The sequence below is a fragment of the Embleya scabrispora DSM 41855 genome (assembly GCF_000372745.1).
In the GTDB taxonomy this organism is placed as follows: Bacteria; Actinomycetota; Actinomycetes; order Streptomycetales; family Streptomycetaceae; genus Embleya; species Embleya scabrispora.
The window spans coordinates 1-115343 of record NZ_KB889708.1; the positions used below are offsets into that span (position 1 = coordinate 1).

General features: G+C 70.8%; 78 protein-coding genes and 4 pseudogenes (1 of these 82 running past the window's edge). 31 read left to right on the forward strand and 51 right to left on the reverse strand.

Annotated features, from left to right (window positions below):
- Positions 1-29 precede the first annotated feature (29 nt).
- Together A3IC_RS65925 and A3IC_RS0140965 are read right to left on the reverse strand one after the other, a co-directional pair.
- Positions 30-904, reverse strand: a protein-coding gene (locus A3IC_RS65925) for an IS5 family transposase (protein ID WP_425387326.1) whose coding sequence is annotated in 2 segments (ribosomal slippage) — positions 30-538 and positions 538-904 — 876 coding nt in all. Because the reading frame shifts where the segments join, the coding sequence is not laid out codon by codon here.
- A 1051-nt stretch (positions 905-1955) separates the two neighbouring features.
- The gene (locus A3IC_RS0140965; RefSeq protein WP_079027011.1) at positions 1956-2423 is read right to left on the reverse strand and encodes a pentapeptide repeat-containing protein; all 468 of its coding nucleotides are present in this window, start codon (positions 2421-2423) and stop codon (positions 1956-1958) included.
- A gap of 276 nt (positions 2424-2699) precedes the next feature.
- Between A3IC_RS0140965 and A3IC_RS59485 the strand changes: the two genes are divergently transcribed.
- The gene (locus A3IC_RS59485) at positions 2700-3626 is read left to right on the forward strand and encodes a universal stress protein (protein WP_020555864.1); all 927 of its coding nucleotides are present in this window, start codon (positions 2700-2702) and stop codon (positions 3624-3626) included.
- 787 nt (positions 3627-4413) lie between these two features.
- Here A3IC_RS59485 and A3IC_RS0140975 read toward each other — a convergent pair.
- The 13 genes from A3IC_RS0140975 to A3IC_RS0141035 all read right to left on the reverse strand — a co-directional run bounded on the left by A3IC_RS0140975 (position 4414) and on the right by A3IC_RS0141035 (position 16484).
- A complete protein-coding gene (locus tag A3IC_RS0140975; protein ID WP_020555865.1) occupies positions 4414-5745 on the reverse strand; it encodes an RNA polymerase sigma factor in 1332 nt (443 codons plus the stop codon).
- Positions 5718-6137 carry a YciI family protein gene (locus A3IC_RS0140980; RefSeq protein WP_020555866.1) on the reverse strand — a complete coding sequence of 140 codons (420 nt, stop codon included), beginning with the start codon at positions 6135-6137 and terminating at the stop codon, positions 5718-5720. Before A3IC_RS0140980 ends, A3IC_RS0140975 begins: the two co-directional genes overlap by 28 nt.
- 410 nt (positions 6138-6547) lie before the next feature.
- Complete coding sequence (locus A3IC_RS63350) at positions 6548-6961, reverse strand: ATP-binding protein (RefSeq protein ID WP_245599804.1); 414 nt, start codon at positions 6959-6961, stop codon at positions 6548-6550.
- Positions 6962-7393: 432 nt separating this feature from the next.
- Positions 7394-8344 (reverse strand): sugar kinase, encoded by a 951-nt coding sequence (locus A3IC_RS0140990; protein ID WP_020555868.1) that lies wholly within the window; start codon positions 8342-8344, stop codon positions 7394-7396.
- Positions 8341-8634: a beta/alpha barrel domain-containing protein gene (locus A3IC_RS69285; RefSeq protein ID WP_020555869.1), complete on the reverse strand. Its 294-nt coding sequence runs from the start codon at positions 8632-8634 to the stop codon at positions 8341-8343. The genes A3IC_RS0140990 and A3IC_RS69285 overlap by 4 nt, the downstream gene beginning before the upstream one ends.
- 260 nt (positions 8635-8894) lie before the next feature.
- Positions 8895-9122 (reverse strand): hypothetical protein, encoded by a 228-nt coding sequence (locus A3IC_RS0141000; RefSeq protein ID WP_020555870.1) that lies wholly within the window; start codon positions 9120-9122, stop codon positions 8895-8897.
- A gap of 104 nt (positions 9123-9226) precedes the next feature.
- Positions 9227-10093 (reverse strand): SDR family NAD(P)-dependent oxidoreductase, encoded by an 867-nt coding sequence (locus tag A3IC_RS0141005; protein ID WP_020555871.1) that lies wholly within the window; start codon positions 10091-10093, stop codon positions 9227-9229.
- A gap of 27 nt (positions 10094-10120) precedes the next feature.
- Complete coding sequence (locus A3IC_RS0141010) at positions 10121-10834, reverse strand: RraA family protein (RefSeq protein ID WP_020555872.1); 714 nt, start codon at positions 10832-10834, stop codon at positions 10121-10123.
- The gene (locus A3IC_RS0141015; protein ID WP_020555873.1) at positions 10831-11799 is read right to left on the reverse strand and encodes an aldose epimerase family protein; all 969 of its coding nucleotides are present in this window, start codon (positions 11797-11799) and stop codon (positions 10831-10833) included. Before A3IC_RS0141015 ends, A3IC_RS0141010 begins: the two co-directional genes overlap by 4 nt.
- Positions 11796-12797: a mannonate dehydratase gene (locus tag A3IC_RS0141020; RefSeq protein ID WP_020555874.1), complete on the reverse strand. Its 1002-nt coding sequence runs from the start codon at positions 12795-12797 to the stop codon at positions 11796-11798. The genes A3IC_RS0141015 and A3IC_RS0141020 overlap by 4 nt, the downstream gene beginning before the upstream one ends.
- Before the next feature lie 97 nt (positions 12798-12894).
- Positions 12895-13893, reverse strand: coding sequence for an ABC transporter permease (locus tag A3IC_RS0141025; protein ID WP_020555875.1), 999 nt, complete (start codon positions 13891-13893; stop codon positions 12895-12897).
- A complete protein-coding gene (locus A3IC_RS0141030; RefSeq protein ID WP_026219314.1) occupies positions 13890-15419 on the reverse strand; it encodes a sugar ABC transporter ATP-binding protein in 1530 nt (509 codons plus the stop codon). Before A3IC_RS0141030 ends, A3IC_RS0141025 begins: the two co-directional genes overlap by 4 nt.
- 78 nt (positions 15420-15497) lie before the next feature.
- Complete coding sequence (locus A3IC_RS0141035; RefSeq protein ID WP_079027013.1) at positions 15498-16484, reverse strand: substrate-binding domain-containing protein; 987 nt, start codon at positions 16482-16484, stop codon at positions 15498-15500.
- Between the two features lie 305 nt (positions 16485-16789).
- On the opposite strand from A3IC_RS0141035, the gene A3IC_RS59500 reads away from it, so the two are divergent.
- Positions 16790-17515 (forward strand): FadR/GntR family transcriptional regulator, encoded by a 726-nt coding sequence (locus A3IC_RS59500; RefSeq protein WP_020555878.1) that lies wholly within the window; start codon positions 16790-16792, stop codon positions 17513-17515.
- Between the two features lie 194 nt (positions 17516-17709).
- Here A3IC_RS59500 and A3IC_RS0141045 read toward each other — a convergent pair whose 3' ends face one another.
- Positions 17710-18009 carry a hypothetical protein gene (locus A3IC_RS0141045; protein WP_158696310.1) on the reverse strand — a complete coding sequence of 100 codons (300 nt, stop codon included), beginning with the start codon at positions 18007-18009 and terminating at the stop codon, positions 17710-17712.
- Positions 18010-18454: 445 nt separating this feature from the next.
- Here A3IC_RS0141045 and A3IC_RS0141050 point away from each other — a divergent pair, with 445 nt between their 5' ends.
- Positions 18455-18757 carry a hypothetical protein gene (locus tag A3IC_RS0141050; RefSeq protein WP_158696311.1) on the forward strand — a complete coding sequence of 101 codons (303 nt, stop codon included), beginning with the start codon at positions 18455-18457 and terminating at the stop codon, positions 18755-18757.
- A 50-nt stretch (positions 18758-18807) separates the two neighbouring features.
- Here A3IC_RS0141050 and A3IC_RS0141055 read toward each other — a convergent pair whose 3' ends face one another.
- Positions 18808-19461, reverse strand: a complete 654-nt coding sequence (locus A3IC_RS0141055; protein ID WP_020555881.1) for a hypothetical protein — start codon at positions 19459-19461, stop codon at positions 18808-18810.
- A 425-nt stretch (positions 19462-19886) separates the two neighbouring features.
- On the reverse strand, positions 19887-20240 hold the full coding sequence (fdxA, locus tag A3IC_RS59505; protein ID WP_040878016.1) for a ferredoxin: 354 nt from the start codon (positions 20238-20240) through the stop codon (positions 19887-19889).
- A gap of 95 nt (positions 20241-20335) precedes the next feature.
- On the opposite strand from fdxA, the gene soxR reads away from it, so the two are divergent.
- Positions 20336-20800, forward strand: a complete 465-nt coding sequence (soxR, locus tag A3IC_RS0141065) for a redox-sensitive transcriptional activator SoxR (RefSeq protein ID WP_040878017.1) — start codon at positions 20336-20338, stop codon at positions 20798-20800.
- An 84-nt stretch (positions 20801-20884) separates the two neighbouring features.
- Here soxR and A3IC_RS63355 read toward each other — a convergent pair whose 3' ends face one another.
- Entirely contained in the window at positions 20885-23134 is a 2250-nt protein-coding gene (locus A3IC_RS63355) for a hypothetical protein (protein ID WP_026219317.1), read from the reverse strand.
- Between the two features lie 731 nt (positions 23135-23865).
- Here A3IC_RS63355 and A3IC_RS0141075 point away from each other — a divergent pair.
- Entirely contained in the window at positions 23866-27306 is a 3441-nt protein-coding gene (locus A3IC_RS0141075) for a DNA polymerase III subunit alpha (RefSeq protein ID WP_020555884.1), read from the forward strand.
- Positions 27307-27541: 235 nt separating this feature from the next.
- Here the strand turns inward: A3IC_RS0141075 and A3IC_RS65930 are convergent.
- The 4 genes and pseudogenes from A3IC_RS65930 to A3IC_RS0141100 all read right to left on the reverse strand — a co-directional run.
- Positions 27542-27870 (reverse strand): annotated as a pseudogene (locus A3IC_RS65930) (transposase); the annotation flags it as partial.
- Between the two features lie 433 nt (positions 27871-28303).
- Positions 28304-28726: a hypothetical protein gene (locus tag A3IC_RS0141085; RefSeq protein WP_245599805.1), complete on the reverse strand. Its 423-nt coding sequence runs from the start codon at positions 28724-28726 to the stop codon at positions 28304-28306.
- 515 nt (positions 28727-29241) lie between these two features.
- On the reverse strand, positions 29242-31020 hold the full coding sequence (locus tag A3IC_RS0141095) for a cation:proton antiporter (RefSeq protein WP_040878018.1): 1779 nt from the start codon (positions 31018-31020) through the stop codon (positions 29242-29244).
- A 290-nt stretch (positions 31021-31310) separates the two neighbouring features.
- Positions 31311-32264, reverse strand: coding sequence for a DUF389 domain-containing protein (locus A3IC_RS0141100; RefSeq protein ID WP_020555889.1), 954 nt, complete (start codon positions 32262-32264; stop codon positions 31311-31313).
- Between the two features lie 328 nt (positions 32265-32592).
- Between A3IC_RS0141100 and A3IC_RS0141105 the strand changes: the two genes are divergently transcribed.
- The 4 genes from A3IC_RS0141105 (at position 32593) to A3IC_RS0141120 (ending at position 37628) form a co-directional block, all read left to right on the forward strand.
- Positions 32593-34413, forward strand: a complete 1821-nt coding sequence (locus A3IC_RS0141105) for a glycoside hydrolase family 15 protein (protein WP_020555890.1) — start codon at positions 32593-32595, stop codon at positions 34411-34413.
- The gene (locus tag A3IC_RS0141110) at positions 34403-35359 is read left to right on the forward strand and encodes a cyclase family protein (RefSeq protein WP_020555891.1); all 957 of its coding nucleotides are present in this window, start codon (positions 34403-34405) and stop codon (positions 35357-35359) included. The genes A3IC_RS0141105 and A3IC_RS0141110 overlap by 11 nt, the downstream gene beginning before the upstream one ends.
- A gap of 52 nt (positions 35360-35411) precedes the next feature.
- The gene (locus tag A3IC_RS0141115) at positions 35412-35936 is read left to right on the forward strand and encodes a gluconokinase (RefSeq protein WP_020555892.1); all 525 of its coding nucleotides are present in this window, start codon (positions 35412-35414) and stop codon (positions 35934-35936) included.
- 111 nt (positions 35937-36047) lie between these two features.
- Positions 36048-37628, forward strand: coding sequence for a GMC oxidoreductase (locus tag A3IC_RS0141120; protein WP_020555893.1), 1581 nt, complete (start codon positions 36048-36050; stop codon positions 37626-37628).
- An 87-nt stretch (positions 37629-37715) separates the two neighbouring features.
- Here the strand turns inward: A3IC_RS0141120 and A3IC_RS0141125 are convergent, their stop codons facing one another.
- The 4 genes from A3IC_RS0141125 to A3IC_RS0141140 all read right to left on the reverse strand — a co-directional run bounded on the left by A3IC_RS0141125 (position 37716) and on the right by A3IC_RS0141140 (position 42471).
- Positions 37716-38756, reverse strand: a complete 1041-nt coding sequence (locus tag A3IC_RS0141125; protein WP_020555894.1) for a cytochrome d ubiquinol oxidase subunit II — start codon at positions 38754-38756, stop codon at positions 37716-37718.
- Positions 38756-40234: a cytochrome ubiquinol oxidase subunit I gene (locus A3IC_RS0141130; protein ID WP_020555895.1), complete on the reverse strand. Its 1479-nt coding sequence runs from the start codon at positions 40232-40234 to the stop codon at positions 38756-38758. The genes A3IC_RS0141125 and A3IC_RS0141130 overlap by 1 nt, the downstream gene beginning before the upstream one ends.
- A gap of 83 nt (positions 40235-40317) precedes the next feature.
- Positions 40318-41658 (reverse strand): NAD(P)/FAD-dependent oxidoreductase, encoded by a 1341-nt coding sequence (locus A3IC_RS0141135; protein WP_020555896.1) that lies wholly within the window; start codon positions 41656-41658, stop codon positions 40318-40320.
- Between the two features lie 6 nt (positions 41659-41664).
- Positions 41665-42471, reverse strand: coding sequence for an SDR family oxidoreductase (locus tag A3IC_RS0141140; RefSeq protein WP_020555897.1), 807 nt, complete (start codon positions 42469-42471; stop codon positions 41665-41667).
- A 923-nt stretch (positions 42472-43394) separates the two neighbouring features.
- Between A3IC_RS0141140 and A3IC_RS0141145 the strand changes: the two genes are divergently transcribed.
- Both A3IC_RS0141145 and A3IC_RS71825 read left to right on the forward strand, forming a co-directional pair.
- Positions 43395-44471, forward strand: coding sequence for an FUSC family protein (locus A3IC_RS0141145; protein ID WP_020555899.1), 1077 nt, complete (start codon positions 43395-43397; stop codon positions 44469-44471).
- A gap of 308 nt (positions 44472-44779) precedes the next feature.
- The gene (locus tag A3IC_RS71825) at positions 44780-44977 is read left to right on the forward strand and encodes an ATP-binding protein (protein ID WP_321184157.1); all 198 of its coding nucleotides are present in this window, start codon (positions 44780-44782) and stop codon (positions 44975-44977) included.
- On the opposite strand, the gene A3IC_RS0141155 is transcribed toward A3IC_RS71825, so the two are convergent.
- Positions 44958-45476: a hypothetical protein gene (locus A3IC_RS0141155; protein ID WP_020555901.1), complete on the reverse strand. Its 519-nt coding sequence runs from the start codon at positions 45474-45476 to the stop codon at positions 44958-44960. The genes A3IC_RS71825 and A3IC_RS0141155 overlap by 20 nt on opposite strands.
- A gap of 469 nt (positions 45477-45945) precedes the next feature.
- Between A3IC_RS0141155 and A3IC_RS70375 the strand changes: the two genes are divergently transcribed.
- Together A3IC_RS70375 and A3IC_RS0141165 are read left to right on the forward strand one after the other, a co-directional pair.
- Entirely contained in the window at positions 45946-46062 is a 117-nt protein-coding gene (locus tag A3IC_RS70375) for a helicase associated domain-containing protein (protein ID WP_191864170.1), read from the forward strand.
- Between the two features lie 117 nt (positions 46063-46179).
- Entirely contained in the window at positions 46180-46389 is a 210-nt protein-coding gene (locus tag A3IC_RS0141165; RefSeq protein ID WP_020555903.1) for a hypothetical protein, read from the forward strand.
- A gap of 61 nt (positions 46390-46450) precedes the next feature.
- Here A3IC_RS0141165 and A3IC_RS0141170 read toward each other — a convergent pair whose 3' ends face one another.
- On the reverse strand, positions 46451-46834 hold the full coding sequence (locus A3IC_RS0141170; protein ID WP_026219321.1) for a toxin Fic: 384 nt from the start codon (positions 46832-46834) through the stop codon (positions 46451-46453).
- On the reverse strand, positions 46831-47127 hold the full coding sequence (locus A3IC_RS0141175) for a hypothetical protein (protein ID WP_020555905.1): 297 nt from the start codon (positions 47125-47127) through the stop codon (positions 46831-46833). The genes A3IC_RS0141170 and A3IC_RS0141175 overlap by 4 nt, the downstream gene beginning before the upstream one ends.
- A gap of 316 nt (positions 47128-47443) precedes the next feature.
- On the opposite strand from A3IC_RS0141175, the gene A3IC_RS63360 reads away from it, so the two are divergent.
- From A3IC_RS63360 to A3IC_RS59525, 3 genes are all read left to right on the forward strand, one after another.
- Positions 47444-50389 carry an ATP-binding protein gene (locus tag A3IC_RS63360; protein ID WP_158696312.1) on the forward strand — a complete coding sequence of 982 codons (2946 nt, stop codon included), beginning with the start codon at positions 47444-47446 and terminating at the stop codon, positions 50387-50389.
- Positions 50390-51053: 664 nt separating this feature from the next.
- Positions 51054-51563: a hypothetical protein gene (locus A3IC_RS0141185; protein WP_020555907.1), complete on the forward strand. Its 510-nt coding sequence runs from the start codon at positions 51054-51056 to the stop codon at positions 51561-51563.
- Positions 51564-51625: 62 nt separating this feature from the next.
- Positions 51626-53803, forward strand: a complete 2178-nt coding sequence (locus A3IC_RS59525) for a hypothetical protein (RefSeq protein ID WP_020555908.1) — start codon at positions 51626-51628, stop codon at positions 53801-53803.
- Between the two features lie 304 nt (positions 53804-54107).
- Here the strand turns inward: A3IC_RS59525 and A3IC_RS59530 are convergent.
- A pseudogene (locus tag A3IC_RS59530) lies at positions 54108-54371 on the reverse strand (dihydrofolate reductase family protein); the annotation flags it as partial.
- A 247-nt stretch (positions 54372-54618) separates the two neighbouring features.
- Between A3IC_RS59530 and A3IC_RS0141200 the strand changes: the two are divergent.
- Both A3IC_RS0141200 and A3IC_RS0141210 read left to right on the forward strand, forming a co-directional pair.
- Positions 54619-55131 carry a hypothetical protein gene (locus tag A3IC_RS0141200; protein ID WP_040878050.1) on the forward strand — a complete coding sequence of 171 codons (513 nt, stop codon included), beginning with the start codon at positions 54619-54621 and terminating at the stop codon, positions 55129-55131.
- Positions 55132-55216: 85 nt separating this feature from the next.
- Entirely contained in the window at positions 55217-55615 is a 399-nt protein-coding gene (locus A3IC_RS0141210; protein WP_020555912.1) for a PIN domain-containing protein, read from the forward strand.
- Positions 55616-55760: 145 nt separating this feature from the next.
- On the opposite strand, the gene A3IC_RS0141215 is transcribed toward A3IC_RS0141210, so the two are convergent.
- Positions 55761-56153: a beta propeller repeat protein gene (locus tag A3IC_RS0141215; RefSeq protein ID WP_020555913.1), complete on the reverse strand. Its 393-nt coding sequence runs from the start codon at positions 56151-56153 to the stop codon at positions 55761-55763.
- Positions 56154-56535: 382 nt separating this feature from the next.
- On the opposite strand from A3IC_RS0141215, the gene A3IC_RS0141220 reads away from it, so the two are divergent.
- Entirely contained in the window at positions 56536-58665 is a 2130-nt protein-coding gene (locus tag A3IC_RS0141220) for a phosphocholine-specific phospholipase C (protein WP_026219324.1), read from the forward strand.
- Positions 58666-59432: 767 nt separating this feature from the next.
- Positions 59433-59945, forward strand: coding sequence for a hypothetical protein (locus A3IC_RS0141225; protein ID WP_158696313.1), 513 nt, complete (start codon positions 59433-59435; stop codon positions 59943-59945).
- 532 nt (positions 59946-60477) lie between these two features.
- On the opposite strand, the gene A3IC_RS0141235 is transcribed toward A3IC_RS0141225, so the two are convergent.
- The 4 genes from A3IC_RS0141235 to A3IC_RS0141250 form a co-directional block, all read right to left on the reverse strand.
- Entirely contained in the window at positions 60478-62313 is a 1836-nt protein-coding gene (locus A3IC_RS0141235) for a glycoside hydrolase family 15 protein (RefSeq protein WP_020555917.1), read from the reverse strand.
- A gap of 839 nt (positions 62314-63152) precedes the next feature.
- Positions 63153-64610 carry a glycoside hydrolase family 18 protein gene (locus tag A3IC_RS59535; protein ID WP_052174040.1) on the reverse strand — a complete coding sequence of 486 codons (1458 nt, stop codon included), beginning with the start codon at positions 64608-64610 and terminating at the stop codon, positions 63153-63155.
- A 270-nt stretch (positions 64611-64880) separates the two neighbouring features.
- The gene (locus tag A3IC_RS69290) at positions 64881-65048 is read right to left on the reverse strand and encodes a hypothetical protein (protein ID WP_020555918.1); all 168 of its coding nucleotides are present in this window, start codon (positions 65046-65048) and stop codon (positions 64881-64883) included.
- Between the two features lie 173 nt (positions 65049-65221).
- Entirely contained in the window at positions 65222-65806 is a 585-nt protein-coding gene (locus tag A3IC_RS0141250) for a TetR/AcrR family transcriptional regulator (protein ID WP_020555919.1), read from the reverse strand.
- A 100-nt stretch (positions 65807-65906) separates the two neighbouring features.
- Between A3IC_RS0141250 and A3IC_RS72770 the strand changes: the two genes are divergently transcribed.
- The 3 genes from A3IC_RS72770 to A3IC_RS69295 all read left to right on the forward strand — a co-directional run bounded on the left by A3IC_RS72770 (position 65907) and on the right by A3IC_RS69295 (position 67395).
- Complete coding sequence (locus A3IC_RS72770; RefSeq protein ID WP_281174571.1) at positions 65907-66401, forward strand: nitroreductase family protein; 495 nt, start codon at positions 65907-65909, stop codon at positions 66399-66401.
- Positions 66323-66595 carry a nitroreductase family protein gene (locus A3IC_RS72775; protein ID WP_281174575.1) on the forward strand — a complete coding sequence of 91 codons (273 nt, stop codon included), beginning with the start codon at positions 66323-66325 and terminating at the stop codon, positions 66593-66595. The genes A3IC_RS72770 and A3IC_RS72775 overlap by 79 nt, the downstream gene beginning before the upstream one ends.
- Positions 66596-67170: 575 nt before the next feature.
- The gene (locus tag A3IC_RS69295; protein WP_020555923.1) at positions 67171-67395 is read left to right on the forward strand and encodes a helicase associated domain-containing protein; all 225 of its coding nucleotides are present in this window, start codon (positions 67171-67173) and stop codon (positions 67393-67395) included.
- Between the two features lie 455 nt (positions 67396-67850).
- On the opposite strand, the gene A3IC_RS0141270 is transcribed toward A3IC_RS69295, so the two are convergent.
- The 4 genes from A3IC_RS0141270 to A3IC_RS59555 form a co-directional block, all read right to left on the reverse strand.
- Positions 67851-68150: a DUF6342 family protein gene (locus A3IC_RS0141270; RefSeq protein ID WP_020555924.1), complete on the reverse strand. Its 300-nt coding sequence runs from the start codon at positions 68148-68150 to the stop codon at positions 67851-67853.
- A 348-nt stretch (positions 68151-68498) separates the two neighbouring features.
- Entirely contained in the window at positions 68499-69272 is a 774-nt protein-coding gene (locus A3IC_RS73225; RefSeq protein WP_321184158.1) for a helix-turn-helix domain-containing protein, read from the reverse strand.
- Positions 69245-69934 carry a class I SAM-dependent methyltransferase gene (locus tag A3IC_RS0141280; protein ID WP_020555926.1) on the reverse strand — a complete coding sequence of 230 codons (690 nt, stop codon included), beginning with the start codon at positions 69932-69934 and terminating at the stop codon, positions 69245-69247. Before A3IC_RS0141280 ends, A3IC_RS73225 begins: the two co-directional genes overlap by 28 nt.
- A gap of 320 nt (positions 69935-70254) precedes the next feature.
- Positions 70255-70689, reverse strand: a complete 435-nt coding sequence (locus A3IC_RS59555; RefSeq protein ID WP_281174572.1) for an EF-hand domain-containing protein — start codon at positions 70687-70689, stop codon at positions 70255-70257.
- 50 nt (positions 70690-70739) lie between these two features.
- Between A3IC_RS59555 and A3IC_RS0141290 the strand changes: the two genes are divergently transcribed.
- The 4 genes from A3IC_RS0141290 (at position 70740) to A3IC_RS0141315 (ending at position 73447) form a co-directional block, all read left to right on the forward strand.
- On the forward strand, positions 70740-70940 hold the full coding sequence (locus A3IC_RS0141290; RefSeq protein ID WP_020555928.1) for a hypothetical protein: 201 nt from the start codon (positions 70740-70742) through the stop codon (positions 70938-70940).
- Positions 70941-71204: 264 nt separating this feature from the next.
- On the forward strand, positions 71205-71756 hold the full coding sequence (locus A3IC_RS65950) for a hypothetical protein (RefSeq protein ID WP_020555929.1): 552 nt from the start codon (positions 71205-71207) through the stop codon (positions 71754-71756).
- 291 nt (positions 71757-72047) lie between these two features.
- Positions 72048-72215, forward strand: a complete 168-nt coding sequence (locus tag A3IC_RS69300; protein WP_020555930.1) for a hypothetical protein — start codon at positions 72048-72050, stop codon at positions 72213-72215.
- A gap of 386 nt (positions 72216-72601) precedes the next feature.
- Positions 72602-73447 (forward strand): MerR family transcriptional regulator, encoded by an 846-nt coding sequence (locus A3IC_RS0141315; RefSeq protein WP_020555932.1) that lies wholly within the window; start codon positions 72602-72604, stop codon positions 73445-73447.
- Between the two features lie 650 nt (positions 73448-74097).
- Here A3IC_RS0141315 and A3IC_RS0141320 read toward each other — a convergent pair.
- The 9 genes and pseudogenes from A3IC_RS0141320 to A3IC_RS0141365 form a co-directional block, all read right to left on the reverse strand.
- Positions 74098-74403, reverse strand: coding sequence for a DUF6406 domain-containing protein (locus tag A3IC_RS0141320; RefSeq protein ID WP_281174576.1), 306 nt, complete (start codon positions 74401-74403; stop codon positions 74098-74100).
- A gap of 813 nt (positions 74404-75216) precedes the next feature.
- On the reverse strand, positions 75217-75939 hold the full coding sequence (locus tag A3IC_RS0141330) for a class I SAM-dependent methyltransferase (protein WP_020555935.1): 723 nt from the start codon (positions 75937-75939) through the stop codon (positions 75217-75219).
- Positions 75940-76010: 71 nt separating this feature from the next.
- Positions 76011-83006, reverse strand: a pseudogene (locus tag A3IC_RS69305) (type I polyketide synthase); the annotation flags it as partial.
- A 19-nt stretch (positions 83007-83025) separates the two neighbouring features.
- On the reverse strand, positions 83026-94089 hold the full coding sequence (locus A3IC_RS59570) for a type I polyketide synthase (protein ID WP_020555936.1): 11064 nt from the start codon (positions 94087-94089) through the stop codon (positions 83026-83028).
- Positions 94090-94224: 135 nt separating this feature from the next.
- Positions 94225-95460 (reverse strand): cytochrome P450, encoded by a 1236-nt coding sequence (locus A3IC_RS0141345; protein ID WP_063744948.1) that lies wholly within the window; start codon positions 95458-95460, stop codon positions 94225-94227.
- A 139-nt stretch (positions 95461-95599) separates the two neighbouring features.
- Entirely contained in the window at positions 95600-97720 is a 2121-nt protein-coding gene (gene pabB, locus A3IC_RS0141350; RefSeq protein ID WP_020555938.1) for an aminodeoxychorismate synthase component I, read from the reverse strand.
- Positions 97721-97784: 64 nt separating this feature from the next.
- Positions 97785-103271, reverse strand: a pseudogene (locus A3IC_RS59575) (type I polyketide synthase); the annotation flags it as partial.
- 400 nt (positions 103272-103671) lie between these two features.
- Positions 103672-104844 carry a 3-deoxy-7-phosphoheptulonate synthase gene (aroF, locus tag A3IC_RS59580; protein WP_020555940.1) on the reverse strand — a complete coding sequence of 391 codons (1173 nt, stop codon included), beginning with the start codon at positions 104842-104844 and terminating at the stop codon, positions 103672-103674.
- A 48-nt stretch (positions 104845-104892) separates the two neighbouring features.
- Positions 104893-105906, reverse strand: coding sequence for a 4-aminobenzoate N-oxygenase (locus A3IC_RS0141365; RefSeq protein ID WP_020555941.1), 1014 nt, complete (start codon positions 105904-105906; stop codon positions 104893-104895).
- Positions 105907-106217: 311 nt separating this feature from the next.
- Between A3IC_RS0141365 and A3IC_RS0141370 the strand changes: the two genes are divergently transcribed.
- Positions 106218-107738 carry an AMP-binding protein gene (locus A3IC_RS0141370; RefSeq protein WP_020555942.1) on the forward strand — a complete coding sequence of 507 codons (1521 nt, stop codon included), beginning with the start codon at positions 106218-106220 and terminating at the stop codon, positions 107736-107738.
- Positions 107739-107770: 32 nt separating this feature from the next.
- Here A3IC_RS0141370 and A3IC_RS59585 read toward each other — a convergent pair whose 3' ends face one another.
- Positions 107771-108589 carry an AfsR/SARP family transcriptional regulator gene (locus tag A3IC_RS59585; protein ID WP_079027019.1) on the reverse strand — a complete coding sequence of 273 codons (819 nt, stop codon included), beginning with the start codon at positions 108587-108589 and terminating at the stop codon, positions 107771-107773.
- A 1333-nt stretch (positions 108590-109922) separates the two neighbouring features.
- Between A3IC_RS59585 and A3IC_RS0141380 the strand changes: the two genes are divergently transcribed.
- Together A3IC_RS0141380 and A3IC_RS63370 are read left to right on the forward strand one after the other, a co-directional pair.
- Positions 109923-112166 (forward strand): MMPL family transporter, encoded by a 2244-nt coding sequence (locus A3IC_RS0141380; protein WP_026219326.1) that lies wholly within the window; start codon positions 109923-109925, stop codon positions 112164-112166.
- A 428-nt stretch (positions 112167-112594) separates the two neighbouring features.
- Complete coding sequence (locus tag A3IC_RS63370) at positions 112595-113911, forward strand: RICIN domain-containing protein (protein ID WP_020555945.1); 1317 nt, start codon at positions 112595-112597, stop codon at positions 113909-113911.
- Between the two features lie 158 nt (positions 113912-114069).
- On the opposite strand, the gene A3IC_RS65960 is transcribed toward A3IC_RS63370, so the two are convergent.
- The gene (locus A3IC_RS65960; protein ID WP_079027020.1) at positions 114070-114585 is read right to left on the reverse strand and encodes an RICIN domain-containing protein; all 516 of its coding nucleotides are present in this window, start codon (positions 114583-114585) and stop codon (positions 114070-114072) included.
- A gap of 374 nt (positions 114586-114959) precedes the next feature.
- Between A3IC_RS65960 and A3IC_RS73230 the strand changes: the two genes are divergently transcribed.
- Positions 114960-115343 carry the 5' portion of a methyltransferase domain-containing protein gene (locus A3IC_RS73230; protein ID WP_321184161.1) on the forward strand. The gene runs 291 nt beyond the window's last position, so 384 of the gene's 675 nt are visible here — the first part of the coding sequence; the start codon lies at positions 114960-114962; its stop codon lies beyond the right edge, outside the window.

Consider the following 115343-nt stretch of genomic DNA (forward strand, 5'->3'; position numbering starts at 1 on the left):
CTAGGGCCTGTTTCAGAAGTGGATCTTGGTTACAGCCATTCGCCGATGGCTGCGATGGTGATGGTGGCTTCGAATCGGACGGCGAGTTTGTCGTACCTGGTTGCGACGGCACGGTTTCGCTTGAGGCGGTTGATGCCGCATTCGACCGCGTGGCGGGCCTTGTAGTCCTCGCGGTCGAACGCGGGCGGCCGGCCGCCCTTGTGGCCGCGTTTGCGGCGGTTGCGGGCCTGGTCGACCTTCTCCGGGATGGTGCAGGCGATGCGGCGCCTTCGCAGGAGCGCGCGGTTGGCTCGGGAGCTGTAGGCCTTGTCGCCGCGCACCCGGTCGGGCCGGGTGCGCGGGCGGCCCGGCCCGATCCGGGGCACCCGGATCCCGTCCAGGACCGCCGCGAACTGCGGCGAGTCGCCCCGCTGTCCGGCCGTGACCAGCACCGACAAGGGTTTCTGGCCCTGTTCGCAGGCCAGGTGGATCTTCGTCGTCAGCCCGCCGCGCGAGCGCCCGAGCGCGTGGTCGTCGGGCTCGACGGCGACACCACCGGGCGGCTCCCTCTGGAGTGCCCCTTTTTACGGGCTCCGGCGGCGTGTTGGTGCGCGCGGCAGATCGTGGAGTCGATGTTGACGTCCCAGGTGATCAGGCCTCGCGCGTCGGCGTCGGCCTGGAGTCGCTCCAGGATGCGTTTCCAGGTGCCGTCGCGCTGCCACCGACGGAACAGGCCGTAGACCGTCTGCCACGGCCCGTACCGCTCCGGCACGTCACGCCAGGGCACCCCGGCCCGCGTCCGCCACCGGATCCCGTCGATCAGCTGCCGTTTCGTCCATATCGGTGGTCGTCCGGACTTGACGCCGACCGGCAACAGCGGTTCCAGGCGCGCCCATTGACCATCCGTCAGATCTCCCCGTCCCACACGATGATCATGGCAGATCAAGATCAACTTCTGAAACAGGCCCTAGCTCAGGGTTGAGATGCCGGCGAGGAAGATGTCCACCCCGACGAGGAACTGCTCGCGATCGTCATGCTCGCCCAACTGAGTCGCCGCCGCATGCACGAACGGGTACCGGCCCGGGTCGATCTGCGCCCATTGTGTGGCGGCGTTCTCCAGGAAGGTCTCTCAGTCCGTGTCGCCGCCCGCGCGGAGCCGTGCGTTCGCGGCGTTCTGCGCGGCGACGCCGAGGACGTAGTTCACAAGCGTGCCGGCCGCGTCGAAGCGCGCCTTTTCCGGAACACCGAGGGCGTCCAGCAGGCGACCGACGCCCTCGTAGAAGTCCAGCAGCGCGGGCCGCCACGGCTGGCGGGAGAATTCCGCCTGGAGCTGTTCGACGGCGGCGTCGAAGTACTTCGCCGCCCAGGTGTCGTCGATGAGGTGGGGTGGAGCATCATCGCGCCGAGCATGGCCTGTTCGGCGGGGATGTCGCCCACCTCGGGCTCGGCCGGGTCGGGCTCGGCCGGGTCGGGGTGTGGAGTGGGCTCGCCGGGTGAGTGCTTCTCGGGCTCGTGTCGGTGTGTGTCGGCCCGGGGCGTGCTCTGCGCGCGGTGGGTGTAGGCAGGGTACGACGGGGCTTTGCCGATCGCCGACTCGATCCAGGACGCTCCCGCACGCAGGGCGGGTGTGGACAACCTGCGGACGTCCTCACGAACCACGACGCGGCGCCGGAGCGGATCCGGGCGCTGGTCGGGGAGTTCCGGAGCGACGTGGACGGCCGTTGCCGCGGTCTGCGACGCGGCGGGTCACGCGGAGGGACCGACGGTGGGCAACCGGCCGTGTTGGGCGGGCAGGAGGTCGGTGAGTGTGTCGCGAAACGCTCGTTGGCGATGGCATCCTCCGGCTCCGGGGAACAGCGGCGGTCGTGCCGCCGCGAATCCCCCGCCGGTCATGAGGCTCTCTGCATTTCCCCACCGGATACTCACGGTCCGGCCGGAACGGATCGGTGGCGGCGGCTGGTGGGTTCAGGGTGGGTTCAGGGGCCGAAGAGGCCGTTGAGGGCGGTGATCTCGCGGGCGCGGTCGTCCTCCACCAGCTCGGGGCGCAGGTCGCGGTGGGCGGCGTACACGGTGTCCGCGATCGGCAGGGCGTCGTCAAGGCCGGCGGTCTCGAACAGTGCCTTGGCCGCGAACGTGGCGCCGTCGAAGCGGATGTGTCCGGCGAAAGTCGTCATGTGAAAGCGCGCGTCTCCGGTGAAGGACGCGCCGAGGAAGTCGGTGTGCTCGGTGAACGTCGCCTTGTCGAAGCAGGCGTCTCCCGTGAACGCGGCGTTGTGGAACCGGGCATCGCGCGCGAATGTGGCACCGTCGAACCGGGCGTCTGCGGTGAAGCGGGCGTCGTTGAACCAGGCGACAGCCTCGAACACGGCGCCCTCGAACGAGGCGGCACCGAAACGGGGTTCTCCCGTGGGCTCGCGTAGAGCATCGATGAGTCCCCGGGTCAGGACGTCGTCGAACGTCGTGCCGCGGTGGTCGACGTCCGAGCCCGGCGACCCGGTTCGGTGGGAGGGAGCCGCGGTGGAGTACGAACGTCGCGGTCACGTCACACGCGTCGGCATCCGGACGGCCGCGCATGTCGTTCGTATGGAAACCGGTCCCGTCGACGTGTCGTCGCACCCGTACGACGGTCGGACGGGTTCCCTGAAAGGGCGACGCGAGCACATGTCGCTTCAAGGGCTCGGCAGCGGAGCATCCCTCACTCGCGCGGATGGAGGATCGTCATGACCGGCGACGAAGGACGGCCACCCGTCGTGGTGGGTGTCGACGGAACCCCTGCGGCGCGACTCGCGCTGGTGTGGGCGATCGACGAGGCCGACCGACGAGGACTGCCGCTGTGTCTGGTGCACGCGTGGAACGGGCAGGCGGAAACGGCGGCCGAGCCCTTCGCGCTCGAGACGCGGCCCTCCGCGCTCGAGACGCGACAGACGTCCGACGAAGTCCGGCGATCGGCCGGCCGGCGAATCCTCGACGAGGCCGAGGCCCTGGCGGCGGCACGACACCCCCGCGTCCCCCTCGATCGGGTCCTCGTGAACGGGTCGCCGACCGCGGCGCTGAGCCGCAGTCGGCCAAACGCCGCGCTCATCGTCGTCGGCTCGCGACATCTGTCGTCGGCGCGGGAGGTGATGACCACTCGTACCATCGCGGTGCCGATCGTCGCCCACGCTCGTTGCCCCGTGGTCGTCGTTCGAGAACCGGAGCACACCTCCGCCACACCCGCGACGGTCGTGGTGGGCGTGGACGGGTCCCGGGCCTCGGTGCCGGCGGTGGCGTTCGCCTATGAAGAGGCGTCACTGCGTGGTGCGACGCTGTCGGCCGTCCACGTGCGCCGCTTCGATCGACTGCCGGCCGTCGCGTCCGACGTGCGGGCCCAACAGACGAAGGAGGGCCGGATCCGCCTGGCCGAGACACTCGCGGGATGGCAGGAACGATTCCCCGACGTGCCGACGAAGCACGAAGTTCTCTTCGGCCACCCGGTCCCCGCCCTGACCGAAGCCTCCGCGCACGCGCTGTGCCTGGTGGTCGGGAGCCGTGGCCTCGGCGGATTCCGCGGCATGCTGCTCGGTTCGGCCAGCCACGGCGTCCTGCACCACGCGCGTTGTCCCGTGATCGTGACACCGGACCACGAAGACGCCACCGAGCGCGACTGACCGGCATCCTCGCGGCGGCGGCCGGAGCGTCGGTCGGGGTCGACGGCGAGCCGCGGTCGTGGCCCCTGGAGGACGCCCGCCCGGAGCTCGGTGCCCCCTTCGCCGACGCGCTCGCCCTCGACCGGACCGTGAGCGGGGACGCGGCGCGCGAAAGCCTCGGCCGGCTGCCGCGGCGCGCGGGAGCGGTCGCCGACGTGCGCGAACTCTCGTACCCGCAGGTGGACACGGGCGGTATCGAGGTGTTGGCCGCCCGATGTACGTCCTCGCCAAGGACAACGGCCGCCGGCGGAGCACGACCGCGCGGAACACCCAGGTCTTCTCCGGCTGACGCGCCGAACGCCTGCCCGTGGCGGCCCGACTCCGCCGGCGTCCCCATCGCAGTCGGGCCGGCCCGTCGGGTCCGCGATGCTCGCCCAACAGTCCAGGGCGTCCGCTGTAGGGTCACCGTCGACAAGGTCGAGGTTGGTGCGGAGCCCGGGCGCAGCGGCACCTACGGCGGGCGGCCATACGTGCCGACCTCAAGCCCGGACAGCTCCGGCAGCTCGACGCTCGGCATCGAGCCCGAAGGAGGCGACGGCGCAGCGGTCGGTGACGCGGCGACCTGGAACGGGTCCTACCCGGCGCGGCCCGGGGCTGGACCGAACTGGTCCTGGACCAGGAGATGGTGGCGCTGCGCCGGGTGATCGCCACCGAGCAGTGGCGCCACCCCGAACTCGCCGAGGAATGGGCCCGCCCCCGGCCCGGCTTCGAGAATCCCACACGCGGCGTACCGGTCCCGCTGTCCAGGTCACGACAGCGCGGCCGCCTTGCGCAACAGCACCGACCGCTCACGGGCGTTGCCACACCGTCGCGCGGCCAACTCCAACTCGGCCCGTGCCTCCGCGGTGCGGCCGAGCCGGACGAGGAGTTCGCCGCGCACGCTCGGCAGCAGGTGCGATCCCGACAGGCGTCCAGAGGCGAGCATCTCGTCGACGATGGACAGCGCCTGCCGGGGTCCGTGTGCCATCGCGACCGCGACGGCGCGGTTGAGTTCGACGACGGGTGACGGAGCCACGCGACCGAGGGCCTCGTACAGGAGTACAACGCGTTCCCAGTCGGTCTCCGACACCGAGGATGCGGACGCGTGGCAGGCGGCGATCGCCGCCTGCAGGCCGTACGGTCCGAGGCCGCGCCCGACCGCCGCGGAACGGGCGAGCGCGGCCCGACCGCGACGGATCGCCGATCCGTCCCACAGGCGTCGGTCCTGGTCCTCCAGGAGCACCGGATCACCATCGGCGTCGGTGCGTGCGGGAAAGCGCGCGGCCGTGAGCTCGAACAGGGCGAGCAGCCCGAACACTTCCGGTGTGTCGGGCTGCAACGTTGCCAGCATCCGGGCCAGTCGGATCGCCTCGTAGGCGAGATCGGGGCGCAGCAGGCGGTCGCCCGCCGTCGCCGTCGAGCCCTCGGTGAAGATCACGTACAACACGCTCAGGACGTCGCCGAGTCGTTCGCGCCTTTCTTCGGATGGTGGCAGTTCGAACGGGACTCCCGCCGCGGCGATCGTTTTCTTCGCCCGGGTGATCCGTGCTTGGACAGTGGGTTGGGGCACGAGGAACGCCCGGGCGATTTCCTCGCTCGACAGGCCGCCGACCGCGCGCAGCGTCAGGGCCACGCGTGCCTCGGGCGACAGCACCGGATGGCAGGCCACGAACATGAGCGCGAGGATGTCGTCGTCGACCCGGTCGGGGTCCCACGGCAGGTCGTCCGGTTCGTCCCGAGGGGCGGGCGCGCCCGAGGTCGCCTGCCCTTCGGTGAGTTGCCCGGCGAGCATGCCGTATCGCTCGTCGAGGGCGGAACGGCGGCGAAAGCTGTCGATCGCCCGCCGCCGTGCGGTCGCCAGGAGCCAGCCCACCGGGTTCGCCGGCGTGCCGTCGCGCGACCAGCTGACGAGTGCCTCCGCCAGCGCCTCCTGTGCGATGTCCTCAGCGAGTGCGAAGTCGGCGGTGTAACGGGCCAGCGCGCTGACGATCCGCGCGGACTCGATCCGCCAGACGGCCTCGGTGGCCCGCCGCGCCGACTCGGCGCTCGGCGGGCCACCGGTTGCCTTGTGTGTCAGAGCTGGCCGGTCCGCTCGCGCCACGACCGCTCCTTGATGATCCACTCGTTGTTCTGCGGGAATTCGTCGATGTTCGGCACACGGCGGATCTCGCACTTGCTGCCCGTGATCGCGGGCAGTCGCATGGCCCATTCGACGGCCTCCTCCTTCGTGGCGACGTCGATCACGTAGAAGCCGCCGAACAGTTCCTTCGTCTCGCCGTACGGACCATCGGTGACCACCGGCGTCTCGCCACTGAAGTCGACGACCACGCCCTGGGTCGGGTCGTCCAGGCCCTCGGCCGCCACGAGCACGCCGGCGCGGATCATCTCCTCGTTGAAGCGGCCGACGGTTTCGAGCATCTGCTCGAAGGGCGTCTCCATCATCTTCGCAACGGACTCGTCGGTGCCTCGCAGGATCAACATGTACTTCGCCATCTTCGATCTCCTTGCCCACGGGGTCGCCTCTCGACCTTCTCACCCTCAGGTCGAACGGTGTGACCACGGATCGACACGGTTCGCGTCGGGAAACCTCGAAGCGCTCACCCGTCGGGGACCCGGACACGACCGCCCGCAGGCTCGCTCGCCGTGCGTCGACCCGAGGCCGGTTCCCGGCGCGGTGTCGGGCTCACGCGCCGGCCCGGCCCGTTCGGCTCCCACGGCCTTGTCCAGGACCAGGAGGATCGCGAACGCGGCACCGGTGTGCTGGTATTCGATGGCATGCGAGACGTAGGCGCGCGGGCCGACCGGGGCGTGAGGCCGAACCCCTCGCTCACGGCTACCCGGCGACCCCACGATGCCCGGCCGGCTCGAATACAGCGACGAAGAACCGGTGCGCCCGAGCGGCCTCAGGTCCCGCTGCCGTGGGAGGGCAGCGCCACGCGCGCCGTGACACGTGTGCCATGGGGGCTGCGGTCGAATGTCACGCTGTCCGCGTACGCGTCGACGAGCAGGAGTCCGCGTCCGGAGGTCGCGCTCTCGCGCGGTGGATCGGGTGGATCGGGCCTGGAGCACCACTGTCCGGAATCACTGACGCTCGCCGTGAGTTCCGATTCGTACACGGTGACGACCACGGCCACGTCGCGACTGCCGCTGTGGCGCACGGCATTGGCCACGAGCTCGGTCACGATGAGACCGACTGCCTCGTCCACCTCGTCGGGCATCCCCCATTGCCGTGCCACGCCGACGGTGAAGTGCCGCATCGTCGACACGGACTCGCAGACGGCGGGCATGAGGCACGCGGCGGTCCTCACCGTCCCCACGGGGGCACCCGGTCGGGCTTCGGTACACGAGTCGACCGTGGCGATCATCTGATGCTCCGAGATCGCTTGACGGTGCGTGGATGAGACCTGCCGGGTCATGGCAACCGTCCCGTGGCGTTGGGCTCCGAGCTCCGATGAGGTACCGATCGCGTGGGCGCGCCTGCGGCCGCGGCGCCCGAGGGCGGAGTCGTGTCGTGCAGAGGGTCGATGACTGTGGTCATGGTCGATTCCAACCCTTCTTGAGGCGTCCGGGCGGAGCGGCAACCGCTCACTGCCATGAAATAGATAATCGATTATTGAACGTTGCATCCGGCCGCGGTTGGGGGCGCCTGCCGATCAGCCGTCGGACGTGCGGGCGGCTTTGACGATCTCCGCGCCGTCTGCACGCTCGGAGCGCGCCGCCAGAGCCATCGGCAACAATGAGCGCCCCGCCTACGGTTTCGCGTGGAGCGGCGGGGAGGTCTCCCGCGCGGGCAGGAGATCGTAGGGGATGACGGCGCCGTGGTGCTGGACGACCAGCGAGGCCAGGGCGTGTCCTGCCGGCACCGCGTCCCACGGACTGTGGCCGGTGAGCCGCGCCGTGAGGTAGGCGGCGTTGAAGGAGTCGCCCGCGGCGGTTGTGTCGACGATGGTCGGCGTGTGCCGTGGCGGGATGAGGCTGCTTTCCCCGCCGGCGCGGACGTAGGCGGGTCGGCCGCCGTCCTTGACCACGATCTCCGTGACTCCGGCGGCCTCCAGTCGGTCCGCGCACGAGGCCGGGTCCGGATCGCCGAACAGTGCGGCCTCGTCCGTGAACGAGGGCAGGGCGATGTCGGTGATGCGGGTGACCTCCTCCAGCGCCGAGCGCGCGGCGTCGGGAGAAGCCCAGGCCACCGCACGGTAGTTGCTGTCGAAGACGATGGTGGCTCCGTGTCCGCGCGCTCGGGCGAGGCATGCGACGAGTCGTGATCGTGCGGCGGTGGTCATGATCTGGAGCGTGATACCGCTGAGGTAGATCACGTCGGAGGTGGTGAGCCACTCGTCGATCCGGTCCGGGAAGTGGGAGCCGAACAGTTCTGTGGCTGCCGAGTGGGCTCGCTGGTAAGTGAAGCTCCGTTCCCCGGCCGCGTCGGTGTGGACCCGGTAGGTTCCGGCGCTTCGGCCGGGCAGGCGGACGATCTGCTCGGTGTCGATGCCCTCCGCGCGCATGGCCCGCAGGATGGTGTCGCTGCCGGCGTCGTCGCCGAGCGCGGTCACATAGCTGATGTCGAGGTGGTCCCGGCACGAGGTACGGGCCGCGTACACCGCCGTGTTGTAGGTGTCGCCGGATGCGGCGGGTGGGCGCTCCGGTTGGGCGGCCAGGTATTCGAGCATGCACTCGCCGACGACGGCCAGCGTTGTCATGACTGCGACCTCCTGCGCAACGCCGCCGGCAGGTCCGCACCCTCCGGATGGTCCGCGTCCAGCACCGTGCCCACGCCGAGGACGGCGTCGGGGTACTGGGCGCGAAGCCGGGCGAGGCATGTTTGCCAACCCGGGGTGGTGGTGGTCGGTTCGACGACGTCGAAGAGCGACGCGAGCAACCGGTCGGCATGTGCGAGCAGCCGGGCCTGGTCCGGTTCACGGAGGACGGGCAGGACGGCCGAGCGGCGTATCGCCCGCAGAGCGCGGTCTGCGCCTGGGTATGAGGTCATCACGTGCTCCTGGTGAGTCGGTGCCATGCGGTTTGATGGGAAAACCGAGGTCCGGCCGGCGGTTCCGGCTGCCGCGCGCTGCGCCGTCCGGGGTCGGGGCTCCGCATTCGAGGCGGCTTTGCGCGCCCTGCGCGCGGCGGACCGGCGGGTTGCCGTAGGCGACTTCCACGACCACGGGTGGCCGTCCGGCGGCCGTCGCGAAGGCGACTCCCCACGGCCGTCCCTCTGCCAGGCAGTCGCGGGCAGAGGTCCGGGGTGCTTCAGCTGGTCGTGGACCGTGCTCCGACTCCGGCCGGCCGGCCGCTCTCGATCACGGCTGCTTCGCCGATCCCGGGCCGGATCATCTCCAAGGCGGGCCTGCTCGTCAGGGCCGTCCGGAATCCGTCCAGCGCGTGGGGGTCGACGTTCTGGGCGAACATGTCGTAGTGCATCGGCATGAGCCGTCGCACGCCCGCGCCGGCGGCCGGCTCGTCGGCCCAGGCATCCATCCACTCGTGTGGCAACAGCCCTCACGCGATCCGATCGGCGGGTGACGCTTCGGGAACTCCCGAGCGGTACCGAGCCTTCGATGTGACGGCCGATCGTCAGGGGATCACGTGTCGGCCCTGGTCGGGGCGACGAGGGGCAGTCCGGCGAGGAGTCCGCCGTCGACGCGCAGTTCGATGCCGTTCACGTAGCCGGCCTGGTCGCCGGCGAGGAAGGCGATGACCTCGGCGACCTCGCGCGGCTGGGCGACTCTCCCCGGTGGGTGCATCTCGCCCCACTCGCGCACCACCCGGTCGGCCTGGTCCGGGGTGCCGGCAACCTGAGCGGCGGACGCGCGGAGCATCGGGGTGTCCACGGACGCGGGAAGGACGGCATTCGTCCTGATCCCGTCCCGTGCGTAGTCGACGGCGAGGCTGCGCATGAGGCCGAGCATCCCCGCCTTGCCGGCGGTGTAGGCGGCCACGTTCTTCTGGGTCGCGTTCGCCTGGACCGAGGACACCAGCACGATCGACCCGGAGCCGCCCTCCAGCATGTGTCCGATGACGGACTGCGCGGCGAGGAAGGCGCCCTTGAGGTTGACCTCCATCACCTCGTCCCAGACGTGTTCGCTGGTCGTCAGTGCCGTGCCGTAGCGCTGGATACCCGCGGAGTAGACCATGATCCCGGGGGTGCCGAACCGCTTCGTCGCCTGGGCGGTGAAGTCGCCGACCTCTCGGGAGCTCCGCACGTCCACCGCCGCGCCCCACGCTTCGAAGCCTTGCTCGCGCAGTGCCAGTTCGAAAGATCGTGCCTCCTCTCCCTCCAAACCGGCGAATGCCACCTTGGCGCCGTCACGGCACAGGCTCCGGACCGTGGCCTCGCCGATTCCCCGTGTTCCGCCGTAGACGAGGGCGACCTTGCCCTCCAGGCGGCGGACCGGCGGCGTGTCGGATCCGGATGGGCCGGGCCGATCCGCGAATTCAGGCATCGTCATCTCCCACACTCCGTTGACCGTTGTCTGTCACAGAACGCCGTACTCGGCGAAGGCGGCGGTGGCACTCATGCCGTCCTCGATCGCGCGGCGGACCAGGTTCTCCGTCGAGGCCTTGTGGAGTGCCCGCTCCACGGTTTCGGCTTCGATCTCGCGCGGGACGACGACGATGCCGTCGATGTCGCCGAACACGAGATCACCGGGACGTACCGTCACACCGCCGATCTCGACGGGCACGCGATAGTCGACGACCTGTGTTCGGACGGCGGCGTCCTGGGCGTAGGCCCCGCGGCTGAACACCGGCCAGTCCTGGCTCAGGACCTTGGGTGTGTCGCGGTGGAAGCCGTCGATCACCGCTCCGACGCTGCCCCGGTTCCGCGCCGTCGCGGTGAGGATCTCCCCCCAGGCCGAGCACGGCAGCCGCGACCCGCGGGCCACGTAGACCTCGCCCGGGCACAGGTCGTCCAGCGCCTCGGTGAGCAGCCCGAACGGTTTGTTCTGGGGTCCGAAGCAGTCGGCGATGAGGACCGGCATCGCCCGGCCGACCACCACCATGCCGGGGGAGATGCCGTGGATCTCCGGGGGCAGGAACTGGTGGCAGTGGCCCATCTGGTCCAGGATGTCGCCGACGACCGGCGTGGAGAGCCCGGTTCGGACGGCCTCCAGCAGCTCGTCTTCCTCGGTTCCGGTCGGCGCCGTGCCGGCTCGGTGTCCGTCGTTGTCGCTCGTCCCGAGCAGCTTCATGAAGGGGTCCTCGCAGTTTCGGTGATGGCGATCTCCGCCCAGCCCGACACCGACTGGTCGGGGGAGATCCGCAGTTGTGTGCCCGTCTTCTCCGCGACCCGGGCCAGTCCCTGGCTGGGCCAGGACACGAACGGCTCGATACCGATCGCGCGCGCCCGGCCGAACCACGGTGGCCCTTGTCCGCCGCCGAGTTCGGTCCAGAACCACACGAAGGGGAAGGTGGTCGACCACCGCACCGCGACCGACAGCCCGATGTGGGGGGCGGTCAGCGTGATGGGTTGGCCGACGGCCGACAGGTATGCGAGCGCCCCTGATCCTTCGAGGGGCCGACGCAGGTCGACCGGACCGTCGGGGCCGGCCGCGTACGGCCACCTGGAACGGGCGCCCGGCGTCAGTGGATTGGACGGCGCACGGTACTCGTCGTCGGCGGTGACCTCGGCGGCCGGGCAGTCGAGCCGCAGCGCGGGGTCGTCGAGCAGATCGGAACCGAAGCCGATGTGCTCGCCCCACATGAGTTCGACGGGGCGGTCGCCGTCGTTGCGCACCGAGGTGCTCACCCGGAGCACACCGGGGCCCGGCAGGTCCACGGAGCGGACCACCGACAGCGGCAGGTCGCACAGGTCCACGGAGAGTTCGAGCCCGCCGTTCCGGACCCGCCAACTCCACGGTGCCAGACCGGCTTCACCGTGGAAGCCGTGACGGACGCCCTGGTGGGTGCACTCCGTCCCGCCGTTCGGCAGCACCAGCTGCCAACCGCCTTCGGTCGCCCGGAGCCACCGGTCGACGCCGCCGTCTTCGTGCCGACTCGCGCCGACACCGTGCCGGGGGTTGCGCCACAGGAGTTCGGCTCCGGCGCTCCGATGACGGATCGAGGTGATCGTCGCTCCCACGGCCGGGTCGACCTCGACCCGGAGCAGACCGTCCTCGACCACCAGCCGCCCGCCGGTCGTCCCCGAGACGGTCACGGCTTGCCGCCGGCTCCGTGCTGTAGGCCTCGGATGTAACCGAGGGCGAACAGCCGTCCGAGCGTGGCATATCCGGGCCGCTCGTTGGACTCGCCGTGCATCGTCGGAACGTGGTCCGGCCGCATCGGTCCGTCGAATCCCCCTTCCTGGTAGATCCGCATGCATTCGGCCAGGTCGGTCGGCCCGATGTCGTGGAACGTCTCGGTGAAGTCCTCGGCGGTGCCCTGGACGTCACGCAGATGGACGAACGCGATGTGCGGGAGGAACTCCCTGACGGTGGCCGGCAGGTCGGACGTCATCAGCCGGAAATTGCCTTGGCAGAACGTGATGCGGTTCGACGGGGACGGGTGCGCGGCCAGGATCCTGCGGTAGCTGTCCAGTGACGAGACGATGCGCGGAATCCCCCGAACGGCCGGCAACGGCGGGTCGTCGGGGTGCAGCGAGAGCTTGACGCCCGCCTCCTCCGCCACGGGAAGGGTCGCGTCCAGGAACGTGTGCAGGCCGTTCCACAACTGCTCCGCGGTGACCTCGCCGGGCGCGACGATCGGCGGCTCGCGGTCGGCGTCGGCGAGCCGAAAGCCGGTGACGAGTGCCCCTCCCCGGTCGGGGATCGCCGTGTCGGTGCGCGCCCAGCCGCTGAGCGCCATCCAGTTGTAACAGAGCACGCCCACGCCGAGTTCGCCCATGGCGCGGATCTGCTCGTGGATCCGGTGCAGTTGCTCCTCGCCTTCGGGAAGGCCCAGGCGTACGGCGTCCATCGGCGGCGTGTCCTCGAAGGCGATCACGCGCAGTCCGTGTTCGGCGAAGCGTGCGATCACCTTCTCCAGGCCGGCCCGGCTCCACGGCTCGGGGCCGCGGGACGCGGGCTGTGCCGGCCAATTCCGCTGCTGTTCGCCGCCTTCGAGAAGTGCCACGACGTCGTCGACGCCGCACTGCTTGACCAGCTTCCAGAGGTCACTGGAGAGTTGGGGGTCCAAGAGTTCACTGAGGTGGATCACGACGGTTCTCCGATCTCCGCTGCACGCGGGCCTTGCGATTCACGCTGTCGTCCCTGTGGGGCGCCGGAACCCGACGCACTCGCACGCCCCGTCCGCGTCATGTCCTCAACGCCGAGCGCTCGGATCGCAGGACGTTGATGAGCACGGCGAGCAACACCACGCCTCCGCGAACCACGTTCTGCGCATAGGGGTCCACGCCGAGCAGGACCATGCCGTTCGCGAGCATCGCGACGAAGATCACGCCGAGGAAGGTCCCGACGACGGTGCCCCGTCCTCCCGAGAGGCTGGTCCCGCCGATGATCGCGGCGGCGATGGCATCGAACTCGAGTCCCACCGCGATGGTGGGAGTTCCGGACGAGAGCTGCGCCGACTGGAGCAGCCCGGTGACGGCGGCGGCGAGGCCGGTCAGCGCCAGCACGGCGATGCGGATGCGCTGCACCCTGATACCGGACAGGTGGGCCGCCTTCGGGTTGCCGCCGACGGCGTACACCGACCGACCGAAGACGCTGAACCGCGCGAGCACGGCGAACACCGCGAACGCGAACAGCATGTAGAGCGCGGCCACCGGGACCTGGCCGAAGATCTTGCCGTCGCCCCAGTAGAAGAAGCGTCCCGAGTCGATCGGGATGGCGTACGTGTCGGTGATCATCATCGCCAGGCCGCGCAGGGCCATGTAGAGCGCCAGGGTGATGATGAAGCTCGGCACCTGCCAGCGGGCCCGTATCCAGCCCGCGAGCGCACCCACGAGCACGGCCTGGAGCATGATCGCGAGGCATGCCAACCACATCGGCCACCCGTGGTGGGCCACCAGCACGCCCAGGAGCGCGGAGGAGAGCGCGGCCTGGGATCCCACCGAGATGTCGATCTCGCCGGCCACGATCACCAGGGTCATGGCGTAGGCGATGATCCCGAAGAAGGCCGTCTGCTGAAGGACGTTCAGCAGGTTGGAGGTCGTGAGGAAGTTCGGCGCCGTCAGCGAGAAGCAGACGAACATCACGACGGCCGCCAGCAGGAGGCCGAGGTTGTCCCAGCCGCCGACCCGGTGCCAGGAAAGGGCGCCGGGGCCGGGACGGTTGGTCGTCGCGGTAGAACTCATTTGCTTTCTCCAGACATGGCGAGGGCGAGCAGCTTCTCCGGCGCCGCGTCCTCACCTGGTACTTCGTCGACGATTCGGCCACCGCGCAGCACGAGGACGCGATCGCACACTTCGGGGAGTTCTTCGAGTTCGGAGGAGACGAAGACGATCGCGACTCCCGATCGGGCGAACTCACGGATCAATTCGTACAGTTGCTGCTTGGCATGGAGGTCCACCCCTCGCGTGGGTTCGTCGAGCAGGAGAACCTTCAGGTTCGAGGCGAGCAGCCTTCCGATGACCACCTTCTGCTGGTTGCCGCCGGACAGGTTGACGATGGGTTTCTGCGGGGAGGAGGTCGCGATGGCCAGTGTCTCGATCTGCTCCGCCACCATCCGCCGCTCTCGCGCCGGGCGCACCCAGACCTTGGGCAGGATCCGACCGCGTGCGGACAGCAGCAGGTTCTCGAAGACGCTGAGCATGGGAACGATCCCCGCGTTGCGGCGGTCCTCGGAGCTCATTCCGACACCGAGCGAGAGCATGCGGCTGGGGTTGCGCCCGGTGATCTTCCGGCCCCTGAAGCTCACCTCGCCCAGCACGTCGCGGCGGGCTCCGAAGATGCTCTCGAGGATCTCGCTGCGACCCGAGCCGAGCAGTCCGGCGATGCCGAGCACCTCGCCCTCGTGGATATCGAACGAGACGCCGTTCAGCAGGTGCGGCTTGGTGAGGTCCCGCACGCTCAGCAGCGGCGGAGACGACGTCGCACGCCGTGCGGCGGACGGGCGCCGTTCCCGATTCGACCGGACGTCGCCGGTGATGAGATCCGCCACCCGAGAGGGCGATGCCTCCCCGATCGACAGGGTCGCGACCTCGGCGCCGTCCCGCAGCACCGTGACCGAGTCCGCCACCCGCGGGATCTCCTGCATGCGGTGCGACACGTAGACGATCGCCACGCCCGTGGCCGCGAGCCGCCGGACCAGGGCGAGCAGCGCGTCCGCCTCGTGGGCGTTCAGCGAACTCGTCGGTTCGTCCAGGATCAGCACCCGCGGGTCGTGAACGACCCCCTTGGCAATCTCCACCAGTTGCTGCTCGGCGAGGCTGAGCCTGCCGGCCTCACGCCACAGCGGAATCTGTTCGCCGACCAGTCGCAAGGCCCGCAGCGCCGTTCGCTCGACGGCCTTGGCGTCGATGAGCGCGCGTGCCGCGCCCCGCCGCGGCCATCTGCCCAGGCAGATGTTCTCCGCCACGGACAGTCCCGGGACGAGCGACAGTTCCTGGTGCACCACACTGATGCCACCCTCCTGCGCCGCCGCGGGTCCGCTCCACCGGACCTCCTCCCCCGAGACGCGGATCGTGCCGGTGTCCGGCCGCTCCGCGCCCGAGATGAGCTTGACCAGGGTCGACTTGCCGGCCCCGTTCTTGCCGAGCAGGGCACGGACCTCGCCGCGCTCGAGCCGCAGACCCACGTCCTTCAACGCCCGCACCGGGCCGTACGCCTTGGCCAGGTGCGCCACCTCGAGAACGGGGCGCGTGTTTTCGGCGTCAGGCATCGGACTCCTCCTCCTCGGGATCGGGCCGGTTCCCGGCCGCACGGGCCGGGCCGACGGGATCACGTCGGGTCACGGGACTCACTTTCCGAGGTAGGCGTGGACGGCGTCGGGGTTGGCACGCGTGTACGTGATGCCGGGGACACCCACCGAGAACGGGTCGTTCGGCTGGCCCGCGACGGCCCGTACCGCCTGCTCGTACGCCTTCGCCGCGGTCGTGTCGGCGTCCTGACCGGTGGTCGCCTGGAGGACGTTGTCGCCGTTCAGCAGGCCCTGGGCGAGCTGGTCGCTGATGTCGGTTCCGAAGACCGGGACAATGCGGCCGCTGTTCTTGACTGCGGCGATCTCACCCGAAGTCCCGCCCTCGTTCGCCGACCACAGCAGGTTGATCGACTTGTTCGCCGAGAGCATGTTGGTGGCGGTGGGGGTCGCCTTGTCGGCGAGGTAGCCCTCCTGGTCGGCCGCGTAGGTCACCTCGACCCCGGCCGCGGTCAGTGCCTCCTTGAATCCGGCCTTGCGCAGCTTGCAGACCTCGAAGGAGTCGCAGTTGAGCAGTCCGACGACGGCCTTGCCGCCCAGCTTCTCCTTGATGTACTTGGCGGCCTCCTGACCGCTGCCGGTGCCCAGGGCGGTGTTGTTCGACTGGACGATGCCCTTGACGATGTTCGTGCTCACCGCGTCGCCGGTGCAGTTGCCGAAACAGATCAGTGGGATCTTGGCGGCGGTGACCGACTTCATGGTCGCGATCGATCCGGCCGACGACGTCGCCGGCTGCATGATGATGGCACTCACCCCACGCTGGATGAGGTTTTGGACCTGAGTCGCCTCCTGGCCGGCGTCGTTGTTCGTGTTGACCACGATGACCGTGTTGCCGTCCTTGTGCGCCGCGGCCTCGACGCCCTTCTGGATGCCCTGGAAGTACTTGTCACCCTGCGGGAGCACCAGCCCGATCGTTGCGTGCTTGCCGCTCGCACCCGAGTCGGCCTTGCTGTCGCTCGGCCCGCATGCCGTGGCAGTTGCCGACACGGCCGCCACACAAGCAAGAGCAAGTGTGATCATTCTTCTCATCACGGTCTCCTGTACGGTTAGCCGCTTGTCATATAAGTGGACCCTAGGGATACGTTTCAGGCTCGTCAAGAGGTCGTTACGAGCTTGCGTCCGGAAACGTGCGTCCGAGGAAACCCACCCATAGGAGCAATTGCGCCCGAGCCACGCCGGAGGTCCCACGCCCACCCGGAAGGCGCATCCAGGTCGGCCACATGAGCGGGGTGGGGCGGTGTCGAGCGCATAGCACCGTGTCACCGAGCAGATATCTACCTATAAGATGGGCGGATGCACAGGACAGCAACACCGCGCGAAAGGAGGGGTGCCACATGCCGAAGCCGATCCAACGGCAGTCGCTGACCGACATGGCCGTCGACGCGCTCATCGACCTGATCGAGGAGCGTGGCCTCTCGGAGGGCGACGCCCTTCCCGCGACCGCCGAACTGGCCGACGAGCTCTCCGTCTCCCGGCCGGTGATACGCGAGGCCATCGCCGAGCTCGCCGGGCAGGGGCTTCTCGAACGACGGCAGGGGCGGGAGACCGTCGTCACCCTGCCGGGCTCCCGCCAACTGGAACGGCTTCTCCGACTGCGGTTCGCCGTCACCGGAACACAGCTCGAAGACATCCAGACCTACCGGGAGGTGGCCGAGGTCGGCGCCGCGAGGCTCGCCGCGCTGAAGGCCACGGACGCGGACATCGAAGCCATCCAGCAGAAACTGGACGCAATCCGCGCGGCGCGCAGCGACGAGGAACTGCACGAGGCCGACCAGGCGTTCCACCGCGAGGTGGCACGGGCGGCAGGAAACGGGCTGCTGCTGCTCACCATCGACGGCATCACACCCCACCTGCACCAACTGCGCGTCGAGGCATGGCGCGGCTGGACCGAGTCGGGCAAAGGCATCGGGCCCATCGTCGAGGCCCACGCCGTGATCCTCGACCGGATCCGGCGGCGCGACCCGGAGGCCGCAGCACGGGCGATGCGGGAGCACCTGGGCCAGGCACGCGAAGGACTCGTCCGCCTCCGAGGCCCGCGCCGGCAACACCCCGGGGCGTGAGCACACCCGGTCGAGGGCCCGGCACGACCGCCGTCGACAACCGGCATGGACCCTGCCACCGCGTGTCCCGAAGAACGTTTCCGCGCGAGTCACGCCGGTAGCCGCGGACGATGCGCGGGAACCGCCGAGGCATCCGAGCGATCCCGAGCCCCTGCCCCGACGGACCACCCCGACCGGCAGCGACGACCACGCCGTCACGGCGGCAGCGTGCCCCGCACGCTGCCGCCCTCCACGAACGCGAGCCACGCCTCAGCCGGATCAGCCACGACATCGGCAGTGAGCCCAAACCCGGAACCGGCCGCCCGGGGGAATACCGCGTCGGGCCCGACGCCGACGATCCGCTCGACCACCGCGCCGTCCTCGACGACGTGCGGGGCGGGGAAGACCGGCGACCGGTCGGTGCTCCCGTCCCGACCCCGGCCGCCGACGTCCCGGCCGGCGAGTCCGAACGCACCGGAGGGGCCCGGCGCGACCGTTCCATTGTCCCGCGACATCCCGGCCACGTGCCACAAGCCCGCCCCGGCAACCACCAGGAACCCCTCGACAAGCGACCTGGACGCCCTCCTGTGGCCTTTGCACAGCCGATCGCCACATGCCCATCACCGGGGTGGCCGGACAACACCACAGAGCCCCATCGACAGACCCGGCGCCCGATCGATAACCCGACCCGAAAGTCGTGAGGAAATCCTGACAGGAAAACTCGACAGGAAACCGAGAGGCGCCGCAGGAACCGCCGCGCCTGCGGCGCCGGTTCGGCTCAACTGCGCCAGGACCCGCCGACCGGGCGTGCCAGGCCTCACCCGCCGGGGTGGCCGTCGGAAAGGACGCGGGTCAGGAATGACACGAACGGCCGCCGAGGACGGTTCCGACGCCAGAACACACACCACGGTGCTGCGTCAGGAGATCATCGGGAACCGGGACGCGCGGATCAGGCGGTCCGTGACCGTGACGGCGCGCGAGAATCGAATCGCGCCGGTCTTCCGTGCTACGGCGGGCAGTTCGTTGGTGCCGTGTGTGCCGAACAAGGTCGTCGAGACCGCGGTGGCCGATCCCGAGGTGAAGCTGAATGCGGAGGGCCCGGACCTGGTGGCGTTATTGGGCCGCACAAAGTCGTTCGCCTCGATCCGGCTGGAGTACGTCGCGTCGGTGCTGGTGTCCGTCCCCGATGCGCCGGACACGCCGATCACGGTCCTCAACGGCGGGCTGGGCAGTTCGCACCTGGTGAACGCCACGGGAACCTGACACCGCCGAACGCCCAACGACCCGGCTGTGCGGCGCCACCGGCTCGGGGGTCAATCGGGTGACAGCGGTATCAGGTTCGTGGGTCGCTTCGGCAGGTCCTCGGGATCGCCGTGTCCGGAGATGATGTGCGCGGGGATGCGGGAGGCGACGAGTTCGTCGGTGAGCAGGCGAAGCATGGTCTCGCCCATGGGAGCGGGCAGGAAGTTCTTGGTGTCGACCCACACGTGGGGCCCCGCGGGGGTGGGCTCCGGATCGGACACGTAGTTGGGGCTGTGCAGCCACGTGCCTTCCTCGTGGGGGTGGGCGGGGTCGACGTCGTCCTCGATGTTCTCCCGGGACAGGACGCACCCGTCGCCGATCACGCGCCCGAACACCGCGGCGGCGCGCCGCAGGGCCTCGGTCGCCCCCTCGGTGTCCGGTGAGACGACGGTGAACGCCGCGGAGCCCTGCTCGTCGTCCGCGAAGTGGAAGGGATCGGCGAACCTGTGCCGGAAGCCTCCCCAGCCACACCACGCCCACAGATCCGACGCGACGCTCACCAACTCCCGGGGATCCTCACGCGGCCCCAGCCGCGCCAACCAGGAACGCGCCAGGTCGTACTCTCGCTTGGCGGCGGCCCGTTCGGCCACCAAGTGGATCGCCGCCGCCTCGCCCGCCTCGGCCCGCACGTCGACGCCCGCGTCGGCTCCGTGGGTGTTCGTCACCATTCGACCCTACGCCCGGGTTCGCCGGCAAGGACACAATCCGCCGCGACGGGCGCACGCGATCCACACCCCGGCCGCGCGATGATCCGCTCCCGGAGCTTGAGCAGGCGGGTCCGAACTGGGAATTCGGCGCCGACACTTAGCGCCCGAGAGGTCAAAACGCCCGAGGCGACGCCCGGTTCGAGGCCGACACCCGCGGACCAGAGCACGTTCCGTGGTTGGAGGTCGTCGTGAATGGGACGAGATGGACACCTGGACCGGCGTCGAGCGGCGCCTCTTTTGCCTCGCCACGTCACGAGTTGCCGGAGACGGCCGGACGTTCTCGAGGAACTGGTGGTCGACGCCGTCGACGCGTCGGCTTCGTCGGGGGGGTCGTCCGCGTCGGGGGCGTCGTCCACGGCGCGATGTGAACGACCCCTGGCTCGTCAGGACTTGGGCGGGATGGCCATGGATGAGGCGACGGCGCCCCGGGACGGCAGTTGCGCCACGATCGGATGGTCCCGTGCGATCGGACCGACCTTCGAGCTGCCGCCGGGGGCGCCGAGGTCGGAGAAGATCTCGGCGTTGACGGTGTTGAAGTCGCGCCATTCGTGCGGGGTGTCGTCCTCGAAGAAGATCGCTTCGACGGGGCACACCGGCTCGCAGGCGCCGCAGTCGATGCACTCGTCCGGGTGGATGTAGAGCATGCGCTCCCCCTCGTAGATGCACTCGACGGGGCACGCCTCGATGCATGCCTTGTCCTTGACGTCCACACAGGGCGCAGCGATCACAAACGTCATCGAATTGCCGTCCTCTCCGGGGTGTTCCTGCTTGTCGTTTCGACGCGGCCGACCGTAGGGCCTCAAGTAATGTTGAGGTCAAGAGGAGGCTGTGCATGACGAGTTACCGTCCCGGTGAGGTTCGAGCAGGCCCGGACGACTGGCTGAGCATCGGTGAGGTGAGCGCCCGGACCGGGGCGGCCGTCTCCGCTCTGCGGTTCTACGAGGAGTTCGGCCTGATCGCGTCCGAACGCGACGATCGCAACCAACACCGTTATCCACGGCACATGCTTCGCCGAGTCGCATTGATCTCGGTGGCGAAACGCATCGGCATCCCGTTGCTCGACCTCCGCGAGGCGTTCGCCGACGTGCCGCTCGACCGTCCGCCCAGTCACCAGGAGTGGCAGCGCGCCTCGCGCGGCTGGAGGCGTCGGCTGGAGGAGCGTCGGCAGACCATCGAACGACTCGAGGCCGAGCTCACCGGGTGCATCGGCTGCGGATGTCTCTCGATGAAGGCATGCGCTCTGCTGAACCCCGGCGACGCGCTCGCCGGGGATGGTGTCGGCCCCCGACGACTCTGAGTGACGAACTCTCGCAACAGAGGGGCCGTTGCCACCCGGGACCGGGTAGACGCTCGGTCCCGACACGTGGCACGCCTCGGGCAATCACCGACGACGGCGACCCACATCCCGTCCGAGGTGGATGTCGGGCCCTGCTGCACGGACTACCTGGTGAATCGAGGTCACTTCGTCGATGTCCCGAGGGCGTCCTCGATGTCGGGCAGAGCCTCGAGGAGCCGGCGGGTCATCTGCCACCTGCGATGCCAGTAGCCGTCGAGGTCGGCCTGGTGGACCGGGTCGGGGCGTTCGTAGTGCTCGCGGACGCCGAAGAACGACTGCATGGCCTGGAGCAGGGCCATGCGGGTCCCAGACACGCACGGTCTGGTCCGCGGACCCCGTAACGGCGACGGGCCGGCCGTCGAGGACCGTGCAGGCCACCGCAGTCACCGAGTCCTCGTGGCCGAGGAACGGCTCACGGACGAGTCGGGCGGTGCGCAGGTCCCACATCCGTACCGCGGTGTCCCAGGACCCGCCGACGACCACGACCCGGCCGTCGAGAGTCGTGCAGGCCAACGCGTTCGTGCGGTGGCTTCTCCCGGCGAGGGCCTCGTGTGCGATCGGGGGCCCGACCGAGCGCCCGGTCGCCAGATCCCGGACTCGTACGCTCTTGTCCCGTGAGGCGGTGACGGCGACGGGTCGGCCGTCGAGGGTCGCGCACACCACCGCGTCGACGGAACCGGCCTGTCCGCGGATGGTGTCCAGGGCGGCGGGGGTGACCGAACCCCCGGTGGCCGCCAGCGGCTTCCACGCATCCGGCGCGATCCCGGCGACGAGGGCCGCCGCCAGGGGAGCCGCGTCGATGCACAGCGCGTCCAGGGCGAGAATCCGCCGCCGCGTGGTCGAACCGACGGTGCGATGGACTCCGATCGACGCGCGGTAGACGGCCGCGGCAACCCGCGCGGCCGGAGTGCGCACGGTGGGCAGATGCGGGTTCAGGGTCGACGGGTGGGCGTGCACGAGGTACTCCGCGTCGAGCACGATCTCGTCCAGCAGACCCGCGTTCCGGGCGTGTGTGGCGAGGTACCGCAGGGTGTACGGATGGGCTCGGGCCCAGTCCCGGCCGCCGTCGCTTCGATACGGGACACGGCTCATGAGCGTGCGGACGAAAGCGGTGTGGATCTCCGCGTCGTCGACGTCCTCGTCGCGGTACGCCGGTACGGGCCCGTCGGAGGCGAGGAAGTCGACCCGATAGTAGGAGCGTTCCACAACCGTCGTCTCGACGATCCGCACGTGCTCGCCCGGGGGCCGGTCGATCAGTTCGGCGATGTCCGCGTCGGTGTAGCGGTGCCCGGCCAGTCGCGAGGCGAGTTCGGGCCAGACGTCCTCCCAGGGCAGCCCGTGACCCTGTGCGTGCAGTAGCGGGCGGATCAGGTCGCGGGGCGGATCGGCGCGCTCGACGGACTCGGGCGGGTGCGACCCGGCGCTCGCCGACCCGGGATCGGGCGACTCCGGCTGCGATCCGACGGGGTCGGCCGACTCGGCCCGGTCGGCACCGATCGACGGAGGCGGGCGGCGATTCGCGTCCGCGGCGCCGCCGGGCGCCCGACGAGGTTCGGATACGAACGCGGGCAGGCGGCCGGGTCCGCCGGCCCACGCCAGGCACAGGGCGGGCGAACGCCTCGGGTCGGCCTCGATGTGCGCGAGCACCGCACGCAGGTCCAGCACCGATGGTCGCGTTCCGGTGCGGGACATGGCGCGTACCGCCGCTGCGAACAACTCCGCGAAGCCGGCCCCGGCGGCCATTCCCGTGGGTTGGAGGGCGCCGATCACCGCGAGCCCGTCCGGGTGGCCCAGGTCACGCGACAAGCGCTCCGTCGCGGCCGACAACGCTGTCGCGTCACAGAAGGACGCGTCGCTTGCGAACGTGTCCGCCAGGAGCAGCAGTTGCCCGATCCCGGCACCCTCGACGAGCGCGTCGAGAATCCGCGCGGTGGAGATCGCCGGCCGGGGCCGGCCGGGAACCTCGTCCGCGGTGAAGAAAACGTGCCGACCCGGGGAGCCGCCCAACAGCCCACCGGGGCCGGCGAGATGGACGGCCACGATGTCGTCCGGGCGGCGATCCCACCCGCTCGTCGACCGGATCAGCCGCCCCGGCAGCCCCTCCCGGACCGGCGTGGGTTCCGGAACGCGGACGAGGACGTATCCCAACTCGTTCGTGAACAGGTCGACGACGAGCGCACGCGCTCGCGCGCCGTCCGGATGACCCGATGAGGAACCCGGTCGATCGGCCGCTTCCGCGTCGACCGCGGGCGCGATCAGAAAGCGCCGCGGCCCATGGTTTCGCCTCTTGCCCATCGCCGGCCCCCATCCGTCGGAGATCAGGGCTCGGGCGCAGTACCCGCCCCCCGTCGTGCCCTTCCCGGGGGAAGGCCGACCACCATCCGACCCGTCCGGCCGTCCACCTGCCCCGCGCGATACGCAGCCCTCCACCGTCCGCCCCCACGCTCCCCGGCGGCCCCACCGGTGACCGCCGAGCGCCCCTCGCCCGCCCCGCATCCACCCTACGCACGCGCGGACCCTCCCCACCCGCGAATCGACCCGACCCACGCGCCCTGTCGTCGCATCCCATCGGGTCGCGGTGCGCTGCCCGGTGTGCGGGCGGCGGTTCATCCTGGGCCACCCGCGCCGGCGGGACGCGGTGTACGACCGGGACGCCTGCAGGTCCGCCGCGTAGCGGAAACGGCGCCGACACCGTCGACCGAATCCCTACGCGCACCCGTGACGCGAGACGGCTGCGCGTAGGGGATGCAGCGTCGGAGCCGAGCACGACCGCGCGGCACGGCGGAACTCGGATGCGGACGCCCATCGTGCGGATCATCCGGACCGTGTCCTCGTCGGCCTGGCGGGCGCTCACTACACGTGCCTGAACGGTCACCGACCGACCCACGTGGCCAACAACCGCTGCCCATGGCCAACTACCTCTGACCGTCGCAGGCAGGGCGGTTGGCAAAGTCGATCCATTCGAACTATTGTCCGAATGAGAGGCAGTTTTCAGACATGGGGGTGGACGCGGGCGGAGGTGCGCGGTGGACGGTTTTGCGCACCTGCACGTCGCGTCGGGCTACTCGGCCCGGTACGGCACTTCCCACCCCGAGAACCTGGTGGCGCGGGCCGCCGAGCGCGGCATGACCACGCTGGCGCTGACGGACCGCGACACCGTCGGCGGCGCGGTGCGCTTCGCGCAGGCCTGCACGGCCCACGGAGTGCGCCCGATCTTCGGCGTGGACCTCGCCGTCGCCCCCGCCGCGCCCGGCACGCCCCGCGCACAGCGGCGCCGTACACCGGTCCGCGGCGGCGCCCACGTCGAACAACCCCCGCTGCGGGTGACCCTCCTCGCCCGGAACGCGGCCGGTTGGGCGCGGCTGTGCCGCCTGGTCTCGGCCGCCCACGCCGTCGAAGGGCCGCCCGTGGTGCCGTGGTCGGCGCTGCGCGAGCACGCGGGGCCCGGGCTGACCGTGCTGCTCGGCCCGACCTCGGAACCGGTGAGGGCGCTGTCGGACGGCCGCCTCGACACCGCCGAGCACCTGCTGGCGCCGTGGCGTGAACTGTTCGGTGACGCGCTGCGCCTGGAGTGTCTGTACTACGGGTCGTCGGGGACCGGGCCGGGTTCGCTGCGTCTGGCCGCCCGCACCGGGCACCTGGCCGACCGAGTCGGGGTGGCGGCGGTGTTGACCAACGCCGTGCGCTACGCCGACCCCGACCAGCACAAGATCGCCGACGTCCTGGACGCGGCCCGCCTGCTGCGCCCGATCCGTTTCCATCGCCCGGACTTTCTCGATCCGCGCGAGCGCTGGTTGAAGGACCCGTTGGCGATGGCCGCGACCGCGGCACGGATCGCGGACGCCGCCGGGGCCGGACCCGACCGCGCCCGAACACTGCTCGCGCGGACCGCGGCCACCGCCGACGAGTGCCGGGTGGATCCGGTGGCGGACCTGGGTCTGGGCGGCATGTTCTTCCCCGAGCCGGCCGTGGTCGGTGCCACGGCCGAGTCGGCGGCGCGGGTGTTGCGCGAGCGTTGCCAGGCCGGGATGGTCCGCCGCGGCCTGGACCGCGACGAGGCCGCGATGGAGCGGTTGGCGCGGGAGCTGGAGGTGATCGGACGGCTGCGCGTGGACACGTACTTCCTCACGGTCGGCCAGGTGGTCGCGGATGTGCGGGAGATGGGGGTGCGGGTGGCGGCGCGCGGGTCGGGGGCGGGTTCGATGGTGTGCCACGCGCTGGACATCGCCACCGCCAATCCGCTGGACCACGGCCTGCTGTTCGAACGGTTCCTGTCCGAGCGCCGGTCGTCGCTGCCGGACGTGGACATCGACGTGGAGTCCGCCCGGCGTCTGGACGTCTACCGCAGGATCTTCGAACGGTTCGGGAGCGAGCGCGTCGCGGTGACGTCGATGCCCGAGACCTACCGAGCCCGCCACGCGCTGCGCGACGTCGGCCTCGCCCTGGGCCTGGCCGCACCCGACATCGACCGCATCGCCAAATCCTTCCCCCACATCCGCGCCCGCGGAATCACCACCGCGCTGGCCGAGTTGCCCGAATTGCGATCGCTGGCGGCCGAGGCGGGGCGATACGGGCCGCTGTTCGAACTGGCCGAGAAATTGGACGCGTTGCCGCGCGGGATGGCGATGCACCCGTGCGGGGTCATCATCACCGACGCCACATTGTTGGACCGACTGCCGGTCCAGCCCACGCCCGGCGACGCCTTCCCCATGGTCCAGGCCGCGAAGGAGGAGGTCGAAGCCCTCGGCCTGATCAAGTTGGACGTGCTGGGGGTGCGGATGCAGTCCGCGATGACGCACGCCGTCGCCGAGGTCGAACGCACCACCGGCGAACACATCGACCTCGACGACCCGCGCCAGGTCCCGCTCGACGACTTCTTCGCGTTCAAGCTGATCCAGACCTCCGACACCATCGGCATGTTCCAGCTCGAGAGCCCCGGACAACAGGACCTGCTCAGCCGCCTGCAACCGCGCGGCGTCCAGGACGTCATCGCCGACATCTCCCTGTTCCGGCCCGGACCGGTCGCGGGCGGCATGCCCGAGCGGTACATCGCCGCCCGCCACGGCGCCGCCCCCACCTACCCCCACCCCGACCTCGAACCCGTCCTCGCCGACACCTACGGCGTCACCATCTGGCACGAACAGATCATGGGCCTGCTGTCCGTCATGACCGGTTGCGACCTGGCGCTGGCCGACGTCGCCCGCCGCGCGCTCGGCGACCGCGACCGCCTGCCCTCGCTCCGGACCTGGTTCCACCAACGCGCCGCCACCCGCGGCTACAGCCCCGAAGTGCGCGAGGAGGTGTGGCGCATCGTCGAGAGCTTCGGTGCGTACGGCTTCTGCCGCGCGCACGCCGTGGCGTTCGCGGTGCCGGCGTTGCAGAGCGCGTGGCTCAAGGCCCACCACCCCGCGGCGCTGTACGCGGGGTTGCTCGAGCACGATCCGGGGATGTGGCCGCGTCGGGTGATCGTCGCCGACGCCCGCCGCCACCGGGTCCCGATCCTGCCCGTCGACGTCAACCACTCCCACCCCGGCCACACCGTCGAGCAGACCGGCGACGGCACGTGGGGGGTGCGGCTGGCCCTGTCGGCGGTGCGCGGCATCACCGACGAGGAATGCGCCCGCATCGACGCCGGCCGCCCCTACACCTCCCTGTCCGACCTGTGGCAACGCGCCCGCCCCGCCCTGCCCACCGCCGAACACCTCGCCCGCATCGGCGCCCTCGACGGCCTCCACAACGGACGCCTCACCCGCCGCGACCTGCTCCTGCAACTCCCCGAACTCCACCGCCGCACCCGCAGAGTCGGCGACGGCCAACTCCCCCTCGCCGACAGCCGACTCGACGCCACCGCCCCCAGCGGCCTCCCCGAAATGACCACCCGCGAAGCCGTCGGCGCCGAACTCCACGTCCTGGGCATCGACCTCTCCCGGCACCTGATGGAACACCACCACCGACTGCTCCGCGAGATCGGCGCCGTCGACGCCGCCCACCTCGCCGAACAACCACCCGGCCGACAAGTCCTGGTCGCCGGCGTCCGCGCCTCCACCCAGACCCCACCCATCGCCTCCGGCAAACGCGTCATCTTCGTCACCCTCGACGACGGCTCCGGCCTCGTCGACCTCGCCTTCTTCGAGGACTCCCACCCCGCCTGCGCCCACACCGTCTTCCACTCCGGACTGCTCCTGGTACGGGGCAAGATCCAGGTCCGCGGACGCCGGCGCACCGTCGTCGGCACCATGGCCTGGGACCTCGACGAGATCGCCACCCTCCGCCGCGACCACGGACCCCAAGCAGCCCTCGACCTCCTCGGCGCCCCCACCGCACACCCCACCCCCGCCCAACCACGGCGCATCCTCGTCCACGGCACCGGAGCGCTCCAACACCCCTACGCCGACCTCCAACCCCCCGGCCAACGCTCCGCCGACCTCACCCGCTACGGCCACCGCAGCCCCGGTTCCCCAGGCTGAGTCGGTGCGTGAAGCTGTCGGCACCTGGTGGATGAGGGTTCGACGGGGTCGGCGAAAATCACCGCATGTATGTATGAAGTGTCATCCGGTGCTCTCGGTGCGGTCCGCGGCTCCTTGTGTTGGGTGGAGTCGACGGGCGGTCCGCTGGTCGTGGTCCCCGTCTCGGCGCCGGCGGACCGGGCGGGCTCGTCGCAGTCGTGGGGTCGCACGGGAGCGCGTGAGGACCACGACCGGCCTTGTCGCCGTGGAGCCCGGCAGGCCTGCGGCGACGTGGTCCGCGGCGGGATCGGATCGGCGGGATGCCCTCGACCAGGGGGATCAACGCCTGGCTGTCGTGCGTGTTCGCGCCGGAGATCCCGATCGACAGGGGCAGACCGGAGCGTTCGGTCAACAGATGGATCTTCGACCCGTACTTGCCCCGATCCACAGGATTCGGACCCGTCAACTCCCCCTTTTCAGGGCCCGCATGTCCACCGAGTCCACCGCGCATCGCGACCAGTCCAAGGCACCCCGCGCGCCGAGCTCGTCCAACAGGACACGGTGCAGCTTCGCCCACACCCGTGCGTGGCGACACAACGGAGAGCCCCTTATCGACACGGCTTCGCTGCGCCGGTGGGCCGCCATTCAGTCGCCGGCGTGCCTGGGGCAGGACGCGAACCCGATTCCCCGGCTGCGTGCGCTGCGAAATCATACGGAGACGCCATGTACGGTGCGTACGTCGACGTCACGGCACGTCGAGGCGATCCTGGGCCCCGAACACCGCGTCCTGGGCGACGAGATCGACGGCACAGCGCGCAGGTCGACGCCGTCGGGAATCGTGATTCACCCCATCCCAACGCTCGCCCCGACACGGGCCGGGACCGTGTCCGACCGCTCGACCAACGTCCCGAATCCTGCGGCGAACAACCATCGAAGGAGCGAGGCGCTGGAGGACTCGTCCTTCGACGAGTTCGGCTACCGCGTGACGTTCGCGCGGACCAGGTGCATGCGTGCGCCGCTATGCGGACGCCACAACCTCCCCGGCCATGACCCGGGGAGGCGTGGGGAGTACTGACGCGAGGTTGTCCCGCGCGAACTCCGACGCGCTCGAGATCGACGCCTCGGCACCGGCCCGGTCCTGGAAGACACTCGTCGAGATCATCACTCCGTCCCCGGCATCGATCCAGTAGTAGGCCACGAAGCCGGGAACCCGGCGCATGAGCGGCACGAACCCCTCTTTCACGACGCGTGCCGCCTCGGCCGCATCGGTCACACCTTCATACCGCCGGACTGCTGCATACATGCCGATCTCCTCGACGGTTCCGGTTCGCGCATTGCCCAGGCCCCGTACCCCCTGCGACCAGGCTCGCTCACGAAGCGTTCGGCATTCACCGGATGGGCCGCCTTGTGTGACCCGAACGGCGGCTTCGGCGCCGAACATACGATCACGGCGGATGTCCTCGGAGGATCGGTCGGCGTTGGATGGCCCGACTTGCGGCCGACCACACCCGGATGCCGGCCGGCAGCGACACCGACGTCGATTCGTGGTGGTGACGGGTCCGGAAGCGCCGATGTACGCGAGCGCCGGCGAGCCGGTGCTCCGGTCGGGTTCTCAGCGCCACCGCGCCGAAGCGCGGCACGGGCGCGGCTCCGGTCCTGGTCGTGCACCGGCAGTACACGTACACCAGGGACACCGGGCGGGGCAGCGGCGAACGCAGGAACCGTGCGAGTTCGGCAGCGCGAGCCCGCGACCATGTGAGTGCGCCGTTCGACGTCCATGTGTGGCGGCACGTGAAGGCGAGCGTCGACCGGCGCGGGGACCGGGAACCACGAGGCCGAACTCGCGGACGCAGGTGCCGAGGATGACCACATCCGAACCGCGCGGACGCGGGGTGCCAAGGGAGAGGAGTCGCGACGTCCGGGGCCGTCGTGGGTCCGGGGTCGGCTGTCGTCGGCCTACTCCGGTGGACGTGTGGCATCTTGCCCGCCTGGGGTCAGCAGGAGGACTGTGTCGTCCGGCCGGAGGTGTGGGGTGGTGCTGTTGGTGACCGGATCAAGGCTGCCGTCCCGGCGTACCAGGAACAGCAGATCGCAGCCTGGCGGCACGGCATCGCCGGCGGGCTGCCCCACGACGGCCGCCCCGTGCTGGTATCTGCGCGAGATGGCCGGCCAGGTCAGATCCGCGCCGAACAGGACCTCGCCGCCGATGAACGGCGCTACCACGCCATGGCTCTCGGGAGGTGCGTTGAGGCGGTGGACGGTCCCTTCCACACTGCCGCGCAGAATTACCGCCGCCAGGGCGTTGAAGTCGTCCTCGGCGGTGAGGAAGTACACCGCCGTAATGCCCTCCAGTTCGGCGGCACCGCCGGTGGTGGCGGCCAGCAGCTCACCGGGCGCAAGCTCGATGCCGGCCTGCCCGATCCGTTCGCGCTGCTCCTCCTCCCCTGCCCACATCAGCACTTCCAGACCCGCCGACCGCAGGGCGACACCCAGGTCGACCACCCACGGATCGCCGCCGACCAGCAGCGGCCGCGAGCGGGAGAGGCGCACGACGCCCAGGCGCCGAGCCACGGGTGAGGCGGTCAGGCCGTAGAGCGTCACGGTCGCGACGATGACCACGAACGTGGCGGGGAGGATCTTGTGCGCACCGCCGATCCCCGCGGCCACGAGGCCGGCCGAGAACGTCGACGCGGTTGCGGCCGCGACGATGCCGCGCGGCGCCATCCATCCGATGAAGCCCCGCTCGCCGCGTGTCAGATCGGTGCCGGCGGTGGACACGGCGGCGACCAGCGGCCTGGCGGCCAGAACCAGAAAGGCGGCGAGCCCGAGCGCGGGCAGAGCCACATGGCGCAGCGACTCCGGGGTGACTGTGGCTGAGATGGTGACGAACAGCAGACCGAGGATCAGGCTGACCAGGGTCTCGAAGAACGGCCGGCGCGCCGGGACGTCGATGCCGGGGAGGTCGGCGACCGCCAGGCCCATCATCACGGCGGCGATGAGTCCCGTGTCGTCGCGCACGACATCGCAGAACGCCGCAACCCCGATCACCGCGGCGAGCTGTGCCGTGGTGCCGAGTACCTCGCCGAGCCGCAGCACCCGGAACAGCCCCCACAGCAGACCCGCCCCGACCACCCCGCCGGCCACTCCGACGCCCATGCTGACCAGGAAGTCCGCAACCCCGCTGCGGAAGTGGTGCTTCGAACTCGACACGACCGCATGGAAGACCAGCGCTCCCAGGATGCCTCCGACCGGGTCGATGAGGGAGCCTTCCCAAACCAGGATGTGCTGAAGGCGGTCCTTCGGTCGTACGAAGCCGAGCAGCGGTCCGACGACCGTCGGACCCGAGACCACGAGGATCGCGCCGAGCATGACGGCACCCCGCCGGGACATGCCCAGCAACGGCGCGGCGAGGATCGCACCGAGCAGCCAAGTGATCGGAACCCCGATCCAGATCAGCCTGACCACGACACGGCGAGTGTGCCCCCGCAGCCTCGCCAGATCCAGCCCGAGGCCCGCGTCGTACAGGATCACGGCGACGGCCAGCGACACCAGCGGTGAGAACGCCACTCCCAGCAACCGCTCGGGGTCGACGTCGTCGCTCAGTGCGCCCGCGGCGAAGCCGATCGGCAGCAGGACGATGAGGGCGGGGATGCGCAGTCGGCTCGCCAGGATCTGTGAACCGACGGCAAGGACCAGGATCAGGCCCACGCCGATGAGCACCTGGTCTGTCGTCACAGGCGGCCTCTTCCGACCAACGGCGTCCGAGGATCAGGCAGGGGCCATGAGTGCACCGTCATTGTCGTCCTCGGACGCGGTCGTCGTGGTGGCATGTGGCTTCGGTCCTCTGGTTGCGAGCGTGCGTGCCCGCACCAACCCGGTCAAGCGCGACACGTTTCCCACGGCCGAAATCACCCGGTACGTTCGCCCATCCGGGCCGCCGGCGGCAGCCGTCGGAGCGCCCGTGCGCAGTCCTCCTCCGGTCGGTGCCGGGCCGCTTGCGCGGTTTCCCGGTAGCGATGGCGGCCTCACCCTGCGCCCGAACGTTCGCTGCGAAGGCTGATGCGCCGCCAGAGAGCCCGTTGGAACTTGATCATCAGCACGCCCACCACGACCAACAGCACGATGTTGAGTAGGAGTTGGACCAGGGATCCGCGTGCTTCGCTCCAGTTGGAGAACGCCCAGGAGACGCCGATGTCGGCGGCGGCGGGGATGGTGGTGACCGAGATGAACACGCCGAGCAGCGCGCTCGTCCTGGCCTGGGTCAAGGACACGATCCCGACGATGCCGGCCAGCACCGCGACGACGACGGAAAAGAAGTTGGGTGCGTCGATCAGCGACGAGACCGGCCTGATGCCCAGGGTGAAAAGCTCGGGTTGGAGGTCGAGGCCCCGGACCGCCCACGAGAACAGCAGGGTCGCCGCGATGGCCAGCAGGAATCCCGCGGTCAGGGCGAACAGGCCCTGCCGGATCCTGGTGCCGTTGCCGCGGTCGATGCCCAGCGCGACGCTGGTGATCGCGCCGTACTCGGGTCCGACGACCATCGCTGCGACGATCAGGATCTGGGAGTTGGTGATGATTCCCACGGCCCCGATGATGCCTGCGATGACCAGGTAGACGTAGAAGCTCGGCAGATAGGTGCCCTCGGCGCGGATGCGTGCTTCGACTTCCTCCCAGACCGGCGCGTGCGAGAGCGCCCCGAGCTGCTGCTGCTCGGCCTGCGCCGCCGCCCCGGAGAAGGCCATCTCGACTGGCTCGATGACGATGGATCCGCGGCGGTCGAGTTCCAGCTCACGCAGACGACGCAGCACGCCGTTGGCCGCGCCGGCGAGGATGTCGCATTCGACCGCGTCGCCGTCAGGGTTCCGCGCCTGCTCGGGAAGGACGACCAGGTTGAAGACACAGCGGTCATCAGCCAGCAGCCCGACCGCCCGAGAGGTGAGTTCGGTGGGGCTCACCAGTCGGAGGTGGATCATGTCCATGCACGACCTCCATCATTGCTCGGCCGACAGGCCGCACCCGAGTGCAGCACTGGCGCACCTGTGCCCCGCCGGCCTCGGCCGGTAACGCCCGGAGGGAGGGCAGCGCGCCCGGAGGGAGGGGCAGCACGCCGGGTGAGACGCGGCTGCCGCGGACCACGGTCGCTTCGGACGCCGGGCCAAGCCCCGGCTGTGGCATTTCAGCCGATCGTCGTTGCGCCGTACGGGTGACGGCCGGGCGCGGACTGTCGTCGACCTTTGCGACGTGGCGAGGACGACCGGGCTGCCGGAGAGTGGATGCAGGGGCCTCTTCCGAGACTTTGGAGCAGCCATGGACCGCTACCCCCCCATCGCCGAGCACGGCCTGGTGGGCGACCTGCAGACCGCCGCTCTCGTCTCGTCCAAGGGCGTCGTCGACTGGTTCGCCGCCCCCCGGTTCGACTCGCCGAGCGTCTTCGCCGCCCTGCTCGACCACGACGGCGGCGGATACATGCGGCTTGCTCCAGAGCACCCCGAAGCGATCTGCAAGCAGCTCTACTACCCCGACACAGCCGTTCTGGTGACACGGTTCATGTCGCCGGACGGCGTGGGCGAGGTGCTCGACTTCATGCCTCCGGACCAGACCCGCACGGCCACCGACCGTCACACCCTGATCCGCGCGGTGCGTGCGGTGCGCGGCACCGTCGAGTTCACACTCGCGTGCCGGCCGCGCTTCGACTACGGCCGGGCCGAGCACCGGCTCGACCTCGATGAGAACAGCGGTCTGTTCCGGGCCCCGGGGATCGACGCGCACCTGCAGACCACGTTCCCACTGGAGCGGGACGGTCAGGACGTGCGCGGCACAGTGACGCTGAGCGCCGGCGAAGTCGGCGGCGCCGTGTTCACCGTCTGCGCGTCCGGCGGCGAGGCGCCTCCGCCCCCCACGGTCGACGGGCTTATCGCACAGGTCCGGGATACCAGCCTCTTCTGGCGGCAGTGGCTGCGCCAGTCCCGCTACCGGGGCCGCTGGCCCGAGCTGGTGCACCGCTCGGTCATCACCCTCAAGCTCCTGACCTACGCCCCCACCGGGGCACTGGTCGCGGCCGCCACCATGGGCCTGCCCGAGCAGGTCGGCGGAGAGCGCAATTGGGACTACCGGTTCACCTGGGTCCGTGACGGCGCGCTGTCCGTGCGGGCCATGCTGGACCTCGGCTTCGTCGAGGAGGCCACCGCCTTCGTCCACTGGCTCGTGGCCAGGCTGCGCGAGCGCGAGGGCAAGGAGGACGAGCCGCTGCAGACCATGTACCGGATCGACGGCAACCCCGACCTGCCGGAGCAGACACTCGAACACTTCGAGGGCTACCGGGGCTCCTTCCCCGTGCGCGTCGGCAACGGTGCCGCCGACCAGCTCCAGCTGGATATCTACGGCGAGGCCGTCTACGCGCTTTCCCAGGGCCGCGAATTGATGCACCAGGCAACCTACGAGGGATGGCGCGCGCTGACCAGGGCGATGGACTGGTTCGCCGACGCCTGGGACCGCCCGGACGAGGGTATCTGGGAGACCCGCGGCGGCCGCCAGGACTTCACCTACAGCCGGGTGATGTCCTGGGTCGCCTTCGACCACGGGCTGACGCTGGCCGAGCAGTTCCGCAAGCCCGCCGACCTGGAGAGGTGGCGCAGGGCCCGGGACGCCGTCTTCGAGCAGGTCATGGAACGCGGCTGGAGCGAGAAGGAGGGCGCCTTCGTCCAGCACTACGGCGGTGACGTCCTGGACGCTTCGCTGCTGCTCATGCCGAGGGTCGGGTTCATCGCCCCGGAGGATCCGGCCTGGCTGTCCACGCTCGACGCGATGGACCGCAAGCTCGTCTCCGACAGCCTTGTCTACCGCTACGACCCGGCGGCGTCGCCGGACGGTCTGCGCGGCTCGGAGGGCACCTTCAGTCTGTGTACGTTCCTCTACGTGGACGCGCTGGCCCGGGCGGGGCGGCTGGAGCAGGCCCGATACACCTTCGAGAAGATGCGGACGTACGCCAACCACGTCGGGCTGTTCGCCGAGGAGGTCGGTCCGAGCGGGGAGCAACTGGGCAACTTCCCGCAGGCGTTCACCCATCTGTCGCTCATCATGGCGGCCACCACCCTCGACGAGGCGCTCGACGCCGAGGATGAGCGCTGACGTGGTCACGCATGCCGCTCCGGCGGGACCGCCGCAGCTGACCGAGGACGAGTTCGGGGCGCTGTACCGGCGCCTGGTGTCGCGGACCGCCTGGGCCGCGGGTGGCCGGGGTGCTCTGGACGCGCTCACTCCCGCCCGGGTGCTGGCCGCCGCCCGCGAGGTGCGGACCGGACGGACGGTCACGCTCGCAGCGCCGGTGGAAACGCTTCCCGGCCCGGACAACGCAGAGCCCGCACGGCACCGGATGCGCGGGCAGCCGCAGGAGAACGCCGCGCGCGGGCTCCATTTCGCGATGGACAGCTTTGCGATGAACGTGCACGGCGACGCCGACAGCCACATCGACGCCCTGTGCCATGTGATCTACGACGGCACGCTGCACGGCGGCGTGGCCGCGAGTAGCGTTTCGGCGGGCGGTGCGACCGCGCTGTCCATCGAGGCGGCTCACGACGGGATCGTCGGACGCGGCGTGCTGCTGGACATCCCACGGCTGCGTGGCGTGCCGTGGCTCGAACCGGGTGACTGCGTGACCGCCGACGACCTCACCACGGCCGAGAGCGCCCAGCGCGTCCGCGTAGGCGAGGGCGACCTCCTGTTCGTCCGGGTCGGCCACCGCCGACGCCGCGCCGAACTGGGAGCGTGGCACGCGGCGCGTGCCCGTGCCGGGCTCCATCCGTCCGCGCTGGAGTTCCTGGCGGACCGGCGGGTCGCCGTGCTCGGCGGCGACGGGAACAACGACACCGCCCCGAGCTTCACCGAGGGCGTCGACTTCCCCGTGCATGTGCTGGCGATCCACGCCATGGGCCTTCACCTCCTGGACTACCTGCAGTTCGAGGACCTGGCGCCGGCCTGCGAGGCGGAGGGGCGCTGGTCGTTCCTGTGCGTGATCGCCCCGCTGAGGCTGCCGAACGCCACCGGCTCGCCGGTCAATCCGATCGCCGTCCTGTGAGGCCCCGGCCCTACGGACGCCTGGGGGTGTCGCCTCCGAGGAGTGGAGTGTCATGGCAGGAGCCGCTGCGGCGCCCACGTTCGTGGTGGTCATGGGCGTGTCCGGGGCCGGGAAGTCCACCGTGGCACGGTTGCTCGCGCAGCGGCTCGGGGTGCCGTTCCTGGAGGCGGACGATGCCCACCCGGCCGCCAACCGCGCCAAGATGGCCGCCGGCCGGCCGCTCGACGACGACGACCGCCGACCGTGGTTGCGGACGCTTGCCGGCTGGATCAGGGAGGCGACCGACACCGGCCGGGGCGGGGTGATGGCGTGCTCGGCTCTCAAGCACGAGTACCGGGACGTTTTCCGCCAGGCCGGCGCAGGCGTGTGGTTCCTGCACTTGGCGCTCGACCAGGAGATCGCCCGTCGGCGTGACGCCGAACGCGTGGGCCACTTCATGCCGGCGCGGTTGGTCGCCTCCCAGTACGACACCTTGGAGCCCCTGCGGCCGGACGAGGCTGGGCTGACCGTCGACGCGCCGGCCGACCCGCGGGCCATCGTCGAGCGGGCCGTGAGCGCCGTGCGGGCGATCGGGTGAACGGGCGCCTGTTCGGCGCCTGCCGGGTCGATGCAATCGGTATCGCCGGATAACTTCCAATATCGCCGGATAGTTTCCAAACACCGACGACTCCCGGAAGAGGTCCTTCGCATGGCCGACGATCACCACTACGACGTCATCATCATCGGCACCGGGGCCGGCGGCGGCACGCTCGCCCACCGGCTGGCCCCCACCGGCAAGCGGGTCCTGATCCTGGAGCGCGGCGACTACCTGCCGCGGGAGCGCGACAACTGGGACTCCACCGCCGTCTTCGTCAAGGGCAAGTACCGTGCCCCCGAGTTCTGGTACGACAAGCACGGCAACGAGTTTCCCCCGGAAGTGAACTACTACGTCGGGGGCAATACCAAGTTCTACGGCGCCGCGCTCTTCCGGCTGCGGCCCGAGGACTTCGGAGAGCTGCGCCACCACGACGGGATCTCTCCGGCCTGGCCGATCCGCTACGACGACCTGGAGCCGTACTACACCCAGGCCGAACAGCTCTACCTGGTGCACGGCCGACACGGCGAGGACCCCACCGAGGGCCCGGCCGGCGGCCAGTACCCCCACCCGCCGGTGGAGCACGAGCCGCGCATCCAGCAGCTCAGCGACGACTTGGAGAAGCAGGGACTGCACCCCTTCCACCTCCCCATCGGCGTGAACCTGACCCAGGGCGAGAACGGTCTGGCCACCCATGACAGCGTCTGCATCCGATGCGACCGGGTCGACGGTTTTCCTTGTCTGGTGGGCGCCAAATCCGACTCACAGGTGATCTGCGTCGACCCGGCGCTGAAGTACGACAACGTCACGATGGTGACGAATGCCAACGTGCGGCGCCTGGAGACCGACCCGACCGGACGCACCGTCACCAGGGTCGTCGCCGAACTCGGGGACGGAACTACCGAGGGATTCCGCGCCGACATCGTGGTGGTCGCCGCCGGCGCGGTCAACTCCGCGGTCCTGCTGCTCCGTTCGGCCAACGACAAGCACCCCGGCGGCCTGGCCAACAGCTCGGACGTGGTCGGGCGCCACTACATGCGGCACAACAACCTCGCGCTGATGGCGGTGTCGAAGGAACCGAACCCCACCAGGTTCCAGAAGACCCTGGCAATGAACGACTGGTACCTGGGCGCGGACGACTGGGACTATCCGCTCGGCGGTATCCAGATGCTCGGCAAGTCGGACGGCGACCAGATCCACGGCGAGGCGCCGCGCTGGGCGGGCAAGGTCTCGCCGGACATGCCGTTCGAGGTGCTGGCGCACCACGCGGTCGACTTCTGGCTGTGCGGGGAGGACCTCCCGCTGTCCGAGAGCCGTGTCACCCTGGACAAGGACGACGCCATCCACCTGGCTCTCGACGAAAGGAACAACATCGCCGGGCTGAAGCGCCTCCAGCACAAGCTGCAGGGCATGTTGGGGCACCTGGGCATGCATCCGCACCATCTGCTCCCGCACAGCATCTACCTGCACAAGGGCATGCCGATCGGCGCCACCGCGCACCAGGCCGGCACCGTGCGGTTCGGCGACGACCCGAAGAGTTCGGCCCTCGACCTCAATTGCAAGGCCCACGACCTCGACAACCTCTACGTCGTGGACACCAGCTTCTTCCCGAGCATCGGCGCGGTGAACCCGTCGCTGACCGCCATTGCCAACGCTCTTCGGGTCGGCGACCACATCGCCGAACGGCTGCGCTGACGGGGGGTGCCGCACGGGCGACGGAGCCGACGCAGGTGGAGTGCCACCTGCGTCGGCTCCGTTGCTGCGCGAACCAGCGAAGCGCCGCTACAGGTTGTCCCCGGGTGTTCTGGCGGCAACGGTCTCGGCATCCGTGAGCTCTTCCAGCTCACCCTGTGTGTCGAGCCGGTAGAGCAGCACCAGCGCCGGGCCGACCAGGATGATCGCGATGACCGTGACGATCATCAGCCAGCGCAGGGTGTGGGAGGCGCCTGCCGCCTGGGTCACCGTCAGAGAGGTGGGCAGCACGTAGGGCCGCTGCGCGAAGCCCCAGGCGCCGACGACGAGGGCGACGCTCGCCACCGAGGTGTAGCGGGACCAGCCGTGGGACCGGCGCAGCAGAAGCAGCACCGTGGCCAGGCCGCAGACTGCGGCGAGGATGACCAGCAGCAGGCCGGCGCCGCCGGTGAGGCCGTCCCAGACGTACCGGGCGTCGTTGTGGGTGACGGGCAGGGCGATGAGGGCGAGGACGACGACGCCGGCGAATGCGAGCAGCGCGCGCAGGCGGAAGTAGTCGACAAGGTCGCGCGCGCCGAACCGTCGGGCGTCGGAGCAGAGGAAGACCGCCCCGAGGAACGCGGTGGCGGCGATGGCCAGTAGACCCGCGAGGATGGAGGTCGGGTTGGCCCAGGCGTCGGCGGAGGCCGTGGTGCCGACCTTGACGCGACCGGAGGCGATGCCGCCGAGCACGGCTCCGAGGAAGAACGGCGTGAGCAGTGATGAGACGGCGAACATCGCGCCGTAGATCCTTCGTTGGGCCAGGCGGCGGGACGGCTTGCGCAGGGCGAATCCGGCGCCGCGGAGCACCAGGCCGACGGCGGCGAGGGCGAGTGGCAGCCACATCGCGCTGAAGACGGCCTGGAACATCGTGGGGAAGCCGGTCCACATGACGATCAGGACGAAGATCAGCCAGACGTTGTTGGCCTCCCAGACCGGTGCCATGGCGTGGTCGATCAGCCCGCGGGGCCGTTTGCCGCGCTCCGCCCCTCCGGCCACCAGGTCCCAGAAGCCCGCGCCGTAGTCGGTGCCCCCGGCACACGCGTAGGCGGCGATCACAACCACGAGTACCCAGGCGATGAGTTCGGCCATTACGACGCACCACCGGAACCGCTGTCGGACCCGCCGCCGGACGCGGCCCCCGCGGGCTCTGGCTCGCTTCTGGGCCCGTAGGGCGTGTCGGTCTCGGGGGGAAGTGCGGCGCGGGCGGCGGCCGAGCCCTCGTCGGCGATGCGCCAGCGGGTGCGCATCTTCAGGACGACCGCCAGGAACGCGCCGAAGACGGCGATGTACACGACGATGACGATGCCGAGCATCGTCCACAGCGATGACGCGCGGGTGTCGGTCACCGCCTCCGAGACCCTCATCCGGTTGTAGACGATCCAGGGCTGGCGGCCGACCTCCGTGGTGATCCAGCCGCACTCCACGGTGACCAGGCACGCGGCTCCCGCGACGGCGGCGCTGCGGAAGAACCAGCGGGTGCGGGGGAGGTCCCGGTGACGCCACCAGGACCAGGCGTACCAGAGCGCGAGCAGGATCAGCAGGCTGCCGACGGTGACCATGATGTCGAAGGCCCAGTGGGCGATGGTGGCCTGGACGATGGTGGGGCGGTCGTCGGCCGGTACCGAGGTCAGCCCGGTGACCTGGGTGCTGGGCTTGAAACCGGCCAGGATCGAGTCCAGCTGGGGGATCTTCAGTCCGCCGGAGACCGTCCCGTCGCTGTTCAGGCGCCCGAACATGTACTCGGGCACGTGGGTGTCGGTGTCCCAGACGAGTTCCATGGCGGCGAACTTGACCGGCTGCTTGTGGAACACGGCCCGGGCGGCGGAGTCGCCGAGCATGAACTGGATCGGTGTGAGGATGGTGGCGACGGTGAACGGCACGGTGAAGCCGAGCCGGTGGTAGCGGTCGCGGCGCCCGCGCAACCAGCCGACCGCGTAGACGCCGGCGACCACGTAGCCGGCGGTCATGAACATCGCGACCACGAAGTGCCAGTACTCCGGCCCGAACATCGGGGTGAAGATCGCCTGCTGCACGTTGACGTTGATGGGATTTCCGTTGGCGTCGAGGCTGAATCCCCGTGGGGTGTTCATCCAGGAGTTGGCCGCGATGATGCCGAACGCTCCCATGAGGGCGGCCAGCGGCAGCGGTACGCCCAGCCAGAAGTGCGTCCAGGGCTTGAGCCGGCGCCAGCCGTACAGGTAGATCGCGATCAGGACGGCTTCCAGGAAGAACGCCCACGCCTCCACACCGAACCCGAGGCCGAAGACATCGCCCCAGCGGCCCATCATGCCGGGCCACAGCAGGCCGAATTCGAAGGACAGCACGGTGCCGGTGATGATGCCGATGGCGAACTGTACGGCCATCACCGCCGACCAGCGCCGGGCGAGCAGGAGGGCGACGGCGTCGCCTCGGCGCAGCCCGCGGTGGTGCATCACCAGGGTGATGAGCGGCAGTGCCACGCCGAACGGGACCAGCAGGATGTGCATGGCCAGGGTGAAGGCCATCTGCTCCCGAGCCGGCAGGAGCTGGGCCGGGGTGTTCGCGAGAATGGCCGCTGTACTGAGCATGTGTGCCTCGATGACTCGCCCGCGGAGGCGGGCCGATGCGGGACGGGATGCGGAGGGGGACGGGGGCAGCGACAGGGCCGTCGTCAGGGAGCCGGCGGGGGCGCCTTCGGCTCGCCCGCCCGCCCGGACGGCGCGTCGGTGTCGGGCAATGTGAAGGCGCGTTCGCGGCGCGAGCTGGTGGCGAAGGAGACGGACCAGCTGAGCAGCGCCCCGAGCCTGCTGCGGAATCCGGTGAGGGCGGCCAGGTGGATGAAGAGCCAGGCGAACCAGCCGGTGACGCCCGACAGGTGCAAGGGGCCCGCTTTGACGACGGCCCGGCCGCGGGAGATGTAGGCGGCGCTGCCGAGGTCCCGGTACTTGAAGGACGGCGGCGGCTTCGTCCTGCCTTCCACAAAGTGGCGCACGACCCGGCCCGCGTATGCCCCCGACTGCATGGCGACCTCGGCCAGGCCCGGCAGCCGGTTCAGGCTCATCACATCGCCCGTGATGCGGATCTCCGGATGGCCGGGGATGGTGAGGTCGGGTTCGACGATGATGCGTCCGGCCCGGTCCTGTTTTGCACCGGTTGCCCGGGCCAGCGCGCCGGCGATCGGCGGCGCCTCGACGCCCGCCGTCCACAGCACGGTGCGCGCCTCGAAGCGGGTCGTGGCGCCGTCGTGGTCGCGTACCGTCAGGCCGTGCGCGTCGATGTCGGTGACCATCGTGCCCAGGTGGAGTTCCACGCCGAGGCCCCGCAGGGTTCGGGCCGCACGGCGGGCCAGCGGCGGGCCGAACGCGCCCAGCACCTCGTTGGACCCCTCGAAGAGCAACACCCGGGCTTTGGCGGAGTCGATCGTCTGGAACTCGCGGTCGAGCGTGTGGCCGGCGATCTCCCGGATCTGGCCGGCGAGTTCGACGCCGGTCGGACCGGCGCCGACGAGCGCGAAGGTGAGCCACTGCTGCCGTTCCCGGTCGTCCGCGGCCGATTCGGCCATCTCGAAAGCCCGATAGAGCCGTCGACGGATGTCCAGCGCGTCTTCCAGGGTCTTCATGCCGGGGGCGTGCGCGGCGAATTCGTTGTGCCCGAAGTACGACTGGCGCATGCCGACTCCGACGATCAGATCGTCGTAGGGCAGTTCGACCGCTCCGCCGTCGGGTCGCCGGGCATGTACCACCCGGGCATCGACGTCGACATCGGTGGCCTCGGCGAGCAGGCATCTCACGTTGTGGTGGCGCCGCAGGACCGCGCGGAGCGGTTGCGCGATCTGCCCCTCGGACAGGATGCCGGAGGCGCACTGGTAGAGCAGCGGTTGGAAGAGGTGGTGGGCGCGGCGGTCGACCACGGTCACCGCGACCGGCGACCGCCGGAGGGCGCGGGCGGCGAACAGCCCGGCGAACCCCCCGCCGAGGATCACCACCCGGCGGGGCGTGACATGGTCCTGCATGGGGGATCAGCCTCCGGTGGCGAAGCCGGGGAAAAGCGTCATTCCGCCATCGACGTAGAGGGTGGTGCCGACGACGTAGTCGAGCAGGTCGGACGCCACGGCGACGACGGCGTTGGCGATGTCGTCCGGGTCACCCACACGGCGGTAGGGGATCAGGCGTAGGAGGTCGGCCTCTGCCTCGGGGGTGGACCAGGCGTCGCGGTTGATCGGCGTACGGATGGCGCCGGGCGCGACCGCGTTGACCCGGATCCGCTTGGGGGCCAGCTCCTGGGCGAGGGTCTGCATGAGCATGCCCACACCGCCCTTGGAGGAGGCGTAGTTCACGTGGCCCGACCACGGGACGATCTGGTGGACCGAACTCATGCAGATGATCTTTCCCGCCGACCGGGACACCTCTTCCACCACGCCGCGGCGCACGAACTCCTTGGCGGCCTCCCGCGCGCAGAGGAACTGGCCGGTCAGGTTGACGTCGATCACCTTCTGCCATTGGGCGAGCGTCATCTCCGCCACCGGCGCGTCCCGCTGGAGACCCGCGTTGGCCACCATGATGTCGATCGTGCCGAACTCCTCGATCATCCGCGCGACCATCGCGACCACCTGGTCCTCGTCGGACACATCCGCCTCGTGGGCGTATGCGCGGACCCCGAAGTCCTTGATCTGCGCCACGACCTTCTCGGCCTCGTCCGCACCGACGACGTAGTTCACCACGACGTCCGCACCCGCCCGGCCCAGGGCAACGGCGGTCGCCAGACCGATACCCGAGTTGGCACCGGTCACCAGCGCCTTCTGACCCTTCAGAAGCTGCGCGGACATCACCCCGCGGTTCTCGTCGACACTTCCTGCGACCACGATCTCTCCTTCGGCGCTGCGGATGGCACGCCCGCCGGGAGGGGGGCGACGCGCGTAAACAGGGCCGGAAAGACGCAGGTATGCCGGCCCCCTAGACGAAAGCACGCGCCGCTCGGGCCGGCAGACAGCCACGCCACGCAACCGCATTTCGACCGGACACGTCACACGGTCGGGCTACGAACTGCCCGTCCGCTACCGGGCTCTTCCTGTGACCGCTCAGGCGCGGTGGCATCTCACCCGTCTCGCCGACGCACTCCGGCACCGGGCCGCGGCTGCCCCGAAGACAGCCCGAGCCTCACCGAACGACCTCTACTCAGGACCGGTGTTCACTCAGCCTGACGACCGACCGCCGCGGCCCATGAACTGCTCGCACGGTTCCGGCGGCTGTCCACCAGCGGCACCCTCGCCGCCACCACCGGCGTACCACTGCTCGTGGTGTTCAAGACCCTGCGCCACTCGACCCTGCCGACCACCGCCAACATCTACGGCCACCTCACCCGCCCGGCCGCGCACGGCGGCGTCACCACGGAAGCAGCCGCCGCGTCCGTCGAACCGGCCGCAGCGGGTGCCCGTCGACGGCGACGAGGGCGGCATCGCCCGCGACGGATTTCCTCGGGGCGGCTGGGCACCACGTTTCCGCCGACATTCGGCACCATCGCATCTTCAGTGAGATTTGGGCACCACCCGGCCTGATGGTGTGTGACATGCCGCTTTCGACGCAATCGGGGGAGTTGGGCTGTTCAGCCGTCAAGCTGTGCTTGTTGATCATGTTCCGGGTCGGGGGGACCGCTGCTGGGACGGTCGCGTGAGGTGTTGTCGGTCGGCCACCACGGCGACGACATCCGGGCCGCCCCAGTCGCCTGGGACCCGTTCGCGGGAGGAAGGTCATGAGCCGGCTCTCGAAGGTGTTCAAGCTCAACCCCGCGGGGCTCAACTGGCCGCGAGCGGTGATGTTCCTGGACGCCGCGCTGGTGCCGTTGGTCCTCTTCTGGGCGATCGGGCACGAGCAGTACCTTCTCAGCGCATTGTTCGGCCTGCTGTTTGCGGGGCTGGCCGACCCGGGAGGCGACTACGGGCACCGCGCGTCCCACATCGCCGTCTTCGCGCTGATCGGCGCAGGGCTGACCGCGCTGGGATTCGGCATCGGGGCAGACGCCTGGGGCTGGCCGGTGCTTGCCGCTTTCACGGTCACGCTGGTGGCCGGCCTGGCAGTCGCGTTCGGCGTGCACAGGTTCGTCACCGCCCTGCTTCTCAACGTTTGGTTCATCGTCACCCTCGCGCTCGCGTTCAGCTTCCATCACGATGCCCGCATCACGAGCCACACCTGGGCTCAGGTGCTTGCCTGGGCCGGGGGAGCGACGCTGTGGATCGTAGTGACGTTCATTGCGTGGCTGATCCGCGGGCGCGAGGACCAGCCCCAGCCGATCGCGGAGCTCCCCGGTGACACCTCGCACCGGAAGCTGACCCGGCCGCTGATCATGTTCGCGGTGATCCGCGCCATGGCCATCGCCGCCGCCGTCGCGCTTGCGTTCGGACTGGACCTGTCGCACGGCTACTGGATGCCGATCGCGGCCATGGTGGCGATGCAGCCGAGCCTGGAGCAGAGCACGCTCGTAGGCACGCAGCGCCTTGCCGGCGCGGTGATCGGCGCCGCCGCGGCTGCGCTGCTGCTGCTGGTGCCCGCCAGTGAACACGGACACAAGCTGGTCGCGGCCGAGCGCGGACTCGAAGCGGTCGCGCTCGTCCTGTTGATGCACGGGGCGGCAATTCGCTTCTATAACTACGCGCTCTACTGTGCGGCCATCGCTGCGGGAGTGCTCATCCTGGTCGACCTTCCGCAGCCCTCCGACTACGCCGCCGAGGGCTACCGGGTGCTGTGGACGTTGTGCGGGGTGGGGATCACTCTGCTCGTCATGATGCTTGCGGGCCTGCTCGCCAAGCGCGCCGCCAAAACTTCGGCATAGCCGGTCCGAACGTGTTCCGCTCCGATTCGGCCGCCGCAGAGCTTCCTCAGCAACGCGGCACGACACCAGCAGGAGGGGGCCACGAACGGCTCAACCCTCGTCCCCTGCCTCGGGCCCGGCCTGACTCGGCCCTGCAGGGCAAAGGAGTTCGTCATGTCCACGAGAATCCGACCACGGCCGCGCCGCCGATGGCGAACCTGGGCGCCGGCCCTCGTCTGCACCGCAATGCTGGGCACGCTCGGCCTGTTCACGAGAGGCCGAACAGGCCCGCCGCCTCTCGTCGGTGATCGCCCGCGGTCGCGAGCAACGTGCCCTTCACCGAATGGGACCGCACCTTCACCGACCCGAGGCTCTGCGCGGCCATCGCGGACCGGCTCACCTTCAAAGGGATCCTCATCCAAACCGGTTCCGAGTCGTTCCGCCCGCGTGCCACCGAAGCCGAACACCCCGCCGAAACCGCTCGGAACCAGCGGCTCGGAACCTGCCTCAGCAACTCGAGTACTTGACCATCGCGTCGCCGGCATCCGCCGCCGCGCGGTAGAAGTCGGAGAGGTCCGCCAAGTCGTGGACGACCTTCCGGGCCCAGTCGTCGTGCCACGGCGTGGAAAACCCGAACTCCGCCACCATGTCGGTCATGCGCTGCGGGCTCGCGGAAATCCAGGCTTCATACGGTGCCCCGCCCAGTGCATCGGCGGCCGCGACGACCTCGTCAGGGGGGAGCACCGTGACAACTGTGTATTCCTGCACCTCGCCATCGGGGCTGGTCCACAGGTCCTTACGCGGCTCGCCGCCATACACGGCGAGGCCGGCCGCCGCTTGCTCGGGACAGCATTCCACGAGCACTTGGTCCAGCACCGAAGGGTGGAACTCGACCCCGGTAACCAGGCCCGCATCCCAGACCTCGGGCTGCTGACGCCAGTACGGGACGAGTTCCAGCAGTTCCTGCGGGGCCAACGACGAGACCGCTTCAGCGGAAGTACGTCGCCAAAAGAAGGACACGCTCACGTTCCCACTCCGATGGTTCATCGACCGCACATCCGCGATCACGGCCAACGGAGTTTGGCAGGGTCGGCTGACACCCGTCCTATGCGGGACCAGACACCGATCACGCAGTACGCAGCGATACAGGCGCTGCCACCTGCGCGCCACCGGGCCCTCGCGCACCACGCCTGTCAGGGACACGGCCCAGCGAGGACCCGGCCCACTCGCGGACCCATGGGTCTCGACACCAACCGCGATCCCGGACCGGGGGTCCGGTCGGCGGGTCCCGTAGGGGTGGCGTTCGGTTCGACCTGGGAAGGACGAGACGTTCCGGGGATCGGGAGTGACCCCGCGTGGTGTCGGCGGGTTCCGGTTCGGGACGATGCGTGGATGAAGGATCGGTCGCGAGCGTCGTCGTCCGACCGAGGTGCCGTCACCATCGAGACCCACTCGCCGGCGCCGGTGGCCGCGTCCACTCGGGATGGTGTGGTCCGTGCACAATCAGGCATGGGAGGACGGTCTCGTTTTGGCGCGTGAATACGCCCGGCAACACGGCACGTCGGCCGCGCCGGCCGACGCCGTGATCGACGGCTACCCCTTCGGAGCATGACTCGCGAACGGGACGATGCGCGTCGCGTGCCGACCGCGGTCACGGACGCCGTGACGTCACGCCGGGGTCTTCGGATCGTGGCGGGGAAGGACGTCGCCGGCCGGGGAATGCACCACCATGGTCGGCGGCGGGCACGTCGAACCGCCGAACACCCTCGCCGGGATCCGCGTCGCGCCACCCGAGGAACGATGCGCCGGGTTCGACGAGGCGATGGGACACGCGCTGTGGGACACGATCGAGCAACGGGCGCTACCGGACAGGGCGTTGCCGTCCGAGGTGGACGTCGGGGATGAGAGGATCGCCGCCGACGATCCGCGCCCGGCGTGATACGCCACGCACGACACATGACAGAGCCTCCGCACGACCCCGCCGGTTCGCGCCGGACGCGTCAGTGCGTCGTCCATTCGCGGAGTCGGCGTGCGATGCGTCGGACGCCGACGACGCCCCGGGCGGCTTCGCGGACGAGGACGACGGCTTCCTTCGGCGGATAGTCGAGACGATGTCCGTACAGGGCCAGGAACGCCTCGGTGGCGTGCCAGGCGAATGCCTCGTTGGAATGCTCGAGACACGGCAACCGGACCAGCGTGTGAAGGAGCGCCCCCGCCTTGAGGTGGTCCGAACCGTACACGTCCCGGTCCATCGCACGGGCCTGTACACGGGACAGGGCGGCGTAGAGCGGGCCGAGGTCGTCGACCTGTGGATCGCCGGGCAACAGTTCGGCGGCGTGGAGCAGGAACGCCACGTCCACGTGCGGGGGGTGCGGATCGTTCACGCGGCGTGGCCCCGCTCGGGCGCGGCGAGTTCGCGTGCGGCCTCGAGTTCGGCGGCGCGCTGCTCGGGCGTGGGGTCGACCTCGCCGGCCTCGGCCGCGAACGCGTCGCCGCTGCGGGCCATGGACGCGCGGAACGCGTCGAGGAAACGGTCCTCGAGGGCGGTCGCGCGCGCGTACGCCGCACCCAGGATGTACTCCTGCATGCTCACGCCCTCGGCCTTGGCCGCGGCCGCGATCGCGGCCCGCTGCCCCGGGTCGGGGAAACGGAGATTGATGGCCTTCGGATCACTCATGGCCCCCATGGTACCAGCAGGGCCATCGATACTCCATGAAGAGGACGTGGTGTCGACGGTCGGGTTGCCGACAGCCAACTCATCTCCGCGTTCGTCACCCTGCGGCAGTCGATCGGCCGGTGCGTGCCGGCGGGCCCGGGCCGGATCCGGCACTTACTGTATGTAGCCGCGTGCGCATTTGTTGTGGTGGCGGCCGGGAACCCCGGCCCTTGTGCCGCTGTCACCAAGCCACCGCCGGGTGGACATGTGCCGGGCTGCGGGTCACGTCCCTTCGAATCGTCCTCCAGCGGCCGCCCTGGTCCGGGATCATCTACCCATGGACAGGAGCATGTCGACGAACGGGCCAGGGGTACCTCTCGCATCGCTCACAGACCGGTCGGCGTTCGGCTTCGACGTGCACCGGGCGGTCGAGACTCCTGGACCGGATTTCCCGGACCTGCCGACGTATGTCGAACGGGCCCACGACCGGTCGCTGCGCGCCGTGATCGACCGGGCGGCCGCCGGGGAGAGCGGTCTGGTCACTGTGGTGGGTTCGTCGTCGACGGGGAAGACGCGTGCGTGTTGGGAGGCGATCCGGTCCCTGCCGGACGGGTGGAGGTTGTGGCACCCGGTCTACCCGACGCCGTCGCAGGCGTTCCTGGCGGCCGTCGATGCCGTGGTGCCGCGCACGGTGGTGTGGCTGAACGAGGCGCAGCTTTATCTGCTGGACCGGCCTGCGGGCGGCGAGCGGGTCGCTGCGGCGGTGCGTGTCCTGCTGGCCGATACCCGTCCGGCCGCGGATGGCGGGCGGGGTCCGGTGCTGGTGGTGGCGACGCTGTGGCCCGAGTACTGGCGTACCTTGACCGCCCGGCCCGAGTCGGGCAGGCCGGATGTGTTCGCGCAGCAGCGCGCGCTGCTCACCGACGTCGGGCTGCGCGTTTCCGTGCCCGACGCGTTCAGCTGCGAGGACTTGGTCGCCTTGGGGAAGAGTGCGCGTAGCGATCCGCGGCTCGCGCTGGCGGCCGGGCAGGCAGGGCAGGGGAAGGTGACGCAGTTTCTGGCCGGGGCGCCGCAGTTGCTCGCCCGCTACACGGATGCGGCACCGGCTGTGCGGGCGCTGATCCACGCGGCGATGGACGCGCGCCGGCTCGGGCACTCTCCCGCCCTGCCCTTCGCGTTCCTGGCGGACGCGGCCGAGGGTTACCTCGGCGACGACGAGTTCGACGCGATCGAGGACGACTGGCTCGAACAGGCCCTGGCCGCATGTGCCGAACCGGCGCACGGCACGCCCGGCCCTCTCACCCGTATCCGGCCGCGGCGCGGTGAACCCGCCTTGCCGGGGCCGGTGTACCGGCTCGCGGACTACCTCGAACAGCACGGACGCGATGAGCGGCGGTACGTGTGTCCGCCTGCCGCGTTCTGGGAAGCCGCGCTCCGCGGCATCGGCGATCCGGATGCGCTCGGCGCGCTGGCGAACGCGGCGGCGCGCCGAGGGCTTGTGCGTCTGGCTGTTGCCCTGTACGAAGCGGAGATCCGCCAGGGGCCTGACCGGCACCAGGCCATGGGTGCCGTAGCCCAGATCCTGACGGAATGCGGACGTGTGGACGACGCCCTCGCGTGGTACGAACGCGCGTCCGTCGCCGGTGACGAGGGGGCGCTGTATCAAGCCGGCCGTGCGCTCGAGGACGCGGGAAGAGTGGAGGAGGCGATCGCCTGGTACCTCCGAGATGGGCGGCACGGTGACACGCTGGGGCTCCAGCAGGCTGTGCGATTGGCGAACGACCACGGCTTCGTGGACGAGGTCCTTGCCGGGCTCCGGGACATCGGAAGCACCCACGCGTGGCGGCATGCCGCCGGTCTGCTGTGGACCGTAGGCCGCGTCGACGATGCACTCGAGGGTTACATCCTGGCGGGCGCCGACTGCCTGAACCGAGATGTCGAACGCGTGGCCTGGTGGCTGCAGACCGAGCGTCCGGGTTCCGTGCTGCCGTGGCTCACCCGGGTTGCCGCAGCCGGACATCCTCGTGCAATGCACCAGGCGGCGGATCGGATGGTGGAAGCCGGGCACGTCCGTGACGCGATCACGTTCCTGTGCGCGGTCGCCGACACGGCCGGCCGGGATGGCTGGTTGAAGGCCGGCGATCTGGCCTGGTCGCAGGGGTGTTCCGACGAGGCCGTCGGGTTGTGGCGGCGCGCCGCGCACGATGCCCAGCCGAGGCTGCTCGCAGCCCTTGGGCGGTCCTGGTGGCATGCGGATCGCCCCGAGGACGCCGTCGCCTGCTGGGACCGCGTCGCTGCCACCGATAAAACGCGACATCTCCTCGACGAAGCACGTGAGTTACTGAACGAGCACGGCCGCGAAGCGGTGGTTGCGTCCTGGTGGCGGCACCGAGCCGACACCGGTGAAGCATACGGCTGCTCCGGTCTGGCCGCGCAACTCGCCCGTACGGGCGAGTTGGACGAAGCCGTCCGATGGTGGGAACGCTCCGCCGCCGCGGGCGACGACGCGGCCCTGGGACAGGCGGCCATCGCGCTGTGGGACGGCGGACGCGAGAACGACGCGCGGGCCTTGTGGTGGCGTGCCGCCCGCACGGGCCACTTGGAGTCGGTGAACGCGGGCGTGGAGCGGCTGCGCAACGTCGGCCACGGCAACGAGGCGGAACAGCTGTGGTGGTGCACAGCCCGAGCCGGCACCTCCTGGAGCCTCAAGCACACGGTCCGCCGGATGGAGGCCGACGGCGAAATCGAGGAACTGGTGGCTCTGCTCCGCGAGCTCACCGAAGCCGGTCATCACGAGGCGCTGTGGAAAGCGCGATACGTGATGACGCGCCACGGCCGGGTCGACGAAGCGTTCACCTGGCTCCGCGGGCTCCACGACGCAGGCCACCCGAGCGCGGCCTGGCACATCGGCCAACTCCTCAGTGACTGCGGCCGCCTGGACCGGGCACTCACCTGGTGGCGCCGAGCCGGCGAGAGCGGCGGCTACTCGTCCGCCGCACGCGCCCTGGACGAAGCCGGGCGCCTGGACGACTCACTCGAATGGTTCCACCTGGCCGTCGAAGCCGGCGACATCGACCTGGCCTGGACCGCCGCCAAAAGCTACGCCCAAGCCGGACGCGCAGACGACTTCGTCACCTGGATGCAACAACGCGCCCGGACCGGCGACCGCCTCGCGCTACGCGTCGCCGTCGAATGCCTCGACGCCGCAGGACGCTCCGATACCGCAAAGGCCTTGCGCCGCCATGGTTGGGAACCCAACGGCGACATCGCCCCACCCTGGTAGCCGTACACATCCCGCGGCTCCAGGCGAGTCGGCAGACCGCTGTTCGCAGCCCGCCGCACCGCGAACTCACTTGTGTCAACGGAAACTTTGATCTCCCCGGTCGGGTCGCTCGCCTCGCCCGATGACTCTCACCGTCCGGAGCCGCGAGCCGGGATTTGCTCCGGTGCGCTTCTCAGCCCACTGTCCATTGCCCGACTTGGCCGAGCCTGCCGGTCGGATCAAATGGGATCTCGCGGGGTTGGGATTGCCCCGGCAGTTCATGAGTCACGTAGCCCAGCCGCGAACCACCCGGCGGGACCTTCGGCTGACATTCACAGCACGGAGGCGCTCCCTCGTCGTGCCCGCGTCACCCTTGTGGCATCGCGGGCGCCTCCATGCTTGCGGACCTCGTGCGCGAGGGCCTCGGCCACCAACTCACGACACACCGTGAACAGCACGGCGCGGTCGGTACGTACTCGCGCCAAGCGGTCGGCACGTCGAACCGCTCCATCGACCTGCGGAACGCACCCAGTCACAGGAACACTGGTCGCGGACACCCCAACCGGCGTGATCCGGCACCGAGAACTCGGCACGCGCGCCGCACCGCCGACCGGGAGAAGGACAGGGGGCAGCCATCGCCAACGAGACCCTCGCCGCGGTCATCGGCGCAGGCAGCGCACTGATCGTGGCGTTGATCGGCGGGTACTTCGTCATCCGCGGCGCGCAGCGCCAAGCCGACGCCGCGTTCGCCGCCGCCCAGGCCCAAGCCACCGCCGCCATCACCGCCGCGCGCGAACAAGCCGCCGCCGCCATCGCCGCCGCGCAACGCGGTGCCGACGCGCAACTCGACGTCATGCGGCAGACATTCCGCGACCAGGCCACCGCCGCCCAACGCGCCGTCCGACGCACCGCCTACACCACCTACCTGGGCGCCGTCGACCAGGCACGCGCAGCGCAGCTGACGTGGAACGCCAACCCGACCACCGCCACCCGCGACGCCTGGAACACCAGCACGCGTGCCGTGGGCGAAACGTTGAACATCGTCCGCCTGGAAGGACCTCCCGCGGTCACCACCGCCGCCGAAGCACTCGCCGCCGCCATCGACCCCGCCACTGCCCCGGCTCTGTCGGTCGGCGCGTTCGCCACACGCCACACCGACTTCCTCACGGCGGCACGCACCGCGCTGGAGCCTTAGAACATCTCCGGTCATCCAGGATTTCGGGGCGCGTCGGGTCGCTGATGCGGGACCATGCACACATGGACAGCGGCACGCAGGCCGACGCGCCGGGAGTGTTGCTCACATCGCTGACGGACCGGTCGGCGTTCGGATTCGAGATCCACCGGGCTGTCCAGGCCCCGGGCACCGAAAAGCTCCCCGACCTGCCCGCGTATGTCGAGCGCCCCCACGACCGTGAACTTGCTGCGGTGGTGGACCGCGCGGCATCCGGCGATAGTGCCCTGGTCACCCTGGTGGGCTCGTCCTCGACCGGGAAAACCCGGGCCTGCTGGGAGGCGGTCCGCCGACTTCCCACAGGGTGGCGGCTGTGGCATCCGGTGTACCCCACCTCGCCCGACGGATTCCTTGACACCGTCCACGCCCTCGCGCCGCGCACCGTGGTGTGGCTCAACGAAGCACAGCTGTACTTGCTGGACCGGCCCACCGATGCCGAGCGGATCGCCGCGGCGCTGCGCCTGCTGGTGGCCGACGGCCGCCCGGACACCGCGGCGGGCAGGCACGGTCCGGTACTGGTGGTGGCGACTCTGTGGCCGGAGTACTGGCGCATCCTCACCACCCGGCCCGAACCAGGCGCGCGGGACACCTACGCGCAGCAGCGGACGCTACTCACCGACACCGGGCTGCGCGTGTCCGTGCCCGACGCGTTCAGCGCCGAGGACTTGGAGAACCTGCGCACGAGCGCGCGCCGCGACCCGCGACTGGCACTCGCCGCCCAGCGGGCCACGCGCGGGAAGGTGACGCAGTTCCTCGCCGGCGCACCGCAGTTGCTCACCCGCTACCACGACGCGGCACCGCCGATGCGGGCACTGATCAACGCGGCGATGGACGCACGCCGCCTCGGCCACTCCACCGCCCTCCCCCTCGCGTTCCTCGCCGACGCCGCCGAGGGCTATCTCGACGACGAGTTCGACGCGCTCACCGACGACTGGCTCGAACGCGCTCTGGCTGACTGCGCCGCGTCCTCACACGGCATTCCCGGGCCCCTCACCCGCATCCGCCCCCGCCGCGGCGAACCGGCCCAAGCGGGACCGGTGTACCGCCTCGCGGACTACCTCGAACAACACGGGCGCGCCGAGCGTCGGTACGTTTGCCCACCAGCCTCGTTCTGGGAAGCCGCGCAGCTCACTCCGGCCGCCGGCGATCTCCTTGCGCTTGCCGGGGAAGCCGATGCGCGTGCCCGATTCCGTCAGGCCGCCTCGTTGTACCGATTGGCAGCTGCGGGAGGACGCGTCGACGCGCTCACGGACTGGGGCCTGATGTTGTGGAATATCGGGGACCGGGAAAGCGCCGAAAGACTGTGCCGGCAGGCCGCCGACGCGGGCGACACGAATGCGCGCACGCATCTCGGGTGGATGCGCGGCGAGGCTGACGACGGACGTACCGCGCGATCGAGTCGCATTGCCCACGACCCCGAAGGCTCCGACACACTCCACGTCCTGACGCTCATGCAGGACGATGCCGACGACTGGGACGGCATCGAGCACCAGTGCGAAACCGCCGACACCGAAGGCTCCGGAACGCTCTGGGACTTGGCGATCATGCGCGAGGAGGCGGGCGACCCGCAGGGGGCGGAAGTCCTCGCCCGGCAGGCTGCGGACGCCGGCGACACCGACGTCTACATGGGCCTGGCGATAGTCCGCGAAACGAACCGGGATCCAGACGGCGCCGAGCGCCTGTACGAGATGGCCGCCGAAGCCGGTGACAGCATCGCACTCAGGCGCGCAGCGATGAAGTACCGGGACGCCGACGACCGGGCAGGCGCCGAACGGATGTACCGGCGTGCCGCTGACGCCGGAAGCGTCGACGCGCTGTGGGGCCTGGCGGTATTGCGCGAAGAGGCCGGTGATCACGTCGATGCCGAACGCCTTGCCCGTCAGGCGGCTGACGCCGGAGGCCCCGAAGCGCTGTGGAGTCTGGCCGTCGCGCGCGAGGAAGCGGGTGACCCACACGGAGCTGAGCGCCTCGCCCGACTGGCTGCCGATGCCGGGTACGACGCGCTGGCAGGCCTGGCCGAAATTCGCAAGGAAGTTGGGGAATGGTCGGGCGCCGAACGCGTCTACCGGCAAGCTCTCGACGCGGGAGCCACCGATGCGCTGCAAAGCATCGCCGAGCTGCTCCGCACAGACAGCGAGGGGTTGTCGTCGCAGATCTTGCGGTACGGACTGGACGCCGACGGCAATGCCTCACCGCCTTGGTAGGCCGCGCCTGCCGGACCACGGCCCCACGCACCCCCGGACAAGAACCCCATCGCAACACGGCCGAGGCACCGACGCGCGGCGTCGCGGAAGCGGGGGCGACAGTGCGCGCGGGGGTGATCCGGGTCGGCATCGCCGGATGGTCGACGTGCCAGGTCGCCCTCGCCACCCTCGCCTCTTCTTGATAGGAGGCCCGCCGGAAGGGCGTCGGCTGCCCGACCAGGGACAACGATGCGCAAACGCAGCCGGAGGCCCGATCTTGTGTCACCGTTCGCAGTGGACTTCTTCGCGTACCCGCTCGGATCGGTCAACGGCGCACCCGATAGCGCAGGTGAAGCACCCGGTTGCCCTGAATCACCACGTCAGGATCCTCCAACAGGTGCTGCGCGTGGACCGACCCGAAGTAGCGCTTACCGGACCCGAACACGACGGGTACGACGTCCATGCGCACCTCGTCGATCAGGCCTGCGGCAAGCACCTGGCCACCGACGTCGGCGGCGACCTCGACCATGCGGTCACCCGCAAGCTCCTGCGCCTTGGCCACGGCTGCCTCGACGCCGTCGACGAAGTGTCCCAGTACGGCCGGGTGCCCCGAACCGGCGCCGAATCACCACCCATGCCCGACGACGTCGAGATCGCCTACACGCCGACGAATTCCTCATGGCCGAGCCACAGTCGCTTCAGCCGCCACATTCGCCGAGGGCATCCCCGCGCATCGTCATTGCCGGTGCTGCGTTTCCTGCGTACCGCCTGATCGTCATAGGCCTTGCTCGTGAGGTCGCGTGGGATCGTCGGTGGGGCCGGCTACCGTGGCGACCATGGTGAAGAAGAGCTTCTACGACCTGGCTTTCGGCGTTGCCCCGGGAGGCGCTCGCAAGGACGCGCACTACATCCTGGACAGCCTCGACGACGTGAAGGCCGCACTGGCCGACGAGCTTGCCGAGGAGACCAATCTCTATCTGCTGTGTTGGTACGGGGCCGACTTGTCGCTACACGTGTACCAGCAAGGGGAGTTGGCGCAGTCGATAGACCTGCATCCCTTTGTCACGATCTCCATCAAGGGCTATCCGGACATCACCTTCAGCGGCCCCGGGGAGCCGATCGGGTACGACTTCCGTGCGGACGACGGGGCGGGCGATGAGGAGGAGGGGCTCTCCTCCAAGATGTTCTATGGCAGCCTCGGGGACGCGGTCGGTGTCAGCGTGGACTGGAGCCGAATAGAAGTACCGCTATTGAGCGGTGAGTTGGTGGCCGACGATGACGAAGACGATGCCTTCGAGTTGGTCGACGGGAACCTCGCGTCGTATGGCTACCAGGATTTCGAGGAGTGACCGAGCCGGCCATTGGTGGCGGCGACGGTGTGGATGTCGGGCGCGCCGACCGCATCGCCGCCGAGAAGGCCCGGAAGACCCTCGCGTGATCGTCCTGGACACCGGCGCGGTCAAGGCCCTCGCCGTCGGGCACAAGACGCTGAACCTCCTCGCGGGCAACATGGCGCGCACCCCCGGCGACCACCTCGTGATCCCCGCCTTGTGCCTGACCGTGGCCGAGTCCGACGAGGAGGGTGTGGCCCACCGCGTCCTGGCTCTGTCCAGTGTCGGCGTCGACCCGCTCGACACGGTGGCGGCCGTCGGGGTCGGCACGATGATCCGCGACGGTCTCGGTGGGCCGGACACCTGCCACGCGCTCTACTGCGCCCTTCCCCGGGCCGAGTTCACCGGCAGGTCCATCCTGCTCACCAACCGCGAGGACGCATACCCACGCGGAATCGTCACCGTCGACATCGACTCCCCCGGCATGCTCGGCCACTGGTGAGAGGTACGTTCGACCGCCCCGAACCGACACGCGCAGGTCGGAACCCACGACCTCCGCGACCCCGCCAAGCGGGAGAGACCGTCCCGGTGCGGTGCGACGTCCCGCCCCCGCCCGTTGGTGGTGACCGCAGGGTTGCTCGTCGCCGTCACCTGATACGCCGCCCGAACGCAGCTCCGCCGTCGTTCCGGCGGTACCGGTGGCCGGCGGCGTAGACGTCGTTCGCCGCGCGGCCGCGGACCGCGCTGATCGGTGCGGCGGTCCCCGGGTGGAACTGCGACCAGTGGCGGCCGTTCCAGTGGTAGAGCACGCCGCCGAAGGTGGCGATGTGTACGTCGTCGTCCGAAGTCCCCCACACGGCCGCGGGGTTGGGCCGGCCGCGGTTGTGCGCCTGTGCGGGCAGCGCGGTGTGGCGCCACTTCCACTGCTGCTCCGTCGGCGCCGGCCACCGCACGGCGCGCAGCACGCTCAGCGAAGGCAGAGCCACGACCGCGCCGATGCCGTGGGACAGGCCCAGGTTCTCGAAAATCTCAATAGCCACGCCTGGTTCAGGCGACGTTAATGAACTACGGCTACCTTCCTTTCCGATAACGGATGTTGTCTGGAGATGGGAGTTGTCAGATGACGAGTACAGGCCGTCGGAACTTACTCGGTATGGCCGGTGCATCGCCGGCCGGTGCCGCGGCATCTCAATGCGTGGACATCTCGGCGGCCTCGAAACGCAATTGCTCCTGTAGGGCCCGCTGTTTCACGGTCACGGCGTCCCCGTCGGGATTCCGCAGGACACCTGCATACACCCGACTCCGGCCCCACCGTCACTCCGAGCCGAATATCCCGGTAGCCACACCTGGTTCAGGCGACCTCAATGAACCACGGCTACCCGCTTTCCGATACAGATGTTGTCCTGAGACAGGAGATATCAGATGACGGGTACAAGTCGTCGGAACTTTCTCGGTATCGCCGGCGCATCGCTGGCCGGTGCCGCGGCAACTCAATTGCTTCCGGGTGCGATTGGCAAAGCACTGGCGATCGAACCCGCCCGCAGGACGGGGACTGTCGAGGACGTCGAGCACGTGGTGATCCTGATGCAGGAGAACCGCTCGTTCGATCACTATTTCGGCACGATGCGGGGTGTGCGCGGGTACGGGGACCCGCGGCCACACATCCTGCCGAATGGCCGGCCCGTGTGGTACCAGCCGCCGGCCCGTGTACACACCGGAAGGTACAACGGCCGGGGCCTGCCGGCCGATGCGGAGTACGTGCTGCCGTTCCCGGTGGATGCGCTGCGCACCAGCGAGTTCATCGCCGGGACCGATCATGGCTGGGGCAGTGGGCAACTGCTGTGGAACCAGGGCCGATACGACGGGTGGGTGAACGAGAAGCAGGACGTGTTCACCATGGCTCACCTGAAACGGTCGGAGTTGCCATATCACTTCGCCCTGGCGGAGTCGTTCACCGTGTGCGATGCATATCACTGCTCGGTGCCTGCCGACACCGCCCCGAACCGCATCCTCCTGTGGAGCGGCACGATCGACCCACAAAACCGGCTGGGCAGCAAGCCCAATGGCCCCGGCTTGTGGGAACGCGGTGGCGTCAACGGCTATACGTGGACCACCTACCCGGAGCGACTGCAGGCCAACGGAGTCAGTTGGAAGCTCTATCAGGGCGGCACCGGGATTCCCGGCCAGCCGACGGACAACTTCACCGACAACTCACTGGAGTTCTTCTCCCGATACCAGGTCCAGGAGGGCGCATCGGGACCGCTGGTGGAGCAGGGCGTTTCCACCCATACGCTGAAGGAATTCCGCAGTGACGTGGCGAGCGGGCAACTGCCGCAGGTGACCTGGATCGTCCCACCGTACAAATACAGCGAACATGCCTCCGCGTCCCCCGCCGATGGGGCGTACTACATCGACCTCGTCCTGGAAGCACTCGTGGCCAACCCCGAGGTGTGGAGCAAAACCGTCCTGATCCTCAACTACGACGAGAACGACGGTCTGTTCGACCACGTCGTTCCACCCACGCTGCCCGTGGCCAACAAGGTCGGCACCGACGGGCTCGTATCGCAAAGCCTGGCAGCCGGCCTGGCCGACGAAATCCTGGACTTCGACGTCTGGCGCGAGGGCGGCTCACCGTCGGGCGACACCGTTCGCGGCAAGCAACCCCTCGGGTTGGGCTCCCGTGTGCCGATGATCGTCGTGTCGCCGTGGTCGAAGGGTGGCTGGGTCTGCTCCGAGGTGTTCGACCACACCTCGGTGCTGCGGTTCCTCGAGACTCGATTCGGCGTCGCCGAGCCGAACATCAGCGCCTGGCGGCGCTCCTTGTGCGGCGACCTCACCTCCGCATTCGACTTCACCCGGCCCGACAGCAGGCCCGTCACCCCCGCGGTACCCCAGCCGATGCAGAGTCAGCACCAGCCGTTCTCCGTCACGCTCCCACAGGCGATGCCTCAGCAGGAGCCCGGTGTCCGGCCGGCCCGGCCGTTGCCGTACCGGTTCGGCGTCGAACTCGACCGCAACAGGGATGCGCGGTCGATCTCGCTGCAGTTCGTCAACAGCGGAACCGCCGGCACATACTTCTACGTATACACACACAACGACGCGCCGCGCCGCTACACCGTGGCTGCTCACGACACCATCAGCGACGTCTGGGACAGTGCCCTCGCAACCGATGCGCGGGGCCGCTACGACCTGCGCGTGACCGGAGCCAACGGATACCTCGGCCAATTCACCGGTACCACCGCGAACACCGCGGAACCGCGGGTATCGGTACGCCTCGACGACACCAAAACACGTCAGCTGGTCCTTGACGTCCGCAACCCTGGTACTACCCCCCGGACGCTCCACATCCGCAACGACTACAGTCACGCCGCCAAGCGCACCGTCAACCTCAAACCGGGCAAAACCACCAAGGTAACGTGGGAAACCGAATCTGCGCACGGTTGGTATGACATCTCGGTGACCGACGAGGCCGACCCGAGCTACCTCCGTCGGTTCGCCGGCCACCAAGAGAACGGACGTCCCAGCTTCAGTGATCCCGGGCCGATACGTTAACCGGTCCGAGTAGCCCACAGTGTCTTCCGTTATCGCATCCGCCACCGTTCGCGCCGGTTCCATCGGCCGACCCCGGGCGCAACGATCGGGCATACGAATGACACCGAACCCACACGAACCGGTGTGATGCGCGCATCAGGCAACGTTTGCCCTGGTGTGATGTGACGCGCCGTCCGGGCTACGCCTCGGGCGGCGCGTCGGGCGCGAGGCCGTGTCCGGCGGAACACGTGCCGGGGCCCGGGGAACCTGGTGCGCGCGGCCGCGGCGGGCACCCCGCAACTGGTCCTGCGCTACCGCCGCGTCATTGCCCAGATCCCCCCCACCCCCACGATCACCGGCGGCGGCCCTGCCGCGCCGTCAAGACGGGCGGTGCCCGGACCGGATGCCCACGACGTAGTGCCCCCGGCGCCCGCCGCGCCGGTCGTCCCTGCCGTTTTCACTGAACCCTCGGCGAGCAGGATCCTGCGGACCTGGGAACGCCGCAGGATCCGGCCGCCCGGCGCGTGACGCGCCCCGGCCGGCTTCCGGATCCTCTTCTCTCCTCGTCCCCGTCCACGGGTTGACGGGCCACCGTGGCCCTGCACGACGCGACCACCGGCGCCGTCACGCTGAGCGCACAGGTGTCGTCCGCGCAGATCCCCGACGCGACATGGCGTTGGGACGGCGGCCCGATCGCCGCCCTGGGACGCAGTCGGCGCCCCGCGATGCTGAGCCCACCCTCTCACCACACAAACTCCCGTGACAGTGCCCGGCGTTACCGTGCGCCCATGACAACTCCCGACGGCGGCGCGCCGTTCCACGACCGATACCAGCGCGACTACATCGTCAGCCCGGGCCCCGGGTGCACGCCCTCCTTCCAGGAGTCCGTACGACTCGCCCGGCATGGCGAACTGGAGGCCGTGTTCAGCCTCCTCGCCGACAGCGAGGGCAAGGACGAAGACCTCGACGAACTGGCCTACAAGCTGTTCTGCGTGGCCTCCGACTTCGGCCACGAAGAAGCCGCGGACCTCATCGACGACCTGTTGGAGGCATCCTCGCTCCGCTACGACGACGACCGCTTCGTCCAGGGCAACGCCCACTTCGAGCTGGCCTTGGCGTACCTGCGCGGAAGCGACGGCCTCCCGGCGGACCCCGGGAAGGCCCGCGAGCACCTCGGCACGGCCCGCGACTGCCACTGGCCGTGGGGCGTCGACGACGGCGAGACCCTCCTTGCCGCCGCCCGAGCCATCCTGTCACCGCCCCAACGCGTCGTCTTCGACGGGATATACGGCGCGGACTGACCCGGCAGCGGCCCACCCGGGCCGAGGTCAGCGGCGTCTGCCACCGTGACCGACAAGTCCGAGACCACCCCGACCACCAGGGCGGCGGGCGGCGCGGCTTCGCCTGGACCGACCACGGCGACCTGCCGACCGCCGCCCACCATCAGCTCGGCGTGCTGGTCCGGGACAACCTCCACGTCCACCTGGACCGGCGATTACGCGCGACCTCGTCACGGCCGGCCTGGTCGAGCGTCGGCTCACCCCTGCCGATCGGCGCCGGCGCAAGATCGTCGCCACCGCCCGGGGCGTCAGCACCCTCCAGGACCTGCGGGAGCGGGTACGGGAAGCCGAAGACCGGCTCCTTGAGGCGCTCGATGAGAATGAGCGCCAGGCGTTCCGGACCCTGCTCAGCCGGATCGCCTGCGACGTCCAGGACACGGACCTGTCCACTGCCCCCTGCGACGTCACCCCCCGCCCCGTGCGACATCGCCGACCCCGGGTCCTCTCCCGCCTGACAAACTTCCGGCGCCGCCGTCCCGGCGGTGATGCCGCGTCAGCCCAGCGCGCGGTCGAGGTTGAAGGCGGCGCTGATCAGCGAGAGGTGGGTGAAGGCCTGGGGGAAGTTGCCCAGCTGTTCTCCGGTCGGGCCGATCTCCTCTGCGAACAGACCGAGGTGGTTGGCATAGGTGAGCATCTTCTCGAAGGCGAGCCGAGCCTCCTCCAACCGGCCGGCGCGGGCCAGCGCCTCCACGTACCAGAAGGAGCAGATCGAGAAGGTGCCCTCGGGGCCGTGCAGGCCGTCCGGGCTGGCGGTCGGGTCGTAGCGGTATACCAGCGAGTCGGAGACCAGGTCCGTGGTGAGCGCGTCCAGGGTGGAGAGCCACTTGGGGTCGGTGGGCGAGACGAACTTGGCCATCGGCATCATCAGCAACGAGGCGTCCAGCACGTGGTCGTCCAGCCCCTGGACGAACGCCCCTCGCTCGGCCGACCAGCCGCGCCGCATGATTTGCCGGTAGATCGCGTCCCGGGACTCCCGCCAGCGGGGCAGGTCCGCCGGCAGACCGCGGCGGTTCGCCATGCGCATCGCGCGCTCCAGCGCCACCCAGCACATCAGCCGCGAGTACACGAAGTTCCGCCGGCCCGCCCTGGTCTCCCACACCCCCTCGTCGGGCTGGTCCCAGTGCTCGCACAGCCAGTCCACCACGGCACCGACCTCGTCCCAGCGGTCACTGCCGATCGGCTGCCCCCACTTGTCGTAGAGGTAGATCGAGTCGACCAGCGCACCGTAGATGTCCAGCTGGAGCTGGCCGGTGGCGGCGTTGCCCACCCGGACCGGTGCGGAGCCGAGGTATCCCTCCAGGTGCGGAAGCTCGTATTCGGGCAGCTCGACGCGCCCGTCGATGCCGTACATGATCTGCAACGGGCCGCCCTCCCCCGTGCCCCGCAGGATGCCCCGCTCGGAGATGAACCCCATGAACGCCTCGGCCTCCGAGGTGAACCCCAGGCGCAGCATCGCGTAGACGCAGAAGGCGGCGTCACGGACCCAGACGTACCGGTAGTCCCAGTTGCGCTCGCCTCCGATCTGCTCGGGCAGGCTGGTGGTCGGTGCGGCGACGATCGCACCGGTCGGCGCGTAGGTGAGCAGCTTCAGCACCAGCGCGGAGCGGTTCACCATCTCCCGCCACCGCCCGTGGTAGCGCGAACCGGCCAGCCAGTGGCGCCAGAACCGGACGGTCGCCTCGGCCTGCTCCTGCGCCTCGGCGCGTGGGCACGACCGGGCCGGGACGCCGTCGCCGATCTGGTCGAGGGCGAACACATTGGACTCGCCCTCGAGGAGTTTGAAGTGCGACCACACGTCCAGGCCGTCGCTCTCCAGGGGCGCGGTGGCGGTCAGCGCGAGCGTCAGTGACGGGGAGCGGAACACCGCCGTGTGGCCTTCGAGGTGCGTGGTGTGCGCTTCGGCGCCGTAGCCGAAGCGGGGGGCTATCCGCGCCCTGAACGGGAGGGTTCCGCGGACGCAGATCACCCGCCGGATCAGCCGGTGCCGGGCCGCCTCGCGCGACTCGTCGACCACGGGCATGAAGTCCTGGATCTCCGCCACCCCGTCCGCGGCGAAGAACCGCGTGATCAGCACGTTCGTGTCGGGGAAGTAGAACTGCCTGGTGCGGGTCGGGACCTCGGCGGCCAACTCGAACGACCCGCCCCGGTCGGCGTCGAGGATGGACCCGAAGACGCTGGGCGCGTCGAAGCGCGGGCAGCAGTACCAGTCGATGGTGCCGTTCGTGCAGACCAGGGCGGTCGTACGAAGATCGCCGATCAGGCCGTGCTCGGAAATCGGGGTGTAACGGGAGCCGTCCGCCTGCTCGAAACCAGTCGTGTCGAACGCCATACCGGCCTCCCTGCCATTGTGGCCTGGGCCTGGGCCTGGAGATGAATCCTTGCTTTTCATGCTAGACCGCTACTCGAGGCGGGGGTCTGACGGAGCCGTGCGGACAGGCTCCCTGCCCGCCTCGTCGAAGGGCGGTGATGCACTCGCCGACGGGCCGCCTGCTGCCGCAGGGCATGCGCGAGCGCGTCCGGCACCCGCCCGTCCTCCGACGTGGCGGTGAACTCCAGCGCCTTGGTGACCGCCCCCAGCCCGCCGGCCTGCACCGCCTGGGCACTGGCCAGGGCGAAGACCGCCGAGGAGACTCTGCCCTCCGGTCGCCGCGCGACCTCGTCGGCCGGCGCGTCCGCAGGTCCGCTGGGGCCTGGACGCGGCCGGTGGCGCGGTCTCCACACCGGCCTGGCGCAGCAAGCCGTCCTGGTACCTGGTCGCCACCGACGACCGCATGGTCCCGCCGCCCGCCCGGCACGCCATGGCCGAGCGCATCGGCGCCCGGACCGTCGAGGCCGCCCGGCAGTCACGCGATCCACGTCTCGCAGGCCGCCGCCGTCGCCGACGTGATCAAGCAGGCCGCCGCCGGCTGAACGCCGCCGAGGTTCGCAGTACGGAAGCGCCCGCCGAGCGCCCCGCGACAGGGCCGATCGGCGGGCACCGAACGTCCCACTGCGGCCGGGTCCCCCTCAGCGCGCCACCCCCGAACCCGTCGGCCTCGTCCCATCTGGCCACGGCCGCCACCGCACATCCGCGTCCGGGCCGGTCGCCGACGACCCCGTCACAAGTCCCGCGGGCCGGTCCGCAGACATGCGGGCCGGCCGGCGGGTCCGAGGGCAGGACTCAGTGGCTCAGCCGCCCATTCCCGTTGCCGCGTTCAGCAGGGTGGTCGAGGGGTCGTCGGCGTCGAGGGAGTAGATCATGACGCCGCCGAGGCCGAGGTTCTTGATGTACTGCCGCTTGTCAGCGAGCGAGTCGGGGGTCTCGATGCTCCAGAAGTTGGTGCCGTCGTGGATCCAGGTGCTGCGGCTCGCCTGGTCGTAGTAGTAGCTGTTGGTCAGGCCCGCGGCCTTGAGTTCCTTCCAGTCGGCCACGCCCGGCTGCTGCGAGTAGGGGAACGCGGCCGTCGGCCCGGTGACGGACTGGTAGCGGCCGTGCTGCCCGCCATCGGGCACACCGGTCCAGCCGCGCCCGTAGAACGGCACCCCCATGGTCAGCTTGCCGGCCGGGAAGCCGTTGTTCAGGTAGCGGCTGATCGCGTCGTTGGCGGTGAAGGCCGTGCCGTACGCGGGGCTTGCCGGGGTGTCGTAGAGCGGGGCCTGGAAGTTGGTGGGTCCGTTGGCTTCGAACGCGCCGTGCATGTCGTAGGACATGACGTTGCCCAGGTCGAGGACGTTGGCGACGCTGGGCACATCGAGGTTGCCGATCTCGGTGGGTCCGGCGGGCAGGGCCGCGGTGAGCGTGTACGGGCGTCCGCCGAGCGCGGTGAGCTCGGCCCGGAACTCGGCGAGCAGCGCGGTGTAGTTGGCCCCGTCCTGGGGGGAGACGTGGTTGCCGTAGTGGCCGTTGGCGCTGCCGGGGAACTCCCAGTCGATGTCGAATCCGTCGAACACACCGGCCGCCGCGCCCGAGCCGCCGGCGGGGTCGTCGCCGATCTGTGGGAGGTTGCCGCGGATGTACACGTCGATGCAGGACGCGACGAACGTCTTGCGGGAGGCGTCGGTGGCCGCGACGTCCGAGAAGTACTTCGAGTACGTCCAACCGCCGATGGACATCAGCACCTTCAGGTTCGGGTACTTGGCCTTGAGCTGCTTGAGCTGGTTGAAGTTGCCGCGCAGCGGCTGGGCCCAGCTGTCGGCGGTGCCGTCGACGCTGATGTCGGAGCCGTAGATCTTCTGGTAGTCGGCGTACGCGTCGGCCGATCCGTCGTTGCCCACCGGGTCGTTCTCGTCGGGCGAGGACGGCTTGTTCGCGGCCATGCAGGTGAGGTTGACCGGGTCGATGTTCTCGAACGCGTATTGCAGCACGGTGAGTTTGCCCGCGATGCCTTGCGTGTCGAGGTTCTTCGGGTGGAAGGCGTTGGCGTAGGTCGACCAGCTGGTGTAGTAGCCGACGCGCTGCGTGGGCGCGCCCGGGTCGGGGGTGGCGACGCGGATGAACGACTCGTTGATCTCCGGGTCGGACGGTTGCTGCGGGGTGCCGGTCGGGTCGTACGGGCTGAGGATCCACTGCTGGTTGGGCTGCCCGTTGCAGGTGTAGACGTCCATGAAGCTGTTGTTCGGGTTGGTCGCCGCGCCGGACAGGTCCATGCACAGGTTCGGGTACAGGCGGTCGTCCGCGTACCTGGCACCCGAAACTCGGACAACCGAACCCAATTGACACAAATCGGTCCGTGCGCAATCGGCCCGACAGTGACCCCTGGGGCGGCAGCGCATACTCACCACGGCGCGGGATCACGAGGGCGGCGGGTCGCTCGGCGCAGTGGTACCCGGATCCGCCGCATACCCTTTCGGCCGGCACACCGCGTCGGTCACGATGCGCACAACCACGGCGCGGTCGACACCGCAAAAAGCATCCGCTCACCCGTCGACGGGTGGCACGCTGTCTGCGTCGAGATCTCGAAGCAACCACGCGCGCAGGCGTTCGGTGCTCTCGTGGTCGCCCGCCTTCTCCAGCATCTCGGCACGCCACGTCAGTGCGAAGAGGTCTCCGACGTCGGCGGTTTCGCAGGCGAGGCGTTCCGGCATCGTAATCGCCCGCCTTCTCCCACAGGATCAGTGCTGCACCCCAGGTCAGAACACCACACCCCGAACCCGCCACTGAGAAGACTCACACCACCGGCAGACAACGGCTCGATCCGAGCCCACGCCGCATCCGTCAACCCACTCCGAGACACCACAAGATCATTATCAGACAGCCCTCAGGCGAGGGCCTGATCGAGCAGGGTCGTGGCGGCCGCGCGGGCGTACCGGCCGTAGTCCGCCTGGTTCAGCACCATGGCGCGGCTCGCCGCTCCGTCCGCGAGGGTCACCAACTGCTCGGCGAGCGCGACGGGTTCACGGCAGCCCAGTTCCGTCACCAGGTCGGTGACCAACCGCACCATCCGGAGCTTCTGTTCGCGGGCGTAGGCGTGAATCGGATGCCTCGGGTCGGGGAACTCGGCCGCCGCGTCGATGAACGGGCACCCGCGCACCGCGGACGCGTCCGTGACCGGCTGATCGAACAGGTGGAGGATGCGTTCGCGCGGGCCGAGGTCCGCACGGATCAGCACACTCTCCATGGTCTTCCCCGACGCGACGAGCGACTGCAGGTAGGCGATCGCCAGTTCGTCCCGGGAACGGAAGTGGACGTACAGAGTGCGCTTGGACACGGGTGCCTGCCCCGCGACCTGCTCCATGCCGGTCGCGGAGATGCCCTGCTCCGCGAACAGTCGGGCGGCGGCGGCCAGGATGCGCTCCCTCGCCCCCCGCCCTCGCCGCGGCGTCGTGTCACCCGTCACATCCATGAGGAAAGCATACGGTCGCGTTTACTTTGCGCCGGGCGTGGGGCTACCGTCGACGCCAAGGAAACGCCACCGTTTACCTTGATTCTCGTGGAGGAGTCCCATGACCCGGTCCGACCACACCGAGCTGAGCGGCTACGCGCAGGAGTTGATCCGCGGCCGACGGGCGACGCGTGCCTTCCGACCCGACCCCGTGCCCGAGCAGACGATGCGCGCGATCTTCTCGCTGGCCGGTGCGGCGCCGTCCAACTCCAACGCCCAGCCGTGGCGGGTGGAGGTGGTCAGCGGCGCACCGCGTGAGCGCTTGGCCGCGTCCCTTCGGGCCGCCCACGCGGCGCGGCGCACGTCGGTCGACTTCCCGTACGGCGACGACATCTACTCGCCGGTGCAGCAGGAGCGGCGGGCCGCCTTCGGCAGCCGGCTCTACGGGACGCTGGGCATCGGCCCGACGACCATGCGGCGCGCGCGGCCTACGACGCCGAGAGCCTGGACTTCTACGGTGCACCGCACGTCGCGTTCCTGTTCGTCTCCGAACAGGACAACGCACGCCTGGCCGGCGACGTCGGCGCCTACATGCAGACGCTGCTGCTGGCGATGACCACGTACGGCGTGGCGAGTTGCCCGCAGGGACTGCTGAGTTTCTACGCCGACGACGTACGCGCCGAACTCGGCCGTGCCGCAGGGAAACTGCTCGTCGGGATCTCGTTCGGATACGCCGACGTCGCCGCGGCGGTGAACCACATCGACACCGGACGTGCCGCGTTGGACGAGACCACCACCTTCCACGGCTGACGGCGCAGGACCGCGATGAGCTCGGCCTCGACGAAGGACCGGCGCCCCGGCCGAAACCGTCGGCCTCGTCGATGGTGGCGTCGACGTGGGCGTTGTGGACGACGTCGGCCGCAGCGGTCAGCGCAGTGCGTGCGGTCGGTCCGAAACGGGGTTGCGCGCGGCACGGCGCAGTGCCCGCTCCCGCCTTCCGACGGGGACGTCGATGGTCAGGGGCGCGGCGCCGGCGCGCCATTGCAGGACGAGTTGCCGAGGTCACAGCGGAGCGCGCATACCACGACGATGTCACCGCGCCCCGCAGGGGTGTTCGTCGGCGCGGTCGCGGCGGCGGACGCCGCCCCCGAGTCGTCGGTGTGGACGACGCGAACGATCCCGATGTCGGTGTGCCGGTCCGTCGGCCCGGGGCGAACGGGACCTCGGATTCGACGGCGCACGGCGACAGCCTTGTCGAACGCCCTCAAAGCCGAACGAACACCTCGAACAGCGCGCTGACACCGGCGCAGCGGGAAGCGCTTGCGGGTGGGGGTGTCGATGTCACCGAACAGAAGGAGCAGTCGGCAACATCGGCGGCAGGGGCGGTGCGGGCGGATCGGTGGACGCTCACCCTCGCCGCCGCAGCCGCGTTCCGGGAGCGCGAGGGGCATCTGACGGTGCCACGCAAGTACGTCGAGACCGTCGAACACGACGGCGAGGCACACCAGGTCAAACTCGGCGTCGCCCTCGCCAACGCGCGACAACGACGCGCCACATTCCCACCGGACCGGCTCGACGCGCTCACCGCACTCGACATGCGATGGACATGAGCACGGGGATTGGGGCCGGGTGGGGTCGAGGTCCCGTTCGGCGTCGGCGGAGCGCGTGGTGATCCCGACCGGGAGAGATTCGCGCGCCCCGGTCGGTTGTCGGCAGTGAGTGTCGGCGGGCTCGGCATCGAGAAGTGTCGGCGTTTGACGCGGCCTCGGATCGTGAGGACGGCGAGGGCGAGGAGGACGTTCGAGGAAGCGAAGGGCGCTCCGATCGAGGGCACGGTCCACTGCAAGGCGCCGAGTGTTGCCGGCCGCCGCGGGCGGACGGTGGGGGTGACGGCGGGCCCTGCCGCCACCCCCACGGCCCTTCGGGCGCGCGTGCGCACCCGGTGTGGTTCATGCTCCCCCGGGCCTCATCGGTGGCGACGTCGCCGGGTGCCGGTGAGCGAGCCGGTGTGTCGCCGCGTGCTCCGTGCCCGATGTGGTCGGCTCGGGGGCGGACGTGTCGTTTCCTAGTACGACAGGTCCGTCTGGTCCGAGAACACCTTGCCGCGGATGTGCAGGTTTCCCTCGGAGTCCAGGACGGCGATGATCTTCTTCGCGGAGCCGTGGTGGGTGGTGAAGTAGATCTTGTCCGCCTCCTGGGAGGAGGAGTAATTGGAGTTCACCGACAGCTCGATGCTCACCGGCGAGCTGATGAGCACGTCCTTCTTGTCCGTGCCCGGGTAGACCTGGTTCTCCCGCAGCTTGATCCGGGCGTGGTTGTCGCCCTCGTTCCAGTCCGATGCCTGTCCGAGATCGATGTCCGTCATGAGGCTTCCTCTCATGTCCCCGGCGGACGTGTCCCCTCTCGCGGGCCGCGATCGTTTCCGTGCGAAGCCCGACGGGACGCGCCCGCCCTCCAGTGAAGAGCCTTGCCCGGTCCGGGCAACACCGTGGGGCGCCCGGGCCGAGCACGAACGTACACACACGGGTCCCCCGGGGGTACCGGACTGCGCATGTTTGGCTCGATTGCTGAATATCGGCCGTTTTTCGGCCAACTCGACGTGAATTGACACGTGTCGCACACGCAGGCGAGGACACCGCGACCCGCCCTACGATGTTCTTGATGCGGTATCCGTCCGGTGACCAACCCGGCGCCGGTGGGAACGCGCGTGGGATCACCGGGCCGAGTTCGTCGACGCAGACGACCGTCGCGTCTTCGGGCGGGCGGGTGTAGAGCTCGACGATCCGTGTCCATTTCCCGCGAAGTCGGGGTCCCTCGACCGGACCCACGACCGGGTGCGGCGCCACCGGACCCCCTCGGCGAGCAGGATCCTGCGGACCTGGGAACGGCTCACGCGGATGCCCAGTCTCCCGGCCTCGGCGGCCAGGGCGTCCGACGTCCACTCCGGAGGCCCGGACTCGTCCGCCGCCCACAACTCGTCGGACGGCTGCATCTCCAAGCGGCCGGGCGGGGTCGGCTTGACCAGGGCAACGATCCGGCAACGCTCGGCCTCGGTAATCCGCCGTTTGCGGCCGCACCCGGGCCGGTCGCCGAGCCCGTCCGGGCCCTGTTCGTTGAACCGGTGCAGCCACCGCCGCACGGTCTTCTTTTCATCTGGGCGCCCCCATCGTGATCCCGATCTACGCTCGCGCTTGGCCTCGGCCGGGGCGGGCGTTTTGGTCGTCGGCCCGTTCCGGTCGCGAGCGGAGGCGATAGCAGCCGGCCCCCGTGCCGGTGCCGCCGCCGAGGCGCCACCGCCGAGGGTTCGCCGGTGGCCCGGGCAAACGCCGGATCCGCCATCGCCGCCATGGGAAGCCGGGGGCGGGTGGCCGACAACCGGCGGCCACCTCACCCACCGGCTACGCGTCGACGGCGGGGTATTCGCCGAGCGGTTGGTGACCAGGCTCGGCGGGAGCGTTCTCAGGCAACGGGCAACACGCGTGCCCACGTGCGGAGTTCGTCCAGGTGGCCGTCCACCGCCAGGTTCGATTCCGCCAATATCGCCTCGAACTCCTCGTCTGTCAGCGGGCGGCAGCGGAACTCGTGCACCCACTTGGCGTCCGGGAATTCGTATTCGATGTGCACCGCGCGCACTCCGTCTCCGATCGGCTCGGAGCTGAGGATCTTCACGGCACCGTCGGGATGTTGGCTGATTCGAGGCAACTGGTCGTGCCAGCCGATGCCTTCGCGCTGGATCAGCACCACCCCGTCGTCGGCGACGTGTGCCCGACAGGCGTCGAGCATCGCCCGGCGGAACGCGGGCTCGACCGTGTGCACCAGGTAGGACGCCAACAACACCACGTCGAAGCGCTCCCCGAGCCGCAGGTCCTCGATCGTGGACAGTACGGTCTTCGCCCCGCGTACCCGATCGAGCATCTCCGGCGACTCGTCCACCGCCGTGACCTGCCACCCGCGCTCCACCAACGCATGGGTCACCCGCCCGGCCCCACAACCGAGTTCGAGCAGGGTGCGGGCCCCTTCGCGAGCGCCGAGCGCGATCATCTCCGGCTCCTCTCGCGCCGGCAGGCGGTCGTACATGTCCACGGCGCACCCGTCCGGCGTGAACGCCCCGGGTCCCTCGCCGCGATACCCCTCACGAATACGCGCCATGACCGATCCCTTCCCCCGAGCAACCCACGGTCGCTCACGAAACGGACAGCAACGCGCCCACCCAAACCGCAACGGCCCGGAGCTGTCAACGGTTTCGACACGGTGCCGGCCGATCGGACCGCGTGCCCGACTCGGCTGGTGGTGATCGGCTCCGACCCGGCGCGGCGCCGTATCGGGCAGGACCCGGGAACTCAGTCGACGTTCCCGCGCCGGACCCGCGCAGCCCTGAACGGTGACCCGGCGCGTCATCCCGGACGGCAGGGAGCGGTTGACCCTGGCCTCGCAGTACCGGGAGCCCGTCGGCCGGGCGGGCTGCCCGATCACGCCCTCCGGCTCGCCGGCCCCGGTTCCGGGATGCGTCCGCAGAGCAGGTTTCCGGGCTCGGCGGGGTCGTCGCTCATCCAGAACTGGGACCACAGGAGGGCGAATTCCGGCCGGCTCAGGTAGCCGTCGCCGTCGAGGTCGAGCAGGTCGAAGACCGCGTCCGTGTCGACGCTGCGGCCGTGCCAGGTCTCGACGAGTCGGCGGTGTTCGGTGCGGGAGATTTGGCCGTCGCGGTTCTCGTCGATGGCGTCGAAGATGGTCCGGGCGGTGGCCGTGACGGCCTCCGGCATGGAATGCAGCCGGTCCATGAGGGCGTGGACCTCGTGGACGTCGACCCTGCCGTCCTTGTCGGTGTCGGCCGCCGACAACTCGTCCCACCAGCCCATGAGGAGCGCCTCGATACGGGCGCGCAGTTCCGTCCCGGGCTCCACGCCCGGCCGTCAGCGCCCCGGAGGCGGAGGCATGCTCCCGGGCGCGCGAGTTGTCACGTGCGCTCACGGCCAGGTACAGCACGCTGATAACCGCCGCGCCCGACGACCCGACCAAACGCGCCCTGCGCGAGCAACGCCGGGCGTACGCCGTCGAGTTGGCCCGGCTCGACGCACGCGAGCACGCGACGATCGACCGCATCCTCGACACCTGCCCGGCCCGCCTCGACCCGGCCCGCGACGAGGACCGATGAGCGACGACCCGCCCGCCGACGACCGCCACCTCACCGACGAACAACGCGCCGAGATCCCGCGCGAGGAGATCCTCCCCGACACCCTCGCCGCGAGACGACTGCGGACTGCGGCGGCCGGTTTCGGGCGCGGGCCTCGCGGTGGTGTGGTCGAACTCGCGTGCCGAGTCGGGTTGTCGCCCCATGCCCATAGCCTCTCCGAGGGCGGGTGCGCATCGGCCCGCGGGATCGTCACACGAGCGGCGGGGGTTCGGTGTGGGAGCGGGCGTGTGGGACGTGGTCGAGGAGTCGCAACGCGCGGTGTGGTCGTTCACACCGTTCGAGCACGTGGGCCCGCTGGGATTCGGCATGACCCACGATCGGGCGGCGGCCGCGGTCGAGGGGGTCCTGGAGACCATCGGATCGCGGGGAGACGGCACCGGGTGGGTGTCGCAGGCCGACATGTGGCCCACCCGCGGCGGCGCGGGGGCAGCGGTGCACCTGTACTACGACCGGGCGATCGGCCCGGCCGCGATCGCGATCGACGCGCGGCACGGTCCGCAGGTGGATCTGGACGGGATCCCGCTGGTGGGCCGGGTGCCGTCCCTCCTGGAGGACGCGTTGTCCGACAACTGCACCGCACACGCCCTCGAAGGGGTGTATCCACTGGAGGCAAACCTGTGCGCGCCCGAAATCGGTGTCGTGATGCGTGTCCTACGGGCCGGGGACCGTGTCCTGACCCGGCCGGTCCTCGTCGCCCGGGAATGGGCACCCCGATGCCCGGACGCGTCGCGCATGGCACACCGACCCCACCTTCTCCCACGTCTCCCCCCGGCCTGATCGGTGGCCGTCGAGTCCGCCGATGCCCGTCTCCACGGCCGTCGGCGGCCGTGCAGCCTGGGTGGTCGTACCCGGCTGTCGACGGCCGGTACGACCCCGAACACACCGACACCGCCCCACGGATCGCGGGCGGGCCGGGGCATGTTCCCCTTGTGTGGACGCGGCGGGTGTCGGACACCGGTCCTACGGTGTGGGCACGAGTGCCTGGGACGGTATCGCGTGGCTGCGCGAGGCCCGCGAGTTCGGATCCGACTACTGCTTGACGTTCGCCCGGGGCCTACTTCGCCCACGATGATGAAGATCCTCGACGGCCATCTGCTGCCGCGCCGGATGAAAGCGGCCGAGGGAAGTGAGCTGCCGCCCCTGCGCGACTTCGCCCGCAACCTCACCAAGGACCTCGACGCTGTGACCGCCGGCCTGACCATGCCCTCTCCAGCGGCACGGTCGAAGGACACGTGAACCAGGTCGAGTTCCTCAAGCGTCAAGGCTATGGACGCGCCAACTTCGACCTCCTCCGACGCCCCATCCTCCTCACACCATGAGCCAACCACGCTGGGTGATCCCGAAATTGTTGATCAGAGCCGTTGGAATTCCCCGGTACCGGCCATTTGGTGGGGAGGTATCCGGCCGCCGATGGTCATTCTGTGTCGATCTTCCACATCGCTCAGCGGCTCACGGGTGAAGACGGAAGGAGGCTCCGGCGTGCTCGGTTCGGCGATGGCGGCGGATGGGGCCGGTGGTGATCAGGGCCCGGCTCTCGGTGGTGTCGGGATGCGTGTTGTTGCACCTGCCGTAGCGGCATGTGGTGTCGTCGAGGCACCACCGCAAGAAAGGCTCGATCTGCGATGTACCCCTCCGTCACGCCTCCCCGCCAGGTCAAGATCGGTGATGCCGCCGCCTTCGCCGGGACCACCCCACGCGCCATCCGCCACTACCACCAGATCGGTCTGCTGCCGGAGCCCGAGCGAGGCGGGGACGGTCGCCGCCGCTACGGCTACGACGACATGATCCGCCTGCTGTGGATCCGCAAGATGGCGGAGGCCGGAATCAGCCTGGACGACATGCGGGCCGCCTTCGACGGAGCCCGGGACATCGAGGAGACCCTGGGCCGACTGGAGGAAACCCTGGCCGCGCAGGAGGCCGACATCAAGCGTCAGCGGGCGGCAGTCCGGCGCCTGCGGGCCGTGGGCAGCCCGCTGGGTCTGCTCTCCCAACTGGTGACGGACCGGCTCGGCCACCTGCCTCCGGGCGCCTTGTGCCCTTCCGACCTGGACGCCCTGTTGGTCACGGAACGGGTCTTCGGGCCGTTGGGAGCCGCTGTCCAGGCCGGCGTGTTCATCGTGCTGGCCACCCACCCCGATCTGCGGGCCGACGCGGACCGCCTAGAGGCGGCCGACGCCGCCCTCGACGACAGCGTCGATCCCCATGACCCGCGGGTCGAAGAACTCGCCGCGCAGCACTGTGCCCACCACAAGGCCCTGGTACAGGCCATCGAGGCGGACGGGCTGGACGCGGCTGAGGAGAAGCTCTTCGAGATCTACGACGCCGACCTGACGGGCGAAGAGGTCTCCCGGATGAGCGCCTTCGAAGCGGTCACCAAAATGCCCTACGACTTCTCTCCCGCCCGGATGCGATGCATGGAACTCACGGCAGAACTCCTCGCCCGAGACGACACCCCAGACGACAGCTGATTGCCTACGGTAGGCACCGACGAACCAGCCGGCCGCCCCTTCGCCTGTACCCGACCGGCCGCATCAGGCGTCGGCTACGGCGAGACGGAGAGTGACATCGCAACTGGCCGTACGTGGGGACCGCGGGCGAACCGCTTCGGTGGGCCTTGGTGCGGTTCCCGTGCCGGCGACGGTGGTGGTGTGGCCGTTGTCCGCGCGGGGGCGTTGCGGGTGGTGTCGGGTGCGGGTGGGTCCGGCGCCTTGGGTGCCGGAGGTGTCGACGGGGCTGGGTTTCGTGGGCGCGGTGGCCGTGGCGGCGCCGTGGACGGTGATCGTCTGGTGCTGGTTGGTGCCGTTCGCGGTGGCGTGGGCGTTGGTCGACGCGCTCGTCCTTCGGCTTCCGGATCAGCTCGTCCCGGTGGCCGCGTCGCGCTCGCGATCGGCGGCACCTGACGCGGCGGCACCCCGCCCCGGGGCGGGGTGCCGGTTTCCGTTTCGCGGTCCGGGTCCGGGGTCCGGGGTCCGGGGCGCAGGTTCTCCAGGAGGGCTCGGAGGGCGTCGTGATCACGGGTGCCCTCGGTGGGAAGAGCGTCGCCATCCGATACGACTCGCCGTCCGCCACGGAGCCACCGTCACCATCGCCGCGATCGGCGAATGGCTGCGAACCAAGATCAACTGTGGGACGGATCCGGGGTGTTCTCGGGCGGCTGCTCGACCTTGCGCAGGGCGACCGACGGGCGAGGGCGAGCGCCGCCGCCCGCCACGCCTTCGAGCGCCCAGAGTTCGTCCCCGAGGCGGAAGGTGTCGCCCACCGCCAGGATGTACTGGCGCGACTCACCGTCGCTGACGCCCAGCCGGACGGTGAGGGGGTGGTCCGGGCGTGTGTCGACGTACATCACGCCGATGTCGCCACTGGCTGTCCTTCTCTGCGTTCCGCACCGGATGACGAGTCTGGTCCTCACATCGATCCCTTCCATGATGGTGCCGCGTGGCCGCAGCCAATCATGGGCCGGACGGCCGACGCGGGACGTGCATAGTCCACAACGCGCGAGATGGGTGGACGGCGTCGTCGGGGTGTCCTTCACGGGTGCCGAGGTCGGCGGCGAGGGCGAGCGGGTCGCGGGTGTGTTCCGGGTGTGCGAGTGCGGCGCGGGCGTGGTGGCCGGTGGCGGTGTCGAGCAGTCGTGTGCGGGTGTCGAGGTCGGATCGGCGGCGATCCGTGTGGCCGTGTCGGTGTCGATCGCGGGGTGCCGGATCGGTTGCAGGGGCCTCGCCGGGTGTATCCGGGGGCACGGGCGAACAGGTCGCCGGGTTCGCCCGGCCCGCCGCGTCGCGCGCGGCGGGCCCGGGGGTCAGGCCGGGGTGTCGTGGCAGCAGGCGCAGGGGGCGGCCTGGTCGCGGCATGCGGAACACGCGCCGCTCGATCGAATCTTCAGGAACGTACTGACGGAGCATCAGTTCCGTGTGTGGAGCTCCGGCGCGTACAACCGCACCCATCCCCTCGTGGTTGTCGACGAAGTTGTCGGCTTCCCGGCGAGGTGCCCACGATGGCCGGCCACGACACGACCCGGCGACGCTCATCGTGGCGTTCGACCAGGTCGCGGGCAACCAGGGGGACCGAACCGCCGGCGTGGACGGCCTGACCGTCACCGACGTCGAACGCGACATCGGAGCACCCTGGCGTGGTCGTCCACGATCGGCAATCGGAGGGCGACCGTCGGATCCCGTACGACCGGGCTCATGGTCGCGGGTGAGTTCTTGCCGGTATCGGGGTGTCCGTGGCAGCTCGGTCAGTCGGCCGTCCAGCCGCGGAAGATGCCGACGCAGCCGCGGACGGACAGTTCGTGGTGATCGAAGTACCGATCGAGCTGCGCACGGAGGTCGTCCAGTGTGTCGCCGTCGTTGTGGAACGCCCCCTGCTTGTTGAGCAGCCGCATCGCCTTACGGGCGGCGAGGGACACCGGGACGCCGGCCGACAGGACCGTGGTGCCGAAGACGACGCCTCCGGGGCGGACCACGGCCGCGGCGTGCGCCAGCACGATCCCCTTCTCCCGCAGGCTTCCCGGGATGCAGTGCAGCAGATAGCTGATCCCGACCGAGTCGTGGGAGCCGTCCGGTACGGGCAGCGGCTCCAGCACGTTCGCGCGCACCGTGGCGACGTGGTAGCGGCGCAGGCGATGTGCCGTGTGGGCCAGGGAGTTGGGGTTGAGGTCGACCAGGGTGATCCGCGGGTCGGGCACCGGGAACCGCGCGTGGTGGAGCAGGTACCCGCTGCCCACGCCGATGTCCATGTGGCGCGCACCCACGCCGGTGTCGTACAGGCGTCGGGAGACCGTCGGCGGACAGCGCCACAACAGCGGTGCGGTGCCTCGATACACCACGAGGTCGTAGAGGTTGAGGAAGGGTTTCGAGTATCCGGCCTGCCCGTCGAGGACGGCCTGGTCGAGGTGGTCGAGCGGCTTGTCGTCGAGGCGTTCGAGCGGCTTGTTGTCGCTGGTGCTGTCGGACGTCATCATGCTCCTTGGGTGCCTCGGGGTGGTTGGCTGCCGTGGTCTCGATGCGAACCGCCGAGCCAGTCGCCCACCGCGCGCAGCACGGGGCCGCTGTGCTCACGGATGATGGAGAAGTGCGTTCCGGGCGTGTCGACTGCCGTGTGCGGCAGATGCCAGCGGGGCCGCCAGTCCTGCGGCGGGTCGTCGAAACTTGCCTCCGCGGCCCGTACGAGCAGCGTCGGCGCGCCGATCTTCGCGGGGGTCCACGCCTGGAACAGACCGGTGTAGTGCGCCAGCGCCGTGAGGTGGGTGTCGTCCTCGGCCTCCTGTGTCCACGGCTCGTCCGATGCTCCGGACCTGCGAGCCGCTTCGATCCGGGCGTGGATGTGTCGGAGCATCGCGCTGCGTGGCCAATGGCTGTCCAAGAGGACGACGGCGTCGGGCCCGGCTCCGCGTGCTTCGAGAACAGCCGCCGTGGCGTGGGCGATCCAGCCGCCTGCGGAGTAGCCGAGGAGGACCACGGGACCGCCCTCGGCGCACCGCACGACACCGTCCGCCTGGAGTTGTGCCAACACGTCCACGGATGCGGGCAGCGACTCGTGCGGACCGAAACCGGGCACCGGCAGTACCCAGACGTCGTGCTCGCCTCGGGACGCGGCCGCGAGTCGGGCGTACTGGGATGCTCCCGAGCCGACGGCGAAGGTCGGGAAGCAGACGAGGCGGGCCGCGGAGCCGCGCGCCAGCCTGACGTGCGCGGGCCGGAACCGCTCGTCGGGGTTGTCGAAGATGGGACGGAACCGGGCGATGCGTCGCATCAGTTCCTCGAACTCGTCGGTCCGGCCCATGTCACCGGCGCGGGCGAACAGGGGGCCGAGGGTGAACCCGGCCCCGCCCGTCCCGGCACGTGCCACCTCCGCGCCGCCGGTGTCCTCGTCGCCCGCAGGCCCCGTTTCCTCCCATCGCGCGACCAGGTGCCGGGCCAGGGAGACGACCGTGGGGTATTGGAAGACGAGGCCGGGCACCAGGCGCAGGCCGGTGTCCGCGCCGAGGCGGTTGCGCAGGTCCACCGCCGTCAGCGAGTCGAACCCCAGCTCGGGCAGCGGCCGATCGGCGTCGACGGCCTCCGGATCCGCCAGGCCCAGGACCGCGGCCACGTGCGTACGAACCCACGCGACGACGAATCGCGCCCGTTCCTCCCCGTTCGCGGCCGCCAGGCGCTCCCTGATCTCCCGGCCCCGGTCCGGCCGCGACGGAGCGTACTCGCCCGGGGACCGGGCCGCGCCCATCGTCGGACCGCCGCCCTCGGGCCAGTACCGCTCGCGCCCGAACGCGTACGTGGGCAGGTCCACCAGGCGGGCACCGCAGTCGGCGAGCATCCTGTCCCACCCCACCGCAACGCCCCGGACGTGCAGATGGGCCAGCGCGCCCAGGAACGCGCCGAGTTCGGTGCCGTATTCCGGCCCTGGCATCGGCAGAACGGTGACGTTCTCGGCCGCGGCGGTCGCGGCCATCGCGGCGTCTGCGCCACCCGTGCCGTTCGGGTCCTCGGTACCGTCCGTCGGAGCTGCGGCGCCGGGCCCCACACACTCCGCGAAGGTGTTGTCGGCCCCCATCCGAAGGCAGACGCACACCCCTTGCGACCCGAGCCCGCGCACGGCGTCGGTCGGCGCGCCGTCGTCCCGGATCAGCCGCACCCAGTACTCCGGCGAGGACAACTCCTCGTACGCCACCGGCCCGCCCGTGCGGCCGGAGGCGAGCGGGGTCAGCGGCCGGCGGAAGGTCAGTTCCTTGACGACCCGTCGCACGCCCTCCCCCGCCGAGTCGTCGGACACCGTCGGGTCGGCCTGCGCCGCGCACTCCGACGCCCGGCCGAGGGCGACGACGAGTGCGGCCGCGTCGGTCAGGGACAGCACACCGGCGCAGTGCGCGGCGGTGACCTCACCGACGGATCGCCCGAGCAGCAGCCCGGGTTCGATCCCCCAGTGTTCGAGGAGCCGAAACAGCGCCACCTCCCCGGCGAACAGCGCGCCCTGAGCCAGGATCGGGTCCTGCGGCGTCTCGCCGTGCCGCGGTGGAACCTCGCCCTGCGGGCGGTCCAGCCGCGCCGCGATCGCGGTATCGGCCTCGTCCAGGGCCGACGCGAACATCGGGATCCGCGCGGACAACTCCCCCACGAGTCCGGCTCGTTCCGCCACCGCTTCGCGCGGCGGACCGGAGAACAGGAACGCGACCCGGTCCCGGCCCCGCGCGATGCCCCGGACCAGCCCCGGTGCGGATCCGTCCCGGGCCAGTTCCGCCAGCGACACCAGCAAGGCGTCCCGGTCCCGGCCGAGGATCACGGCGCGGTGGGCGAGGCCGGCCCGGGTCGCCGCCAGGGAACGCGCGACGTCGACCGGTGCGAGTTCCGCGCGCTCGCGAACGAACCGGCGCAACCGGCCGGCCTGCGCACGCAGCGCGTCCGAGGTCCCGCCCGACAACACCCACGGCACCGTGGGCAGCGTGGCGAACGGATCCGGCGCGTGCCGCGGCGAACCCGGGGGCCGTGTTTGCGCATGCTGATCGCCGGACGTCCGCTGCGCCGGCCCCGCGCTCGATGGGGCCGGTTCGGGTTCACGCACCGCGTCCGCGTCGCCCGGTGCGTACTCCAGGATCACGTGCGCGTTGGTCCCGCTGATCCCGAAGGACGAGACACCGGCTCGCCGGGCCCGACCCGTATCCGGCCACGGTCGGGCCTCGGTGAGCAGTTCCACCGCGCCCGAGGTCCAGTCGACGTGCGGCGTCGGCTCGTCCACGTGCAGGGTGGGCGGCAACACGCCGGTGCGCATCGCCATCACCGTCTTGATCACCCCGCCCACCCCGGCCGCCGCGGCGGTGTGGCCGATGTTGGACTTGAGCGACCCCAGCCACAGGGGGGCGTGGACCGGCCGGCCCTGCCCGTACGTGGCCAGGAGGGCCTCCGCCTCGATGGGGTCGCCGAGCGTGGTGCCCGTGCCATGGGCCTCCACGGCGTCCACGTCCCGCACGGTCAGCCCCGCGTGGGCCAGGGCCTGCCGGATCACGCGCTGCTGGGCGAGTCCGTTGGGTGCCGACAGGCCGTTGCTCGCCCCGTCCTGGTTGATCGCGGTGCCGCGGATCACGGCGAGGACCGGGTGCCCGGCGTTTCGGGCCACCGACAACGGTTCGACCAGGAGCACGCCGACGCCCTCGCCCCAGCCGGTGCCGTCCGCCTCCGCGGCGAACGCCTTGCATCGCCCGTTCGGCGCCAGTGCACCCTGGCGGCTGAATTCGACGAACGCCCCCGGAGTGGAGAGGATCGTCGCCCCGCCCACCAGCGCAGCCGTGCAGTCGCCCTGGCGGATCGCCTGGACGGCCAGGTGGAGGGCGACCAGGGACGACGAGCAGGCGGTGTCGACGGTCACCGCCGGTCCTTCGAGGCCGAACGTGTAGGCGACCCGCCCCGAGGCGACGCTGGTCGAGGTGCCGGTCATCAGGTAGCCGGCGCCGCCCTCGGGATCGGCGGTCAGCAGCGACAGGTAGTCCTGACCGCTGACCCCCACGAACACCCCGGTGCGGCTGCCGGCGACGGCGTCGGGAGCCAGCCGCGCGCGTTCGAGGACCTCCCACGTCACCTCGAGGAGCAGGCGCTGCTGCGGATCCATCGCCAGTGCTTCCCGCGGGCTGATACCGAACAGGAGCGGGTCGAACCGGTCGGCGTCGTGCAGGAAACCGCCCCGGCGGACGTACGTGCGGCCCGGGCGGCCCGGGGTCGGGTCGTACAGACCCGCCGTGTCCCAGCCGCGGTTGCTCGGGAAGGAGGAGATCGCGTCCCGTCCCGAGGCGACCAGGTCCCACAATTGCTCGGGCGAGGCCACGTCACCGGGGTAGCGGCAACCCATCGCGACGATCGCGATCGGCTCGGCGGCGGCAGCCGTCACCGGCTCGTCGACCTGCTCGGGGGCGCCGGTCAGGCGCGCCAGCAGGTGCGCGGCCAGCCTCTCGGCCGTCGGGTGGTCGAACACCGCCGCCGGGGAGAGGCGGACACCGGTCGCCGTGGCGAGCCGGTTGCGCATCTCCATCGCCGTCATCGAGACGAACCCGAGGTCGGTGAACGCCTGGGTGATGTCGACGTCCGCCGCGGAGCCGCGGTTGAGCACGGCGGCGGCATGCTCGCAAACCGTCTCCAGGACCAGGTTCCCCCTGCCGCTGTCGGGCAGTTCCGCGAGGCGCTGCCGGAACACGGCGGCCGCGCTGTCGTCGCTCTCCCGGATCGGGGCGGCAGCGGGCAGCGCGTCGGGCCAGTAGCGGCGGCGCTGGAACGCGTACGTCGGCAGGTCCACCAGGCGGGCCCGCCCTCCGATGTGGGCCGACCAGTCCACCGGCACGCCCCGGACGTGCGCCTCCGCGAGGGAGGTGAGGAAACGCCCGAGGTGCCCTTCGTCGCGCCGCAGCGACGTCAACACCGTGCCTTCGCCGACGCTCCCGGGACTCGCGGCGCCTTCCGTGATCTCGTGCAGGGACACCGCGAGCACCGGGTGTGGGCTCATCTCCACATAGGTGTGGTGCCCGGCCGCCAGGAGTTCGCGCACCGTCGGGTCGAAGCGGACCGTCTCGCGCAGGTTCCGGTACCAATAGGCGGCGTCGAGCCCCGAGGTGTCGACGGGGCCGCCCAGGACCGTCGAGAAGAACGGGATCGCGGCCGCCTGCGGGGCGATGTCGGCGAGGATCGTGACGAGTTCGGCCTCCAGTGCCTCGACCTGGGCCGAGTGCGAGGCGTAGTCCACCGCGACGCGGATCGCTCGCACGCCGTCCTGCTCGGCGGCGTCCAGGAGTTCGTCGAGCGCCTCGGCGTCGCCCGAGACCACGACGGACCCGGGGGCGTTGACCGCGGCGACGGACAGGCGTGTTCCCCATGCCGAGAGCCGGTCGCGGGCCCGGTCCGCCGGAAGGCCGAGGAACGCCATGCCCCCGCTGCCGGCCAGGCGTTCGGCGACCAGGCGCGAGCGCCTTGCCACGATTCGCGCCCCGTCTTCCAGGGACAGGGCACCGGCGACGCACGCGGCGGCGATCTCGCCCTGGGAGTGGCCCACCACGGCGCCGGGTTCCATGCCGTGCGACCGCCACAGGGCGGCGAGCGAGATCATCATGGCCCACAGCGCGGGCTGGACCACATCCACGCGGTCCAACGAGGCCGCGCCCTCGGCGCCGCGGACGACGTCCACGAGCGAGAAGTCGACGTGCGGCGCGAGCGCTTCGGCGCACTCGTGCAGCCGCTCGCGAAAGACCGCCGAGTCGCGGCACAGGTCCGCTCCCATGCCCTCCCATTGGGCGCCCTGGCCGGGGAAGACGAACACCGGTTTCCCGGGGTCGCGTGCGACGCCCGTGACGACACCGGCGGCGCTCTTCCCCTCGGCGATGGCTTCGAGGCCCGCGAGGTACGCGTCCCGGTCGTCGGCCAGCACCACGCCTCGGTGGTCGAACAGGGTGCGCGAGGTGAGCAGCGAGTGCGCGACGTCGGCCGACGCCAGGTCCGGGCGGGTACGTACGTGCTCACGCAGCCGGGCCGCCTGCTCTCGCAGCCCCCGACCGTTCCTCGCGGTGATCAGCCACGGCAGCGGCCCGGTGTGCGCACGGTCGCCCTCGACGAGCTTCCGCGCGCGGTCGTCCGCTCGGTCGGCAGAGCCGTCGGGCGCGACGGGTGCGGCGGTCGGTGCGACGAGGGGCGCGGGGAACGTGTCGTCCGGAGACTGTTCCAGGATCACGTGGGCGTTGGTGCCGCTGATCCCGAAGGACGACACCCCGGCCCGGCGCGGTCGGCCGGTCCGCGGCCAGTCCCGCGCCTCGGTCAGCAGGCGAACCGCCCCGGAGGCCCAGTCCACGTGCGGGGTCGGCTCGTCCACGTGCAGGGTGGGCGGCAGGATGCCCCGGCGCAGTGCCATCACCGTCTTGATGACGCCGCCGACGCCCGCCGCCGCCTGGGTGTGGCCGATGTTCGATTTGATCGATCCCAGCCACAGCGGCCGATCCGCCGGGCGCTCCCGACCGTAGGTCGCCAACAACGCCTGAGCCTCGATCGGATCACCGAGCGCGGTACCGGTGCCGTGCGCCTCCACCGCGTCGATCAAGTCCGCCGACAACCGCGCGGACGCCAACGCCCGCCGGATCACCCGCTGCTGCGACGGACCGTTCGGCGCCGTCAAACCATTCGACGCACCATCCTGATTCACCGCCGAACCCCGCACCACCGCAAGCACCGGATGCCCCTGCTCCCGCGCCCGCGACAAACACTCCAACAACACCAGACCCACACCCTCCCCCCACCCCGTACCATCCGCCGCCGCCGCGAACGCCTTGCACCGACCATCCACCGCAAGACCCCGCTGCCGACTGAACTCCACGAAGATCCCCGGGGTCGTCATCACCGCGGCTCCGCCGGCCAACGCCAGGGTGCACTCGCCCTGCCGCAACGCCTGCACCGCCAGATGCAAAGCCGTCAACGACGCCGAACACGCCGAATCGACCGTGATCGCCGGACCCTCCAGACCGAACGTGTACGCCAGACGACCCGACAACACACTGGCGGCGGCGCCGGTGAGTTGGTGCCCCTCGGTGCCGTCGCCGGTCCCGCCCCCGCTGCCGCCGGTCATCAGGACCGATCCGACGAAGGCCCCGACGGGTTGTCCCTTGAGACCGCCGGGATCGATCCCCGCGCGTTCGAACGTCTCCCACGCGATCTCCAGGAGCAGCCGCTGCTGGGGGTCCATCGCGGCGGCCTCGCGCGGGCTGATCCCGAACAGGTCCGCGTCGAACTCCGAGGCGTCGTCGAGGAAGGCGCCTTCGCGGGCGTAGGTGTGGCCCGACCGGTCGGGGTCCGGGTCGAAGAGCGTCCCGGTGTCCCAGCCGCGGTCGGTGGGGAAAGCCGAGACCGCGTCGGTTCCGGTGGCCACCAGCTCCCACAGGTCCTCCGCGCAGCGCACGCCCCCGGGGAAGCGGCAGCCCATCGCCACGATCGCCACCGGCTCGTGGGCTGCCGCCGTCAGCTCGCGCGTTTGCGCGCGGAGCGACTCGACCTCCTTCAGCGAGGCCCGCAGTGCCTCGACGAACCTCTCGTCAGCGACCGCCATCGTGCTCCTCCGTCCGTGCGTGTGCCGCGTTGTCGGGGTCCGTGACGAGGTCGTCGTGCTCGCCGTACGGGCCGTCGTGCAGCGCCATCGCAAGCAGCCCCTCGGCGTCCATCCGGTCGATCGAGCCGGACCCCGGCCCGGGGCTGTGCTCCCGGGGTGCCGACTCGGCCGCGGCGGCGTGGCCCGCGAGTTGCAGCAGCGAGTCCAGCAGGCCGGCGTCGCGCAGCCGGGAGAGCGGAATGCCGGCCAGTGCATCGCGCACCCGACGTTCGGTGTCACGCGGTACGTCCGCCCCCTTCTCTCGGGGAGCAAGCTCCGCGGCCAGGCGCTGGGCGAGCGCCGTGGGGGTGGGGTGGTCGAACACCAGCGTCGGGGGCAGCCGCAGGCCGGTTGCGCCGGCGAGCCGGTTGCGCAGTTCCACGGCCGTCAGCGAGTCGAACCCGAGGTCCTTGAAGGCCCGGTCCCGTCCCACCGCCTCGGTGGTCGGGTAGCCGAGGACGGTCGCGGTCTCGACGTGGACCAGTTCGAGCAGTTGCCGGTCCCGCTCGGCCGGCGACAGCGCGGCCAGGCGCCGCCGTGGCGCCGCGGCGCTCGTACCCCCGGAGCCCCTGCGTCGCGCCGGGCCGCGCACCAGGTCGCGCAGCACCGAGGGCAGCGTGTCGGGCCGCGTCCGGAACACGGACAGGTCGAGCCGCATCGGCAACACCAGCGGCTCGTTCACGGTGCCGGCGAGGTCGAAGAGCGCCAGGCCGTCCCGGGTCGGCAGGCCCTGGACGCCGACGCGTGCCATCCGGGCCCGGTCGGCCCGGTCGAGTCCGGCCGTCATATCGCTGCTCTCGGCCCACAGCCCCCAGGCCAGCGACAGCGCGGGCAGTCCGGCGTGACGTCGCCGCCGTACCAGCGCGTCCAGGAACGCGTTGGCCGCCGCGTAGTTGCCCTGTCCGGCGCTGCCCAGGGTGGCCGAGGCCGAGGAGAACACCACGAACGCCGCCAAGGGTGCGGTTCGGGTCAGCTCGTCCAGGTGGCACGCTCCGTCCACCTTGGGCCGGAACACCCGGTCGATCCGTTCCGGGGACAGCGCGGGAATCACGCCGTCGTCCAGGACACCGGCCGCGTGCACCACGGCGGTGAGGGGGTGCGCGGCGGACACCGACGTCAACAGCGCAACCACCGCGTCGCGATCGCCGACGTCGCACGCCGCCCACGTCGCCTCGGCGCCGTGCGTACCCAGTTCGGTGGTCAGGAGCGAGGCTTCGGCGCTCTCGTCGGCGCGCCGGCTCACCAGGAGCAGTCGGCGTACGCCGTGCTCGACGACCAGATGCCGGGCCAGGGCGCGCCCCAGGGTTCCGGAGGCGCCGGTCACCAGCACGGTGCCCGCGGGGTCCCACGCCGTGCCCGGGTCGCCGCGTTCCGGGTCCACCGGGGCGATCGGGACCACCGGGACACGTTCGAGCCGGGGAAGCATGATCCGCCCCTCGCGAACCGCGAGTTGAGGCTCGTCGGTGGCCAGTGCGGCGGACAACGCGGCGACGGAGGCCGGGTGGGCGTCGAGGTCGACCAGCACGAACCGGCCCGGGTTCTCCGCCTGGGCCGAGCGCACCAGGCCCCAGACCGCCGCGGCGGACGGGTCCCCGGGAGGTTCGTCGTCCGACGTGGCGAACGCTCCGCGTGTGACGACGACGCTCCGCGCCGCGCTCACCGGTTCCTCGGCGATCCGGTCCCGCAACACTTCCAGGGCTCGACGGGTCGCCTCCCGGGCCCGCACCGCCTCTGCACCGGCGCGGGAGTCCGTGCCGAACACCGCGAGCACGAGGTCGGGTTCGGGCTCGCCGGCACCCGTCGCGGAGCGCAACGCGGACAGGTCGGGGAAGCGCTTCACCTCCGGGGGCAGGTCCAGGTCGTCGCCGCCGAGCACCGCCCACGCGCCGTGCCGCGGTTCACCCCGCCCGGTGGGAGCGGCGGGTGCGGCGGGTGCGGCCACCCACGTGAGCCGGAACAGGTCGTCCCGGCGAACACCCGGGGCGCGCAGTCCTTCGGGGGAGACCGGACGGGCGGCCAGCGAGCGCACCGTCACCGCGGGGGTGCCTTCGGTGTCCGTCACCACCACCGACACGTCCCGGTTCGTCCCCGCGGACACCCGGACCCGCACCGCCGGGCCGCAGGGCCCGTGGAACGCGACGTCGTTCCAGGCGAACGGCACGGCCGCCGCATCGGGGCCGTCGTCCCGGTCGCGGAGCAGACAGGAGTGGAGCGCGGCGTCGAGCAGCGCGGGATGGGCGTGGTAGCGGCCCGCTTCGGCCGCCATTTCGTCCGGCAGCGCAGCCTCACCGAAGACCTCCTCCCCCACCCGCCACGCGGTGTGCAGGCCGTGGAACGCGGGGCCGTAGGACAGGCCGATCCCGTCGAGCCGTTCGTAGAAGTCGGTCAGGTCGACGGCTACGGCTCCCGGGGGTGGCCAGGCGCCGTCGAGGGCCGCCGGGGTCGCGGCCTGGGTCGCGGTGAGCATGCCGCGCGCGTGGCACGACCAGGGGTCCTGCGGGGCCGCGTCCTCGGGGCGGGCGTACACGCCGAGGGCCCGCGTGCCCCCCTCCTCGGCAGGACCGACCCGGACCTGGAGCCGCACCGCGCCGTCTCCGGCGAGGATCAGGGGCTTTTCCTGGATCAGCTCCCGGATGTGCGGGCAGTCGGTCTCGGCGCCCGCCAGCGCCGCCAGTTCCACGAACGCGGTACCGGGCACCAGCACCGTGTCGCCGACGGCGTGATCGGCGAACCACGGGTGGGTGTCCAGGGACCAGCGCGCGGTCAGCACGGCCTCGGTGGAGTCGGCGAGATCGACGCGGGCGCCCAGGAGCGGGTGCTCCGGGCGGCCCAGGCCCGCCGCGCTCACGTCGCCGGCACCGGCAGGTGTGTCGAGCCAGAACCTGCGCCGTTGGAAGGGGTAGGTCGGCAGGTCCACGACGCGTGGTGCACGGCCGGTCCAGGTCGCGGACCAGTCCACGGCGACACCGTGGGTATACGCCTCGGCGACCGAGGCCAGGAAACGTTCCGGTCCGCCCTGGTCGCGGCGCAGCGACGCGACGGCCACGCCCGGCGTGCCCGGGTGCTCCTCCAGGATTTCCCGTAGGCCCGTGGTGAGCATGGGGTGAGGAGCGGCCTCGACGAACGTGCCGTAGCCGTGGGTGATCAATTCCCGTACGGCGGGCTCGAATCGCACGGGCTCGCGCAGGTTGCGGTACCAGTAGTCGCCGTCGAGTCCCGTGGTGTCCCGGAAGGCGCCGGTCAGCGTCGACATGAAGGCGATGCGGGCCGGTCCCGGGCGAATCTCGGCGAGGTCGTGGGCCATCCGCTCGCGTACGGCTTCCACGTGGGGCGAGTGCGAGGCGTAGTCGACCGGGATCCGACGCGCCCACCGTCCGGTCCGTTCGCAGTGCGCGAGGAGGTCCTCGAGTGCGGCCGTGTCGCCCGTCACCACCACCGACGCCGGTCCGTTGACGGCCGCGAGGTGGATTCGTCCGTGCCAGGCCGCCGTCAGGTCCTCGGCCTCGGTCGCGGTCAGCGCCAGCGAGACCATCGCGCCGCGGCCCGCGATCGCCCTCAGGGCCCGGCTGCGCAGGGCGACCACGCGCGCGCCGTCGTCGAGGGAGAGGCCGCCCGCGACGCAGGCCGCGGCGATCTCCCCCTGCGAGTGCCCCACCACGGCGTCGGGTTCGACGCCGTACGATCGCCACAGTTCGGCGAGCGACACCATCACCGCCCACAGCGCGGGCTGGACCACGTCCACCCGTTCCGGGTCGACTCCGGTGTCCCTGCCCCGGACGACGTCCACAACGGACCAGTCGGCATACGGGGCCAACGCGTCGGCGCACTGGGCCAGGCGGTCCCGGAACACGGGTGCGGTGTCCCACAATCGTGCGGCCATGCCCGGCCATTGGGCTCCCTGGCCGGGAAAGACGAAGACCGTCCGGCCGGGGTCACCGGCGAGCCCCTCGATCGCCGCGGGGGTCTCCCGACCCTCCGCCACGGCGGCCAGGGCGGACAACAGTTGGTCGCGGTCGCCGCCGATGATCACGGCCCGGTGTTCGAGCGAGGCGCGGGTCGTCAGCAGCGAGTGGGCGACGTCGACGGCGTCGAGTCCCGGTTCGGCGACGAGGCGCTTGCGCAGTCCGGCCGCCCTCGCCCGCAGCGCGGGCTCGCTCCTGGCCGAGAGCACCAACGGCACGGGTGTGTCGGCCGCTCGGGCATTCGTGGCGGCATGTTCGGGTTCCCCCGTCTCGGGTGCGCGTCGAGCGTGCGGGTCCGGCGTGGCGGGAGCCTGTTCCAGCACGACGTGCGCGTTGGTGCCGCTGATGCCGAACGAGGAGACCGCGGCTCGACGCGGTCGCCCGGTGACGGGCCAGGGGCGTGCCTCGGTCAGCAGTTCGACCGCGCCGGACGACCAGTCGACATGGGGGGAGGGTGCGTCCACGTGCAGGGTCCGCGGCAGGACGCCACGGCGCAGGGCCATGACCATCTTGATCACACCCGCGACGCCCGCCGCCGCCTGGGTGTGACCGATGTTCGACTTGACCGAGCCGAGCCACACCGGGTGGTCGGTGGGGCGCCCGCTGCCGTAGGTGGCCAGGAGTGCCTGCGCCTCGATCGGGTCGCCCAGGGTGGTGCCCGTGCCGTGCGCCTCGACGACGTCCACCTCGGCGGCCGTGAGCCGGGCACCGGCCAACGCCTGGGTGATCACCCGTTCCTGGGACGGTCCGTTCGGGGCGGTCAGGCCGTTGCTCGCCCCGTCCTGGTTGACCGCCGAGCCCCGGACCACGGCAAGGACGCGGTGGCCCTTGCGCACCGCGTCCGACAGGCGCTCGACGAGGAGCACGCCGGCGCCCTCGCCCCACACCGTGCCGTCCGCGGCGGCGGCGAACGGCTTGCAGCGCGCGTCGGCGGCCAGCGCGCCCTGCCTGGCGAACTCGATGAAGGCGTTCGGCGTGCACATCACGGTGACCCCGCCCGCGAGGGCGAGGTCGCAGTCTCCGCCGCGCAACGCCTGCGCCGCCAGGTGCAGGGCCACCAGCGACGAGGAACAGGCGGTGTCCACGGTGACGGCCGGCCCCTCGAATCCGAAGGTGTAGGCGACGCGTCCGGTGGCGACGCTTGCGGACCCGCCGGTGCCGAGGTATCCGGCGATGTCCTGCGTGATGGTGCCCAGCCGCGTGGTGTAGTCGTGGTACATCAGCCCGGCGAACACGCCGGTGCGGCTGCCCCGCAGGGCCGCCGGGTCCAGGCCCGCGTGTTCCAGCGCTTCCCAGGAGATCTCCAGCAGGAGGCGCTGCTGTGGGTCCATCGCCACCGCCTCGCGCGGGCTGATGCCGAAGAACTCGGGGTCGAACCGCGCGGCGTCGGGCAGGAATCCACCCGCCGTCGCGAAGCCGGCGGAGTCGAGGGACCAGCCGCGGTCGGTGGGGAAGGCGGAGATGGCGTCGGCGCCCCGGTCCACGAGGTTCCACAGATCCTCCGGCGAACCGATGCCTCCCGGGAAGCGGCAGGCCATGCCCACGACGGCGATCGGCTCGTCCGCTGCGATCGCGCCGCGTGCCGGGGGTTGTCGACGCCCGTTCCGTCCGGTCAGCCGTTCGTGGACGTGCTCGGCGAGTTCGTGCGGCGTCGGATGGTCGAAGACGAGCGTGGCGGGCAGCCGGAGGCCGGTCACTCGCGCGAGGCGGTTGCGCAATTCGAGTGCGGTGAGCGAGTCGAATCCCGACTCCTTGAACGCGCGCCCGGGTTCGACGGCGCTCGTGTCCGGGTGGCCGAGGACGGCCGCGACCTGGGCCCGCACCACGTCGAGGATCTTCGCTGCCGCGTCCCGGGTCGGGAGGTCGGCGAGTTCACCGGCGAGGGCGGAGTCGCCGTCGACCTCCGTCGCCGCGCGCCGCGCCGGTGGCCGCACCAGGGCGCGCAACAGCGCGGGTACGCCGTCCGCGGCGGCCCTCGCCCGTACGGCGGCGAGGTCCAGACGGGCCGGGAGGACGACGGGCAGCCCCGACCGCAGGGCCGCGTCGAACAGGGCGACGCCCTCTCCCGCCGACAACGCGGTCACCCCGGCTCGGCGCATCCGGTCGCGGTCGGTGTCCGACATCGCGCCGGTCATCGCGCCGGTCTCGGCCCACAGCCCCCAGGCCAGGGAGAGCGCGGGCAGTCCCAGCGAACGTCGGACACCGACGAACGCGTCGAGGAAGGCGTTGGCCGCCGCGTAGCCGCCCTGGCCCGCGGTGCCGAACACGCCCGCCCCGGAGGAGAACACGACGAACGCGGAGAGGTCCATGTCTCGGGTCAGTTCGTGCAGGTTGACCACCGCGTCGACCTTCGGCCGGAACACGGTGTCGATCCGTTCCGGGGACAGCGACGGGACCACCCCGTCGTCCGGGACGCCGGCCGCGTGGACCACACCGCGCAACGCGTGTTCCACCGGAATCCGCGCGAGGACCTCCATCAGGGCCGCGCGGTCCCCCGCGTCGCACGCCGCCCAGTGCACGGACGCGCCCAGTTCCGCGAGTTCCGCGCCGAGTTCGGCGGCTCCGGGCGCAGCCGCGCCGCGGCGACTCGTCAGCAACAGGTGCCGTACTCCGTGCGCCCGGACGAGGTGGCGGGCCACGACCCGGCCGAGCACACCCGTCGCGCCCGTCACCAGGACGGTGCCCTCGCCGCCGAAGCCGGCGAAGTCCTCCGGGCCGTCCGGGCGTTCGGGAACTTCCCGGGTGCCGGTGGCGCCGTTGCCCGCGTTGTCGCGATCACCGCCGGACGGCGGCACCCGTCGCAGTCTGGGTACGAAGGCCCTCCCGGCGCGCAGCGCCACTTGCGGCTCGTCGCCGCCCACGACGGCGGGCAGCGCTTCGCCGGAGGGTTCCGTGCCGTCCCAGTCGACCAGGACGAGCCGGTCCGGGTTCTCCGCCTGCGCCGAGCGCAGCAGGCCCCATGCCGCGGCCAGGGCCGGATCGCACGTCTCGTCGTCGCGCACCGCCACCGCGCCCCGGCTCAACAGCACGAGGCGGGTGGCGGCGCCGCGTTCGTCGGCGAGCCACGCCTGAATCAGCGTCAGTGCTCCCCCGACGAGGTCTCGGACGGCCGCACGCGGGTCGGCGCAGCCGGGCGCGGGCATCGGGAGCGCCGCCAGGACCGCGCCCGGCACATGCTCTCCCGCCGTCGCCGCCACGAGTTCCGCGACCTTGTGCACCGGGACGTCGGTGCCTTCGAGAGCCGCGACGAGCGCCTCGGCGCCGTCGAGGACGACCCACGACCGGGGCGTCGGGGACGCCCCGCCCGCAACGGGCACCCAGTCCACGGCGAACAGGGAGTCCGTCGACTCCGCGACGGCGGGTCGAAGGCGGTCGAGTGCCATCGAACGCAGGGCGAGCGATTGCACGGACACCACGGGCGCCCCGGTCGCGTCGGCGGCCTCCACCGCGACGGCGTCGGGGCCCAGCGGGGTGATCCGTACCCGCAGCCGCGTCGCGCCGACCGCGTGGATGCGCACACCGGACCACGAGAACGGCAGCCGAGGCCACGAGGCCGGGCCTGTCCGCGCACGTGTCGCGGCATCGCCGACCGCCGCCGCGTGCAGCGCGGCGTCGAGCAGGGCCGGGTGGATCGCGAACCCGTCGGTGTCGCCGTCCCCCGGGAGCACGACCTCGGCGAGGACCTCGTCCCCCCGCCGCCAGGCGGCCCGCAGACCCCGGAACTCGGGGCCGTAGCGCAGGGACAGCGCGGCCAGGTCCTCGTACACGCCCTCCACCGGCACGGGTTCGGCGCCGGGCGGCGGCCAGGCGTGCGACGCGCGGACTTCGTGCCCGACGGTACGGGCGAGCGATCCGGCCGCCTGCCTGGTCCACGCCCCGTCCGGGATGTGCTCCGGCCGGGCGTGGATGGTGATCGCGCGGTCGCCGGCCGCGTCGGCCGGACCGACGACGGCCCGCAACTGCACACCGCCGCGCGGCGGCAGGACCAGGGGTGCCTCCAGGGTCAGTTCCGCCACCCCGTCGCAGCCCACCTGCTCGGCGGCTCGAAGCGCCAGTTCCAGGAAGGCCGTCCCGGGCAGCAGGACGACGTCGCCGACCGCATGGCCACCGAGCCAGGGGTGGGTGTCGCGGGACAGCCGCCCGGTCAGGAGCACGCCGCCGGAGTCGGGAAGGTCGGTGACCGCTCCCCAGAAGGGGTGGTCGAGCGGGCTCAGCCCGGCCGAACCGACGTCACCGGCGGGCGGCGTGGCGTCGAGCCAGTATCGCTGCCGGTCGAACGCGTACGTGGGCAGCGACACACGGCGCACGTCGGTCCCGGCGAACACCTTCGTCCAGTCGGGCGATCGGCCGCCCGCGTACACCTCGCCCAGGGAGAGGAGGAACCGGTCGAGGCCGCCGTCGTCTCGGTGCAGCGTGCCCGTCACGAGCGCCTCCCGGCCCAGCCCGCCGAGCGTCTCGGTCAGGCCGAGGGCGAGCACCGGGTGCGGGCTGCACTCCACGAACGTGCCGTGTCCGGCGGCGCCGAGTCGCTCCACGGCGTCCGAGAGCCGGACCGTGCGCCGCAGATTGCGGTACCAGTAGTCCGCGATCAACTCCTCACCCGGCACCACGTTGCCCGTGACCGTCGAGTACAGCGGCAGCGTGCCCGTCCGGGGACGGATGTCCGCCAACCGGGCGAGCAGTTCCGTGCGCAGCGCCTCCACGTGCGGGGAGTGGGAGGCGTAGTCCACGGCCACACGCCGAGCGCGTACACCGTCCCGCGCGCAGGCGCCCGTCAACTCGTCGAGCGCCGCGGGGTCTCCCGAGAGCACCACGGACGAGGGGCCGTTCACCGCGGCGAGCGAGAGTCGTCCGGCGAAGTCCGCGAGCCGCGCGCGGACCTCCTCGACCGGGGCCGTCAGGGAGACCATGCCGCCCGCACCGGCCAGCCGTTCGGCGATCAGCCGGGAGCGCAGGGCCACGACCCGTGCGCCGTCGTCGAGGGACAACGCGCCCGCGACACAGGCCGCGGCGATCTCGCCCTGCGAATGCCCCACCACGGCGGCCGGTTCGACGCCGTACGAGCGCCACAGCTCCGCCAGCGACACCAATACCGCCCACAACACCGGTTGCACGACATCGACCCGGTCGGCACGGTCCTTGCCGGTGTCGTCGACGCGGCCGAGCACCACGTCGGGCAGGGACCAGTCGACGTACGGGTCCAAGGCTGCCGCGCAGTCTTGCATGCGCTCGCGGAAGACGGCGCACGAGTTCCACAGCTCCACGGCCATCCCGTCCCACTGGGAACCCTGGCCGGGGAACACGAAGACCGTCCGGCCGGGGTCGCGCGCCACGCCCTCGACGAGTCCCGCGCAGGGTTCACCCTGGGCCAACGCCGCGACACCACGCAGGAGTTCGCCGTTGCGGCGGCCGACCACGACGGCCCGGTGCGCCAGTGGTGCGCGGGTGGTCGCCAACGCGTGGGCGACGTCGGCCGGGCGAAGGGCCGGATGCGCCGCCACGTGCTCGCGCAACCGGGCCGCCTGCGCGCGCAGCGCCCGTGGGCTGCCCGCGGCCAACACCCACGCCACCGGCCCGGGGTCGGAATCCGCCGGTTCCGGTGCCGCCGGCGCCGGCGCGCGGTGCGCGCGATCCCCGTCCTCGTCGGTCGGCGCCTCGTCGGCGGCTTCGATGATCACGTGCGCGTTGGTCCCGCTGATCCCGAACGAGGAGACCCCTGCCCGCCGCGGGCGACCCGTGGCCGGCCAGGGGTGGGACTCGGTCAGGAGCCGCACGGTGTCCGCGGACCAGTCGACGTGCGGCGTGGGGGTGTCGACGTGCAGGGTCGACGGCAGCAGGCCGTGCCGCAGGGCCATGACCGCCTTCATCACGCCCGCGATTCCGGCGGCGGCCTGCGTGTGGCCGATGTTCGACTTCAACGACCCCAGCCACAGCGGCCGGTCCGCCCCGCGGTCCCGTCCGTACGTCGCCAGCAGCGCCTGCGCCTCGATGGGGTCGCCCAGGCGGGTGCCCGTTCCGTGCGCCTCCACCGTGTCCACGTCGGCTCCCGTGAGCCCGGCGTCCGCGAGGGCCGCGCGGATCACCCGCTGCTGCGCGGGGCCGTTGGGGGCGGTCAGGCCGTTCGACGCGCCGTCCTGGTTGACGGCGCTGCCCCGGACGACGGCCAGCACGCGATGCCCCAGCCGCCGCGCGTCCGAGAGCCGCTCCAGCAGGACGACGCCCACACCCTCGCCGAGCCCCGTGCCGTCGGCCCGGCCCGCGAACGCCTTGCACCGGCCGTCGGGCGAGAGCACCCGTTGCCTGCTGAACTCCAGGAGCGTCGCCGGGCTCGACATCAACGTGGCTCCGCCGGCCAGCGCGAGGTCGCACTCCCCGTTCCGCAGTGCCTGTACGGCGAAGTGCAGCGCCACCAGGGACGAGGAACAGGCCGTGTCGAGGGTGACCGCCGGGCCTTCGAGACCGAAGGTGTAGGCGACCCGCCCGGACGCGACGCTCGCCGCGCGTCCGGTCTCCAGCCTGCCCTCGTGCTCCGACAGCGCGCCGGGCAACCGCGCCGTGTAGTCCTGCCCCATCATCCCGGTGAAGACGCCGGTTCGGCTGCCACGCACCGCGGCGGGGGCCAGGCCCGCCCGCTCGAAGGTCTCCCAGGAGACCTCGAGCAGCAGCCGCTGCTGCGGATCCATCACCAGGGCCTCACGCGGACTGATCTCGAACAGCCCCGCGTCGAACGACATGATGTCCGCGAGGAATCCGCCCTCCCGCGCATAGCAGGTGCCCACCTGCTCGGGGTCGGGATGGTAGAGCCCCTCGACGTCCCAGCCCCGGTCCACGGGGAGCGCACCGACCCCGTCCTGCCCCGAGGCCACCAGGCGCCACAGCTCCTCGGGCGAGGCGACGCCGCCGGGGAAGCGGCAGGCCATCGACACCAGCGCGACGGGCTCCCGGTGCCTGGCCCGGGCGAGCCGCAGGTGCTCGCGGGTCCGCTCCAACTCGGCGGAGACACGCTTGAGGTAGTCCAGCATCTTGGCGTCGTGGATGTCGTGGGTCATGTCGAACGTGCCGCCCTTCCCGCGAATGATGTGGAGACGCGCGCCCGCCGAGGACGGCGCGGACGGCGGGCCCGTGAACCCGTCCCCGGTGACGCCCGCCTCCGCCTCAGGGGCGCACCGCCGGGCCGGGCGGCGTCAAGCGCCGGTCGGGGCGCCGAAGCGCAACGGCAGCAGATCCGGCCCGGACACCCCGGTCGAGGGCCGCCAGGTGATCGGTCCGGCGACCTCGGGCGGCCCGAGACGGGCGGCCAGGGCCGCGAACGCCTCGGCGAGTTCGACGCGAGCCAGCGCCGCGCCCAGGCAGTAGTGCGCGCCGCCGCCGAACGCCAGCGGGGAGGCCTCCCGCCGCACCGTGATGTCGAACGCGTCGCCGCCCTCGAACACCAGGGGATCGCGCTGCGCCGAGTGCGCGCACAACCACACCGGGGTTCCCTTCGAGATCGGGTAGCCGTTGACGGAGAAGTCCTCGGCCGCGGACTTGGTGGCCACCACCGTCGTCGTGGGGCACCAGCGCAGCACCTCCTCCACCGCCTGGGTGACCAGGTCCGGCTGCTCCCGCAGCAGCCACCACTGCTCCGGGTGCGCGGCGAACGCCACCATGGCGTGCCCGAGTTGGTGACTCGTGGTCTGGTACCCGGCGACCAGCAGGGTCGCGATCAGGGTGCGCAGCTCACGGTCGTCGAGAGCGCCGTCCTCCTGCTCGGCGCGCAGGATGTCGGAGAACAGGTCGTCGCCGGGCTTCGCCTGGCGCTCGCGGATCACCGTGTCGAAGTAGTCGTACATCCCCGCCAGACCCTCCTCGACCTCGGCGACCCTGCTCTGGTCGGGGCCGAGCGCGAGGACCAGGTTGGTGTTCCGGCACCAGCGACCGACGGTGGCGTAGTCCGCAGGGGGGAAGCCCAGCAGTTCGCACACCACGGCCGCGGGCAGCGGGTCGGCGAACGCGTCGACGAAGTCGCGTTCTCCCCCGGCGGCCAGTTCGTCGGCGAGACGCTCCGCGGTGGCACGTACGAACGGTTGCAGAGCGGCGATGCGGCGTGCCGTGAACGCGTGGGTGACCAGACCGCGCAGGCGGCGGTGGTCGGGACCCTCCAGGCTCTGCATGAAGTCGCGCATGAAATCGCGCACCAGTCCCTCGCCGGGCCCGACGAGGTCCACGACGTCTCGGAAACCCGAGACCAGGCGCGCGTCGCGGGAGAGGCTGTGCGCCTCGGCGTAGCGCAACACGAGCAGGCCCAGCGGGGTTTCGGCGACCCAGGATCGTTCCCTGGCCTCGGCCACCTCGGGAGAGTCCCACACGAAATCCGGCACGGTGATGTCCAGAAACGGCACAACCTGCCGCAATGCCCCAGACCCTTCGACGGTCGACATATCCCTGTCCTTCTCTCGGGGAAAGGCGGGTGCGCAGCCAGCAGCGCATTCTGTTCGGTGCGTCTTGGTGCGGTCTTGGGGTCGACTTGAACGGCTCGCCCGGTCGCGGCTCCTGCGGGACGAGGCGGCCGTCGTCGGGTCAGCCCGCACGCGGCTCCCCGCTCCGCCGGCCCGATGCCGTCAGCAGGGTGTGCGCCCGCAGCAACACACTCGCCTTGAGCAGCACTTCGTCGAACTCGTCGGCGGGGTCCGAGTCGAGCACGATCGCGCCGCCGGCGCCGATCACCGTATCCGTGGCCGAGGTCACGGCGGTGCGGATCACAATGTTGAGGTCCGCGCCGCCGCAGAGTCCGAAGTAGCCGATGGTGCCCGAGTAGACGCCGCGCGCCTCCTGCTCCAAGCGGTCGATGATGGCCATCGTCCGCAGCTTGGGGGCGCCGGTCATCGACCCGCCGGGAAAGCAGGCGCGGACGCAGGACACCGGATCCACCTCGCGCCGCAGCCGGCCGCGGACCGTCGTGACGAGTTGATGCACCGTCGCGTACGACTCGGTCACCATGTACGCGGGCACGTCGACCGACCCCACCTCGCACACCCGGCCCAAGTCGTTGCGGAGCAGGTCGACGATCATGAGGTTCTCGGCGCGGGTCTTCGCCGACGCCGTCAGGGACAGGCGTAGTGCCTCGTCGCTGACCGGGTCGGCGCCGCGTGGCGCCGTTCCCTTGATCGGCTTGCTTTCGACGATTCCGTCCCGGTCGATCCGCAGGAATCGTTCCGGGGACGAACACACGACGGCGACCGCGCCGAGCCGCAGGAAGGCGCTGTAGGGCGCCGGATTGAGGCGCCTGAGCAGCAGGTGATAGCCCAAGGGGTCGGGCAGGGCGGGTAGTCGCATCCGGTTGGTCAGGCAGATCTCGTAGCTCTCTCCGCTGCGCAGTTCCGCGAGGCAGTCCTCGATGTCGCGCACGTAGTCGGCCCGGACGCGGGCGAGGACCGGCTCCTCGGCCTCCTGTTCGACTGCCGGGTCGGGCGCCGCGGCCGGCGAGCCGATCGGCCGGGCGGGCGCGGGGTCCGGCAGCGAGCGGGCGCACAGCGCGGTGCGCGCCACCCAGGCACGGGCGCTCTCGGCCTCGCCCGGATCCGGACCGCTCAGGGCCAGGACATAGGTCCGCTCCTGCCGGTGGTCCACCGCGACCAGACGATCGGCGAACATCCACACGGCGTCCGGGGTCTGTGCCCGGTGGACGTTCGGGCTCCCGCACTCGGCCTTGAGTTCATAGCCGAAGTAGCCGACGTATCCGCCGTTGAGGTCGAAGGGAAGGTCCACCGCGGGCAGTTCACGGGTACGGAGCCGGTCCCGGAGCACCTCGAAGACGGTGCCCCTCTCCTCCCGTACGCCACCGGCGTCGTGGACCGTCACCGCGTTCTCCCCGGTCCGGTACGTCAGTGTCTCGGCACGCGGACCGGAGTCGTCGCCGAGGAAGGAGAACCTGGCCCCGCCGACGCCGGGGGCGCTGCTGTCGAGCCAGAAGGCGTACTCGCTCCCCGCGAACAACGTGGTGAACAGGGCCGGGGTGTCCACCTCCCGGTCGACGACCTCGACGGCCAGGTCGAATCGCGGCGCCGGGGCACTGTCCGACGACGGGGCCCAGCGCGCGTACTCGGGCGATGGGGAGGCGTAGTGCCCGCCTATCGACTCGGCGAAATTCCACAGGAGTTGCTCGCCGAACTCGCTCGCGACGGACTCCGGGTGGAACTGCAGGCCCCATCGGGGCAGGCTCTCGTGCCTGAGTGCCATGACGGTGTCGTCCTCCGCCCAGGCGGTGGCCCGGAGACCGCCCGGCAGGGGCTCGACCACCCGCAGCGAGTGGTAGCGCACCGCCGTGAAGTCCTGGGGAATGCCGTCGAACAGGTCCTCCTCGCGGTGCCGGACCCGCGTGAGGTGGCCGTGCCGGGGCACTCCCGGCACCACCCGCCCACCGTAGTGGTGGGCGATCGCCTGGTGACCCAGGCACACCCCCAGTACCGGCACGTCCTGCCAGCGGTCCAGCAGGTCCCGGCAGAACCCGAGGTCGCTCGGGCGCTGGGGTCGGCCCGGACCGGGTGAGATCACCACGCAGTCGAACGCCCCCGGGTCCTGCTCCGCCCAGGCCCGGTCGTCGTTGACCAGGACGGTCGGCTCCTTGCCGTACACCCGGGCGAGGAGCTGGAACAGGTTGTAGGTGTAGGAGTCGTAGTTGTCGATCAGCAACGCACGCATCGAGCGGTTCCTTGTCGGGTTCGAGCGGGACCGGATCGTTCGGATTCGGCGTGCCGAAGCGGGCCTACTCGTCGAGCAGGTTGTCGAGGTAGTCGAAGACCTCGTCCCGCGAGGCCGAGCGCAGCCGATCCGGGTCCTCGCCGCTGCGGTGCGCGGCGGGAGGGAGCGCGTGGTCGGCGGGCGGCCCGACCGTCGTCGTCGACGACGACGACGGAGCATGCGGCAGCAGCAGGCCGCGCAGGTGTCGGCCGAGGGCGACCGGCGTGGGGTAGTCGAAGACCAGCGTGGGCGACAGTCGTAGGCCGGTGGCGCCGCCGAGGCGGTTGCGCAGTTGCAGGGCGCGCAGGGAGTCGAATCCGATGTCGGCGAAGGAGCGCCGCTCGCCGACGGCCCGGGGGTCGTCGTACGCCAGCACGGCCGCGACGTGGGTGCGCACCAGGGTCAGCAGGAGGTCGTCCTGTTCGTCCTCCGGGAGGCCGGCGAGCCGGGTGGTCAGTTGCTCCCCGCCCGGCTCGTCCCCCGAGTCGACCGCGCCGACCGCGGTCCGGCGGACCGGGGTACGGGCGAGTCCGCGCAGCAGGCGCGGCACGTCGTCCCCGTCGCGCAGGCCCGCGGTGTCCAGCCGCAGCGGGAAGACGACGGGTTCATCGGCGGCGCAGCCGAGGTCGAACAGGGCGAGCCCCTGGGCGTCGGAGAGCGCCCTGACGCCCGAGCGGGCGATCCGCCGTACGTCCGCCTCCGCCATCGCCTCCGTCAGCCCCGATCGTGCCTGCCACAGTCCCCAGCCCAGCGACACGCCGTGCAGACCCGCGGCCCGGCGCTGCGCCATCAAGGCGTCCACGAAGGCGTTGGCCGCCGCGTATCCGGCCTGTCCGGCGGGTCCCAGTACGCTCGACACCGACGAGAACGCGACGAACGCCACGTCCGAGCCGGCCGTCGCCTCGTGCAGATGCCAGGCACCGTCCGCCTTCGGGCGCAGCACCCGGTCGAGGCGTTCGGGGGTCTGTGCCGCCAGGATGCCGTCGTCCAGGACGCCGGCCATGTGCACCACGCCTGTCAGCGCGTACTCGGTCGGGATCGACGCCAGGACGTCCTCCAGCGTGCGACGATCCCCCACATCGCCCGCCACCACCCGGATGTCGGCGCCCTCGGCGCTCAGTTCCTTCACGAACTCGGCTGCGCCCGGGCCCGATTCGCCCGACCGGGACACCACGACGACCCGTCGGACGCCGTGCGTGACCACCAGGTGCCGCACCACCAACCGGCCCAGTGTGCCGAGGCCGCCGGTCACCAGGACCGTCCCGTCCGTGCGCCAGGTCGCACCCCGGGCCGCCGACGCCGCCACTCGCACCAGGCTCGGGGTCAGCAGGCCCCCGTCGCGCACCGCCACCTGGGCCGCGTCCGAGGCCACCGCGTCGACGAGTGCGGATCGGGACGCGTCGCGGTCGTCGAGGTCCACCAGTCGAATGCGGTCCGGGTACTCCGACTGCGCCGAGGCCGCCAGGGCCCAGGCCGCGGCGAGGGCGGGGTCGGGTGGCGAGCCCGGGCCCGCGGCGACCGCGCCGCGCGTGAGCAGGACCAGACGTGTGTGGGCCAGGCGTTCGTCCGCCGGCCAGTCCTGCAGTGCGGCCAGGACGGAGTGCGCGCTGCGATGCGCGGCGGTGGCCGGGTCGACGGCCGGGGATCCCGCGGCCGGCGCGAGCCCGAGGTGCCCCGACGGTTGGGCGAGGACGAGGACCTCGGGTGCGCTGCCGCCGGTGTCCAGGTACGCCCGCAGCGCCGCCGGATCCCGGTGGTGTGCGCACACGATGCCCCGGGCCGCCAGCGCGCCGTTCGTCTCGGCGGCTCCGTCCCCGATCCACGCCCAGTGCGCCGGCGCCGGGTCACGGCGCGCGCGTTGCCGCTCGGGCCGCCACTGCGGGCGCAGCAGTGAGGCGTCGGCCACGGCCGCGGCCCGACGCAGGGACCGCACGGCCACCGGGCGCATGCCCAGGGCCTCCACCGTCAGCACCGGGTGCCCGGCCGGGTCCGTGGCGGTGACCGACAGGGTGCCGGGCCCGGTGGCTCGGATGCGGGCGCGCAACGCGGTGGCACCCGTGGCGTGCAGGGTCACCCCGCTCCAGGAGAACGGCAGTCGGATCACGGACGCGTCGGATGGGACGGCGGACGCGGACACGAACGCCGGGGCGTGCAGGGCCGCGTCGAACAGCGCGGGGTGCAGCCCGTAGCGATCGGCGCCGCCGGCGCTCTCGGGGAGTTCGGCTTCCGCGTACAGGTCCTCGTCCAGGCGCCGGCAGCGCTCCAGACCCTGGAACGCGGCACCGAAGTCGAGTCCGATCCCGGCCAACTCGCGGTAGCAGTCGCCGAGTTCGATCTCCTGCGCGCCGTCCGGCGGCCACTGCCGCAGGGGCTCCGCAAGACGGCCGTCGCCGCGCGCCAAGGTGCCTTCGGCGATCCGGGTCCAGGGCGCGTCGGCGGCATCGCCGTCCCGGGAGTACACGGTGATCCCCCGTCGCGCGCACTCGTCGGGTCCGCCCACCGTCACCTGGAGACGGACGGTGCCCTGCTCGGGCAGGATCAACGGGGCCTGGAGGACCAGCTCTTCGAGCACGTCGCAGCCCGCGTGCGCACCGGCTTGGAGGGCCACCTCCAGCAGTGCCGTACCCGGTACGACGAGGATGTCGGCGACGGCGTGATCGGCGAGCCAGGGATGGGTCCTGGTGGACAGGCTCCCGGTGAAGAGCATGCCGCCGGTCCCGTCCGCCAGTGCGACCGCGGCCCCCAGCAGGGGGTGGTCGAGGCCGTCCAGACCGGCCGTCGTCACGTCCGCCTCCGGTGCCGCCGCCTCCTCCAGCCAGTAGCGGGTGCGCTGGAAGGCGTAGGTGGGTACGTCCGTCAGGCGGGCGTCGACATCGCGGAACGCCTCCGCCCAGTGCACGGCCACGCCGTGGACGTGGGCCTCGGCGACCGCGGTCAGCATCCGTGCCGGGCCGCCCTCGTCGCGTCGCAGCGAGTCGACGGTCAGGACGTCACCGGCTCGCTCGGCGCCCGCGGCGTCGGCCGCCTCCTGGACGGCGGCGGTGAGGATCGGGTGCGGGCTCACCTCGATGTAGGTCGTGTGGCCGTCGGCGAGCAGCCGGTCCACCGTGCGGTGGAACTGTACGGTCTCGCGGAGGTTGCGCACCCAGTACGAGACGTCCAGGGCCGTCGTGTCGATCGGCTCGCCGAGGACCGTCGAGTAGAACGGCACGGTCGCGGGTCGCGGGCGCACGCCGGACATCTCCGTCAGGAGGGTCGCCCGGATCTCGTCGATCCGTGCCGAGTGGGACGCGTAGTCCACCGGGATCCGCCGTGCCCGCAGACCCTGCGCCTCGAATGCCTCCATGGCCTCGCGCAGGGCCACCGGTTCGCCGGAGACGACCACGGATCGCGGTCCGTTGACCGCCGCGACGGACACGGCACCGTCCCATGGCGCAAGGCAGCGGCGCACCTGCTCGACGGGGGCGACGACCGAGACCATCCCGCCTGTGCCGGCCAGGACCCGCAGGGCGCGGCTGCGCAGGGCCACGACGCGGGCCGCGTCCTCCAGGGAGAGTGCGCCCGCGACGTGGGCCGCGGCGATCTCGCCCTGCGAGTGCCCGACGACCGCGGCCGGTTCCACGCCGAAGGACCGCCACACTGCCGCGAGGGAGACCATCACCGCGAACAGCGCGGGCTGCACGACGTCGACCCGGTCCAGGATCGACGGGTCGGCTTCACCGCGCAGCACCTTCGTCGGTGACCAGTCGACGTGTGGGGCGAGGCAGTCGGCGCAGGCGTCGATCGATTCCCGGAACACGGGTGAGCTGCGGATCAGTTCGGTGGCCATGCCCGGCCACTGCGAGCCCTGCCCGGGGAAGACGAACGTGATCCGGTCCCGTGCCGTGGCCGTCCCCAGGGCCGCGTGCGGGCCGTGGTCGCCGTCCGCGAGCGCCGCCAGGCCGGCGATCGCCGCGGTCCGGTCCGGGGCCACCACGACGGCACGATCGGCCAGGGCGGCCCGGGAACTCAGCAGCGAGTAGGCCAGATCCGGGTCCGGCTCCTGCGGGTCCGATGTCAAGAAGTCCGCCACCCGCAACGCCTGGGCCCGTAGGCCCGCCCGCCCGGCCCCTGAGATCATCCACGGCAGCGGGCGGCCTTCGATCTCCGCGGTGCCGGTGGGGTCCCCCGCGGCCGGAGCCGCCGGTGCCGCACGAGGCCGGTCGGGTTCCGGGGGCGCCTGCTCCAGAATGATGTGGGCGTTCGTGCCACCGACGCCGAACGAGGAGACCGCCGTCCGGCGCGGCCGGTCGATCCGCGGCCACGGCCTCGCTTCGCGCAGGAGCCGTACCGCCCCGGAGGACCAGTCCACGTGCGGCGTCGGCTCGGCGATGTGCAGGCTGCGCGGCAGTTCGGCGTGGCGCATCGCCATCACCATCTTGATCACGCCCGCCACCCCGGCCGCGGCCTGGGTGTGCCCGATGTTGGACTTCAGCGAGCCCAGCCACAGCGGCCGGTCGCTCGGCCGGTCCTGTCCGTAGGTGGCCAGGAGTGCCTGCGCCTCGATCGGGTCGCCCAACTGGGTTCCGGCGCCGTGGGCATCCACGCAGTCCACATCCGCCGTGGTCAGGCCCGCGTGGACCAGTGCCTGGCGGATCACCCGCTGCTGGGCCGGGCCGTTGGGCGCCGTCAGCCCGTTCGACGCGCCGTCCTGGTTCACCGCCGATCCGCGCACGACGGCGAGAATGTGGTGCCCGTTGCGCCGCGCGTCACACAGCCGTTCCAGGAGCAGGACGCCCACCCCCTCGGACCAACTGCTGCCGGTCGCGTCGGCCGAGAAGGACCTGCACCGCCCGTCGGGTGCCAGCCCGCGCTGTCGGCTGAACTCGACATAGCCCCAGGGCGTGGCCATCACGGTGACGCCTCCGGCCACCGCGAGCGTGCACTCGCCCCTGCGCAGGGACTGGGCGGCGAGATGCACGGCCACCAGGGAGGAGGAGCAGGCGGTGTCCACGGTGACCGCCGGCCCCTCCAGGCCGAGGCTGTAGGCGAGGCGCCCCGAGGCGACGCTGGGCATGCTGCCCACGACCCGGTAGCCCTCCGCACTCGGCGGAACGCGCCGGATGCGGGCGCCGTACTCGCTGTACATGATGCCGACGAACACACCGGTCCGGCTGCCGCGCAGCGAGGTCGGGTCGATCCGGGCCCGTTCGACCGCCTCCCACGACGTCTCCAGGAACAACCGGTGCTGCGGGTCGACGGTGACGGCCTCACCGGGGCTGATCGCGAAGAACCCGGCGTCGAAGTCCGGTGCGTCGTAGAGGAATCCGGCGTGTCGGGTGCACGTCGTGCCCACGTGGTCGGGGTCCGGGTCGTACTCGACGCTCCAGCCCCGGTCGGTGGGGAACGCGGAGATCGCGTCGGTCTCCGAACTCACCAGGTCCCACAAGTCCTCCGGCGACGACACGTTGCCGGGCAGCCGGCAGCTCATGCCCACGATCGCGATCGGCTCCTCCATCGCTGCCTGTCGCTCGGCGGGCGTGCCGGTCCCCGGGTCCGATGCGAGGGCGGCCGGCTCGCCGAGCAGCAGGGCGCACAGGTGTCCGGCGAGGGCCTCGGGAGTCGGATAGTCGAAGAGGGCGGTGCTGGACAGGGCGCTGCCCGTGACCTTGCTCAGCCGTTCCCGCAGACGTGCCGCCGCCCGCCCCCGCACCCCCTGGGCGCCGAACGCCCGGCCGGGATCGAGCGGCACCCGGTCGTCCCGGTCCAGAACGGCGGAGGCGTGCGTCCGGATCAGATCGAGCAACAGCCGGCGCCGCTCCACCTCCCGTGCGTCCGCGAGGCGCTGCCGCAACGGCCGGTCGTATCCCTCGTTCCGGTCCATCCTTGTGTCCTTTCTGCCTGGGTACGACGGCCGGGAACGGGTGCGGGCGCTATGGCAGGTCCGTGCGCCGTTCGAGCCCGGCGACGTTGTCGCCGGCGCCGCGCGGGGCGTGGACACGAGGAGGGAGAGAGCCTGTCGCGGTCGTCGTGCGCGACCCCGGAGTCGGCGGCCTACCGTCGCGCGCCGGGTCGGGTGCCGGGTCGAGACAGCGCAGCATGCGGTTCGTGCGCTCCACGAGCGCCCCGAACGCGTCCGGGGTGATCGCTTGCTCGCCGTCGCACAGCGCGGAGTGGCCCGCCCGGTCCACATCGACCATCACCCCGTCGGCTCCAGCGGCGGCAGCGGCGACGGCCAGCGGGGCGACCAGATCGCTGCGCCCGCACGCGTGGCTGGGGTCGACGATGACCGGCAGGCGACTGAGCCGCTTCGCCAGCGGCACGGCGCTGATGTCCAGGGTGAAGCGAGTCGTGTTCCCGTGGGTACGGACGCCGCGTTCACACAGCAGCACGTTGCCGTTGCCCGCCGCCAGCAGGTATTCGGCGCCGTAGAGCCACTCCGGGACCGTGCAGCCGAAGCCCCGCTTCAGCAGCACCGGGCGGCCGGTCAACGCCACCTCGTGGAGCAGCGCGAAGTTCTGTGCGTTGCGTGCGCCGATCTGCAGTACCTGGGCCACCTCGGCGACGGCCTCGACGTGCGCGACGTCGACGACCTCCGTGACGACGCCCAGTCCGGTCTCGGCGTACGCCTCCCGCAGCAGGTCCAGGCCGGCCTTGCCGAGCCCTTGGAAGGCGTACGGGGAGGTGCGGGGCTTGAACGCGCCGCCCCGCAACAGGTGTGCGCCCCGGTCCCGCACCTCCCGTGCCACGCCGAGGAGTTGCGCTGCGCTCTCCACGGCGCAGGGCCCGGCGATCCAGGTGAGGCGTCCGCCACCCACGACACAGTCGTCGGACACCCGCACCGCGGTCGGCTCGCCCGTGGCCGCGAGACTGCCCAGGGCCGGTGCGTCGACGCTGTCGACGACCCATTCGAGCTCGGGGGTGGCCTGCAACAAGGCCACGAATTCCGCACCCTTCGGTGATGTCGCCTCGAGGTCCGGGAAGGTGACGAGGGTGTGTCGCCCGGCCAGGCACTGAAGCGACCGGTATCCGCGCTGATGCCACGCGCAGGTCAGCCGGCTCCGGTCGTCGATCGGCACGTCGGATCGGAATCGAGCAACGATCATCGGTCACCCTTCTGCGTCGGTGGCGGAGGCCGGCGGACTCCGGGGGGCTCATCCGCGCACGCCCACGCCGGGCGACCACTCGGGCCTTTCGGGGAAGTCGAAGTCCACCGCGTGGGTCAACTCCAGTTGTTCGATCATTCGTTGCGCCCCGGAAAAGTCCCGCACGAGACGCCGGCCGGCGGGTGTGGCCCGCAGGTCGCCGATGATCTCGTCGGCGCCCTCGACGCCCGCGGTGACCAGTTCGAGCCGCAGCGTGGAGAGGTCCTGCTCGGCGAACGCCTCCAGGGCGAGGGGCAGACAGCGCACCAGGGCGCGGCGCCGGTCGGCGTTCATCCTGGCGTGCAGTTCCCGAACGACCTCGATGACGACCGAGCCGTGCGCCGTCTCGTCCCGCAGGTGCAGGGTGGTGATCAGGGAGTGCATGGGCTGGATCGAGTCGTCCCTGGCCAACAGCGCCAAGAGGGAGTTGATGCAGGTCTCGGCCACCGCTCCCCAGACCAGGACGGCGACGTCGCGCTCCCACGCCTCCGGCATCGTCGCCAGCACCTCGCGCAACCGCCGATACGTGACCAGGGCGGGCTGCTCGGGTCGGCTGCGCACGCCGCGCAACTCCCGGGTCCGAGCGACGGCGAGCATGTGCATGTACGTGTGGAAACTCTCGTCGACGATGGCCTGTTGCACTCCCTGCCGCACCAGCGGCTGATCGCTCCCGGGGAAGACGCCACGCATGACGAGGTCGAAGGCGGGCTCCGCGATGAGGTGCTCGGTGGCGATGACCCGTTCGTTGTAACCGATCCACAGGCCCGTCAGAACCTGTCTGCGCTGTTCACCGGTGGCCGCGAGGAACCGGGGGTGTTGCGCGAACGGCACCATCCGCAGCGGATAGTCCGGCACCCGGGGGTCGTACGTCGCAGGCCCGCCGAGCACATCGGAACTCGTCGCCACCGCGGCACGCCGCGGCCACGCTTCCACGAGGCGGCGCAGCGTCGCACTGCCGATACCGTCCTCCTCGACCCACCCTCCGGACGCCCAGGTGGTCACCGCGCCCGACTCCTCGCGCATTCGGCTCTCCCCGTCTCGTGGTCCACGGCGACGCTGCATCCTCACCGGCCGGACTTGGGCGTTTCTTGAACGCGACTTGGGCGGGTCCGAGCGAGTCTTCTGGATTCGGATCGGGGATGCCACGATGGGCGCGAAGCCGCGGTGGCGCGGACGCCGTGGGCGAGCACCGTCTTCGCACCGGCCCGCTCCGTCGGCTCCGTCGCCTCCTTCGCCGTCGTGTGCAGTCGGCCGCGCCGTTCGTGTTCTTCGTGCCTTCGCGCCCGTCCCGTTCCCGGGAACCCCGCCGTGAGACCCCACCGTGAGGACGCATCATGCTCGTTCCGCTCACCCTGGCCGACTTCCTGGACCGCGCCGAGACGGCCGCGGCCGATCGCACCGCGCTCGTGGATGAGCCGGACCAGCCGTCCGGCCCGGTGCCGACGACCACCTACGGTGAGGTACTGCGACGCGTTCGGGCCTGGCAGGCGGGTCTGGACTCCCTGGGCGTCGGCGTCGGCGAGCGGGTCGCCGTCGTCAGCCCCAACTCCTCCCGGCTCCTGGAACTGCTCTACGCGGTCTCGGCGAGCGGCCGGATCTGCGTTCCGGTGAACTACCGCCTCATGCCCCAGGAGATCGCGTACATCCTGCGGCAGTGCGATGCCTCGGTCGTCTTCGTGGATCCGGAGGTCGAGGCCGTGCTCGGCTCGGTGGAGGGGCCGAAGCGGTTCGTACTCGGTGAGCAGACCGACACCCAGGTGATGCGGTTCGACATCGCCCCCCGCCCCTGGTCGTGTCCCGACGAGAACACCGTCGCGACCCTCAACTACACCTCGGGAACGTCCGCCCGCCCCAAGGGCGTTGCCCTGACCCACCGCAACATCTGGCTCAATGCGACGACGTTCGGCCTGCACGCCCGGATCTGGGAGCAGGACGTCTATCTGCATACGCTGCCGACGTTTCACTGCAACGGCTGGGGCGTGCCGTTCCTGCTCGCCGGACTCGGCGCCAAGCAGGTGCTGTTGCGCAGGATCGACGGCACGGAGATCCTGCGGCGCGTCCGCGAACACGGTGTTACCCTCGCGTTCGGCGCTCCGGCCGTGTGGGACGCGGTACTTCGGGCGGCACAGTCCTGGCCCGGCGAGATCCCCGGGCACGGCAGCGTGCGTGTGGTGTGCGCGGGCGCGCCCGTGAGCGAGCGGTTCGTCTGCCGGGTGGAGGACGAACTGGGCTGGACATTCCACCAGGTGTACGGCCTGACGGAGACGACGCTGCTCACCTTCAACCGGCGTCCGCCGGGGGCGTCGTCGGGCAGCGGAGGTCTGACCCGGGCGGGGGCGCCCGCCCTGGGCGTGCGGTTGCGCACCGGCGCGCGCGGTGAGGTCCTCGCACGCTCCAACATGGTGCTCGACGGATATTGGCGGGATGCCGAGGCCGACGCGGCATCCCTCGACGAGGGCTGGTTCCGCACCGGTGATGCGGGCTCCTTCGACGACGACGGACACCTCGTCCTGTTCGATCGGTTGAAGGACGTCATCGTCACCGGCGGTGAAAGCGTGGCCTCGGTGGAGGTCGAGGCGTGCCTGCTGAGCCATCCGTCGATTGCCGAGGCGGCCGTCATCGGCGTGCCGGACGAGCGATGGGGCGAGACCGTCAAGGCGGTGGTGGTGCCCGTCACGGGAGTCCGGCCCACCGCCGCGGAGCTCATCTCGCACTGCAAGGAGCGGTTGGCCCGATACAAGGCACCCACGTCCGTGGACTTCACGGATGCCCTGCCGCGGACCAGCAATGGCAAGGTTCGAAAGGGCGCGTTGCGCGAGCCCTATTGGTCGGGCCGGGACCGGCGCATCAATTGACGACAGCCGGTCCCGCCCCTACCGAGTCGCGGTCAGTACTCCATACACGTCCGTCCGACGGACTCGGCACGAATGATCCGGGTGAACAACGACCGGAGTTCCCGTCCCGGGTCCACGCCCAGTTCCTGGGCCAGTGCCCTACGGATGCGGTGGTAGACCCGTACCGCCTCCGCCTCCCGACCCACCTCGCACAGCGCGATCATCAGCAGCCAGCCCAGCCGTTCCCGCTGGGGGTACTTCGCGCTCAGGGCGGCCAGTTCAGCCACGGCGTTGACGTTGTCCCGCCCCCAGCACAGTTCGGCCTCCCACAGGGCCTCCCAGGTCAGGAAGCGCAGTTCCTCCAAGCGCGCCGCCTCACGCACGGCCGGTTCGTAGTCGCCGAGTTCCGCGTAGGGCGCGCCGCGCCACAGGGACAGGGATGCCTCGAGCGCCGAACTGGCCTCTTCGAAACGGCCCTCGCGCAGGAGCCGGCGCCCGTGGCGCAGCAGGTACTCGAATCGGCAGGCGTCCACCCGTTCCCCCTCGACGGCGAGAAGATACCCGTGTGGTTCCCTCCGCAGGATCCGGTTGCGTCCCCGCGGAGGGCAGTGCGGTTCGAGTTGGCGGCGGAGATTGGAGACGTAACTATGCAGGCCCGCTGCCACGTTGCCGGGAGGCCCCGTCGGCCAGACGACCTCGGTGAGCCGCTCGGCACCCACCACCTGGTTCGGCGCCAGCAACAGCGCGGACAGCACGGCACGTTGCCGCGCCGGTCCCAACACCAACGGGCCTGCGGTCGACGACACCGCCAGCGGCCCGAGGATGTTGAACACGAGTTCATCGGACAATTGCGTAATAGCCTTCGCAGACATCACACTCCCCACCTGGCAACACTGGATTCAATGGCCACCCGTCCCCCTGACCGCCGGGCGGAACGACCGCTTCCGCCGAGCCCCGAGTCGACCGAGTCGCCCCCTGACTTTCGTAGTGCCGCATGAACAAGGAACCGGGAGGCATTCGCCACCGGGAAATGCCACCCGCACGCTATGTACTCGTCGAGGCGGAAGGGCGAACCTTCACACCGTCGACATGTCCCGATCGCCGGGAGCGCCCCGCTCCGGCCGCCGCGAGTGGGTGATCGCGCCTATTCCGGATCCGCCGTTGGACGGACCTGCCCGAACACGGTGATTCGTGAGGTGTTCGCGACCGAGGCAATCAGCACCGATCCCGGCACCGGATGCTCACCAGGCCCTCGACGCTGTGCAGGGCCCGGGTCTCTCGGATGTAAACGGGGCGGCTCATCGTTGCTCCCTCACTGGCGGGGTCGGCAAGGCCGTGCGTCCACCAACCATCGCGCGGACGACGGGACGCGGTCCACGGCCGGAGGAGGGCGCCCGGGTGCACAAGGGCGACGGCTGCGCGCCGGTTGACCACCTGTGTGCGCCTGGTGCCACTCGCGATCCCGCGAGCGCCGGGCGAAACTTCACCGGCACGGCGGGCACACGCCGGCGTCCCGCCGGGTCTCGGGGCGAGGGTCGAGCTCCGTCGCCGGGGCATCGCGACACGAGCCGGCCGAGCACCGCCTCGTGGCGACATCCCGCCTGGTCGGCGCAGTCGCGGCAGGCGAACTCGAACGCAGGCAAGGCACCCCTCGGCGTCCGCTCGCGGACAGGAACGATGTCGCCCGAAAGCCGTCGCACGCCGGAACGGCGTTGCCCCCGGCGATCCGCAAGCTCGTGGACACGGCCCGAAGCCGGGCGGGCGCACTCGGCATCGGTGCGCGCCCAGCGGACGGGGATCCATTGCTCGTCACGGTGACGCGGGCCGGAATCGGTGAGCGCGAGCAGGTGGCGGCAGCGCGGCGCATCGGGTCCGTCTTTGCCCGCGGCGCGCGGCCACCGGGTCCGCCGCGCCCGAAGCGGTCGCACCCGGCGCGAACGGCGTCTCCCGCGCCCCAGCGCCCACGCGCGGCTCGAGGCCGACGACCGACCCGCGGGCCAACCCCGTGCTCCCACCGACGAGTTCGCACCCACCGCCCGCCCCGGGACGGCACCCGGGCCCGGACGTCAACTCCCATGGATTGCAGGCATATTCGACACCTTCAGCCGCCCGACAAGATCGAAACGCCCCGAATTCTCCTCCGCTCGGATCAGTGCAATACTTCGCGTGCTAGCCTCACTTTGAGTAATTCAAAGGAGACGTTACGTGTTTGAGCGCGTAGCCGAACTGGCGATCCGTCGGCCCCGGTTGATTCTTGTGGTCGCGGCCGTGGCCGTGACCCTCATGGCCGCCGTGGGCTTCGGCGCGTTCGCCAAGTTGCAGAGCGGGGGCGGCTTCGACGACCCGGCCTCCGAATCCACCCGTGCCGGTGGGGTCATCGACGCGAAGTTCGGCGGGGAGACGAATCTGGTCCTGCTGGTCCGCGCCCGCCAAGGCGGCGTCGACGACCCGGCCGTCGAAAAGGGTGGCCGGGCACTGGCGGCCGACCTCAGGAAAGAGCGGGCCCTGGACAACGTGATCTCGTACTGGGACACGGACAACCCCGCCCTCCGCTCCAAGGACGGCCGCGAAGCCATGGTGCTCGCCCACGTCAAGGGCGACGACACGGAGCAGGCGAAGAACGTCAAGGGCATCATCGCCGCCCACACCGGACCGCGCGGGAACGAGCTCGTCGTCCGGGCCGGCGGGGCCACCGCCGTGGCCAAGGAAATGTCGACGCAGGGCACCGACGACCTCGTCCTGGCCGAGACCATCGCCGTGCCGCTGACCCTGGTGCTGCTCCTGATCGTCTTCGGCAGCGTGGTCGCGGCCATGCTGCCGCTGGTGATCGGCACCATCGCCGTCATGGGCACCTTCGCCGAACTCGCCCTCCTCGGCGACATCACCGACATCTCGATCTTCGCAACCAACCTGACCACGGCCCTGGGCTTGGGCCTGGGCGTCGACTACGCCTTGTTGATGATCAACCGGTTCCGGGACCGACTCGCGTCCGGCGCCGAGGTGGACGACGCCGTCCGCCACACGGTGCTCACTGCGGGCCGCACGGTCGCTTTCTCCGCCGCCACGGTCGCCGCCGCGCTCGCCGCGCTTCTCGTGTTCCCGCAGTCCTTCCTTCGTTCGTTCGCCTACGCAGGGGTCGGCGTCATCATGGTCGCGGCGACCGCCGCCCTGTTCGTGATGCCCGCCCTGCTCGCCGTCCTGGGACACCGAGTCAACAGCGGCCGCATGCCATGGGTGAAGCCCGCGCGCCCGGACGCCGCGACGTCCGTGTGGGGCCGGCTGGCCGGCGCCGTCATGCGACGTCCCGCACTCGCCGCGATGCCGATGCTCGGCGTCCTGCTGCTGGCGTCGAGTCCGCTCCGGGGCATCACCTTCGACATGGCCGACGAACGCGTGTTGCCCGAGGACGCGACCAGTCGACAGGTCGCGACCGCGCTGCGGGAGAACTTCGCCGGCAACGACGCCGCGGCCCTGCACATCGTCATCGACAAGCCCGTGGGCGAAGCCCCGTTGGGCGCCTACGCGGCCGAACTCTCCGGGTACAGGGGCATCGTCCGGGTCGAGGCGTCCACGGGAACCTACACCGAAGGGAACCTCACCGCCCCGGGTCCCGGCAATGCGGCCCTGGGCCGGCCGGACGCGCAACGGATCAACGTGGTAAGCGCACTGCCGCCGAAGTCGGAAGATGCCCAGAAACTGGTCACCACGGTAAGGTCGCTCGCGGGGCCCGGCGGGACGCATCCGTTGGTGGCCGGCCCCGACGCCGAACTGGTCGACGCCAAGGACTCCATCGCCGGCCGACTCCCGTTCGCCGCCGGCCTGGTCGCCCTCACCACCTTCCTGCTCCTGTTCCTGTTCACCGGCAGCGTCGTGCAACCACTGCGCGCGCTGGTCCTGAACATGATCAGCCTGAGCGCGACTCTGGGCGTCATGACCTGGATCTTCCAGGACGGCCACCTCACGTCCCTACTCGGCTCCACACCACAGCCGATGGAGGTGTCGACGACCGTACTGATGTTCTGCATCGCCTTCGGCCTCTCGATGGACTACGAGGTGTTCGTCACCAGCCGGATCAAGGAACTCCACGACCAGGGCGAGGACACCGAGTCGGCCGTGGTCAACGGCCTCGGGCACACGGGACGCATCGTCAGCGCCGCCGCCGCCCTGTTGGCGGTGAGCTTCTTCGCGTTCGGGACGGCCGAGATCAGCTTCATGCAGATGTTCGGCCTGGGTACCGGGTTGGCCATCCTGATCGACGCCGTCGCGGTACGGGGCATCCTGGTCCCCGCCGCGATGCGCCTGCTCGGCCGCTCGGCCTGGTACGCACCCCGCCCCCTGCGCAGGTTCCACAACCGATTCGGCCTCGGCGAAACCGGCACCGTACCCCCGCCCACGGCTTCGCCGGAGCACATGCCCGGCGCCTCGAACAACAAGACATCGAACGCGTAATGCAGGAAGAGATTGGCGAGCACGGGTGAAACTGCGGAGCCCTGTGGGGTTCCGCAGTCCCGGTCGGCCGGCGGCCCGTCGGGCAGCGCCGGCGGAGCGGCCGGCCTACGGCAACTTTGCGGCGAGCAGGCGAAGTTCGGCCAGGACGGTCAAGGGTCTCGACCGACAGGCTCGGGTCGGGTCGGGTCGGGGGAAGTTCGCGATGGTCGGCGTGACGGCCGCACACGAACTCGAGACCCACCGGTCCCCAGCCCCTGACGAGCAGCCGCCACAGCAAGGCCGGGACGCTCGGGCTCGTCCGCAGGTCGGCCGGAAATCGTGGCCAAACGCGTGAGTCCCGCCGATAGTCTCGGAAAGATCTTGATCGCCGAGACGAAAGGCCCTCCGTGCGCCGAAGTCGCATACCGGTCCTGTCCGTCGTACTCACGATGTTCCTGGCGTTCTTGTCTTTGAACGCGACGGCCCACGCCGATCCGGCGGCACCGGCCGGCAAGGCCGCCCAGGCGTCGTCGGAACTGCGTTTCTTCACGTACAACATCTGCGGCGAGGGCCAGGCCGGCTGCGGTGGGCCTCCGAAGGACAACGCCCGACGCATCGACACCGTGGTGTCCCAGGCGCGGGACTGGGCCGCCGACGAGGTGTTCCTCCAAGAGGTTTGCCGTTCTCAGTACGACGCGATCCTGTCGGCCCTCAAACCCCTGGGCTTCCGAGGCATGTTCACCACCACCGTGGGCGGAGCCGTCCACTGCGGCGGCGACTACGGGATGGCGGTCCTGGTCCGGGGCCCCGTCGTCGAGACCGCAGAGCTCGACCTCACGGCCGGCGGCGAGAACGAACCGATCAAGTCCCCGTGCATCAAAACCTATACGAAGGGGCGGGCCAACTGGGCCTGTTCCGTGCACCTGTATTGGTCGGACGGGACGCTGGAGAAAATCGAAGCCGCGAAATTGACCGCACAGACCGACGCTTGGCGGGCCGCGGGCACGCCGGTGATCCTGGGCGGCGACTTCAACCACACCCCGGTCTCCGTCGTCCTGGACTACTTCTATACGGCCCCGAATCCGGACGGAAACGGCGCGTTCGTCGAAGCGGACGAGACCGATCGGAACTACTTCACCCCGCAATGCGCGCAGGCTTCACAGACCCATTGCCGTTCGGGTCGGCCGACCCACCTGGCTTTCAACGATCCGACCGATCAAAAGATCGACTACCTGTTCCTGAGCCAGGGAGACTTCACCGCCATCCAAGGCGAGGTACTACCCCGTGACCCCGCGATCTCCGACCATCGCCTCTACCGCGGTACGGCAAATTTCACGGCCTCGGCATCGGGTCCGTACACCCTGACAAACGCCAACTCGGGCAAATGCCTGGAAATTCGGGGTGACTCGACCGGGGACGGCGCCGCCGCGAGCCAGTGGACGTGCAATGGTTCCGCCACCCAGAACTGGTACCTCAGCCTTTCGCCGGGCGCATCGACGCGAATAGTGAACGCCAATTCGGGCAAGTGTCTGGAGATCCGGGGTGACTCGACCCAGGACGGCGCCGCCGCGAACCAGTGGACATGCAATGGTTCCGCCACCCAGAACTGGCGGGCCGACCTATCCGTCGACAACTCCTGGCTGCTGACCAACGTCAACTCCGCCAAGTGCCTGGAGATCTGGGGTGACTCGATCGAAGACGGCGCCGCCGCGGACCAGTGGACATGCAATGGTTCCGCCACCCAGAACTGGGTGAAAAACGGGTGACCGCTTCGACCGCACGCGCCCCATCCGGCGAGGTCAGGGACAAGCGCATGGCCGCTGTCGCCCACACTGCCCTCGCCGGACGGGGCCCGGCCTGGTGAACACTCCTCATTCGCCCACGACCGACTACTCGTCGTCCTCGTTCGTGAACGCCGGCCGGATCACCTCCAAAGCTGTGTGGGGGATCCGTTGCATTCCCACTGATTGGCGGCCGCGCCGTCATCCGTCGAATCGCCACGGATCTCCAGGCACTTGCGAGAATTGTAGTTGATGAGGTTGAATCGACCATTTATCGTGTGATAGACGATCCACATCTGAGTGGGCGACCCGTTACATTCCCACTGATTGGCGGCCGCGCCATCAGCCGTCGAATCACCACGGATCTCCAAGCACTTCCCGGAGTTCCCGTTCTGCATATACCTCAGAGGCTCTCCCCAGGGCGACGTACCTACGTCGACCCAGGTCCATGCCTGCGTGGGGGATCCGTTGCATTCCCACTGGTTGGCGTCCGCGCCATCGGCCGTCGAATCGCCACGGATCTCCAGGCACTTGTTAGAGTTGACGTTGGTCCAAGTACTACTTGCGGCACTCGCCGAGGAGGAACTCGCAACCACCGACACCAAGGCCGCCGTCGTGGCGATCAGGGTGCCGAGCGTTCGCTTGAGATAGGGCTTCATGAAACCTCCCGTACGGTTGGATTGCAGTCGACCGTAAAACGGAGGAGGCGTGGTTTCAAGATCCGGGCAGTATATGGCCTGTATGTGATGGGCGACTGGCGCGAAAATATAAATCGGGTTTCACTTCATGGCAGTGAATACGGCGAAATGTAGTGCTCGCTTCGGTCGGGAATGAGTGCCCACGGCACCGCCCCGTGGACGCCTTCGGAGCCGGACCCAACAGCCGTCCGCGCCGACTCGCCCCGGTGGCCCGGCAGATGAGCTCGGCGACGATGCGGAGCCGGCTCTCCACCTACGCCGCCTCGGACCACGAGGCTTTTGTCGATCGCGCCGCCTTCGAGCGGGATCCGCCCCCCGGAACGTTCGACCGAGCCATGGATCGGCCAAAGCCTTCGTCGAGTTCCAACCTCTTCGCCCCGCCCCCTCGTCACCGCCGCCGGGGCGTGTGCCCCCGGTCCCAGCCTGGCAAGCCCCCGGAACCCGGGCACCGAGTCCTGGAGTTGGGCACGGGGACCCGGTGGAACGCGGCGTTGGCCGCGCGACGCGCCCGACCCGGCAATGTCGTCGGTGTCGAGGTCGATCCGGACCTGGCCGAGGGGGCCCGCAAGGCGCTCGCCGCAGCCGGGCTGGACGTGAGCGTCGAGGTCGGGGACGGCGCGGCCGTGGGACCGGGTGATCTCGACCTACGCGGTGGAACACGTTCCGTGGGCGTGAATTGCCCAGGCCCGCCCCGGAGGTCGGGTGGTCACGCCGTGGGG

What these genes read in the sequence shown, in the direction of transcription:
- A3IC_RS59585 (WP_079027019.1), bottom strand. Translation starts at nt 108,589, where the DNA reads ATGTCTGCGAAGGCTATTACGCAATTGTCCGATGAACTCGTGTTCAAC.
- A3IC_RS0141250 (WP_020555919.1), bottom strand. Translation starts at nt 65,806, where the DNA reads ATGGATGTGACGGGTGACACGACGCCGCGGCGAGGGCGGGGGGCGAGG.
- A3IC_RS0141315 (WP_020555932.1), top strand. Translation starts at nt 72,602, where the DNA reads ATGTACCCCTCCGTCACGCCTCCCCGCCAGGTCAAGATCGGTGATGCC.
- A3IC_RS0141365 (WP_020555941.1), bottom strand. Translation starts at nt 105,906, where the DNA reads ATGCGCGAGGAGTCGGGCGCGGTGACCACCTGGGCGTCCGGAGGGTGG.
- A3IC_RS0140980 (WP_020555866.1), bottom strand. Translation starts at nt 6,137, where the DNA reads ATGGCGAAGTACATGTTGATCCTGCGAGGCACCGACGAGTCCGTTGCG.
- A3IC_RS0141135 (WP_020555896.1), bottom strand. Translation starts at nt 41,658, where the DNA reads ATGCAGGACCATGTCACGCCCCGCCGGGTGGTGATCCTCGGCGGGGGG.
- A3IC_RS69290 (WP_020555918.1), bottom strand. Translation starts at nt 65,048, where the DNA reads ATGCCGGAACGCCTCGCCTGCGAAACCGCCGACGTCGGAGACCTCTTC.
- A3IC_RS0141225 (WP_158696313.1), top strand. Translation starts at nt 59,433, where the DNA reads ATGACAACTCCCGACGGCGGCGCGCCGTTCCACGACCGATACCAGCGC.
- A3IC_RS0141030 (WP_026219314.1), bottom strand. Translation starts at nt 15,419, where the DNA reads ATGCCTGACGCCGAAAACACGCGCCCCGTTCTCGAGGTGGCGCACCTG.
- A3IC_RS63360 (WP_158696312.1), top strand. Translation starts at nt 47,444, where the DNA reads ATGGACAGGAGCATGTCGACGAACGGGCCAGGGGTACCTCTCGCATCG.
- A3IC_RS0141110 (WP_020555891.1), top strand. Translation starts at nt 34,403, where the DNA reads ATGAGCGCTGACGTGGTCACGCATGCCGCTCCGGCGGGACCGCCGCAG.
- A3IC_RS59535 (WP_052174040.1), bottom strand. Translation starts at nt 64,610, where the DNA reads ATGGACCTGTCCGGCGCGGCGACCAACCCGAACAACAGCTTCATGGAC.
- A3IC_RS0141175 (WP_020555905.1), bottom strand. Translation starts at nt 47,127, where the DNA reads ATGAGTGATCCGAAGGCCATCAATCTCCGTTTCCCCGACCCGGGGCAG.
- A3IC_RS0141115 (WP_020555892.1), top strand. Translation starts at nt 35,412, where the DNA reads ATGGCAGGAGCCGCTGCGGCGCCCACGTTCGTGGTGGTCATGGGCGTG.
- A3IC_RS65960 (WP_079027020.1), bottom strand. Translation starts at nt 114,585, where the DNA reads ATGAAGCCCTATCTCAAGCGAACGCTCGGCACCCTGATCGCCACGACG.
- A3IC_RS72770 (WP_281174571.1), top strand. Translation starts at nt 65,907, where the DNA reads ATGACCCGGTCCGACCACACCGAGCTGAGCGGCTACGCGCAGGAGTTG.
- A3IC_RS0141270 (WP_020555924.1), bottom strand. Translation starts at nt 68,150, where the DNA reads ATGACGGACATCGATCTCGGACAGGCATCGGACTGGAACGAGGGCGAC.
- A3IC_RS0141105 (WP_020555890.1), top strand. Translation starts at nt 32,593, where the DNA reads ATGGACCGCTACCCCCCCATCGCCGAGCACGGCCTGGTGGGCGACCTG.
- A3IC_RS0141120 (WP_020555893.1), top strand. Translation starts at nt 36,048, where the DNA reads ATGGCCGACGATCACCACTACGACGTCATCATCATCGGCACCGGGGCC.
- A3IC_RS0140990 (WP_020555868.1), bottom strand. Translation starts at nt 8,344, where the DNA reads ATGACAACGCTGGCCGTCGTCGGCGAGTGCATGCTCGAATACCTGGCC.
- A3IC_RS0141125 (WP_020555894.1), bottom strand. Translation starts at nt 38,756, where the DNA reads ATGGCCGAACTCATCGCCTGGGTACTCGTGGTTGTGATCGCCGCCTAC.
- A3IC_RS63355 (WP_026219317.1), bottom strand. Translation starts at nt 23,134, where the DNA reads ATGGGCAAGAGGCGAAACCATGGGCCGCGGCGCTTTCTGATCGCGCCC.
- A3IC_RS59500 (WP_020555878.1), top strand. Translation starts at nt 16,790, where the DNA reads ATGCCGAAGCCGATCCAACGGCAGTCGCTGACCGACATGGCCGTCGAC.
- A3IC_RS0141330 (WP_020555935.1), bottom strand. Translation starts at nt 75,939, where the DNA reads ATGACGTCCGACAGCACCAGCGACAACAAGCCGCTCGAACGCCTCGAC.
- A3IC_RS0141140 (WP_020555897.1), bottom strand. Translation starts at nt 42,471, where the DNA reads ATGTCCGCGCAGCTTCTGAAGGGTCAGAAGGCGCTGGTGACCGGTGCC.
- A3IC_RS59525 (WP_020555908.1), top strand. Translation starts at nt 51,626, where the DNA reads ATGGACAGCGGCACGCAGGCCGACGCGCCGGGAGTGTTGCTCACATCG.
- A3IC_RS0141220 (WP_026219324.1), top strand. Translation starts at nt 56,536, where the DNA reads ATGACGGGTACAAGTCGTCGGAACTTTCTCGGTATCGCCGGCGCATCG.
- A3IC_RS0141045 (WP_158696310.1), bottom strand. Translation starts at nt 18,009, where the DNA reads ATGTCGCGGGACAATGGAACGGTCGCGCCGGGCCCCTCCGGTGCGTTC.
- aroF (WP_020555940.1), bottom strand. Translation starts at nt 104,844, where the DNA reads ATGATCGTTGCTCGATTCCGATCCGACGTGCCGATCGACGACCGGAGC.
- soxR (WP_040878017.1), top strand. Translation starts at nt 20,336, where the DNA reads ATGACGAGTTACCGTCCCGGTGAGGTTCGAGCAGGCCCGGACGACTGG.
- A3IC_RS0141100 (WP_020555889.1), bottom strand. Translation starts at nt 32,264, where the DNA reads ATGGACATGATCCACCTCCGACTGGTGAGCCCCACCGAACTCACCTCT.
- A3IC_RS0141145 (WP_020555899.1), top strand. Translation starts at nt 43,395, where the DNA reads ATGAGCCGGCTCTCGAAGGTGTTCAAGCTCAACCCCGCGGGGCTCAAC.
- A3IC_RS63370 (WP_020555945.1), top strand. Translation starts at nt 112,595, where the DNA reads ATGTTCCTGGCGTTCTTGTCTTTGAACGCGACGGCCCACGCCGATCCG.
- A3IC_RS0141370 (WP_020555942.1), top strand. Translation starts at nt 106,218, where the DNA reads ATGCTCGTTCCGCTCACCCTGGCCGACTTCCTGGACCGCGCCGAGACG.
- A3IC_RS59570 (WP_020555936.1), bottom strand. Translation starts at nt 94,089, where the DNA reads ATGACCCACGACATCCACGACGCCAAGATGCTGGACTACCTCAAGCGT.
- fdxA (WP_040878016.1), bottom strand. Translation starts at nt 20,240, where the DNA reads ATGACGTTTGTGATCGCTGCGCCCTGTGTGGACGTCAAGGACAAGGCA.
- A3IC_RS0141000 (WP_020555870.1), bottom strand. Translation starts at nt 9,122, where the DNA reads ATGGATGCCTGGGCCGACGAGCCGGCCGCCGGCGCGGGCGTGCGACGG.
- A3IC_RS69300 (WP_020555930.1), top strand. Translation starts at nt 72,048, where the DNA reads ATGATGAAGATCCTCGACGGCCATCTGCTGCCGCGCCGGATGAAAGCG.
- A3IC_RS0141235 (WP_020555917.1), bottom strand. Translation starts at nt 62,313, where the DNA reads ATGGCGTTCGACACGACTGGTTTCGAGCAGGCGGACGGCTCCCGTTAC.
- A3IC_RS69285 (WP_020555869.1), bottom strand. Translation starts at nt 8,634, where the DNA reads ATGACCTCATACCCAGGCGCAGACCGCGCTCTGCGGGCGATACGCCGC.
- A3IC_RS0141200 (WP_040878050.1), top strand. Translation starts at nt 54,619, where the DNA reads ATGGTGAAGAAGAGCTTCTACGACCTGGCTTTCGGCGTTGCCCCGGGA.
- A3IC_RS0141025 (WP_020555875.1), bottom strand. Translation starts at nt 13,893, where the DNA reads ATGAGTTCTACCGCGACGACCAACCGTCCCGGCCCCGGCGCCCTTTCC.
- A3IC_RS0141035 (WP_079027013.1), bottom strand. Translation starts at nt 16,484, where the DNA reads ATGAGAAGAATGATCACACTTGCTCTTGCTTGTGTGGCGGCCGTGTCG.
- A3IC_RS0141345 (WP_063744948.1), bottom strand. Translation starts at nt 95,460, where the DNA reads ATGTCGACCGTCGAAGGGTCTGGGGCATTGCGGCAGGTTGTGCCGTTT.
- A3IC_RS0141165 (WP_020555903.1), top strand. Translation starts at nt 46,180, where the DNA reads ATGGTCGGCGGCGGGCACGTCGAACCGCCGAACACCCTCGCCGGGATC.
- A3IC_RS0141320 (WP_281174576.1), bottom strand. Translation starts at nt 74,403, where the DNA reads ATGGAAGGGATCGATGTGAGGACCAGACTCGTCATCCGGTGCGGAACG.
- A3IC_RS59485 (WP_020555864.1), top strand. Translation starts at nt 2,700, where the DNA reads ATGACCGGCGACGAAGGACGGCCACCCGTCGTGGTGGGTGTCGACGGA.
- pabB (WP_020555938.1), bottom strand. Translation starts at nt 97,720, where the DNA reads ATGCGTGCGTTGCTGATCGACAACTACGACTCCTACACCTACAACCTG.
- A3IC_RS0141005 (WP_020555871.1), bottom strand. Translation starts at nt 10,093, where the DNA reads ATGACGATGCCTGAATTCGCGGATCGGCCCGGCCCATCCGGATCCGAC.
- A3IC_RS0141085 (WP_245599805.1), bottom strand. Translation starts at nt 28,726, where the DNA reads ATGTTCGGCGCCGAAGCCGCCGTTCGGGTCACACAAGGCGGCCCATCC.
- A3IC_RS0141130 (WP_020555895.1), bottom strand. Translation starts at nt 40,234, where the DNA reads ATGCTCAGTACAGCGGCCATTCTCGCGAACACCCCGGCCCAGCTCCTG.
- A3IC_RS0141280 (WP_020555926.1), bottom strand. Translation starts at nt 69,934, where the DNA reads ATGGCGCGTATTCGTGAGGGGTATCGCGGCGAGGGACCCGGGGCGTTC.
- A3IC_RS0141010 (WP_020555872.1), bottom strand. Translation starts at nt 10,834, where the DNA reads ATGAAGCTGCTCGGGACGAGCGACAACGACGGACACCGAGCCGGCACG.